This window comes from Lactiplantibacillus plantarum (assembly GCF_014131735.1).
GTDB classification, from domain to species: Bacteria; Bacillota; Bacilli; order Lactobacillales; family Lactobacillaceae; genus Lactiplantibacillus; species Lactiplantibacillus plantarum.
This window is the reverse complement of record NZ_CP039121.1, coordinates 346,029-461,371: the sequence shown is the minus strand read 5'-3', so window position 1 is coordinate 461,371 and position 115,343 is coordinate 346,029. Positions and strand designations below refer to the sequence as shown.

The 115,343-nt window shown below is 43.8% G+C and carries 111 protein-coding genes and 1 other annotated feature (1 of these 112 only partly in view); of the genes, 36 read left to right on the top strand and 75 right to left on the bottom strand.

The annotated features are described in order from the left end of the window. Positions 1 to 981, bottom strand: partial view of an ROK family protein gene (locus E5260_RS02050; protein WP_003642407.1) — the 5' portion only. Its footprint begins 174 nt before the window's first position; only the first 981 of its 1,155 coding nucleotides appear in the window; it begins with the start codon at positions 979 to 981; its stop codon lies beyond the left edge, outside the window. Between the two features lie 371 nt (positions 982 to 1,352). Beyond that, positions 1,353 to 2,390, bottom strand: coding sequence for a hypothetical protein (locus E5260_RS02045; RefSeq protein ID WP_003642408.1), 1,038 nt, complete (start codon positions 2,388 to 2,390; stop codon positions 1,353 to 1,355). Between the two features lie 142 nt (positions 2,391 to 2,532). Between E5260_RS02045 and E5260_RS02040 the strand changes: the two genes are divergently transcribed. Then, positions 2,533 to 3,726 (top strand): SAM-dependent methyltransferase, encoded by a 1,194-nt coding sequence (locus tag E5260_RS02040; protein ID WP_003642409.1) that lies wholly within the window; start codon positions 2,533 to 2,535, stop codon positions 3,724 to 3,726. Positions 3,727 to 3,807: 81 nt separating this feature from the next. Here E5260_RS02040 and E5260_RS02035 read toward each other — a convergent pair whose 3' ends face one another. Together E5260_RS02035 and E5260_RS02030 are read right to left on the bottom strand one after the other, a co-directional pair. Beyond that, positions 3,808 to 4,722 carry a hypothetical protein gene (locus E5260_RS02035; RefSeq protein WP_003642410.1) on the bottom strand — a complete coding sequence of 305 codons (915 nt, stop codon included), beginning with the start codon at positions 4,720 to 4,722 and terminating at the stop codon, positions 3,808 to 3,810. A 332-nt stretch (positions 4,723 to 5,054) separates the two neighbouring features. Further along, positions 5,055 to 6,161 carry a serine/threonine protein kinase gene (locus E5260_RS02030; RefSeq protein WP_021357081.1) on the bottom strand — a complete coding sequence of 369 codons (1,107 nt, stop codon included), beginning with the start codon at positions 6,159 to 6,161 and terminating at the stop codon, positions 5,055 to 5,057. 24 nt (positions 6,162 to 6,185) lie between these two features. Here E5260_RS02030 and E5260_RS02025 point away from each other — a divergent pair, with 24 nt between their 5' ends. The 3 genes from E5260_RS02025 to E5260_RS02015 are packed head-to-tail and all read left to right on the top strand — an operon-like array spanning position 6,186 to position 7,597. Then, a complete protein-coding gene (locus E5260_RS02025; protein WP_003642412.1) occupies positions 6,186 to 6,548 on the top strand; it encodes a DUF4064 domain-containing protein in 363 nt (120 codons plus the stop codon). Positions 6,549 to 6,556: 8 nt separating this feature from the next. Then, on the top strand, positions 6,557 to 7,111 hold the full coding sequence (locus E5260_RS02020) for a DUF4352 domain-containing protein (RefSeq protein WP_003642413.1): 555 nt from the start codon (positions 6,557 to 6,559) through the stop codon (positions 7,109 to 7,111). 51 nt (positions 7,112 to 7,162) lie between these two features. Beyond that, positions 7,163 to 7,597 carry a hypothetical protein gene (locus E5260_RS02015; RefSeq protein ID WP_003642414.1) on the top strand — a complete coding sequence of 145 codons (435 nt, stop codon included), beginning with the start codon at positions 7,163 to 7,165 and terminating at the stop codon, positions 7,595 to 7,597. A gap of 130 nt (positions 7,598 to 7,727) precedes the next feature. Here the strand turns inward: E5260_RS02015 and E5260_RS02010 are convergent, their stop codons facing one another. The 20 genes from E5260_RS02010 to E5260_RS01920 all read right to left on the bottom strand — a co-directional run bounded on the left by E5260_RS02010 (position 7,728) and on the right by E5260_RS01920 (position 25,551). Next, the gene (locus E5260_RS02010; RefSeq protein WP_003642415.1) at positions 7,728 to 8,087 is read right to left on the bottom strand and encodes a hypothetical protein; all 360 of its coding nucleotides are present in this window, start codon (positions 8,085 to 8,087) and stop codon (positions 7,728 to 7,730) included. A gap of 91 nt (positions 8,088 to 8,178) precedes the next feature. Next, the gene (locus E5260_RS15345; RefSeq protein ID WP_003642416.1) at positions 8,179 to 8,307 is read right to left on the bottom strand and encodes a hypothetical protein; all 129 of its coding nucleotides are present in this window, start codon (positions 8,305 to 8,307) and stop codon (positions 8,179 to 8,181) included. A gap of 252 nt (positions 8,308 to 8,559) precedes the next feature. Continuing rightward, positions 8,560 to 9,282 (bottom strand): sulfite exporter TauE/SafE family protein, encoded by a 723-nt coding sequence (locus E5260_RS02005; RefSeq protein ID WP_003642418.1) that lies wholly within the window; start codon positions 9,280 to 9,282, stop codon positions 8,560 to 8,562. A gap of 59 nt (positions 9,283 to 9,341) precedes the next feature. Beyond that, on the bottom strand, positions 9,342 to 9,692 hold the full coding sequence (locus E5260_RS02000) for an AzlD domain-containing protein (RefSeq protein WP_003642419.1): 351 nt from the start codon (positions 9,690 to 9,692) through the stop codon (positions 9,342 to 9,344). 20 nt (positions 9,693 to 9,712) lie between these two features. Then, entirely contained in the window at positions 9,713 to 10,498 is a 786-nt protein-coding gene (locus tag E5260_RS01995; RefSeq protein ID WP_003642420.1) for an AzlC family ABC transporter permease, read from the bottom strand. A gap of 136 nt (positions 10,499 to 10,634) precedes the next feature. Beyond that, positions 10,635 to 11,132, bottom strand: a complete 498-nt coding sequence (locus E5260_RS01990; protein ID WP_003642421.1) for a GNAT family N-acetyltransferase — start codon at positions 11,130 to 11,132, stop codon at positions 10,635 to 10,637. A gap of 585 nt (positions 11,133 to 11,717) precedes the next feature. After that, positions 11,718 to 13,052, bottom strand: coding sequence for a D-alanyl-D-alanine carboxypeptidase family protein (locus E5260_RS01985; RefSeq protein ID WP_003642422.1), 1,335 nt, complete (start codon positions 13,050 to 13,052; stop codon positions 11,718 to 11,720). A gap of 69 nt (positions 13,053 to 13,121) precedes the next feature. Then, the gene (locus E5260_RS01980; RefSeq protein WP_003642423.1) at positions 13,122 to 14,282 is read right to left on the bottom strand and encodes a sensor histidine kinase; all 1,161 of its coding nucleotides are present in this window, start codon (positions 14,280 to 14,282) and stop codon (positions 13,122 to 13,124) included. 16 nt (positions 14,283 to 14,298) lie between these two features. Further along, positions 14,299 to 14,988 carry a response regulator transcription factor gene (locus tag E5260_RS01975; protein ID WP_003642424.1) on the bottom strand — a complete coding sequence of 230 codons (690 nt, stop codon included), beginning with the start codon at positions 14,986 to 14,988 and terminating at the stop codon, positions 14,299 to 14,301. A gap of 90 nt (positions 14,989 to 15,078) precedes the next feature. Further along, positions 15,079 to 15,768, bottom strand: a complete 690-nt coding sequence (locus tag E5260_RS01970) for a YoaK family protein (RefSeq protein ID WP_003642425.1) — start codon at positions 15,766 to 15,768, stop codon at positions 15,079 to 15,081. A 175-nt stretch (positions 15,769 to 15,943) separates the two neighbouring features. Next, a complete protein-coding gene (locus E5260_RS01965) occupies positions 15,944 to 16,873 on the bottom strand; it encodes a peptidylprolyl isomerase (RefSeq protein ID WP_003642426.1) in 930 nt (309 codons plus the stop codon). 269 nt (positions 16,874 to 17,142) lie between these two features. Further along, positions 17,143 to 18,294, bottom strand: coding sequence for an IMP dehydrogenase (guaB, locus tag E5260_RS01960; protein WP_003642427.1), 1,152 nt, complete (start codon positions 18,292 to 18,294; stop codon positions 17,143 to 17,145). 285 nt (positions 18,295 to 18,579) lie between these two features. Continuing rightward, positions 18,580 to 19,305 carry a DUF1129 domain-containing protein gene (locus tag E5260_RS01955; protein ID WP_003642428.1) on the bottom strand — a complete coding sequence of 242 codons (726 nt, stop codon included), beginning with the start codon at positions 19,303 to 19,305 and terminating at the stop codon, positions 18,580 to 18,582. A 21-nt stretch (positions 19,306 to 19,326) separates the two neighbouring features. Beyond that, positions 19,327 to 20,427, bottom strand: a complete 1,101-nt coding sequence (ychF, locus tag E5260_RS01950) for a redox-regulated ATPase YchF (protein ID WP_003642429.1) — start codon at positions 20,425 to 20,427, stop codon at positions 19,327 to 19,329. A gap of 30 nt (positions 20,428 to 20,457) precedes the next feature. After that, positions 20,458 to 20,649 carry a DUF951 domain-containing protein gene (locus tag E5260_RS01945; RefSeq protein ID WP_003639829.1) on the bottom strand — a complete coding sequence of 64 codons (192 nt, stop codon included), beginning with the start codon at positions 20,647 to 20,649 and terminating at the stop codon, positions 20,458 to 20,460. Positions 20,650 to 20,673: 24 nt separating this feature from the next. Next, a complete protein-coding gene (locus tag E5260_RS01940; RefSeq protein WP_003642430.1) occupies positions 20,674 to 21,564 on the bottom strand; it encodes a ParB/RepB/Spo0J family partition protein in 891 nt (296 codons plus the stop codon). Continuing rightward, entirely contained in the window at positions 21,554 to 22,321 is a 768-nt protein-coding gene (locus tag E5260_RS01935) for a ParA family protein (protein ID WP_003642431.1), read from the bottom strand. The genes E5260_RS01940 and E5260_RS01935 overlap by 11 nt, the downstream gene beginning before the upstream one ends. 2 nt (positions 22,322 to 22,323) lie before the next feature. Continuing rightward, positions 22,324 to 23,175, bottom strand: coding sequence for a nucleoid occlusion protein (gene noc, locus E5260_RS01930; RefSeq protein WP_003642432.1), 852 nt, complete (start codon positions 23,173 to 23,175; stop codon positions 22,324 to 22,326). 17 nt (positions 23,176 to 23,192) lie between these two features. Next, positions 23,193 to 23,927: a 16S rRNA (guanine(527)-N(7))-methyltransferase RsmG gene (gene rsmG, locus E5260_RS01925; protein WP_003642433.1), complete on the bottom strand. Its 735-nt coding sequence runs from the start codon at positions 23,925 to 23,927 to the stop codon at positions 23,193 to 23,195. Between the two features lie 340 nt (positions 23,928 to 24,267). Then, entirely contained in the window at positions 24,268 to 25,551 is a 1,284-nt protein-coding gene (locus E5260_RS01920) for a NupC/NupG family nucleoside CNT transporter (RefSeq protein WP_003642434.1), read from the bottom strand. A gap of 659 nt (positions 25,552 to 26,210) precedes the next feature. On the opposite strand from E5260_RS01920, the gene E5260_RS01915 reads away from it, so the two are divergent. Both E5260_RS01915 and E5260_RS01910 read left to right on the top strand, forming a co-directional pair. Continuing rightward, complete coding sequence (locus E5260_RS01915) at positions 26,211 to 29,162, top strand: YfhO family protein (protein WP_003642435.1); 2,952 nt, start codon at positions 26,211 to 26,213, stop codon at positions 29,160 to 29,162. A 496-nt stretch (positions 29,163 to 29,658) separates the two neighbouring features. Further along, the gene (locus E5260_RS01910) at positions 29,659 to 30,492 is read left to right on the top strand and encodes an alpha/beta hydrolase (protein WP_025015655.1); all 834 of its coding nucleotides are present in this window, start codon (positions 29,659 to 29,661) and stop codon (positions 30,490 to 30,492) included. Between the two features lie 571 nt (positions 30,493 to 31,063). On the opposite strand, the gene E5260_RS01905 is transcribed toward E5260_RS01910, so the two are convergent. Next, complete coding sequence (locus E5260_RS01905; protein WP_003642437.1) at positions 31,064 to 31,960, bottom strand: LysR family transcriptional regulator; 897 nt, start codon at positions 31,958 to 31,960, stop codon at positions 31,064 to 31,066. 140 nt (positions 31,961 to 32,100) lie between these two features. Between E5260_RS01905 and E5260_RS01900 the strand changes: the two genes are divergently transcribed. From E5260_RS01900 to E5260_RS01880, 5 genes are all read left to right on the top strand, one after another. Further along, positions 32,101 to 33,327: an aminotransferase-like domain-containing protein gene (locus E5260_RS01900; protein WP_003642438.1), complete on the top strand. Its 1,227-nt coding sequence runs from the start codon at positions 32,101 to 32,103 to the stop codon at positions 33,325 to 33,327. Between the two features lie 367 nt (positions 33,328 to 33,694). Then, positions 33,695 to 34,498, top strand: a complete 804-nt coding sequence (locus tag E5260_RS01895; RefSeq protein ID WP_003642439.1) for a transporter substrate-binding domain-containing protein — start codon at positions 33,695 to 33,697, stop codon at positions 34,496 to 34,498. Between the two features lie 68 nt (positions 34,499 to 34,566). Continuing rightward, a complete protein-coding gene (locus E5260_RS01890; RefSeq protein WP_003642440.1) occupies positions 34,567 to 35,274 on the top strand; it encodes an amino acid ABC transporter permease in 708 nt (235 codons plus the stop codon). An 11-nt stretch (positions 35,275 to 35,285) separates the two neighbouring features. Next, positions 35,286 to 36,047 (top strand): amino acid ABC transporter ATP-binding protein, encoded by a 762-nt coding sequence (locus E5260_RS01885; RefSeq protein WP_003642441.1) that lies wholly within the window; start codon positions 35,286 to 35,288, stop codon positions 36,045 to 36,047. A gap of 184 nt (positions 36,048 to 36,231) precedes the next feature. Continuing rightward, positions 36,232 to 36,463 (top strand) — a binding site (T-box leader). Positions 36,464 to 36,518: 55 nt separating this feature from the next. Further along, positions 36,519 to 37,334 (top strand): transporter substrate-binding domain-containing protein, encoded by an 816-nt coding sequence (locus E5260_RS01880; protein WP_003642442.1) that lies wholly within the window; start codon positions 36,519 to 36,521, stop codon positions 37,332 to 37,334. Between the two features lie 167 nt (positions 37,335 to 37,501). Here E5260_RS01880 and E5260_RS01875 read toward each other — a convergent pair whose 3' ends face one another. Continuing rightward, positions 37,502 to 38,077, bottom strand: a complete 576-nt coding sequence (locus E5260_RS01875) for a zinc ribbon domain-containing protein (RefSeq protein ID WP_003642443.1) — start codon at positions 38,075 to 38,077, stop codon at positions 37,502 to 37,504. Positions 38,078 to 38,439: 362 nt separating this feature from the next. Between E5260_RS01875 and E5260_RS01870 the strand changes: the two genes are divergently transcribed. Genes E5260_RS01870 through E5260_RS01860 form a run of 3 tightly spaced genes read left to right on the top strand, consistent with a single transcriptional unit; the run spans position 38,440 to position 40,311 of the window. Next, positions 38,440 to 38,757, top strand: coding sequence for a PadR family transcriptional regulator (locus E5260_RS01870; protein WP_003642445.1), 318 nt, complete (start codon positions 38,440 to 38,442; stop codon positions 38,755 to 38,757). Further along, positions 38,754 to 39,392 (top strand): DUF1700 domain-containing protein, encoded by a 639-nt coding sequence (locus tag E5260_RS01865; RefSeq protein ID WP_003642446.1) that lies wholly within the window; start codon positions 38,754 to 38,756, stop codon positions 39,390 to 39,392. Before E5260_RS01870 ends, E5260_RS01865 begins: the two co-directional genes overlap by 4 nt. Then, positions 39,376 to 40,311 carry a DUF4097 domain-containing protein gene (locus E5260_RS01860; RefSeq protein WP_003642447.1) on the top strand — a complete coding sequence of 312 codons (936 nt, stop codon included), beginning with the start codon at positions 39,376 to 39,378 and terminating at the stop codon, positions 40,309 to 40,311. The genes E5260_RS01865 and E5260_RS01860 overlap by 17 nt, the downstream gene beginning before the upstream one ends. 85 nt (positions 40,312 to 40,396) lie before the next feature. Here E5260_RS01860 and E5260_RS01855 read toward each other — a convergent pair whose 3' ends face one another. The 6 genes from E5260_RS01855 to E5260_RS01830 all read right to left on the bottom strand — a co-directional run bounded on the left by E5260_RS01855 (position 40,397) and on the right by E5260_RS01830 (position 47,895). Then, positions 40,397 to 42,322 carry a sucrose-specific PTS transporter subunit IIBC gene (locus E5260_RS01855; RefSeq protein ID WP_003642448.1) on the bottom strand — a complete coding sequence of 642 codons (1,926 nt, stop codon included), beginning with the start codon at positions 42,320 to 42,322 and terminating at the stop codon, positions 40,397 to 40,399. After that, positions 42,315 to 43,982, bottom strand: coding sequence for an alpha-glucosidase (locus tag E5260_RS01850; protein ID WP_003642449.1), 1,668 nt, complete (start codon positions 43,980 to 43,982; stop codon positions 42,315 to 42,317). The genes E5260_RS01855 and E5260_RS01850 overlap by 8 nt, the downstream gene beginning before the upstream one ends. A gap of 53 nt (positions 43,983 to 44,035) precedes the next feature. After that, positions 44,036 to 45,037, bottom strand: coding sequence for a LacI family DNA-binding transcriptional regulator (locus tag E5260_RS01845; protein WP_003642450.1), 1,002 nt, complete (start codon positions 45,035 to 45,037; stop codon positions 44,036 to 44,038). Between the two features lie 294 nt (positions 45,038 to 45,331). Further along, entirely contained in the window at positions 45,332 to 46,417 is a 1,086-nt protein-coding gene (locus tag E5260_RS01840; RefSeq protein ID WP_003642451.1) for a YdcF family protein, read from the bottom strand. A gap of 75 nt (positions 46,418 to 46,492) precedes the next feature. Then, entirely contained in the window at positions 46,493 to 47,248 is a 756-nt protein-coding gene (locus E5260_RS01835; RefSeq protein ID WP_003642452.1) for an ABC transporter permease, read from the bottom strand. Continuing rightward, positions 47,245 to 47,895 (bottom strand): ABC transporter ATP-binding protein, encoded by a 651-nt coding sequence (locus E5260_RS01830; protein WP_003642453.1) that lies wholly within the window; start codon positions 47,893 to 47,895, stop codon positions 47,245 to 47,247. The genes E5260_RS01835 and E5260_RS01830 overlap by 4 nt, the downstream gene beginning before the upstream one ends. 148 nt (positions 47,896 to 48,043) lie before the next feature. Between E5260_RS01830 and rlmD the strand changes: the two genes are divergently transcribed. The 3 genes from rlmD to E5260_RS01815 all read left to right on the top strand — a co-directional run bounded on the left by rlmD (position 48,044) and on the right by E5260_RS01815 (position 51,134). Then, positions 48,044 to 49,489: a 23S rRNA (uracil(1939)-C(5))-methyltransferase RlmD gene (gene rlmD / locus E5260_RS01825; RefSeq protein WP_003642454.1), complete on the top strand. Its 1,446-nt coding sequence runs from the start codon at positions 48,044 to 48,046 to the stop codon at positions 49,487 to 49,489. Positions 49,490 to 49,527: 38 nt separating this feature from the next. After that, the gene (locus E5260_RS01820; protein ID WP_003642455.1) at positions 49,528 to 49,971 is read left to right on the top strand and encodes a hypothetical protein; all 444 of its coding nucleotides are present in this window, start codon (positions 49,528 to 49,530) and stop codon (positions 49,969 to 49,971) included. Positions 49,972 to 50,282: 311 nt separating this feature from the next. After that, a complete protein-coding gene (locus E5260_RS01815) occupies positions 50,283 to 51,134 on the top strand; it encodes an SDR family oxidoreductase (RefSeq protein ID WP_003642456.1) in 852 nt (283 codons plus the stop codon). A 114-nt stretch (positions 51,135 to 51,248) separates the two neighbouring features. Here E5260_RS01815 and E5260_RS01810 read toward each other — a convergent pair whose 3' ends face one another. The 13 genes from E5260_RS01810 to E5260_RS01750 form a co-directional block, all read right to left on the bottom strand. After that, positions 51,249 to 52,073: a Cof-type HAD-IIB family hydrolase gene (locus E5260_RS01810; RefSeq protein WP_003642457.1), complete on the bottom strand. Its 825-nt coding sequence runs from the start codon at positions 52,071 to 52,073 to the stop codon at positions 51,249 to 51,251. Between the two features lie 172 nt (positions 52,074 to 52,245). Further along, complete coding sequence (locus E5260_RS01805) at positions 52,246 to 53,109, bottom strand: ROK family protein (protein WP_003642458.1); 864 nt, start codon at positions 53,107 to 53,109, stop codon at positions 52,246 to 52,248. Between the two features lie 3 nt (positions 53,110 to 53,112). Beyond that, positions 53,113 to 55,776 carry an alpha-mannosidase gene (locus E5260_RS01800; protein ID WP_445727829.1) on the bottom strand — a complete coding sequence of 888 codons (2,664 nt, stop codon included), beginning with the start codon at positions 55,774 to 55,776 and terminating at the stop codon, positions 53,113 to 53,115. Positions 55,777 to 55,824: 48 nt separating this feature from the next. Beyond that, complete coding sequence (locus tag E5260_RS01795) at positions 55,825 to 56,925, bottom strand: PTS fructose transporter subunit IIC (RefSeq protein ID WP_003642460.1); 1,101 nt, start codon at positions 56,923 to 56,925, stop codon at positions 55,825 to 55,827. Positions 56,926 to 56,957: 32 nt separating this feature from the next. Beyond that, the gene (locus tag E5260_RS01790; protein ID WP_003642461.1) at positions 56,958 to 57,278 is read right to left on the bottom strand and encodes a PTS fructose transporter subunit IIB; all 321 of its coding nucleotides are present in this window, start codon (positions 57,276 to 57,278) and stop codon (positions 56,958 to 56,960) included. 16 nt (positions 57,279 to 57,294) lie between these two features. Continuing rightward, complete coding sequence (locus tag E5260_RS01785; RefSeq protein ID WP_003642462.1) at positions 57,295 to 57,756, bottom strand: PTS sugar transporter subunit IIA; 462 nt, start codon at positions 57,754 to 57,756, stop codon at positions 57,295 to 57,297. Between the two features lie 15 nt (positions 57,757 to 57,771). After that, complete coding sequence (locus E5260_RS01780; protein WP_003643464.1) at positions 57,772 to 59,388, bottom strand: BglG family transcription antiterminator; 1,617 nt, start codon at positions 59,386 to 59,388, stop codon at positions 57,772 to 57,774. 646 nt (positions 59,389 to 60,034) lie between these two features. Beyond that, a complete protein-coding gene (locus E5260_RS01775) occupies positions 60,035 to 60,493 on the bottom strand; it encodes a MerR family transcriptional regulator (RefSeq protein WP_003642464.1) in 459 nt (152 codons plus the stop codon). A 93-nt stretch (positions 60,494 to 60,586) separates the two neighbouring features. Continuing rightward, positions 60,587 to 61,468, bottom strand: coding sequence for an SDR family oxidoreductase (locus tag E5260_RS01770; RefSeq protein WP_003642465.1), 882 nt, complete (start codon positions 61,466 to 61,468; stop codon positions 60,587 to 60,589). 198 nt (positions 61,469 to 61,666) lie between these two features. Continuing rightward, positions 61,667 to 63,661 carry a glucose PTS transporter subunit IIA gene (locus E5260_RS01765; RefSeq protein WP_003642466.1) on the bottom strand — a complete coding sequence of 665 codons (1,995 nt, stop codon included), beginning with the start codon at positions 63,659 to 63,661 and terminating at the stop codon, positions 61,667 to 61,669. Between the two features lie 254 nt (positions 63,662 to 63,915). Beyond that, a complete protein-coding gene (locus tag E5260_RS01760) occupies positions 63,916 to 64,584 on the bottom strand; it encodes an endonuclease III domain-containing protein (RefSeq protein ID WP_003642467.1) in 669 nt (222 codons plus the stop codon). A 115-nt stretch (positions 64,585 to 64,699) separates the two neighbouring features. Further along, a complete protein-coding gene (locus tag E5260_RS01755) occupies positions 64,700 to 64,957 on the bottom strand; it encodes a hypothetical protein (protein WP_003642468.1) in 258 nt (85 codons plus the stop codon). 34 nt (positions 64,958 to 64,991) lie between these two features. Continuing rightward, positions 64,992 to 65,543 (bottom strand): NADPH-dependent FMN reductase, encoded by a 552-nt coding sequence (locus tag E5260_RS01750; RefSeq protein ID WP_003642469.1) that lies wholly within the window; start codon positions 65,541 to 65,543, stop codon positions 64,992 to 64,994. Between the two features lie 383 nt (positions 65,544 to 65,926). On the opposite strand from E5260_RS01750, the gene E5260_RS01745 reads away from it, so the two are divergent. After that, entirely contained in the window at positions 65,927 to 67,201 is a 1,275-nt protein-coding gene (locus E5260_RS01745) for a hypothetical protein (protein WP_003642470.1), read from the top strand. 135 nt (positions 67,202 to 67,336) lie between these two features. Here E5260_RS01745 and E5260_RS01740 read toward each other — a convergent pair whose 3' ends face one another. Next, positions 67,337 to 67,936, bottom strand: a complete 600-nt coding sequence (locus E5260_RS01740; protein ID WP_021356276.1) for a hypothetical protein — start codon at positions 67,934 to 67,936, stop codon at positions 67,337 to 67,339. A 189-nt stretch (positions 67,937 to 68,125) separates the two neighbouring features. Here E5260_RS01740 and E5260_RS01735 point away from each other — a divergent pair, with 189 nt between their 5' ends. Next, positions 68,126 to 68,608: a Fur family transcriptional regulator gene (locus E5260_RS01735; RefSeq protein ID WP_003643467.1), complete on the top strand. Its 483-nt coding sequence runs from the start codon at positions 68,126 to 68,128 to the stop codon at positions 68,606 to 68,608. Positions 68,609 to 68,851: 243 nt separating this feature from the next. Here the strand turns inward: E5260_RS01735 and E5260_RS01730 are convergent, their stop codons facing one another. The 3 genes from E5260_RS01730 to E5260_RS01720 form a co-directional block, all read right to left on the bottom strand. Next, positions 68,852 to 69,208: a bacteriocin immunity protein gene (locus E5260_RS01730; protein ID WP_003642473.1), complete on the bottom strand. Its 357-nt coding sequence runs from the start codon at positions 69,206 to 69,208 to the stop codon at positions 68,852 to 68,854. 194 nt (positions 69,209 to 69,402) lie between these two features. Beyond that, a complete protein-coding gene (locus E5260_RS01725; protein ID WP_003643468.1) occupies positions 69,403 to 69,630 on the bottom strand; it encodes a PLDc N-terminal domain-containing protein in 228 nt (75 codons plus the stop codon). 54 nt (positions 69,631 to 69,684) lie between these two features. After that, the gene (locus tag E5260_RS01720) at positions 69,685 to 70,557 is read right to left on the bottom strand and encodes a metallophosphoesterase family protein (protein WP_003642475.1); all 873 of its coding nucleotides are present in this window, start codon (positions 70,555 to 70,557) and stop codon (positions 69,685 to 69,687) included. Between the two features lie 432 nt (positions 70,558 to 70,989). Here E5260_RS01720 and E5260_RS01715 point away from each other — a divergent pair, with 432 nt between their 5' ends. Then, entirely contained in the window at positions 70,990 to 71,532 is a 543-nt protein-coding gene (locus E5260_RS01715) for a GNAT family N-acetyltransferase (protein WP_003642476.1), read from the top strand. Positions 71,533 to 71,943: 411 nt separating this feature from the next. Here the strand turns inward: E5260_RS01715 and E5260_RS01710 are convergent, their stop codons facing one another. The 4 genes from E5260_RS01710 to E5260_RS01695 all read right to left on the bottom strand — a co-directional run bounded on the left by E5260_RS01710 (position 71,944) and on the right by E5260_RS01695 (position 74,817). Further along, a complete protein-coding gene (locus E5260_RS01710; RefSeq protein ID WP_003642477.1) occupies positions 71,944 to 72,363 on the bottom strand; it encodes a CidA/LrgA family protein in 420 nt (139 codons plus the stop codon). Between the two features lie 19 nt (positions 72,364 to 72,382). Next, entirely contained in the window at positions 72,383 to 73,111 is a 729-nt protein-coding gene (locus E5260_RS01705; protein WP_003642478.1) for an LrgB family protein, read from the bottom strand. Positions 73,112 to 73,285: 174 nt separating this feature from the next. Continuing rightward, positions 73,286 to 74,125, bottom strand: a complete 840-nt coding sequence (locus E5260_RS01700; RefSeq protein WP_011102096.1) for a DegV family protein — start codon at positions 74,123 to 74,125, stop codon at positions 73,286 to 73,288. A gap of 524 nt (positions 74,126 to 74,649) precedes the next feature. Further along, on the bottom strand, positions 74,650 to 74,817 hold the full coding sequence (locus E5260_RS01695) for a hypothetical protein (protein WP_003642481.1): 168 nt from the start codon (positions 74,815 to 74,817) through the stop codon (positions 74,650 to 74,652). A 227-nt stretch (positions 74,818 to 75,044) separates the two neighbouring features. Between E5260_RS01695 and E5260_RS01690 the strand changes: the two genes are divergently transcribed. From E5260_RS01690 to E5260_RS01675, 4 genes are all read left to right on the top strand, one after another. Further along, positions 75,045 to 75,683, top strand: a complete 639-nt coding sequence (locus E5260_RS01690; protein ID WP_228966429.1) for a zinc metallopeptidase — start codon at positions 75,045 to 75,047, stop codon at positions 75,681 to 75,683. 606 nt (positions 75,684 to 76,289) lie between these two features. After that, positions 76,290 to 77,786 (top strand): phytoene desaturase family protein, encoded by a 1,497-nt coding sequence (locus E5260_RS01685; RefSeq protein ID WP_003642484.1) that lies wholly within the window; start codon positions 76,290 to 76,292, stop codon positions 77,784 to 77,786. Beyond that, positions 77,767 to 78,648 (top strand): phytoene/squalene synthase family protein, encoded by an 882-nt coding sequence (locus E5260_RS01680; RefSeq protein WP_003642485.1) that lies wholly within the window; start codon positions 77,767 to 77,769, stop codon positions 78,646 to 78,648. The genes E5260_RS01685 and E5260_RS01680 overlap by 20 nt, the downstream gene beginning before the upstream one ends. A gap of 361 nt (positions 78,649 to 79,009) precedes the next feature. After that, positions 79,010 to 79,951, top strand: a complete 942-nt coding sequence (locus E5260_RS01675; protein ID WP_003642486.1) for an alpha/beta hydrolase — start codon at positions 79,010 to 79,012, stop codon at positions 79,949 to 79,951. 65 nt (positions 79,952 to 80,016) lie between these two features. Here the strand turns inward: E5260_RS01675 and E5260_RS01670 are convergent, their stop codons facing one another. Next, positions 80,017 to 81,129, bottom strand: coding sequence for a glycerate kinase (locus E5260_RS01670; protein WP_003642487.1), 1,113 nt, complete (start codon positions 81,127 to 81,129; stop codon positions 80,017 to 80,019). A gap of 135 nt (positions 81,130 to 81,264) precedes the next feature. Here E5260_RS01670 and E5260_RS01665 point away from each other — a divergent pair, with 135 nt between their 5' ends. Together E5260_RS01665 and E5260_RS01660 are read left to right on the top strand one after the other, a co-directional pair. Then, on the top strand, positions 81,265 to 82,599 hold the full coding sequence (locus E5260_RS01665; RefSeq protein WP_003642488.1) for a dihydrolipoyl dehydrogenase family protein: 1,335 nt from the start codon (positions 81,265 to 81,267) through the stop codon (positions 82,597 to 82,599). Between the two features lie 194 nt (positions 82,600 to 82,793). Next, complete coding sequence (locus E5260_RS01660; RefSeq protein ID WP_003642489.1) at positions 82,794 to 83,123, top strand: bacteriocin immunity protein; 330 nt, start codon at positions 82,794 to 82,796, stop codon at positions 83,121 to 83,123. Between the two features lie 221 nt (positions 83,124 to 83,344). Here E5260_RS01660 and purB read toward each other — a convergent pair whose 3' ends face one another. After that, positions 83,345 to 84,643, bottom strand: a complete 1,299-nt coding sequence (gene purB, locus E5260_RS01655) for an adenylosuccinate lyase (protein WP_003642490.1) — start codon at positions 84,641 to 84,643, stop codon at positions 83,345 to 83,347. A gap of 316 nt (positions 84,644 to 84,959) precedes the next feature. Here purB and E5260_RS01650 point away from each other — a divergent pair, with 316 nt between their 5' ends. From E5260_RS01650 to E5260_RS01640, 3 genes are all read left to right on the top strand, one after another. Continuing rightward, positions 84,960 to 86,249, top strand: a complete 1,290-nt coding sequence (locus tag E5260_RS01650) for an adenylosuccinate synthase (protein ID WP_003643473.1) — start codon at positions 84,960 to 84,962, stop codon at positions 86,247 to 86,249. A 48-nt stretch (positions 86,250 to 86,297) separates the two neighbouring features. Next, the gene (locus E5260_RS01645) at positions 86,298 to 87,269 is read left to right on the top strand and encodes a GMP reductase (RefSeq protein ID WP_024272289.1); all 972 of its coding nucleotides are present in this window, start codon (positions 86,298 to 86,300) and stop codon (positions 87,267 to 87,269) included. Between the two features lie 154 nt (positions 87,270 to 87,423). Then, positions 87,424 to 88,209 (top strand): tyrosine-protein phosphatase, encoded by a 786-nt coding sequence (locus E5260_RS01640; protein WP_003642493.1) that lies wholly within the window; start codon positions 87,424 to 87,426, stop codon positions 88,207 to 88,209. Between the two features lie 79 nt (positions 88,210 to 88,288). On the opposite strand, the gene cls is transcribed toward E5260_RS01640, so the two are convergent. Next, positions 88,289 to 89,737: a cardiolipin synthase gene (cls, locus tag E5260_RS01635; protein ID WP_015381020.1), complete on the bottom strand. Its 1,449-nt coding sequence runs from the start codon at positions 89,735 to 89,737 to the stop codon at positions 88,289 to 88,291. Between the two features lie 136 nt (positions 89,738 to 89,873). On the opposite strand from cls, the gene E5260_RS01630 reads away from it, so the two are divergent. Further along, positions 89,874 to 90,023, top strand: coding sequence for a hypothetical protein (locus E5260_RS01630; RefSeq protein WP_003642495.1), 150 nt, complete (start codon positions 89,874 to 89,876; stop codon positions 90,021 to 90,023). 313 nt (positions 90,024 to 90,336) lie between these two features. On the opposite strand, the gene E5260_RS01625 is transcribed toward E5260_RS01630, so the two are convergent. Beyond that, positions 90,337 to 90,819: a hypothetical protein gene (locus E5260_RS01625; RefSeq protein WP_003642496.1), complete on the bottom strand. Its 483-nt coding sequence runs from the start codon at positions 90,817 to 90,819 to the stop codon at positions 90,337 to 90,339. Between the two features lie 909 nt (positions 90,820 to 91,728). Here E5260_RS01625 and E5260_RS01620 point away from each other — a divergent pair. Both E5260_RS01620 and E5260_RS01615 read left to right on the top strand, forming a co-directional pair. Further along, positions 91,729 to 93,153, top strand: coding sequence for an amino acid permease (locus E5260_RS01620; RefSeq protein WP_003643474.1), 1,425 nt, complete (start codon positions 91,729 to 91,731; stop codon positions 93,151 to 93,153). A 261-nt stretch (positions 93,154 to 93,414) separates the two neighbouring features. Next, positions 93,415 to 95,457, top strand: a complete 2,043-nt coding sequence (locus E5260_RS01615) for a KUP/HAK/KT family potassium transporter (protein WP_003642498.1) — start codon at positions 93,415 to 93,417, stop codon at positions 95,455 to 95,457. A 72-nt stretch (positions 95,458 to 95,529) separates the two neighbouring features. Here the strand turns inward: E5260_RS01615 and E5260_RS01610 are convergent, their stop codons facing one another. Both E5260_RS01610 and E5260_RS01605 read right to left on the bottom strand, forming a co-directional pair. Continuing rightward, positions 95,530 to 96,474: a cation diffusion facilitator family transporter gene (locus tag E5260_RS01610; protein WP_003642499.1), complete on the bottom strand. Its 945-nt coding sequence runs from the start codon at positions 96,472 to 96,474 to the stop codon at positions 95,530 to 95,532. Between the two features lie 328 nt (positions 96,475 to 96,802). Further along, positions 96,803 to 97,849: an AI-2E family transporter gene (locus E5260_RS01605; protein ID WP_003643477.1), complete on the bottom strand. Its 1,047-nt coding sequence runs from the start codon at positions 97,847 to 97,849 to the stop codon at positions 96,803 to 96,805. 461 nt (positions 97,850 to 98,310) lie between these two features. Between E5260_RS01605 and E5260_RS01600 the strand changes: the two genes are divergently transcribed. Then, complete coding sequence (locus E5260_RS01600; protein ID WP_003642502.1) at positions 98,311 to 99,429, top strand: vitamin B12 independent methionine synthase; 1,119 nt, start codon at positions 98,311 to 98,313, stop codon at positions 99,427 to 99,429. Between the two features lie 87 nt (positions 99,430 to 99,516). Here the strand turns inward: E5260_RS01600 and E5260_RS01595 are convergent, their stop codons facing one another. The 4 genes from E5260_RS01595 to E5260_RS01580 all read right to left on the bottom strand — a co-directional run bounded on the left by E5260_RS01595 (position 99,517) and on the right by E5260_RS01580 (position 101,834). Then, positions 99,517 to 99,900, bottom strand: a complete 384-nt coding sequence (locus E5260_RS01595) for a DMT family transporter (RefSeq protein ID WP_003643479.1) — start codon at positions 99,898 to 99,900, stop codon at positions 99,517 to 99,519. 14 nt (positions 99,901 to 99,914) lie between these two features. Further along, positions 99,915 to 100,223 (bottom strand): DMT family transporter, encoded by a 309-nt coding sequence (locus E5260_RS01590; protein ID WP_003642504.1) that lies wholly within the window; start codon positions 100,221 to 100,223, stop codon positions 99,915 to 99,917. A gap of 351 nt (positions 100,224 to 100,574) precedes the next feature. Further along, positions 100,575 to 101,213 carry a PAQR family membrane homeostasis protein TrhA gene (gene trhA / locus E5260_RS01585; protein WP_003642505.1) on the bottom strand — a complete coding sequence of 213 codons (639 nt, stop codon included), beginning with the start codon at positions 101,211 to 101,213 and terminating at the stop codon, positions 100,575 to 100,577. A 276-nt stretch (positions 101,214 to 101,489) separates the two neighbouring features. Continuing rightward, entirely contained in the window at positions 101,490 to 101,834 is a 345-nt protein-coding gene (locus tag E5260_RS01580; RefSeq protein WP_003643481.1) for an ArsR/SmtB family transcription factor, read from the bottom strand. Positions 101,835 to 101,972: 138 nt separating this feature from the next. Here E5260_RS01580 and E5260_RS01575 point away from each other — a divergent pair, with 138 nt between their 5' ends. Continuing rightward, entirely contained in the window at positions 101,973 to 102,860 is an 888-nt protein-coding gene (locus E5260_RS01575; RefSeq protein ID WP_003642507.1) for a cation diffusion facilitator family transporter, read from the top strand. Positions 102,861 to 103,045: 185 nt separating this feature from the next. Here E5260_RS01575 and E5260_RS01570 read toward each other — a convergent pair whose 3' ends face one another. Continuing rightward, positions 103,046 to 103,639: a helix-turn-helix domain-containing protein gene (locus E5260_RS01570; RefSeq protein WP_229030962.1), complete on the bottom strand. Its 594-nt coding sequence runs from the start codon at positions 103,637 to 103,639 to the stop codon at positions 103,046 to 103,048. 122 nt (positions 103,640 to 103,761) lie between these two features. After that, positions 103,762 to 103,995 carry a hypothetical protein gene (locus E5260_RS01565; protein ID WP_003642509.1) on the bottom strand — a complete coding sequence of 78 codons (234 nt, stop codon included), beginning with the start codon at positions 103,993 to 103,995 and terminating at the stop codon, positions 103,762 to 103,764. 509 nt (positions 103,996 to 104,504) lie between these two features. Here E5260_RS01565 and E5260_RS01560 point away from each other — a divergent pair. Further along, positions 104,505 to 104,672 (top strand): hypothetical protein, encoded by a 168-nt coding sequence (locus tag E5260_RS01560; RefSeq protein ID WP_003642510.1) that lies wholly within the window; start codon positions 104,505 to 104,507, stop codon positions 104,670 to 104,672. A 334-nt stretch (positions 104,673 to 105,006) separates the two neighbouring features. Here the strand turns inward: E5260_RS01560 and E5260_RS01555 are convergent, their stop codons facing one another. The 8 genes from E5260_RS01555 to E5260_RS01520 form a co-directional block, all read right to left on the bottom strand. Continuing rightward, positions 105,007 to 105,555 carry a DNA-3-methyladenine glycosylase I gene (locus E5260_RS01555; protein ID WP_003645468.1) on the bottom strand — a complete coding sequence of 183 codons (549 nt, stop codon included), beginning with the start codon at positions 105,553 to 105,555 and terminating at the stop codon, positions 105,007 to 105,009. Then, entirely contained in the window at positions 105,527 to 106,675 is a 1,149-nt protein-coding gene (gene folP / locus E5260_RS01550; RefSeq protein ID WP_003642512.1) for a dihydropteroate synthase, read from the bottom strand. Before folP ends, E5260_RS01555 begins: the two co-directional genes overlap by 29 nt. A 24-nt stretch (positions 106,676 to 106,699) precedes the next feature. After that, positions 106,700 to 107,287, bottom strand: coding sequence for a non-canonical purine NTP pyrophosphatase (locus E5260_RS01545; protein WP_003642513.1), 588 nt, complete (start codon positions 107,285 to 107,287; stop codon positions 106,700 to 106,702). Further along, positions 107,284 to 108,648 (bottom strand): bifunctional folylpolyglutamate synthase/dihydrofolate synthase, encoded by a 1,365-nt coding sequence (locus E5260_RS01540; protein ID WP_003642514.1) that lies wholly within the window; start codon positions 108,646 to 108,648, stop codon positions 107,284 to 107,286. Before E5260_RS01540 ends, E5260_RS01545 begins: the two co-directional genes overlap by 4 nt. An 8-nt stretch (positions 108,649 to 108,656) precedes the next feature. After that, entirely contained in the window at positions 108,657 to 109,226 is a 570-nt protein-coding gene (gene folE, locus E5260_RS01535; RefSeq protein WP_003642515.1) for a GTP cyclohydrolase I FolE, read from the bottom strand. Continuing rightward, positions 109,219 to 109,731, bottom strand: a complete 513-nt coding sequence (folK, locus tag E5260_RS01530) for a 2-amino-4-hydroxy-6-hydroxymethyldihydropteridine diphosphokinase (protein ID WP_003642516.1) — start codon at positions 109,729 to 109,731, stop codon at positions 109,219 to 109,221. The genes folE and folK overlap by 8 nt, the downstream gene beginning before the upstream one ends. Beyond that, positions 109,721 to 110,089, bottom strand: coding sequence for a dihydroneopterin aldolase (folB, locus tag E5260_RS01525; protein ID WP_003643485.1), 369 nt, complete (start codon positions 110,087 to 110,089; stop codon positions 109,721 to 109,723). Before folB ends, folK begins: the two co-directional genes overlap by 11 nt. A gap of 224 nt (positions 110,090 to 110,313) precedes the next feature. Beyond that, positions 110,314 to 110,847, bottom strand: coding sequence for a CvpA family protein (locus E5260_RS01520; protein WP_003642519.1), 534 nt, complete (start codon positions 110,845 to 110,847; stop codon positions 110,314 to 110,316). 170 nt (positions 110,848 to 111,017) lie between these two features. Between E5260_RS01520 and E5260_RS01515 the strand changes: the two genes are divergently transcribed. Then, positions 111,018 to 111,926, top strand: coding sequence for a metal ABC transporter solute-binding protein, Zn/Mn family (locus tag E5260_RS01515; RefSeq protein ID WP_003643486.1), 909 nt, complete (start codon positions 111,018 to 111,020; stop codon positions 111,924 to 111,926). 11 nt (positions 111,927 to 111,937) lie between these two features. Here E5260_RS01515 and E5260_RS01510 read toward each other — a convergent pair whose 3' ends face one another. Then, positions 111,938 to 113,638: an IS1182 family transposase gene (locus tag E5260_RS01510; RefSeq protein ID WP_117286935.1), complete on the bottom strand. Its 1,701-nt coding sequence runs from the start codon at positions 113,636 to 113,638 to the stop codon at positions 111,938 to 111,940. Positions 113,639 to 113,909: 271 nt separating this feature from the next. Further along, entirely contained in the window at positions 113,910 to 115,325 is a 1,416-nt protein-coding gene (locus E5260_RS01505; protein WP_025015715.1) for an MFS transporter, read from the bottom strand. Positions 115,326 to 115,343 lie beyond the last annotated feature (18 nt).

The following is a 115,343-nucleotide window of genomic DNA, read 5'->3' as shown; positions in this document are numbered from 1 at the left end:
GATTTCTAGAACGGTCGTGTTCAACACAACCACATCTGGCGCGAACGCCGTGGAAACATTCGCAATCACTTTAGATAGATAGTAAACAAAGTCATCGAAGACCTTTGTCACTTCCGGATCATGATTGATGTAGTCATGCTTGACCGTCGTTAAATCTAATCGATCAACATGCTTGATGGCCTTCAACCGAGCCCACAAGGCTTTTTCAGAAGCATAATCGTTAACGGATGCCAAGTGGTCCTCAACGTGCCGATCTTCTAACAAAGCAGTCCCCACTTCACCTGCTTCGCCTTCATGACCAGAATATAGTCGCGAATCAGCCACGATTCCCGCATGAATTTGATCGCGAACGACTACTGAAACCACGTTATCGAAAATCTCATTGTCATGGAAATCACGTTCAAAAACGGCCGTTAAGTTAGCTTTCTTTTCCAGAACTACCGGAATCCGTAGCTTATCACGTAAATACTTTGCTAGATCAAAGTGTGTTAGTCCCTTGATCGGTGTCTTGAGGATTTTATTCTCATAAATAATCCCATCCAGCGCAATGGCGACCCCCATCAGACCATGAATCGTACCATAGTCATCAACGTTCCGTAATTGATCTTCAATCAAATCAATGACATCCGTCAACGTCATATCGCTCGTCTTAAAGCTTTGAAAGTGCAAAATTTTACCATTCAACCGTGAATACATAAGTTTGACTGCGTCAGCCGTCATGTCAATGCTGGCCACAAAACCATAGTTCACGTTCAGCTCAGCCATCACTGGTTTACGACCGCCGTTTTTCGTGCTGACACCACAGCCAATTTCCTTGATGAACTGGGTCCGCAGTAGCTGATTATAAATATCTGAAACCGTCACTTTATTCAAACTCAAGTTCCGTGAAATCTGGCTCCGGCTAATCGGTCCTTCGTTAATAACCTGCTGCAGAACTTGCTTTTCATTCGTACTGCGCATTACATGTTTATTAATAATCATACTGAATTTCGATGCCCACCATTGACAATCGAACTACTTTACCAAATCATGTTAATTTGGTCTGCCATTAATTCAATCATCAACGGGCACCTTAACCCCCTAATCTGTTAATATTCTATAGCATCAAACAAAAATAGTACACAAAATAGTCAATTTTATACCCATTTTGACATATGAACGTTAAAAAAAGGCCAATACCGATATAAAATGACCGCCCCCGTAGAACCAAAATATCAAGAACGAAAACTTTCCGTCCTTACTCCTACATTCTATAACAGTTTTTATAAAAAAATCACCGATTGACACCTAAAAGTAGGTGTTTTATCGATGATTGTTAAGTGGACTTCCATACTGTTATTAAATTGTTTATATTACTGCAACGACCTCGCTGCTTGCGCCAGAGACATATGTTGTAAACTGGCTTGTTGTAAAATGGCCTCGATTTGGGCATCCGTATACTGACTAGCATTAAATCCAGCTTGCGCTAGCTCCGCACGCGTTGCCTGAATCTGATCAGAGCTATAATTCATCGTTTGGGCAGCTTGCGCCAGTGAGAGGTGTTGTGCCGCTGCTCGTTGCAGAATAGCACGAATTTGGGCATCACTATAACTACTGCCGTCGAGCCCTTGCGCAGTCAACTCAGCACGAGTCGTCTGCACTTGACTGTCACCATAACTGTTGTTAGCTGCAGCTGACGAGCCCATCGAATGGTTAGCTGAGGAAGTTGATGATGAAGCAGCCACCTGCTGTTTAGTGGCTGGCGTGCGTTGCGTTTGTTGCTGACTTCCGGTCATCCCCGTAACCGCTTGTGCCGCACTCGGGATCACCGGTGCTGAACCGGTCAATGTCTTGAGTGACGCATTATTTTGTTTCTGTAAATCCAACACATTTTTCCGAATATCCTGATAGTAACGTTGCTTAAACGCCTTATCCTGCAATAACTTAGCAATTACAACGTTAGAATCCGTAAACTCATTCGCTTTATTCAGCTCAGCAGCTTTCTGATACTGTTGTTGATAAGTCTTGCGTTTTTGTTGCACTTTTTTTATTAAGGCAAGTTGTTCTTGGGCCTGATTAATTAACGTAACTGCACCGTGCTTGGTCGTCTTAACCGTCATAAAGTCACGTTTAGCCACGTCAAATTTCCGCGCAGCCAATGCTTCTTGACCAGCCACATAAGTCTGGGTCTGGGTTAAATACCGTTGCGCCTCAGTACTACTAGCTTTCGTTCTGGTCGCATGTGTAAAACTCGTCTCCGCTAACGTATAATTCCGCGCTTGCAGTGCCCGCTCACCAGTTCGCATTTCAGCCGTGTATGAGTCTTCCTGCAGACGGTACCGCGTATATGAATAACTACCAACCCCCACAGCGATAATTACTGCAAACACGATCCACATCCATCTTTTCATCACGACACCCCCATCAACTGATTTTGTAATTAATTTATTATAACATGTTTACGAATCAGGTCGCGATTCGTTGTGCTTACAAAACTGTTTTCATAAGCGTATAATAATTAGTGTATTTTACGAAGAAAGGATCCTTATTGCAATGCTAGAAAAAACCTTTTACCACACCCTTCTAAGCCACTCATTCAATATGCCCGTCACAGTCAACTACTGGGATGGAAGTAGTGAAACTTATGGTGAAGGCACACCAGAAGTCACGGTGACTTTTAAAGAAGCCATTCCAATGCGTGAAATTACCAAGAACGCTTCAATTGCCCTTGGTGAAGCTTATATGGATGGCAAGATTGAAATTGATGGCAGTATTCAAAAATTAATTGAATCGGCCTATGAATCGGCAGAAAGTTTCTTCAACAATTCTAAGTTCAAGAAGTTCATGCCTAAACAATCTCACTCTGAAAAGAAGAGTCAACAAGACATCCAAAGCCATTACGATGTGGGTAACGACTTCTACAAGATGTGGCTTGATCCAACCATGACCTATTCTTGTGCTTACTTCAAACATGACACTGATACATTAGAAGAAGCCCAGATTCATAAGGTTCATCACATCATTCAAAAGCTCAACCCACAACCTGGCAAGACCTTACTAGACATTGGTTGCGGTTGGGGTACGTTGATGTTGACTGCCGCTAAAGAATACGGCTTAAAAGTCGTCGGGGTCACGTTATCACAAGAACAATATAACCTAGTTGCTCAACGCATCAAGGATGAAGGCCTCAGTGATGTTGCTGAAGTCCGGTTACAAGATTACCGTGAACTTGGCGACGAAACTTTCGACTACATTACCAGTGTTGGGATGTTCGAACACGTCGGTAAGGACAACTTAGCAATGTACTTTGAACGCGTTAACCACTATCTTAAAGCTGACGGCGTTGCCTTATTGCACGGCATCACCCGGCAACAAGGTGGCGCCACTAACGGTTGGTTAGATAAGTACATTTTCCCAGGTGGCTACGTTCCTGGGATGACCGAAAACTTACAACACATTGTTGACGCCGGCTTACAAGTCGCTGACGTTGAAACCCTCCGTCGCCATTACCAACGGACGACTGAAATCTGGGATAAAAACTTTAACGCTAAGCGCGCTGCCATCGAAGAAAAGATGGGCGTGCGCTTCACTCGCATGTGGGATCTCTACCTACAAGCCTGTGCCGCTTCCTTCCAGTCTGGTAACATTGACGTCATGCAGTACCTCGTAACTAAAGGTGCTTCATCACGAACCTTACCAATGACCCGGAAATACATGTATGCGGATAACCGAATCAATAAAGCTTAATTAAATGCCAAAATACCAACTATCTCGATTATTTCGAAATAGTTGGTATTTTTTTGACCATTTTTCAGGAATGACTGACAACTAGCTTTCAGTCACCGCCATGCGTACCCAACCCAAGATCTGATGGTAGATGAGTAACGATCCTAGGAAGAAAGCGGCCGCTAAACCGGCGGATGTCGGTAGTTTGTTAAACATATTGGCTGGTAACACTAAGGCTAATAGTGGAAAGGCATACGCTGCTGGCAATTGTAAGTTAAGCGCCCGTAACCACAAATACACAAGTGGTAAGGCAATGACCGTCGTTAATAGCCACGAAGCAATCAATAGGTGAATGCCGACCCCAATACTAGCAGCAGCCGACAATGCAAGCCACTGCTTAAGTGCGGTCGTTACCGTATATTCAGACTGTTGAGCCGCTTCAAAGAAAACGACGATCACGGGTGGGATTGCGGCCATCTGGGACTGTCCCGCTAGCCAAACAATACCCACCCAGACAAAAACTAGGCTGATAAAGCCGAGCATTTGCCAGCGACTAGCAGAAGCTTCGGTTACCCGTGAGATTGATCGCGGTCGTTGAATCCAAGCCCCAATCATCAGGCAAATAGTCCAGAAAAAGATGGCTACGATAAAGGTCCAGTGCGTTGCATTAATGATAATTGGCAGTAAGCCAGTAGCAAAGGCTGGCGCCAAATTCGATTTTAACCCCTTCAATAATAATAGCATCAGTAATAGACCGACAAGCACTTTGAGGGCGTACGACCAAGGTAGTTGATTGACTAAGAAGCCAATAATTGCAGTTCCAGATGGTACTAAGAATAACTTTAAGGGTTGCCGAGTCCACGCCGTCTTACGATAAACCCACGTCCCGGCTGTCAGAGCACCGATTTCGGGTAAAATGATTTCCGCATCATGTTGCAATGTGGCACTCGCCACCATTAATAGAATGAAGCTCCACCCAGCTAAGTATCGCCAACCATCGCTTTGCTTTAAATCCATTTCGACAAAATATTCCTTTCTTATATTTAATTAGATATATTTATATTATCAAACGTCAACGACTAGCATTGTACCATAAATACAATCGTCTCCTCAAATAATCCTGAAAACACATCAACAGTTTTCAGGATTATTTTCAACCACTTTCCTGACCTCTAAATCAAAATTCGACTGAGTAAAGTCTTACCCAGTCGAATTCAGTCGTCGCGCCAACGCAGTCGCAACGTTATCAACACCGCAGTCAGAAAATTATGCATTTTGCATAAGCCTTTTGATAACTAAACGGTTATGCTATTTATCGTACTAGTAATTGGTTAACCAGCCTACGTACACTAGCCGTTACGGCCTAACATCAAAAATATGAAGATGGCTTCTGCTACTCGTAACCACCACCGATATCGGTGCCAGCGTAATACCGACCAATGGTGTTTTAGCCACTGATTGGCATAGTGCGCAATCAGTGGCGCCCCGATAATCATAAAACCCTCGGTCCAAAAATCGACGCGGGCGGGCCAAGTCGTGTTATCAAAGCCAGCACCAATGGTCGCAACTACGAGCAAGATGTAGAGGCCCCACAAACTGATTTGTAAAGGTCGTTTGACTTTCGGCCACCATTGCCGGGCCTGTATTCGCTTAATCATTGATTGACGGTGCGGCCGATAATGCTCATGACCAGGTAACGCTGCTAACATTGCAGTCGCACTTTGATATCGTTGCTGTGGGTCTAGGGCCGTGGCCTTCATAATAATCGGGGCCCATGTTGAATCCTGTGTCAGTGTCGTTGTATCTAACGGCCCGCTCGGCTCTTGACCAGTCAACAAACAGTTTAGAACGACCCCTAACGAATATAGATCGCTCCGTTGATCCGTTTGGGCGAAGCCATAGTTTTCAGGTGCGGCAAAACCGATCGTGCCTAATAAACGAGTATCACTGTCTTGCTCAGCATGATATTGTCGTGCTGCGTTGACGTCAATCAAATAGTAGTGATCCCGATAACACATCACGTTACTTAGTTTAAGGTCCCGATGCACAATTTGTTGTTGCCCCAACGCCTGTAGCGTTATCAACAATTCTTGTGCGACGCGCACCGTCATTTCGGGGGAAAACGGTCCTTGTGTTGCCAATCGATCCGCTAGTGTTTGACCATTAATTAAGGTCTCAACACTTACAATGCAATCAGCCGCCGTTAATAATGCTTCGATCCGGGGCATTCGGGGAATTGGCTGCTGCTTCAAACGCTGTAGAACAGGAATATTATCAGGATTTACTAGTTTAGCTACCGAAACAACCTGTTGCTTCTTAACCAGTAACGGAAACTCGCGTTGCGCAACTAATGGTCCTAGTGGTTCATAACCAGCCGTACTTAACAATTGCATTGCTTGAACAATCGGTAACACCGTGACACCCCCCTTTTTATCAAAATTACTAACTTTTATCATAACCATACTTTTGGAGGAATTACAATGTCAAAATATCAGAATAACGAAGTCACACCAGTCGCACCCCATTCGCGAACAGCCGAATTAGTTTTAGGAATTATTGGCGGTATCTTCGGTATCATTGCCGGCTTACTGGCGATGACCATCGGCGGCATCGGTAGTGCTTTAGAAACCAGCGGATCGGCTGGGGTCAGCAATCTTGGCGTTGGCTGCATTATTGTCTCTGTCCTCGCGATTATTTTAAGTGTCATGATTAATCGCAATCACGTTTTAATGGGCTGGTTGATCATCCTTTGTGGGATTCTTAACTTCGTCTTTGTCAGCTTCTTCGGGATTCTAAGCGGTCTGCTCATTGTTATTGCGGGCGGCTTAGCACTAAGAAAGTAGGTAAGCTCATGCAAAAAACGAAAGCTTGGTATCAAAAATGGTGGGCGTGGGTCCTGATTCTCCTTGGCATCTTCTTTGTCATCAGCCTCGTCAATTCTCCACAAGACGGTAAAAACTCACAAGCAGCGACGACCAAAAAGACCAGCGCTAGCAAGTCCACCGCTAAGGAAACCCCGGCAAATACGATTTATAAAGTCGGGCAGACAGCCACCATCGATCACGTGCAAGTAACGGTTAATAATGTTAAAACCGCAACGACGCTCAATGATGTTCAGCCTAAAACTGGCAATCAATATTATACGGTCACCGTAACATTGAAAAATAGCGGTAGAGATAAAGTCAGCTATAACCCGTTTGACTTTAAAATCAAGGCCGCCGGTAACCAAACTAGCCTAGATGAGATCAACATTGATGAAAATAACCAATTAGATAGTGGTGACCTGACCGCTGGTGGCTCTGTCAGTGGTACCATGACTGGTCAAGCCAAAGCAGATGGGTCCGTTGAACTCATCTACAATCCCAGCTACTTCAGTGATCGGCATTTGACCTTTAAATTACAGTAGTTTCTGGTACACTAATACTAATTAAGAAGGAGTATTAGGGGGGCACTAACCGTGGTAGAACGCGCAACTAAGGAACTATTTAACGAAATCAAACATGCAAGTGAGGCCGACCAATTTATGACAAATATGGCCACTAGTTTTATTCGTACCAATCCGGCGGAATACCTCGCCGAGCTTATTCAAATCAAACACGTCACTAAAAGCCAAGTCATTCGGCGCGCTAATCTAACGCCCTCGATCGGTTACCAGTACTTCGATGGCAAGCGCCGACCTAACCGGGCTCGCATCATCGCCCTCGGATTCGGTTTTCAACTGACCCTGACCGAGCTTAACACGATGCTCAAGCGAACTGGTTACGCCGTCCTTTATGCTAAGGATGAATGGGATGCTCTGGTCATCTTCGCACTTAGTCAGCGCTTTGATCTTAATCGTACTGATGAACTACTTTATCAATACGGTCTAGGCACGATTACCGACGAAGATTAGCGTAGTTGCCAACATCCACACTAATGTCCTATGGCAGACTCACGCCAACTAAAAGTTCGGCATAACCAGGTTCTAGAATACTAAAAGACCAGGCCCTAATGAGTTGAATGCTCATTAGGGCCTGGTTTGCTCAATCTAGGTCAAAGATAAAGATGATGGTTTCAATCAATACAATGAACGGGATGTATCGAACAAATAAGATAAAGTACCAGAAGGCCTCGTTAAAACTCACAACATTGAATCTAGTTATCCCTAGAATAATCAAACAGCTAACTAGTATCAAAATTGAAAATAGCTTTTTTATCCTTAATCGTTTGCCAAACTCTGACCCCATAATTACGGCCAGCAACAGCCCACAACTCACATACCCAGTGAGCTGATTACTATCCAGCTTAAATCCAACCTGAACCCCCGTCGAAAAGTAAAGTGCCGCAATGTATATCAGCAAGTAAATCCCTGCAATAACTTGAATTCGTCTGTAGCTATTCATATATCTCCCCAATTTAGCAGTTCTTAGAATAAAACTATACTAAAAGGAAACCAATAAGCCAATGCTTTTTTCAGCTATGTAGCACCTGTAATTAAGCATCGTTAAAATAAAAAATCTTCAACAATAAATATTTCAATCCCGGTTGTTCAACTTTAGAACCGTGCGCAAGGCCGATTAAGAAGCTACAGTCAGGTACGCTCAACGGCACTATCTTACGCATCCACGTCTGCTCCCAAAACAGATAAGCGCTGTTCCAGCTGTAGCTGGCAAATTCTTGATTATTAAATTAATAATATTAAATTTATACATTGGGATTAACTCGTTTATAACCGAAGACAGATTGTCGAAGTGCTACCGCTGCTTTCTGAAAATATTTTTTAACACTTGGACGATTTGCACCATCAAAAAAGGCCAAACGCATTGCGCCTGACCACTAAAATCAACTCGTAATGAAGGTGATAAATACCTCGTTCTAAACTGGCGCAATCAAATAATACCCGCCACTAAGTCCAATGAACAAGTAGATCAAATGCCGGACTGTCGTCATGGGTAGCCGCGGCAGGATTCGTGCCGCCAGCGCCGTCCCAATGACCGCACCTACCATACCAATCATAATATGGGGGAGCAAGACTGGCGTCAGAATACCGTTCAGTACGCGGACTGTCGAAATATAGACCACATCGATCAAAAAGAAAGTCTGCAAATTTCCCAAGTAATCCGCAGTCGTATCGGCAAGTGATAGAAAATAAAGGGCCATCAGCGGGCCGCCAATACCGAATAACCCATTGAAGAACCCCGAAATAATCATGAAGAGACCGGCTAACCACCACGGATAAGTCTGATTCGCCGCACGTTTGCTCAGACTAAAGTACCCGGCTAACGAAACTAACAGCGCACCTAATAACCGTCGCAATAATTGCACATCTAAAACTTGACCAAGATGTACCGAATAGGCCGCCACACTGGCATAAACGATAAACGGCACAATAATCTGACGAAAGTGGATATGCTGATGATAACGCCAAACTAATGTTATGACACTGGCTGCCATAATAACGCCCGCCACGGCCGCACTTTGAGCAATCGGAAACAACTGTGGTAAAAAGATCATCATGACGATGGCCGCACCAAAGCCCGTTAACCCTTGGACCAGACCAGCCAATAATCCGGGTAAGAAAACCAATAACCATACCATCAACGTATCCTCTTTTCATCATAATAAAAAAGAACCGGGTCACCCAGTTCCAACAAAATCTAAATATGAATTAGTAACACAAAAATCATCACTGAGACTAGACCAATCACCACTGATAAAGTCATTGAACGCGTGCGATAAGCCACAAATCCAACGAGAATAGCAGAAATAATCATCCCCAGATTGCCAGAAGTGATCACTGCGTACTTACTATCGATAAAGACACTTTTAACAACTAACGCCGTGAATAGTGAGACGGGTACGAACCGCATCCATTCATTAAACCATTCTGGGATCTTCCGCTTCGTAAAGAACAGTAGCGGGAAAAAGCGTGGTATGAAAGCCACACACGCACAAAAAATGACCAACCAAAAATGGTCCATACTACTCATTGAGCTGACTGATTGCATAAGAAAAACCCCTCTGTGCCCTACTTGTCAGATTCTTCCATGGCTGTTTGGCCAGTAGGATCGTGAACCTTATAGAGTAAATGACTTTCTGGCTTATGTGCCAACAAGTAACGTTCAATAAAGTAACCGGTCAACGACGCGAGTAGTGTTGACACCACTAGGCCCAGCGTACTCTTCATTAAGACCAGAAAACCTATCGTTAGAACGCCAGACAAAACTGCCACTAAGATAATCAAACGGCTCTTAGTTTGCATAATTGCCATATAAATGAATAGTGCCGTCAGCGCAAAATCCACCACTTGGAGATTAATCGTCAATGCACTGCCAATCAAACTACCAATAATATTACTTACCGTCCAAAATAATAACGAATAGTGTTCGACCATTAAGGCCTGCGATGGCTTCCAATGCTTGTCCGTCGCAAACTTTAAATAGTTGACCGCGTAATTTTCATCATTCATCGAAAACGCAAACGTAAAAATGAACGGTAATGATTGCCCCTTCAGATAGCGCGATAAGCTGGAACCTAATAAGGCGTACCGTAACTCCAAGAAAAACATCATCAAAATAATGGTTGTCATCGGTGCATTAATTGTCAGCATCGATGCAATTAAAAATTGGGCGCCACCGGAAAAGACCATTACCGAAATTAACGCCGTCAGTAGATGGTTGAACCCGGCCGCATGCAATAAAACCCCACAAGCTAACCCGATGGGAATATAGCTAAGCCCAAGTGGCATTACTGTTCGTAATACCACTAACCAATTTGGCTCGTTCTTTTTCACCAAGAATGCCTCCAGTACCATACCAGTAAAGAATTCTAGCAACAACAGCGAGCGTCAAATTACTTAGACACTCGGACTTAATTTTAACATGTTTTTTATTGCAATCCTACACCTTGTTAAGTTTTTAAGTGTATGTAAGCGGTATCAATACCATTTTTTACTTGAAATGTTGTCCCAGAATCACTAAGTCATTCGGTCGGCCACCTAATTCAGCGACTTCTGGCAGAAACCCCCACTGTTCGTACCCAAACTTTTTGAACAGCTTAATGCTTGGAATATTACTTGAAAAAATATAAGCGATAATCGTTGTTAATCCCAACACAGGTAATTGTTTAGGAACTAATGTCAAAACCTGGCTACCGATTCCCTGTCCTTGAACACTGCGATCCAAATAAACTGAAATTTCAGTCGTCTTTGCATACGCTGCCCGTCCATAAAATGGTGACAGACTAACCCAACCGACCACTGAGTCGTCCTTTACAACAACCCACAGCGGATAGTGTTCAGGGGTATGACTCAAAAACCAATTTCGACGTTGCTCAACCGTAACTGGTTTAAGATCAGCCGTCACTTGATGACTGGGAATCGTTTGATTGTAAATATCTACAATAATGGGTAAATCTGACATGGTTGCAGTTCGTAATGATACGCTCATAGGTGACTTTCACTCCATTCGGTTTAACTACTGTTATCAGTCTTCATTATACAGTTAATCGTGGATCATGCTAACAAATTCTACATAAATGGAATCGCAATTTATCCGCAAAGCTAGCATTCAAATATTAGCAAAAAAAGAAAGAACGCTCAAACTGGAACGCTTGTAGCGAATAGTCGAAGTAGTGACTAAGATAGGCACACGGCCTAATTTAGGGAATAATTTTTAACAAAGCACCTCATAATTATCCCGATTTAAACGTTGCTTTTTTAGCATCGCCAAATGAAGACTATTAATACTCTTTTTATCATAACATCCGCAGCCGTTCAACTTGGTCATCCTTGACAGTGCCTTTTTGAAATTACTCTGGATGCTAATTATTTTTAATTAGCTAAATCAGTGGCACAGCCCTGGTCATTAGTTGCCTGTCATGAATCACTATTGCCAACAAAAAAATCCTCCTTGAGCAGGCAAGTCTCAATTACTAGCTTGCCTACTCAAAGAGGAATATATCTTTTAAGAAATATCTCGTAGCGTTTACTAAGCTAATGCACCCACAGAATCTAATACACTAACTGCTATAATTTAGTTGAACCAGCTCTTAACCCCGCGCCACATCCGTACAAAGATATTTGCTTTGTCGATGGACTTCTTAGGCGTTACATTGATGGTCATATTCTTGCTAGTCGTTCCGTCAACTACCTTGATAGCTTTCTTGCTTAGGTTCAAGTTAACAGTACCGACAGTCTTGCCATTCTTAACGGGTGCTTGTAATTTACCATCGGTTGTCGCCGACTTCTTCAAGCTGACCTTACCAGTAACGGCACTAGCATCCGTCCCGGTTGGCAAGTAAATCTTGGTTGCACCACTATTTGAAACGAGTTGCGACGTTAAGGACTTCCCATCTTGGACATCAACGGCTTTCACACCATTGATCTTGCCATTCTTGTTAATCGTCGTAGTCGTGTAGTTGTGGTAAACATATGACATGATTTCAGCCGTTTGAGTGAAACGTTCCGTCCCACTATCGTTAGCGGCACCGGCATGCATGACGACCGTAATGATCCGGTTACCATTGCTAAACTTAACGGTCCCAGTGAAGGCATTCCCAGCCTTAGTGGAAGTCCCAGTCTTCAAACCATCCACAGGAAGTGCGGAGTAATGTTTAACTAATCCTTTGAGCATGTAGTTTCGGTTATCCATCTTGGTTGCTGAACTAGTGCCCTTTTCAAACCAAGCATGGGCAATGCTAGAAGTCTTTAAAACTTCTGGGTAATCTGATAATAGCTTTTGCGCAACGGTAGCAACATCTTGTGCTGACATTTCGTTTTCAGCACTGGCGGCAACGTTACTGTACCCAATTGTGCTGCCAACCTCTTTATTGGTTAATCCACTGGCATTAATAATGGTAGCGTCCGTGATCCCCCATGATTTAGCCGTCTTCCGCATCAAGCTAACAAACTTATGGGGCGTCCCGGCTACCGCGTCACCCAAGGCTGTGATAGCGGCGTTAGCGGAATAGATTTCAGTCGCGTTATATAATTGCCGCACTGAATACGTCTTCGTTGATAATAACGGTACGTTCGCATATTCCGTGTTTTGGCTCATCTTAGCGACTGCCTTGCTAACACTGATTTTTTGATTCCAAGACAACTTACCTTCATGGATCGCCTTAAGCACTAAATATGTACTTAACATCTTCGTCATTGATGCGATCGCCATTGGCTTACTACTGTTCTTATCATACAGGATCTGACCGGTCGACGCGTCAACCGCAATGGCGGCTTTCGCAGAGATCGATGGTGTACTGGCTGCTTGGGCCTGGAGGTCAGCCCCCGCAATGCCTAAACCAGCTGTACTAAACGTGACTGCCGCAACGAGGGCAATCATAACTTTCTTTAACTTTCCCGCAAATCTCATTTCTCAATTATCCCTTTCTTAATTGCTAATGCTAGTTTTAGTTTAAATAATTATGTCTGTGGAAACAAGTTAATTTATCATATCCGATTGTTTTTTTGTTAATGGGTGGTCATGTTTAACTGGCAAATGAATAACAAAACTTGTCTGCTCATCATCACTTTGCGCATAAATATAGCCACCGTGGTGATCCACGATACTTTGGGCAATCGCTAAGCCCAGTCCAGAACCCCCGGTCGCCTTAGAACGCGATTCTTCAACCCGATAAAACCGTTCAAATAAGCGTCCCAACGACTCAGCTGGAATACGCTGACCATCATTCGTGACGTGAATCACGACTTCTTCACCACGTTGTTCAGCTTGTAATACTACGTTTTTAGCACCAGTTCCATATTTAAACGCATTAGTGATCAAATTGCTGAAGACCCGCCCCAGCTTTTCAGCATCGGCTTCAATGTAAATAGGCTGCGTGCCACTTTCTACTTCAATCTTCAGATGCTTCTTGTTCGCTTCCAGCTCAAAGCTTGCCGCTAACTGTTCTAACATGGCCGTCAAGTTTAACCGATTAATGGCCAACGGTGTCTCTGTCTGCCGTGATTTCGTATATTCAAACAGATCTTCAACCAGTGACTTCATTTGTGTTGCCTTCAAATAGGCAATATGCGCATATTTAATTAAATCCTCTTCTGATTGGTACTGTTTGTTCTCAATTAAGCCTAAATAGCCGATAATTGACGTCAACGGCGTTCGAATATCATGACTGACATTCGTAATTAACGCATCCTTAGACCGCTCAATTTCCCGTTCCTCGTCCATCGAGTGGATTGCCGAGTCTACTAAGGCATTAACACTTTCAACGACTCGTTGTGTATCACCAGTCAGATTAAAGTCAATCCGATGGTCAAAGTGGCCGGCCGCAATATAATGCAACTCACTAATAATATGTCGTAACTGCATCTGTTTGTATCGTCGAATTAATCGCCAATATAATACGAAACCGTCCGCAATCAGCATCAGTCCAATAAAGATGTTTTCATAACTCCATAGCTGGTAGTTATTGGGACCAATGGTAATCGATCGTTTAATTTGGAAAATACCGCTCTGTAACCCCGGATTATGCGCAATCGTACTGTTGATCAGTACTACGATCGACAAGTTTAAAAGGAGTAGCAAAATCACCGTCACTACCCCTTCAAAAAATAATTCACTTTTTTCGCGTCCCGTTAATTTCAAAAGCTAACCCTCACTCTTAACGCGATTCAATCTTATAGCCAACGCCCCAAACGGTCTGAATGACTTTTTCTCCATCCGTGGCTTCTTCGATCTTATCCCGCAAATGACTCACGTGCACCATCACGGTCTTAGCTGAGACAATACTTTCTTGCTGCCAAACACGTTCAAAAATATCATCAGCTGAAAAGACTCGGTTAGGATGACTTGCGAGCAAATACAAAATACCAAATTCTAACGCGGTTAATTGAATATCCTTACCCGTCAACGTTTTAACTTCGTGCGAATCTTTATTGATCGTTAACGGTCCAATGTCCAAAATATCAGGCTCGGTAGTCGTCACGTTATTTTCAGAACGTCGTAATAGTGACTTGACCCGTGCCATAATTTCAAGCGGATTGAATGGCTTGGTGACGTAATCGTCAGCTCCCGTAATCAAGCCCTGAATCTTGTCCATATCACCAGTCTTGGCCGACAAGACTAGGATTGGAAGTTGGGAATCTTTCCGTACTTCTTTGATGACCTCAATCCCATCCATTTCAGGCATCATGATATCCAAAATCATTAACGCAATATCAGGATTCGTATTTAATTTAGTCAAAGCTTCACGGCCATTATAGGCGCTAATTGGTTCATAGCCTTCGTTTTTAATATAAATTTCTAATAGTTGTGCAATTTCTTTGTCGTCATCGACTACTAAAATTTTCATCTTATTTTTCTCCTTAAATAATTCTGTTTTTATTTTACCAAAAAAGCGGCCGGGCTTGGCAGTTAACGATTGATTTTAGAGAAAACGCAACTATTCCGCGTCATTTGCCGTACGGTGAACTAATAACCAAGTATAGTATCCACCTACTAAAATCAATAATCCCGCCGCAACCCATATCGTCCGTAATGTCCACCACCGCTGCAATATCGCCGAAACAATCGCGCCCGTAGCAAAGCTCAACACTAATTCCCAATACACTAAACCAGTGTCAAGCTCCGTGCGCACGCCTGTCAACCAATAATTCGTCAGCGCGATCGTTGCCTTCTTGAGATTACCAGTAGAGAACACGTTATTATAGCCGTGGCCGGCGATTGCGCTGAAGGCTGTCGTCTGCATCGCCATCACGAATGCGAGTGGTGGGACCACCATCGCATTACTAACAGTCGCTGGTAGCATGCCGACCATTAAACAAACAACCAGCTCTGCCACCAAAACGGGCAAGCGCCAGTAGTGTGATCGCGCGCCCAACCATTGTTTCAGTATACCCACAACAATTACACCTAGTGTAAAAAAGAGGACTGTTGCTAATTTAGTCAACACACCCGGTAAATTCCACTGTGCCACATCAACACTGAGAAAAATCAAATTACCCGTTTGACCAGCTGCTAAGACACCACCCCGTTGGATGAATGTGTATGCGTCAATAAAGCCACCGATACAGGTTAAGCCCAAGCCAATTTCTCGTAACTGGAATAAATGGCGTGACTGAAACCGTTGCATCTACTCACCTACTTAATATGTTGAATTTGGCACCTCACTAAACTGGTACAATACGTTTTAATAAGTCCATCATAGCGCAATTAATCATCAGTACCTAACGAAAACGCGCCTTTTAACCCATGACAGGTTAAGAGACGCGTTCATAATCATCACATCATTGCTGATGATTCTATTGTTAGCTATTTTGGGTGGTTAAATAATCATTAAACGCTGGTGCGAAATGGGCATCAACTACCTTAACGTGGGCCGCTTTGAAAACTGACCGAATCGTCGCAACTTGCGTCTGCTTGTCCATCATCCGCTGTTGCTGGATTTTTTCACGCAAATAATTTGTCACATCAATCCGCTTACCGCTATCATCAGTTACAGCCGCAGTCTTAGATCGACGACTGACAACGTTGATAATTTCATAAGTTGGTTTGTCTTTCGTGTCGGCAGTTTCCATAACTGTTTTGACCGGTTTCGTGACATAGTGTCCCACTCGTAGTTTGGCTGTAGCCTGTACAATTGCTGGTGCTAGAGTTTGATTATAACTGTCAAACTGCGCTAATTTTCCAGCAGTTGTGTGCGCTTGTCGATTATTCTGATATTTTCGCACTTGCGAATCAAAGCTAGCACCCGCATTCAGTTCAGCAATAATTTTTTGCGCTTGCTTCTCATTGGCCGTCGCAATGTGTTGAACCGTTGTCATTGGCATATAAGCTGCTCGGGCTTTTTTTAGTTGTGCTTTAGTCACTGGATACTTAGCACTAATGGCTTTCTCCATCAATAAATTCGCTTTGATTTGCGATTTTAAACGCGGTTCAGTGACATGATTACGTTCTAAAATCATGTGATAATTTGCGCCTGCCTGCCGTTTGAATGCTTTTAATTTAGCAGTTACTTCAGCTTGTGAAACATGATATCGTTGATTAAGGACTTTGTTTAGAGTCAATTCTTGAACAGCCTGTTGCGTCGTCGCCTGGTTTTCAATTTGTTTAAATACTTCCGCTTGTGTGACCTGGCCAGCATCTGACTTGACCAATGTCGTAGCCTTCGCTTGACACCCTGTTAACATGACTGCGATGACTAGACTCGCACCTACCCCTATTAACCGATACTTCATTTATATTAGCCCCTTTCTTTGCATCACTAATACCACGATATCATTAAAAATCTAATGAACTTAATAAGTAACACAATCGTGTACAGAGCTAGTATCAACGTCCTAACAAGAAAGAAGCACTACGGTCAATCTACACGAACGTTACATCTGCCTATATTTTCCGCTGGTACTCACCAGACAAAAAAAGCATAGAACAAAGTTGATGTTCTACGCTTACTTGATGCTTATTCAACTAAACCAATCAGACTGACTCATACGATATCGTCATTTTAACCGTTGACTGAATAGTTCGGTGCATTCTTTGTAATTTGAATTTCATGTGGATGTGATTCGCGGAGCCCAGCGCCAGAGATTTCAACAAACTGGGCGTTTTCGATCAAGGCATCAATGTCTTTAGCGCCAACGTAGCCCATGCCAGAACGTAAACCACCTAACATTTGGAAGATAATATCATCAACGCTGCCTTTGAATGGCACACGTCCTTCAACACCTTCTGGAACTAACTTGTTCGCTTCGTTCACGCCGCCTTGGAAGTACCGGTCAGACGAACCATGAGCTTGTGACATCGCCCCAACGGAACCCATGCCCCGATAGAACTTGTATTGACGGCCATCGTCAAAGACAACCTCACCCGGTGCTTCGGCTGTTCCGGCTAACATACTCCCAAGCATCACGGCGTTGCCACCAGCAGCGAGGGCCTTAACGATATCACCGGAATACTTGATCCCACCATCAGCAATGATAGCTTTGCCGTATTCGCGAGCAACGCTGGCAGAATCATAAACCGCTGTTAATTGTGGCACCCCGACACCAGCGACAATCCGGGTCGTACAGATTGAACCAGGGCCAATCCCCACTTTAACAACATCAACACCAGCTTCAAATAAAGCACGCGTGCCTTCTGCCGTCGCAACGTTACCAGCAATCAATGTCTGCTTAGGGAAGTGGGCCCGAATTTCCTTGATCTTCCGAAGCACACCAGCGGAATGACCATGAGCCGTATCAATAACGATGGCGTCCGCACCAGCGGCAAATAGGGCTTCAGCCCGGTCAAAGGTATCACTAGTGACCCCAACAGCCGCAACGGCCAACAAGTGATTGTTGGCATCAACGGCAGCGTGTGGGTGATCATCATCCTTAACGACCGCTTTGATCTTCTTAACTTCTTCAGCCTGCGCTTCAATGCTTAAGTTCTTATGGATAACAGCTAAGCCACCTTGGTTGGCCATCGCGATTCCCATTGCGGATTCTGAAACAGTATCCATTCCCGCACTAATAATTGGAATATTCAGCTGTAAATTATCGGCAAGTTTAACACCTAAATTGACTTCATTCGGTAAAACATGACTTTCGGCCGGAATTAATAGTACATCATCGAACGTATAACCCTTTTTTCCAAACTTTGTATCCCAATTAGACATTGAACGTTAGCTCCTTATGTTTTTATTTTTATCTGTAAAGGTAACAAAACATCGCGATAAATGCAAGGGGTTGCGCAGATTTTCAGAAAGTTCTTATTTTAAGCCTGTAACGCCCAACCGAATGTTCCAGGTTGGGCCGAGCGTACTTCACACACAACTTTCATTCAGTCATTACATCCGTATCACCAGTTTAAAAGCTAACTAGGTGAATAACAAGCAATGACCACTTGCAATCGACAAAAAGACAAGCCAATGCACGCCATCAGCTTGTCTTTCAGTCCGAGCCTAAAACATGCTCGTCGTAATATTAAAGCGCCGCTTCAACCACATCCGGGCGAAGAAGACGACGACGGCAATGATCAAGTACGCGATTCCTGGTAAGACCGGGTTCAATGGTCCTTGAATCATTGACATGGTTGTAAAGACTAACATCCAAACGATGATAGCCAGTACTGACCACGCGATTTTCTTCCATAACGAAACTTTCTTGCCATCTTTAGCAGGCATTAAGTATTCGAATAACTTAGCAACGCCCAAACCACCAATGGCGGACGTAATCAGAATAGCGGTGATCCCGTTGGCACCAGCTGAATTCTTAGTAGCGTTCGTGCCGATGAAGCCCATGATCCCGTACATTAAGCAGAAAATCATGAATAGCATCAAGCCATTGTCCAGCGCCGTGACCCAATAGTTCGCCTTTTGACGTTCTACCGGTGTCTTTTTTGGATTCACAATCTCTTCGGTCCGTTCTTGAACGGTCCCGTATAATTGACGAGCCGTGGTTCCCCGACCTTGTTCCGCTAACAATGTAGACGTCATTTCATTCAGAACTGCCGTCTTTTTCTCACCACTCAACGCTGTGGCATCAAGTGACTTGCGCATCTGACGCATATATTCAGCATTGCGCTTCGTCAACTCAGTCGCTTCGTGAACTGGCCGTTCTGCGGCTTGAGCCTGCTTGGCCCCGGCCGCGGCGTTCCTAGGTGTCTTTGAAGTTTCGCTCTCACTCACTATACAATTGCTCCTTTCAGCTTAAACGTTGAAGCGGAATTCGACGATGTCGCCATCTTGCATGACATAGTCCTTACCTTCCAAACGCAGCTTACCATTTTCCTTGACCTTTGCTTCTGAACCGGCTTCATCCAAAGCATCGTAAGACATCACTTCAGCCCGAATAAATCCACGTTCAAAATCAGAGTGAATAATTCCCGCTGCTTGAGGGGCCTTAGTACCGCGTTTAAACGTCCAAGCCCGGGTTTCCTTACCACCAGCCGTGAAGAAGGTTTCCAGTCCTAATAGCTTGTAAGAAGCCCGAATCAGCTTATTCAAGCCAGGCTCTTCAACGCCTTCAGCTGCTAAAAAGTCGGCCTTGTCGTCATCATCTAGTTCGGCAATTTCTTCTTCAGTTTCAGCAGCAACACCAATGGCTTGGGCTCCTTCTTGCTTAGCATAGTCCGCAACCACTTGGAAATACTTAGAGTTTTCTGGATCGGCCATGTCATCTTCGGCAATATTGGCTACATACAGCACTGGCTTAGACGTTAATAAGAATAAGCCCTTGACGATTTGTTGGTCATCTTCGTTGAATTCTAGTGAACGCACGGGTTTGCCGGCTTCCAAGGCAGGTTTGATCTTTTGCAAAACAGCGAGCTCAGCCTTAGCTTCTTTATCGCTCCCCTTAGCAGCCCGTTGCACTTTAGCCAAACGCTTATCAACAGCTTCTAAGTCCGCTAAACTCAATTCTAGATTAATTGTTTCAATATCATCTTGCGGATCGACTTTACCCGTCACATGGGTGATATTGTCATCATCAAAGGCCCGGACCACGTGCACAATTGCGTCAACTTGGCGGATGTTTTCAAGGAACTTGTTCCCAAGTCCTTCACCCTTACTAGCACCCTTGACGATCCCGGCGATATCCGTAAATTCAAAAGTCGTGGGAACGACCTTCTTTGCGGGGATGATTTCTTGAATTCGGTCTAGTCGTTTGTCGGGAACTTCAACCATCCCAACGTTGGGGTCAATCGTCGCAAATGGATAGTTGGCCATTTCGGCGCCCGCCTTCGTAATTGCGTTAAACAATGTGGATTTACCAACGTTTGGTAACCCAACGATACCTGCTGTAAGTGCCATATCGGTTATTCACTCTTCCTTTTTTAATAATTAAGCTTGATCGGCTTTGCTTTCTAATACCTTTTTGAGTTTTTTATTGAACTCACGACGCGGCATCATGACCACGTGACCACATCCCGTACATTTAATCTTAATGTCAGCGCCCATCCGGGTAATTTCCCAGCGATTGACACCACACGGATGCGCCTTTTTCATCTCGACAATATCACCTAAATCATACATGCGCAACGCCCCTTTATAAATTAATTAATTTAAATCAATACTGAGAATTTCTAAAATCCGTGTCAAATCTTCATTTGACAAGTACGGAATTTCAATTTTCCCTTGATCAGCTTTGTTCGCCTTAGTTTGAATCGAAACGGCCGTCCCAAACTTCTCTTGTAATTGTTCTTCACTCGCACGGATGTACGGTGACTTCTTGGGTGCAACTTTTTTGGCCGGCTCCTTGGACTCGCCGTTATAACGCGCCACGATTTGTTCCAACTGACGGACCGTCATGTTATCCTTCACGACGCGCTTCGCTAATGGCGCTAACTTGGTTTTATCCTTCAAAGACAAAAGCGTTCGAGCCTGGCCCATGGACAGTTGGCCCTTTTGGATATACTGTTTGACCCCATCTGGCAAGCCCAATAACCGCAAATAATTAGCAATATATGGCCGACTCTTGCCTAGGCGCTTTGAGACTTCCGCCTGCGTCAACTTCAGCTTCTTCATCAACGAATCGTAGGCCGCAGCTTCTTCAAGCGGAGTTAAATCTTCCCGTTGTAGATTTTCAAGCACCGCTACTTCCATCATTTGTTCTTCGGTAACATCACGGACAATGGCTGGAATAGTCGTTTGATGAGCGAGCTTCGACGCCCGAAAACGCCGTTCACCAGCAATGATTTCATATTTATTCAGCTCGGCATCCGGTTGTCGTACAATGATTGGCTGGAAAACGCCGGACTTTTCAATCGAGCTGGCGAGCTCCTTAAGTGCCGTCTGATCAAAAGTTCGCCGGGGTTGGTACGGATTGGCATGAATATCCTTAAGATCTAGATCAACCACGGCTTCTTCACTAGCTGGTTCGTTAACATCGGCAAACAGAGCTCCAATACCGCGTCCCAGCGCCTTATTATCTTTATCTTTACTTGCCATGAGCGGCCAACACTTCCTTTGCTAGAGCTAAGTAGACTTGCGCACCTTTCGAACGGGCATCATAATCGACAATCGATAGGCCGTGGCTAGGTGCTTCAGATAACCGCACATTGCGGGGAATAATCGTCTTATAGACGGCGTCCTTAAAGTATTTCCGAACTTCTTCGTTGACCTGGGCTCCGAGATTGGTACGGGCATCGTACATAGTCAATAGCACGCCTTCAATTCGCAACTGTTTATTAAAATGTTTTTGTACGAGCTTGATCGTATTCAATAACTGACTCAGCCCTTCCAAAGCATAGTACTCGCTTTGAACCGGAATCAAAATCGAATCACAAGCCGTAAACGCATTAATGGTCAGCAAGCCTAACGACGGTGGACAATCGATCAAAATATAATCATAATCATCCTTCACGTCATCGATGGCATCACGTAAGCGGGTCTCACGTGCCATCATCGGTGTCAGTTCGATTTCTGCCCCAGAAAGCTGAATTGTAGCCGGAACGATATCTAAACCCTTATGACTCGTTGGGATAATGGTTTCTTTAATGGGAACGTCATTGATTAAAACGTCATAGATTTCACGTTCGATGGTCGACTTTTGAACACCTAAACCACTGGTCGCATTCCCTTGCGCATCCGTGTCAATTAATAAAACTTTTTGGCCTAATTCGACCAGACTAGCCCCGAGATTAATACTCGTGGTTGTCTTGCCAACGCCACCTTTTTGGTTAGCGAGTGCAATTACGGTTCCCATAATTATTGATCACCCCTTGGTTGATTTTTTGGAATTTCAATCGTAATCCGATACCCGTCATCCGTATCCTCTTCATGGGTCTTCACGGGTAAGCCGGCATCAGTTACCATCTTAATTGATTTTTTGATCGTATTCACAGCAATTCGCGTATCGCCGGTCAACCCCCGTGCACGTTTGCGTTTGGGCTTCGGCGGCGTTTGGGTCTTCGCCACTAGCTGTTCTGTTTCTTTGACCGTCAATTGATCAGCAAGCACCCGTTTCAAAACCGCAGCCTGTTGCTCCACAGCCAAGTTGAGTAGTGCGCGGCCGTGCCGTTCGCTGATTTGTCGCTGCAACAACGCCGTTTGAACCGGCTGTGCTAACTTCAACAATCGCAACTTATTCGCAACTAACGACTGACTTTTGCCCAATTCTTTCGCTAGCGCCGATTGCGTCAATTGGTTGAGTTCCATCAGTTCTTGGTAGGCCCGAGCCTCTTCAATGGCCGTTAAATCTTGTCGCTGTAAATTCTCGATCAGCGCCATTGACGCGGTTTCACCATCATCCATCTTTTGAATGATGGCCGGCACATCCGCCCAATGAAGTGAAGAAATGGCGCGGAACCGCCGCTCACCAGCGATAATTTCGTATTTCTGCGGTTCGTATTCCCGCAAGACAATTGGCTGCAACAAGCCGTGATCCGCAATCGTAGCAGCCAATTCAGCAATACCAGTTTCATCGAAGACTTGCCGGGGTTGAAACCGGTTGGGGATAATGGCAGTGACCGGAATACGGACAATTTGTTGCTCCGTGGGGGTCGTGGCCGCCTCGGTTTTATGTTTATCACGATTAGAACCAAATAATGAAAATGCCATTGAAATTACCTCCCACCTTACATTGGTGCCGTTAACGGCTGTTTCGCCGGTGTCCCCGGCTTGCGTGGATACCGCTTCGGTGACGGCTTCTTCTTATCAATAACAATGATATGGCGCGGATCAGCAGTCACGGGCAAACTAAAGGCCTCGTCCTGAGCAATTTGGCCCCCTAATTGTTGAACGGCGTATGTCCCTTCAGCCGTTTCAGTACGGGCATTGGCTGCTTTCAATGCAATCATCTGGCCGCCAACTTTAACGAGTGGTAGGCAGAGTTCGCTCAATACTGATAGGCGCGCTACTGCCCGAGCTGTCACGATATCGTAGCTTTCCCGGTGAGCAGACTTCTTGCCAGCAAACGTTTCGGCGCGATCATGGAACGTTTGCACGCCCGTTAAGGCTAATTGTTGGACTAGATCATTTAAAAAATTGATTCGCTTATTCAATGAATCAACGATCGTCACTTGTAACTGTGGGAACGCAATTTTGAGCGGAATCGACGGGAAACCGGCTCCAGCGCCAACATCACAAATCGTGAGCGGTTGATCACGCAGCGCAGGAACGTAGAATGCTGGCGTGAGTGAATCGTAAAAATGTTTAAGATAAACTTCTGGTTCCGCTGTGATCGTGGTCAGGTTGAACTGCTTATTAGTCGTGACCAATAGTTGAAAATACAGCGCAAATTGTGCCAATTGTTTTGCCGTCAGCGCAATCTCGTGTTGGGCTAACGCTTGTTTAAATTCTTCTGGATTCATTAGTAATAGCTCTCCTTAAAGGGGTCACATTCGTCCTCTTTTTGTGAAACAACTCAATGTTTCACGTCACCTCATAACTTTAACGTAAATAACACTTAAAATCAATGCACAGCCCCGCTGTTAAAATCGCAATAACCCTTGAAAAGTCTGCTTTTACAGCCATCATTGACAGCTATTCTAGTTTGCAATTTTTCTAGTCAAATTCATGAACTGCCTTGAACATCTCACCGTTAAAAACGACACCGGATAAAAGTATGACCCGATGATTCATTAATAAAAAAGAGGCCAGCCGAATAGCTGACACTCTTACGTTTAATTCAAGATTAAATTATATCACCGACTACCAAACGAACAACCCAACGACACCGGCTGATAGTAAGGAGACCAGGATCCCAGATAATAGCATGTAACCAACATTCCGTGAAATCAAATCGTTCTTTTCACGATCAACGATTCCCTTGAAAGCTCCAATAATCATCCCAATCGTTGAGAAGTTCGCGAAGGACGTTAAGAAGACCGTTAAGACTGCCCGGAAATGCGGTGCAAAATCGTTAACTTTGCTGGAAACTTCACCCATGACAACGAATTCGTTAGTCACTAATTTCGTTCCCATATATGAAGCCATTTGGAAAGCATCACTTGGGTTAAAGCCAAGTAACCATGCAAATGGGAACATGACAACCCCAAAGATGTTTTCAAGTGATAAATTGCTATTGATTAAACCTAACAACTTATCAATTAATTTGGCTAACGCTACGAAAGCAATAACGTTAGCAGCAATAATCAAAATCAAGCGACCAGCGCCTAAGATTGAATCACCCAAGAAAGAGAAGAATGGTTCGCGAGCTGGTTTAGCTTCCTTAACTTGTTCATTAGCTAATTCTTCAGAACCGCTCGTTTCAGTGGTGGCAGTAGTTTCTTCAACAGCCGCACTACCTGAGATTTTCGCAATGGTATCTTCTTCCGGCTTAACTTCGACCGGATTCAAGATTGCAGCAATAATCGCAGCGTTTAAGACGTTCATTGGCACCGCCGTCAAAATGAATTGACCAGGCATCATCTTAATGTAAGCCCCTAAGATCGATGCCGTCACACAACTCATTGACATCATCGCAATCGTCAAGTTTCGTTGTGCCTTCATCTGCTTCAATTGTAACTGCGAAACAGCAAGAGCTTCCGTGTTGCCCAAGAACATCATTTCAACAACGAAGAATGATTCGAACTTTGGTTGACCAGTAATGTAAGCTAAGCCCCGGCCAACCCATTTGATAATCCATGGTAATACGCCAATATAGGTCAAAATATCGAATAATGGCACAATCAACAAGATTGGTAATAATGAACTAGTGACGAAGTCCATCGACTTAACGTTAACCCAACTAGCTAACGCAAAGGCGATCCCATCGTATGATACATTGACGAGCCAAGTGAAGCCATCTGCCGCTGCTTTAACCGCGTCGACACCGACTTGTGAACCCGTTAAGAACCATGCCAATAAGACTTCTAGTACTAACATGACACCAACTGAACGCCAGTTAATGGCGTGCTTTTGCTTGGAGAATAAGTAGGCAATGGCAATAAAAACCACAATCCCAATAATATTAACTACCAAGTTAAAGACCATGTGAATAATCCCTCTTCCCTATGAATGTAAGAAATATGACAAAACTACTTCTATTAATTTACCATTTAATACGCACTTGCGGTAGCACTTTTTAAAGAAAAGCTTAAGTTCTTAATTAGGCCGTACCAATTTATTGAAAGGCCCCGTCCAGATAGTGCTGGTAACCGTGGGAATTTTAGTTATGTCTGCCCAATTTCATTCTAAATTTTAGTAATTCTGCTAATCAGAGATCGAAAATTTAGGCCCATCTTGATTAACCGTTAACTTATTGTGACTAGAATTAATTTATTAACTTAGTAATCTATCTGAGTATTCTCTAAGTCGTTAAGTTACAAACTAATAGCAATAATAAAACCCACACATTATAATCTGTAAAATTAAAGTATCATGATTCAATTTACCTATATTTCTCACCGCAAGTACCCGTAATTCAAAGTCATTGTATCAATCAAGGGCCAATTTAATAAATCATTATCAGTTAATAAATACCTCAAATCATTAAATAACAGTTGAAAATCACCAGTTACTTGGCAGATAATAGACTTTTGTTGTTACAACCCGGGAATCATTGAGATTGACTATATCTCTATGTTGGTTGCATTCAATTATTTTTAGTTAATCTTTTTAAAACTTTATGCCAATATACAAAGGAGAATTTCATGCGTCATTTGGGGAAAGTACCAGTTTGGATTACTTATACAGTAGCCTTTATTATTTTAACTTGCATCATTTATAGTCCACTATTTCTGGACGGACGGTCTTTGATTTGGACAGTAGATGGGATTTCACAGCATTTGCCAATACTAACAGCATTCCAAAAAATGCTTAAGGGAATTGGCACACAATCATTATTTGGATGGTCTTGGAATCTTGGCCTAGGAGCCGATCAAATGACGACTTTTGCGTATTACGTTGTCGGCGATCCATTCAACTACTTAGTCGCTCTATTTCCAACTACTAAAATTGAATTTGCATATCAGTTTCTGATTTTGATTCGCTTATATGCTACGGGCCTAGCTTTTTTAACATTTGCTAGGATATGGCACTTTAGCCGCTTAAGTCTTTTAATTGGTTCTTTAACATATACCTTCACTGCTTTTGCACTTCACATCGGCATGCATCATCCCTTCTTCTTATTACCCCTCATCTTTTTCCCATTATTATGTTGGGGAATTGAGCGAGTATTCAGAGGAAAATCATGGTGGCCCCTGGCAATAGTAATTGCAATCACGGTTGCCAGTAACGTTTACTTTGCTTACGTATTAGCACTCGGGAGCGTTATTTACACAATCTGGCGTTATTGGCAACAATATCGTCAAACAAAAACGTATACACGATTTTGGCAATTGATTTACCACTTATTAAGCGCTGTTTTAGTCGGTGTAGCGTGTGCAGCAGTGTTAGTTATTCCGACCGTCCTCGCCATGTTGCACTCGACACGTACAGGTGGCCAATTTGCCAACGGATTATCGCTCTACCCATTAAGTTATTATATTGCGCTACCCAATTTGGTTTTAAATAGTGATGGGATGCCGTTTTGGGTCATTTTAGGTATCAGTAGCCTAACTTGGTTAGCTATTTTACATTCGTTACGTCATTTTAAACAACGATGGGACTTAAATAGTCTACTCATTATTTTATTAGTAGGCCTATTACTTCCAGCTGTTGCAGCCACATTCAACGTTCTATCTTCGCCCTCCAATCGTTGGCTATTATTAAGCACTTTGCTGTTCAGCGTTCTTACAATGCGACTCATCGATGACTGGAAAAAACTTGATAGTTGGGATTACCGACTATTTCTAGGCGCCAGTGTTGGCTTAATTATAATTATTTGGGTCGTAAATGGTTTTACTTTTAACGTTAGTGCGCGCGACCTAATATCATATATATTACTATTCGTCTTAATCACCTGGTTTATCGGGTCAAGTGCGATGCATTTAAGCCGCTTAACACTGATAATTGGCTGTTTCACTCTGCTATGTCTTAATCTAATTAATACTGGATTTGGTGCAACTATGACCAGTTCCGGAGTTGCCAATCCACAACAACTATATCGTGGAAGTGCCACGAGTTGGATTAATAAATATTTGGATGGTGCTCAAAAAGCTTTACCGCGTAATGATAATTTCTATCGAACTACATTAACCCCTGGATTCTATGCTAGAGGAGCTGCTTCTGGAAAGAAAAACATCTCAATGTTGCTCGGCACCCATGATATTGCATCCTATTTCTCAGTACAGAATAGAAGTATTAGCCAATTTTCACAGTCAATTGGCAATCAAGAGGCCGATCCTAATTCACCACTAAGCACAGCTGATGGTCGGACAACAACACGCAACCTTCTGGGGGTCCGTTATATATTTGAACTAGCAGACCGTTATGACCCTAAAAATATTCCCGTAGGCTATCATGCTTTAAAAAACAACGATGGGCACGTGAGTATATTTAAAGATCAACCAGTGGCCGGTGGATTATCTAACAAAACCGGAACTATCGTTTTTGTTAATGACAACTTTTTACCATTAGTATCCACGCAAAACGCTCAGATTAGCGCAGCCAAATATCAACGATTAAATGCTGTTGATAAAGAGCAAGCAATGATACAAGCGCCGATTACTGATAAGCCAATAACTGGTGTTAAACAAGTGCAACCTCAAAAAATAGCCACCACTGTCCCCTATACCGTTAAAGTTAGGAATGTTACCGACAGGCCAGTCAACTCTTCAAGCCGACTAAGCCAGAAATTAGTCACTACTAATAAAAAAATTGTTAATGACAATCAAACCACTAACAAAGATGGTCTACATCAATTAGTTAGTGATTGTCAGGGACATCAATTGACCTATGATTTAATTCTTGATCATCCTGAAAAGTGGCAAAATAAAGAGTTATATTTAGAGGTTAGCGGTATGACAATGGTCAAACCTACGTTGAATCAATTTTTGCAAAATAATGCGGCTAATGCCGTATTTGCTAATCGCCCCAATACAACATTAGCTAAGATTCAACAGTTTCGCCAGGCACTTCATACTGATTGGCAACTCAGCGGTTACTATTTATCCGCATCAACCGCTTATCGAAGTAACAACTTTTCACAACAATCACCAACTAATCTTTCGAATTATTCGATTCGAAAACGTGTTATTTTAAATTTAGGCTATTCAAGTCATTTACGAAGAATCGTGACCGTTCGTTTTAGTCAAGTGCCTGAACTAAAAATCCATCATGTAAAATTAATGGCAGTTGGATTTAAGGGGCGCTACCAGCGTCAAATCAAGGCCATTCAAAAGCACGGCCTTAAACAACAAAAGGTAACTAACAACACCATTACGGGTCGCACTCAAGCACAAACTGCCAGCGTATTAACTACCTCGATTCCATATTCAACTGGTTGGCACTTAACAGTTGATGACAAACCAACTAAGACTCAAGTTGTTAATACAGGTTTCGTTGGTGCAAAAATTCCCGCTGGTCAGCATAAAGTCAAATTACAATATCATACACCCGGATTACGATTGGGCGCTATAATTTCGTTAATTGGCCTTTTGCTTCTACTGGTTAGTATCCTTTGGCAATCACACGCTTGGTTGCATAATCAATCAAACCAGTAAGAACTCCAGTCTATTTTCTCGTATTAAAATTTACACGTAATTCATGCTTTCTGATCAAAAAAGTTCGATTCGTCATTGAATCGAACTTTTTCTATCAGCTCCCATTTTGAATAATAAACCAATGATGAACTGACTTGATGACAACTGAAAATTCAGTCGTTAAGTACCCCGCAACCGCGGAGTGCCCCTGCCAAGGAATTCTATTATACCGCGTTTAGTCCGTTTGCGAACTAATTAGTTGACCTGACCATTAAATGGGACTAAACTACGGACAATTAATGAAAGGGGGTGATGCTTTTTGAGTACCATATGTGATCTTAAAGCATCAGTCTCTGCCCTATTCGGAGCACATGACTGATACCTTTAAGGAGTCCCGACCAAATTTACTTGGTCGGGACTTTTGCTATCTAAAAGTGTGTATAAACAGTTGCAAGTTGACTGTGAGTGGCTTACATTAAAAGTGCAGTTTATTTGGAGATATGGAGTAACGGGAAATATGAAAGCAACGACAAAACAAGTATTGACAGGCGCTACCTGGCTAGTAGTTCTGCTAGCAATGATCGGTGGTACCATGCTTTGGCAACAACAAGTCCACAAGTCAAAACCGGTCACCACCATAACAGTGACTTCTACTGAACGTATTCCAATGGTGCTCTTACTAGATGACCACTTAACTCACAATCAGATTCAGCAATTAACTGCCCATATTCAAAACAGTAGCGCCACTCAGACACTGGTCACCGCCAAAATTACAGCGACGGGGACCGTGACATTTAAAGGGCAATTGCTCGACAGTGACAACCGCCCCTACATACAAGTGCAACTGCCCAAGAACCTTGATTCAAACCGACAAACGCATTTATTAAAGCAACTCCTAACCGCCGCCCGCCAGCAGTTTAAATTTCGCCGGTTTAACCTTGTCAGTTACGGTCGTGGCGGTCTCACTGCCACTAACTATGTCGAACACACAACAACAAGCTTATCACCACAACACCTTGTACTGATGGCCACCCCATTTAACGGCGCCAGCCGCCAAAGTAACAATCGTCGCCAAACGACGCCGGTTGCCGCCAAGTCGCAAACGGCCACACTAGCTAAATTGATTGCACACCGCCATACCATTGATTCCAAGATGCAGGTATTGATTGTCGCTGGAAAAGCCATCAAAGCTGACCAACCCCTACCACTGCAAAGTGCCCTGGCTGGTCAATCTATCTTCAAGCCAGTGGTAAAGGTCTATCAACAAAAAGTGTTGCGCTCATGGCGCACCCAATCCGGCTTACTCAACAACCATCAAATCGGTAATACGATTCAAACGTTTATAAACTGATTTCACCCGTCCAATCGACCTAGCCATCATTTTTGCTCAGAGTGCTTATCTAAAACATATCTAAAAGATTAATAGCCACCTTTCCTGACAACCAACTTGGTCTACTGGAAAAGCGGCTATTTTTAGCTTTAATTGTGCGATCTGGTCGTAGTAAGCCTTTAACGTTAAAAGCAGCCAGCTTAAGTCCGCTGAAAAAAGTTTAAGTTAGTGCCAACCCTGCCTGGTTGAGCGCGTCCTACAACGCCTTCCAGTCGGGATAGCGTTCGAATGGCGGACATGTGCGTATTCCGTTTCTGATGAATTGGCCGTGGCTATTTTAGCGACAGCGACTTTGCCATATAACTGTCAGTCTGATAATAGAATTACGACTGTTCCATGATCTTTATACTGAGGTATTCAAAACAGTTGATGTCCCATTAACATTTGTTCAAAGTTCTTAGTAGTAAATAATAATTTAACGACTAATTGCACCAGTTAGGCGGTCGTTCATCTACCTTTCGAGTGGCTTCCCGAAACATGCTCAATGCCACTGAAGTCTGTGCTGGCTACGCCAACGCTCTGCCTAACTTTGCTACTGCCATAACATCTGATCCGGATACTCCTTGGTCAAAAACTGTTTAATAGCACGAATCATGATAGCCGTTGAAGGAGCGGCCGCCTGGGTTTTGTTGGCAACTAAGGCAATCTCACGATTATAAGGTTCGGCAAAGGAAAACGTGTTAACATCTCCAGTTAGCTTCCGTAGTGCTAGCTGAGGCAAAATGCCCATGCCTAAACCGGATTCTACCATTGAAATAATAGATTGATCATCAATCGAGAATCGTAAAAAGTTATTAGTAACGTGGTAGTGGTCCAGTGCTAGCTTGGTGTCCCGGTCATAATCGCTTTGTTGTAGAATAAAGTTCTTATCCGCAACGTCATCAGTCGTAATGAATTCACCATTTTCTGGGATAAAATCAGCGGGCGTCACACAATAGATTGGATCATTGATCAGTGAATGCACTAATAAGTTCTCATTGACTGGCATCGACGTAAACCCAATATCGATAGTACCGATCTTGGCCCAGTTGGTTATTTCATTAAAGTTACCTTGCATGACTGAAATCTTAATATCAGGATATTTATGATTAAATTCGCGAATAATTCGGGGTAACCAGTTGATACAGACACTACTGAAACCGCCGATCCGTACCGATCCAGAGTGCAATCCTTGAATATTATCGGCAACTTGTCGCAAGTTACTTTCCGTATTCAGAATCTCTTGAACATAGGGTAAAACCTGCCGCCCATCACTAGTAAGTTCAACGCCTGAACGGTTACGGATGAATAGTGGAAAACCCAGTTCTTTTTCCAACTGATTGATCGAATGACTGACCGCACTTGGCGTAACGTTAAGCGTAGCGGCCGCTTGATAGAATGTGTGTTGGGCAACGACCGTTGAAAAGACTTCATATGCGAAGTTTGCCATAATGATTTACCTCTCTTAGGTGAATTTATTTCACTTATTATTGAAAAAGTTGAGTTTTACTAATTACAAGCTTTATTTTATCATATTGATAATCAAAGAAAACAGTTTAAGTACAAAAAACTGAGTGGGGGAAAATTATTATGAAAAAATTATTTGCAAATCGCGTGTTAAACAATGACACTTCCGACCTAGATGAGGTCTTCAAGAATAGTGCAAACCCGGAAAACATTTCCTTCGCTGGTGGTTTTCCAGATCAGCACTTATTCCCTGACAACGACTTAAAGCAAGCCTATCGTGATGCTATTGAACACGATGGTCAAGGCATTTTCCAATACTCATCAACTCAAGGGTTGCCGGCATTACGCCAAAAAATTGCAGATCGAATGGCGACTCATGCTGACGTTCAAGTTAGTGCCGACAATGTCATGATGACCCAAGGTGGTCAGCAAGCCATCGACCTCGTGGCGAAGCTCATGTTGAACCATGGAGATGCCATGGTCGTCGAAGGCCCGACTTACATGGGGGCTTTAGCCGCCTTCGACACTTACGAACCGACTTACTACGAAATTCCAGTTGATGATAATGGGATGAATATTCGTCAACTTCGTAAAACCTTGAAAGCTCATCCTGAGATCAAATTGATTTACACGATTCCTGACTTCCACAATCCAACGGGTACGACGATGAGTGCCAAACGTCGTCAAGCACTCGTTGCCCTTGCCAATCAGTACGACGTCATTATTTTGGAAGACAGCCCGTACCGGGACCTCCGTTATAGTGGTCAAAATATTCCGGCTATCAAACACTACGATACTGAAGGCCGCGTCATCTTTATCTCAAGTTTCTCAAAGATTCTCTCCCCGGCCTTGCGAACAGGCTGGATTGTTGCTGACGACGCAATCATGCACGAATTGGTCGGACTGAAATCCGCAATCGATGTTCAATCGCCAAATGTAACACTGGCTGCTATCAACAGCTACCTAGATCAACACGACATCGACGATCACGTTGCAACTATTAGTACTTCATACCGGATTAAACGTGACGCGATGTTAGCCGCACTCGATCAATACTTCCCGCAAAATGTCCACTACACCCGTCCTAATGGGGGCTTCTTCATCTGGGTAACCTTGCCAGAAGGAATTGATGCTAAAACCTTGCTCAATGACGTTGTTTTACCGCAAGCACACGTTGCCTATGTGCCATCCGCTTGCCAATTCGCAAGTCGCAAGGTTAAAAACGGGTTCCGGTTGAATTTCACCAGTCTCGACGTCGAAACGATTACGCTGGGAATTAAACGCCTTGGCCACATCTTACAACCGGCACCAGTAATTGTTCCAGCAGCATCGTTCGCACCCCAATTCTAACTTGACCCACTCATCATGCGACTAACCGTAATAATTGCGATTAGTCGCATTTTTTGATTACATCTGTCAGCTGTAATGAGTGGTCGTGCTCCTGAATATTAGCACTTTTTATATCAGGATCCACATCAAATAAGCCGTACGCTTTACGACCATTTATACTGTATCAGTTTGAGCACCCGCGCTTGCGTCGCTTTTACTGATAAAAAAGGGTTTGACAGTCCTTCTCTGATTCGCTACACTAACGCTATACTAGCCGATTATGAAATAAGCATTGGTCCGTTTGCGACACTCAATGCTTATTTTTTGTTAACAGCTTCATTTTCGGATAAACTAGGAGTGTTGTGAAAAATTTCTAGGAGTGTGAATCATGAAGTCATGGGTTAAAAAATTAAGCGTTGCAGTGCTTGGGTTAGGTTTAGCAGTTACATTGACCGCCTGTGGTAGTAACACTAGCAGCAGTTCAAAGTCTAACGACCTCGGATTGCAAAAATCGGGGACGTTGACGATTGGCTTAGAAGGCACTTTTCAACCATATAGCTACCGTAAAGACGGTAAATTAACTGGTTTTGAAGTTGACCTCGGGAAAGCCGTTGCCAAGAAGATGGGACTAAAAGCTAAATTTGTACCAACGAAGTTCGATTCGTTAGTAGCTGGTTTAGACACAAACAAATTCGACGTTGTCATGAATAACATGTCCGAAACGGCGGCCCGAAAGAAGAAGTATCTCTTCTCGACCCCTTACATTTATTCTAAATCACAATTAGCCGTCAAGAAGAACTCATCGATTAGTAAGATTACCGATATTAAGGGTAAGAAAGTTGCCGAAACAACGACTAGCAATAACGCAACGGATGCTAAACGTTTAGGTGCAACCATCACCCCAACCGATAGTTTCCAACAGTCGATCGACCTCGTCTCACAAGGCCGCGTCGCTGGGACTATTAATTCTCGTGAATCCTTCTATGCTTACTTCAAGCAGAATCCGAAGGCTAACATTAAGCTGATTGATTCCGGCGATCACATTGCCTCACAGAAAATCGGGGCCATCGTCACTAAGCAACACCCTAAGATGCAAAAACAAATCTCGAAAGCAATCCAAGAATTACGTAAGGACGGCACGTTAAAGAAATTGTCCAATAAGTATTTTGGTGGTAACGTTACTGATAAGTAACGTACCATTGCCCGCTATTATGGCGGGATACATAGCACCAAATTCTAATTTGTTACAGGAGGCTCCCTATGGATTCAATCTGGCACATCATTGTCACATCAACGCCGCAAATTGCTGCAGCGGGTTTAAAATATACCATTCCGATTGCCATTATTTCGTTTATTCTCGGTTTGATACTTGCGATTTTCACGGCCCTCGTCAAGATTTCGACTCGTCGTGGTTGGTTTTTAATTCTAAAAGCCATCGCTAACTTCTACGTCTGGCTCTTTCGGAGTACCCCACTGCTAGTACAACTCTTTATCGTCTATTTCGGGCTTCCCTACCTTAAAATCAAAGGGCTCTTTCCAAATGGGGTCCAGCTCGACCCCTGGACTGCTGGGATTGCCACTTTTTCACTGAACACCGGGGCTTACTGTGCGGAAACGATTCGAGCAGCCATTCTCTCCATTCCTCAAGGTCAGTGGGAAGCGGCCTACTCGATTGGCATGACCAAGTCACAAGTACTCAAACGAATTATTTTGCCGCAAGCTGCGCGAGTCTCACTACCGCCACTATCCAATAGTTTTATTAGCTTAGTCAAGGACACCTCCTTGGCCGCTTCAATCACGATTATTGAAATGTTCGAAGTCAGCCAACAAATTGCTGCTCAAAATTATCAACCACTTGTGATGTACTCCCTGGTTGCTGCCCTATACGCAATTCTATGTACGATTCTCAGCTGGCTACAAGGCTACTTGGAAAAACGGACGTCACGTTACTTACGGCCACTTAATTAGGAGGTTGTCGAATGATCAAATTAGAACACTTAAATAAGACGTTTGGCAATCACCAGGCGTTAACCGATATCAATACTGAATTTAAAGAACACCAGACGACCGTCATCGTTGGCCCCTCGGGTTCTGGTAAATCAACCTTACTGCGGTCACTAAATTTGCTTGAACGGCCCGAACAAGGTTTATACCACTTCAATGACGAAACTATCGACTTTACTAAGCCGTTGACTAATAAAACAATTCTCAATATTCGACGCAAAACTGGGATGGTCTTTCAAGGTTATAATCTGTTTCCCCATCTCAGCGTTGTTAAAAATGTCATGGAAGGCCCCGTGCAAGTCTTAAAAAAGGATTCCGCGACGGCTAAAAAGTCCGCGCTAGAATTGTTGGCCCGGGTCGGCTTGCAAGATAAGGCCGACGCCTACCCCGAACAATTATCCGGTGGGCAACAACAACGGGTCGCGATTGCGCGCTCGTTAGCGATGGATCCCGAATTCATCTTGTTAGATGAGCCAACTAGTGCGCTAGACCCCGAACTCGAAGCTGGTGTGCTCCGCGTTCTACTAGCCCTCGCTCAGGAAGAAGATTCCATGATTATCGTCACTCACAACATGGAATTTGCCCGCGCAGTTGCGGATAAGATCCTATTTGTTGAAGATGGCAAAATTCTGTTCGACGGGACACCCGCTGAATTCTTTAAGCAGCCAACGCAACGAATTGCCGACTTCTTAGCCGCGATGACGTTCACCACGATTTCAGACAAAGCAAACCAATAGCGTTCATTTGAGTTAACGTGCATCTAACTGGAAAATCCCAGTCAGATGCACGTTTTTTAGCACCCCCTAGCGTCTCACATCAACCATCGATCTGGCGCATTCACAACAAATGGCATTTAGATTAATATAAAATGTGATTTCGATTTGACAATTGTTATTTAATCTTGTAGACTAGTCTCAATATCTAAACATTATGATGAGATGAGTAGTGTGATTGCCACGCAAAGCGAGCCGTTGGTTGGTGTAAAACGGTCGGACAGTGATACGAAGATGGTCTCTAAATGGTATTGGTGAGCATTAGCAAGCCAGTAACGCGTCGTACCCGTTAGCGTACTGAGTGAATTAGCTCATTGAGCCAAGCGTTGTGCACGCGCTTGGAAACTAAGGTGGTACCACGATCAGCAGTCGTCCTTTTTCGATAAAGGACGACTTTTTTTGTCAAAAAAATATAGCTCTACGGGGGTAATCGATATGAAAAAATGGCTCAAAGCAGTAAGTTTAACAATTTTAGGACTCGCACTAACAGTCGCCTTGACGGCATGCGGTAATTCTAGCTCATCTAAAAGCAGCACTTCTAGCACAAGTAGTCAGCTCAAATTGCAAAAGAGCGACACGTTGACGATCGGGCTAGAAGGCACCTTCCAGCCTTATAGCTATCGCAAAGACGGTAAGTTGACTGGTTTTGAAGTCGACCTTGGTAAAGCCGTCGCTAAAAAGCTCGGTCTCAAGGCAAAGTTCGTCCCAACGAAATTCGACTCCTTGATTGCTGGCCTGGATGTCGACAAATACGACGTGGTCATCAACGATATCGCTGAAACTGCGCAACGTAAACAAAAATACCTCTTCTCTACGCCTTATATCTACTCTAAATCCGAATTAGCGGTCAAGAAGGGGTCCTCAATTAACAAGATCACGGATATCAAAGGCAAGAAAGTTGCCCAAACAACGACTAGTAATAACGCGACCGATGCTAAACGTTTAGGTGCGACCGTCACACCGACCGATGGCTTTCAACAATCGATCGACCTCGTAAACCAAGGTCGCGTCGCCGGAACGATCAACTCACGGGAAGCGTTCTATGCTTACCTCAAGCAGAATCCAAAGGCCAGCTTGAAATTCATCAGTGGTGGTTCAGAAATCAAAACACAAAAGATTGGCGCAATTGTCACTAAAAAGCACGCCCCACTCCAAAAACAACTGTCTAAAGCGATTCAAGAACTCCGTCAAGACGGCACCTTAAAGAAACTGTCTAATAAATACTTTGGTGGTAACGTCACAAACAAATAATCATCGCAATCTATTTGATAGCGTCCAGTTAATAGTCACAAAAAGCCCGGTTTTCCGGGCTTTTTTGTGTATCGGCGTCTTTCAGCGACCATCTTTTATCACTCATTGTGTTGCTAAAAACCATCCGGGACCATTTACACCATTGCTTATGTCGTGAACCCGGTCAGCTAATTCAACTGATTTGCAATATTGAATTTCATCTTGCCATGATTGACTTCCAACCACATATATTTGGTGTTCTTAGGCGACAAAACCTCAATATGTGAATATTTTTGATTGTGATTCTTCGCGATTTTTTCAGAGCGGCTTTGCAGTGTCTTGGCTAGTGACTGCCACGAAGCGGTCTTGCCTTGATCGACACTTTCAATAACTGGCGCTTGCTTTGATATCCGCACACGCATGGCACCACCATTCCAACTCACTTTAACCTTGCCATATTCAGCTTTATTCGTTCTGATTTCTGATTGAATATTGGCTGCAAGCGTATTAGCTTCCCGAGCCTGATACAAATTAAATCCAATCTCAAAGACAATGACTAGCGCACAGATAACTGGTGGCAACCAAAACCACCACGTCCGTAAGCTCTTTTTTTGATGATGCGGCTGCTTTAAAGTCGTCGTTTCCGCGTCTTTACACTTATCCTCAGCAACTGTCGGTTGTCCACTGCCGCATTTTTCACAATACTGGGCACTTTGGGGAATTCGTTCACCACAAACCACACAATTCTTCATGTCCGTTTCCATAATTGCCCTCCGTCATAATATTATCGATAATAATTAACTCAGCCATGACAATTAACTGTATTAATATTTCAATATAATGATTATATATCGAAATCAGTCATTTTTCTAGGCCTTATCAGCTCAGTATAGTATCACCCTTGCGTACCGGACAGCTGGTACTCGCTGAGCATCATGATTTTAAGCTTTAGTACAAGGCCTATTTCAGTCACCGTTAGCAAGCACATTTTGCGTTTACTAGTGGCTAAAGGTAGTTTACCTTTTATCATTATTTTAATATTTAAGTTTGACAGTTAGTTTCACTTCACTGTATACTACTCATTGAGCAATACTATACGACGTATAATATAGCAGGAGGGATAGCAATGGCCATTCAAATTAGTTCCGAGTTATTGGACGGGTGCGTTTTAGCCTGCCTTAAAGGCCAAGATTACTATGGTTACGCGCTAACGCAGCGCTTGCAAGCCGCCATCTCGGTGTCCGAATCGACGCTCTACCCAGTGCTTCGACGACTCAAGAAAAATGACTGGGTCACGACTTACGATCAGGCCTATCAAGGCCGCAACCGACGCTATTATCAGATTACGAGCGCCGGCCTGACACAATTGAGTGCGATTCAACAAGAGTGGCAAACCTATTATTTGGCCATTAACCACTTACTTCAGGGGGAGGATGAACCATGAACGACTACTTATCCAAATTTAACGCGTTACTCGTTCAACTTACCGATGATGAACGCGACGAGGTTGTTGAATTTTATCGCGAATACTTACTAGACGCGGCAATCGCCAATTATGATGACTGCGTTGCCGAACTGGGAACGCCTAAACAATTGGCTCGGAAAGTGTTAGCCGATTATTCGATTCGTTTTAACGAAAATCTCAATGCCAATACTTCTAAACGGCAAAAATCTCAAGCAACCGTACGCACGATTTGGCTAATTGTGCTTGCTTTATTATCAACACCGATCACAATTCCCGCATTAATAGCTATTTTAGCGGTCTTCTTTGCCTTGGCCGTTACCGTCTTTGCATTCGTGATTGCAGCGGGTGCCATCTTAATTGGCGTGACCATCCTCGCATTTGCCATGCTAACAGCCGGCATCGGTATCTTCGGCCAGTCGCTATGGGTCGCACTATTCTACCTAGGTAGCGGTCTTGCTATTATTGGTGCCGAGCTATTAGTTTTACCACTATTTATCTGGCTTATTAGCGTTATTCTGCAAGGAATTGCCAAAATCGTACAAAACCTATACCACCGATTTGTTAAGAAAAATCGGGCGGAACGAGGAGGTCACCACCATGCGAAAGACAATTAGAGTTGGCATTATTTTATTAGTTGTTGGACTGCTTCTAATCATGTTTGGAATTGCCAATAACGGTATTCAAAGCGTCTATTGGGACCAGGGTTTTCACATTGTTCGCCATAAGACTCGGCGCTACCACGTCAGTCAGCTAAAAGATATCACGATTGCAACGGCCAACAATATTACTATTAAGCAAGGCACAGCTGCTAATATCACGGTTACCGCCACGCGCGCCTTACCAACTGTTACGACCAACAATGGTCACGTCACTGTTACTTCAACGACACACAACGCCAAAACCGTGGGCTTCATGTTCGATAACGTCGGACAATTTGCTGACACGACAATAATTACGGTGCCTAAAGGAACTACTATTCATCAAATAACCGCCAAAGCTAGTCAAAGTGGTAACGTTTCGTTGCAAAACGTCACCGTCGACCAATTGAAAAGTCTTAGTACGGATAGCGATATTAATTTAACGGATGTCAAAGTCAATCAGTCGCTGACGTTGACCGGCGATAATTTACGGTTAACTCGTGTCTCGGCGCCTAGTCTACAAATCAATAGCGATCCAGATATCAGCATCACCGACAGTCATTTTACCAAGACTGCTTCAAAAATTATAACCGCTGATAGCGACATCCATCTAACCAATAATCAGTTCAAAGCCCTTAAGCTAACAAGTAGCGAAGGTGATATTATGCTCAATAATAATCGCATCACTGAAAGTTTATCCGCTACAGCCAGTGACGGTGATATTCGAATAACCGCGCCACGGACAACCGGTGTTAAAGCTAGCACTAGCGATGGGGACTTGCATATTTTCAATCATCTCCAGTCCGATGGCGGTGATTACCAGGTCAACCAATCGGCGGCCGTACAATACCGACTGACGACCAGCAATGGTGATATTACGGTTAGTGCTAGCTAGTCCATGCTAGTACTGCACTTACTCAAATTTTCAAAATAAAACCGCGACTTGCTCATGGCAAATCGCGGTTTTATCGTACTTACGTTTAGGATGCTGTTGCAGTCGTCATTTCCGGACGCCCTTGAATCGCCAGCAGTGCTGCTCCCGACTGAATAGACTGATTAGGTTCTGATTCTATCCGTTGATAATTTTTACTATTTGTCACAATCACCATGACCGTGTCATCTAAGTTAGCAGCTTTTAACACCGTTGCGTCAAACTCACCTAAGAGATCACCCTTTTGAACAGTTTGCCCCGGTTTAACGATAACTTTAAAGCCTTGCCCTTTTAATGACACCGTATCAATACCGATGTGAATCAACAACTCAACTCCATTATTGGTTGTTAACCCATAGGCATGTCCTGTATCGGCTACAACACTCATCTGACCACTTTGTGGCGCATAGACTTTTACCGGCCCCTGTTCCTGTGGCTTAATTGCAATGCCGTCCCCCATCATCTTAGATGCAAAGACCGGATCGTTAACCGTACTCAAGGCAATACTTTTACCAGAAACTGGTGAAAATATCGTATCATCCACAATCTTTGGTTGTACTTGATCAGATTTTAATATGTCCTTAGGAATCGCAAACATATTAGTGGCAATAAAAGCCACTGCTACCGTCAATAACGAGACGACCGTATAAATCAGCAAATCACGAGCATTGTAAATATACATCAGATAAGAGGGAACAACGGCTAGACCATATGAATTTGCTGCCACACTCATAACACTCAGTACGCCAGCACCTATCCCACTGGTTAAAACGGTTACAACCAACGGCTTGAAATTATAGCGAATCAAGACCCCGAACAAGGTTGGTTCTGAAACACCAAATAGTTGCGAGGAAAATGCGCCAATAAAATTAGCCTTAGCCTTTTGTGACTTTGCTCGTAAAATCATCGCCAAAGCTACCCCCAGATTAGCAAAGCCATACATGGCTTCTAAAGTAATTAACGGATTGAGCTTGGTGGCTGCTAATAGTGACGTTTCGATGGCAATCATCATCTGATGAATACCAACTAGCACCATTAACGGATAAGCGGCTCCAATCAAAAAACCACCAATTCCAAATGGTAAGTTAATCAACCCTTCAACACCACTAATCATCACATTTTCAATCCAGTGTACAACCGGGCCAACCCCTAAAATCATAATACCAAAAGTAACTAACATCGTTAAAAAGGGCGTTAAAATTTGGTCGAGAACGTTAGGGACGTGTTTATGAAAGTAATGCTCCAGTTTACTTCCAAGAAAACCAGCAACTAACGCTGTTAATACGGATCCTTGACTACCGATAACTGGAATCCTGTCAAAAAGCATAATCGCTTTCGCTGTACCACCCGCAACTGAATACGCGTTAGGCAGTGAAGGGGAAACAAGCATGAGTCCAATCACAATACCGACAATTGGTGTACCTTTAAAATAGCGAAATGTGGACCAAACAATTAAAGCTGGCAGAAATGAAAAAACAGTCCCCGTTAAAACTGAAATTACTGTATTAAGACTTGCCGGAATCGCGGCAGATGAAGTTCCAAACAACTGTAAAACCTGATTGTTAGTCAAAGCACTTTGTAATCCCAAGAAAAGTCCAGTAGCTGCAATCACCGGAATAATTGGAATAAAGATTCCCGAAAGCATTGCCATGAATCGTTGCAATGGTGACTTCTGATCATCAGGAGTCGGCGTAGTCGTTGTTTCCTGACTATAAATTGCATTAACTAAATGTAACTTTTCAATTGCGTCATACACATCGTTAACAACACCAGTGCCAATAATGACCTGATACTGTCCTGAACCGAAAAAGACTCCCTTAACCTCATCTAAGTCTTCAAGTGCTGCTTTATCAATCTGCTTAGGATCTTTAACAACAAACCGCAACCGTGTCTGACAATGAGTAACCGATTCAACATTGTCAACACCAACAATATCAATAATTTTTTTCGCAAGTACCTGATAGTTTTTACTCATTTGAATTCACCTCAAAAAGAATGGCTTGATATGGTTCCAACGTATTGAGTCGATAATGTGCGTAATTATTTAATCGAGGTCGGCCATTAGGTAACGTTAGGAATAACCGTTTTGCGCTTAAGTTAACATACACCTGTACCCTTCGACCACGTTGATAAGCAATCACTTGGTCACAATCACAAGTAATTGGCCTAAAATCACCGACTATTAAATCCTGACTTAAATTTGATATTTGCCGTAACTTAATCAATGACTGATAAAAATGCCAAACTGAATTTGAATCTAATTGTTCGCTTTGCCAGTTTACCCTATCATGTGACTGTTTTGGTGTAATCCATGGCTTGGCACCCTGATTAAAGCCTTGATTGACGGAATCATCCCATGGATATGGTAATCGCGCATTATCCCGGGAACGAGCATTTACAAAGGCAAGCGCCTCGCTTGCTGAATATCCCTCTTCAATAGCACGATCATAGTTATCGTGACTGCTCAAGTCGTTAAACATGGTAATTGAGTCACGCCGTGCATTTGTCACCCCCAGCTCTTGTCCTTGATAAATAAATGGACAACCGCGCAAGTTAAAATAAAGTAAGGCTAGTGCTTTGGCACCAATTTCATTCCGATAAGCTGGTGTCTGAATATATTTATCAATACTCCGCGGCTGATCGTGATTTTCAAAAAAGTTAGCTCCCCAGCCGACATTTTGAATCGCCAGTTGGCTTTTAAAAATTGCGCGCCGTAAGTCCGTCGGTGTCCACTTAACTCGTCGATACCACTCTGATCCGGATGCAATATCAATATCTGCGTAATGAAAGTCAAAAATCATCGAGAAGTAACCTTTTTTACCAATAAATTGTCCAAGTTGGTCATAACTAACCCCCGAAGCCTCTCCAACCGTCACCGCGTTAGCTGGTTTAAAAGTAGCCGTGTTCAATTCAGCTAAGAACTTTTCAATACCAGGTCGATTTTCAGCTTTACGTTTGACTTTACCTAACCCATCAACACCATCAGGACTAATGCTGGCAAAATCTTGATCTTTTTTTATGAATGTTATTGCATCGATCCGAAAACCCGCAACCCCTTTTGCCAACCACCAATTAATCATTTGATAGATTCGTTTCCTTAGAGCCGGATTTTCCCAATTTAGGTCCGGTTGTTGTTTAGAAAAGACATGGTGATAATACTCATCCTGACTTCCTGGCAATAACGTCCATGACGAGCCTTTACCAAAGTTTGATCGCCAATTATTAGGCGGATTGCCGTGTGCCCCACGCCTAATAATATAAAAATCACGATACGGACTCGTCGGCGATTTAATTGCAGATTGGAACCACACGTGCTGATCAGAGGTATGATTGATAACCAAATCTAAAATGACTTTTAATCCTAATCGTTTAGTTACTTCCATCAACTCATCAAAATCAGCCATCGTTCCAAACCGAGAATCAATAGCTTGGTAATCAGAAATATCGTAACCGTTATCAACCATGGGTGATTGATATATTGGAGATAACCAGATAGTCGTAATTCCCAGCTGTTTCAACCGGGGTAACATTTGGATGATTCCACGCAAATCCCCAATGCCATCGTTATTAGCATCTTTAAATGATGCCGGATAAATTTGATAAAAAACTTCTTTTTGCCACCAATTTTTTTGCATAATTACTACTCCTATATTTGGAATCGATTCCACTTTAATCAAAAGAAAAAGGCTTAAGCACTTTTTCTTTTGATTAAGTCTAAGCTTAGATCAATCGTTAACTCAGGTCGTTGTAACCGGCCCAAGTGATGTAATAGCTGATCGACCGCCAATTGAGCCATTGCCGCGACCGGTTGTCGAACCGTTGTTAATGGAACTTGGGCCACCGCCGCAAATGGTTGATCGTCATATCCCATCACGGCCATATCATCTGGTACGCGAAAATGTTGTTGCTGTAACTCATCAATTACCCCAACGGCCACCTCATCAGAATTGGTAAACACCGCTGTCGGGCGATCACTAGGGTTTAAGGACGCTAATTGCTTCCCCAACGCTTGTCCATCCGCAATCGTATGTTGTTGTGCGAAAACCCAGTTATTGTTTACAACTAACTGCTGCTCTTCACAAAAATCTAAATAGGCTTGCGTCCGCGAACGTCCATGATGCGTACTGGGAAAATCACCACCCGTGGCATAGGCAATTCGCCGATGACCTTGATGATATAAGTATGCCAAAGCATCTTTAGTTGCCTGATAATGATTTAAACTGATCATTGGAATACCAATATCAGTAGCTTCTTCATTCAACAGCACCATCTGATTAGCATACGTCGCCGACAATTGTGCCACTAGTTGTTGATTTTCAATGGATGCCAGAATGACGCCATCCACTTGTTGCTGCTTGAGTTTATCCAGAAAGTGTTGTTCTGCCAACGCATCATCATGAGTCTGCATTACCATCACTTGAAACCCGTATCCGTTTAACTCCCGTTCCAATGCATCAAATAACTGTGCAAAGAAGGGGTTAGAGATTCTTGATACCAGTACACCAATCGTATTAGTGCTCTGCGCGCGTAGCTGACTCGCAATGGCATTCGGGGTGTAATCCAGTTTTTCAATCGCTGCCTGAATCTGTTTCTTCTTAGCAACTGAAACACTAGGCCGATGGTTTAAATACCGCGAAACAGTCCCAACACCTACACCAGCCTCAGCTGCTATTTCACTAATCGTTGTCATTTAGGCTCACCCCCTATTTGGAATCGTTTCCATAATTAATATAACGACCTTTCAAGTAATTGTCAAGACAAATTGGTTTTTCAAAATGAATTCACTAAAAACGGTTGCCCTTAAAACATTTAGTCCACCATTAAAAAATGGCAGTATACTGCCATTTTTCTGTTTTTCGGCTTGAAATGGAAGTATACTGCCATTTCGATAACTTCATTTTTAACATTCCAGCCAAAAAAATATTCCAAGCCAGAGTACACCTGACTTGGAATATTTTAATTACTGATTCAGCCTTAGTAATCGCTATAACGATGCTTGATAGACATCAAACCACGTCAATAATAGCGACACAATCAAGATACCAAGCATCGCCACCGCGTGCCACCATTTATTTCGGACAAATATCGCAATATACTCACGAATGATCGCATCCGGTAAGAAGAATCGCGCCGTCCGCGCACCAATACCATCCGCTTTTAGACCTGCTTGCTTGGCAAACATCCCGGCTCTAAAGGTATGGTAATTATTTGTAACAAAAATCGTGCGTGGATTTTTAACAGGGCCCTGTGCAATCAATTGCTTACTAAACTGCATATTTTGCAAGGTCGTCTTCGATTGCGTCTCCGCCCAGCCATCCGTTGCAGGAAGGCCATGCGCAATGGCGTATTCCAGCATGGCTTGGCCTTCCGGAACCGTTTCATCACCACCCTGACCACCTGAGAAAATCATCACGGCCCGATGATGCGTCTTGCGTTGTTGCTTCTGATAAAAGCGCAGTCCACGCATGATTCGTTGCCCTAGCAATGGCGAGACACGGTCTCCATCTAACAAGCCAGCCCCAAGCACAATAATATAATCTTGTCGCAGACGGGGCCAATTGAATTGATAAATCGTCAGCATCGTCAGATAGTTATAAAACCAAAAACCAAGGTAAAAAATGACCAGATTCGGAAATACCGTCAAAAAATAACTCACGGGCTGCGGCACATGACTACTCAACAGATTGCCTAAAAATGGCAAAATCAGAATGGCCAGTCCCAAGTACAAGGTCAGCATATTCGCCAACGTATGACTCTCATGACGCCACATGATCCACGCATTCCATAAGAGCAAGAAAGCTTGTAAGGTAAAAATCAGTCCAATCAACAGGATCAGAAACACAAACAACGTCCCACTGATAATGATCAACCAGTGAATATTGCTACCTAAAATTGTAATTGCCAGCATGGTTAAAAACGAATAGAAAAATAGCGAAAACCAAATACCGTTACCTAGGCGAACCTTATCGCGATGATAACGCCAACCAAAAATGGTTCCAAATATGAGTGGTACTAACCAGCCCCAGTAAAACATTACTGGAACTGGAACCCAAACCGCTGCGTCATTCACATCAATACCCCCGCATTAAGTTTTATTTCAGCTTCCATCATAAAGGACTCCCCGCGGGACTGCAATCAGGAGTCATTACTTCAACTGTTTTTGTTCATTATAGAAATTACGGTAAGCTAAATAGCACGCAATGATTGACCCCAAACTAGTCGCTGATAAGAGCATGAACGTGACCATAATTTGATACTTAATGGCCCGTACTGGATCGACCCCTGCAAAGATCAAACCGGACATCATCCCTGGCAGACTGACTAGACCCACAGTCTTTGCCGAATCAATGGTTGGTGACATCCCTGTACGAATCGCCTCACGCACGATGGCAATCGAAGCATCGAGTAGACCAGCCCCTAACGCCAACCGTTCAAGCACCCCTTGCCGCTGGTCATGAAACTGACTATTGAGGCTGCGATAAGCCAGCCCAATTGCGACCATTGAATTCGACGCAATCATACCAGAAATGGGAATCATTTGCGATGGCACAAACTTAATCGCACCAGATAGGACGAGAACGCCGAGTGTTACCCCCGTACTAACAAAAATGGCTAATAACGAAATAGCTAATGCATGGTCAATCCCCGGCCCCCGTTTTTTCGCATTCCAAGCCGCATTGAAGATAATGAAGCCTATCATCGCCAGCGTTAGCCACAAATTATTGACTCGGAAAATATACTTTAGCAAGTAACCCACGATAAATAGTTGTACAACAGCCCGCACGACACCAATGACGATGTCCTTATCCAAGCCAAGTTTCTGCCACAAACTAATTCCTAACGCGACGAGCACTAACATTGCCGCCAAAAATAGCGACGTATTATTAACTGCTAAATTCATGCGTGTACCTCCAATCTGCCAGCAACCACTTTCGCTAATTGATCTGCCGCAGCAATCTCTGTCGCGTCATGAGTAATCATGATCGTTGTCACGTGATCCTGCTCATTTAACTGTCGTAACCAGGCGTGCACGATTTGCTTATTATTTTCATCCAAACCAGCTGTCACTTCATCTAATAACAACACTTTTGGCAAGAATAAGATGTTGCGAATCAGCGCGACCCGCTGCCGTTCACCACCGGAAAGCTCGGTAATCGGCTGATGCAGGGTTCGTTCGGACAGCCCAACATTATTTAACGCCGTTACCACTCGTTGCGTATCCATGACTTGCTTACGAATTTGGTACGGGAAAGCTAAGTTATCTGCCACCGTCTCACCAAATAACGTCGGTTGTTGGAAACAATATGAGACTTGCCGCCGATACATGATTGGGTCATAGCTTTCAATCGGCTGCCCATCAAAAATCAAGGTCCCACTTGTTTTAGAAATCATGGCCGCAATGATCCGTAATAACGTACTTTTCCCACCACCGGATGGTCCCGTCAATGTAATATGAGCCCCAGCTGGAATCTGCCAATCAACATCATGTAAAATATGTTGATCAGCGATTTGATAATTAACTTTTTCTAAACTAATCAATGAATTCATATGCCCACCCCCGATTACTAATTTAGAATCATTATAACCTGACTGTTAGGCGACTTTCAAACAATCCTCCTCAGTTATCCTGTGTCTTTCCACATGCTATAATGGAGGTTAACACAGTTCACAGAAAAACGAGGTCAAAATCAAACTTATGCCACAATCTAATCATTATTCGCACCAATCCCGATCGCACAATGATCGGCGCCGACAACAGCCGGATGAAAAAGTGCAAGCGACCGTTAACATCGGCCAGCGTTTTCCACTGACCATTCGGCGTTTAGGCATTAACGGTGAAGGTATTGGCTATTACAAACACGTCATCACCTTCGTCAAGGGCGCCCTTCCTGAAGAAGTCGTTGTTGCTGAAGTAACCGCCGTGCACCCACGTTACCTAGAAGCTAAGATTCGTAGTATTCGCAAGCCTAGTCCTGACCGGGTCGATCCCCGCGATGCCTATGCGGGCGAAGTCGGTGGTTTTGAATTAGAACACCTCGACTACCCGGCCCAATTAGCCTTTAAGCAAGATTTAATTCGTCAAGCACTCGAAAAATACCGCCCAGCTGGTTATCGACACTATGATGTTCGGCCCACCATTGGGATGACTAATCCTTATGAATACCGCAACAAAGCCCAATTTCAAGTTCGTTTAATTGATGGGCACGTCGCTGCTGGCTTATATAAAGAAAATAGTCATGACCTAGTCGACTTACCGACCTGTTCGGTGCAAATGCCGGCGACAATGACAGTCATGCGTCAAGTCGTGGCTTGGCTGGAGGAACTCCAAGTACCGATTTACGATGAAGAACATAATTCTGGCATCGTCAAGACAATCGTTGTGCGTGAAGCGGCCGCCACTGGTGAAATTCAGCTGGTCTTCATCACAAATACACCCAAGTTACCGAAAAAGCATCAATTATTGATGAAAATCGCTGAAAAACTGCCAATGGTCGTGTCGGTCATGCAAAATATCAATGCTGGTAAAACTTCATTGATCTGGGGTGACCAAACAACATTACTGGCCGGCAAACCAACTATTACGGAGGAGCTAGACGGCCTAGTCTTCGATTTATCTGCTCGGGCCTTCTTCCAATTGAACCCGCAGCAAACCAAGAAACTCTATCGCTTAGCACGCGAAGCTTTGAACTTAGCGCCTAACGAGACGTTGGTCGACGCTTATTCGGGTGTCGGAACGATTGGTTTATCACTAGCCGACGTGGCTAAGGAAGTTCGGGGAATGGATACCATTCCAGCAGCCGTTGCAGATGCCAATGCCAACGCCCAACGCAATCAAATCACTAATGCTCATTATGAAGTTGGTGAGGCGGAAGTCTTGTTACCGCAATGGTTAGCGAGCGGTTTTGCGCCCGATGCAATGGTCGTTGATCCACCCCGTACTGGTTTAGATAACGTCTTAATTGATGCCATCTTGCAAAGCGCACCGGAAAAACTCGTCTACATTTCATGTAACCCATCGACGCTTGCTCAGGATTTACAAGCACTTACCCGCGGATATCAAGTCGACTATATTCAATCGATCGACATGTTCCCGCAAACAGCTCGTTGCGAAGCCGTCGTCCGCTTCACGAAGCGTCATTAATTTGCCACTCACTGCCAATCATATGAGGGGGAATCATCATGGCAGCTACTGATAGTCAAATTGCATTAACGATGACCTTTACGTTACGGCCACCATTCAAGACTCATTTCTTACTATTAAAAGATTACGTGGCGGATGTTCGTATACCGGCTCGTGATGGGATGCTAACGACGATTATTGCCAAAAACATTCCGCTATCACCGGCCCTAGAGCAACTAAAAACGATTTTTGATGATGTCCAAAACCCAGTTTACTGGCGCTTACACGACCAAGCCGTTCAGGAATTCTTCAGTGCGCATCCTGAACAGCGACCGGTCCTGCCAATCGACTTGCTGCAAGTCATGCTCAATACATTATCTGCCCAAGGTTTGTCCGATCAACAATTAATGCACATTATGAAGGACGTTTTTGAACGGTTACAAACCAATGACTTCAACGGACAGGCATCACAGCGAATTTTGACGTCGTTGAATAATAAGTAACACGCCACCATTTATCGCTGACTTTTATAAATTAGGATTAGATAACACCAAGTTGTCTAATCCTATTTTTTCGGACATAAATCAATAGCGGTAACTAACTAAGAACATTCTTTAGCACATCGATGAAACTTCATTAGTCACAGAAACTTGCACTAATACTCGTTTTTCTTTTTCTTAGCCATTCATTATATTCCAGCATAAGAAGATAGTCTTTCGGTTATCGAAAGCAAACTTGTTGACTTTGAAGTTACATGTGATAAGCTAATCACTGTAATTTTTATTGCTACAGCAATTTGAAAGGATGTTTAATTATGAAATACGCCGTCACTGCCGCTACCGGTAAATTTGGTCAAAGCGCCGTTAGTACGCTGAATGCTAAAGTTGGTGCAGAAAATGTTTTAGTAATTGCTCGTAATCAGGACAAAGCTGCTCAGCTGTTTCCTGATAATCCAATTCGTATCGGGAATTACGATGACGTCGACTCAATGACGAAAGCCTTCGAGAACGTTGAACGCGTGCTCTTCGTTTCATCACAACCTGGTGGTCCCGTTGACCGGTCCACCGCTCATAAAAACGTCGTGACTGCCCTTAACGCCGCTCATGTTAAATTTGTCGCCTACACTAGTTTTCCCAACGCACAGGCAGCAGTCAGCGCCTTAGCCAATGATCATCGGGCCACCGAAAATGCCATAAAAGCGACTAATATTGCGCACAGTTTTCTTCGTAACAACTGGTATTTAGAAAACGAAATGGGCTTCTTACAAAGTGGTGCCCATAACCAAGAAACCTTGTACTGGGCTAATAATACAGCTGGCTGGGCCTTGGAACGTGAATATGCCGAAGCGGCAGCAACCGTTTTGATGGCAGATGCCCCTCAAGAAGTGTACGAATTTGCTGGGACACCCCTCACTTATGCCGCACTCGGTCAAGCACTCCAAGAAGCAACTGGCAACCAAGTTAAGATTACCCAAGTCAGTCAGGATGCGTACGTGCAATTCCTTGAAACGACTGGTCTAAATCATGATACCGCTGCTTTGTTTGCCTCATTCCAATCCCCAATCAATGATGGTGCGCTGGCTGAAAAGTCAGCCGACTTAGCTCATGTCTTAGGACGTCAACCATTGGAAGCAAGCGTCGCTATTAAAGAAATCTTAGCGCGCTAATAACGAGCTAGCTGTAGGTTTCTCTTAAATATCTTCTACAATACGAAAATAGGAAGTTCAACGAACATGGCGTTGAGCTTCCTATTTTTTAATGATTCGTAAATGGCCTTTTCATTAGCGCGTAACATCAGCAAAATACTGAGCTAAGGTTAGCTGAATACCATTATGATTATTATCAGTTGTTACTATGTTCGCTGCCTCTTTAACGGGTTGTGGCGCATTAGCCATCGCAACACCAATCCCCGCTGTCTGGAGCATCGCAACATCATTAAAGTTATCGCCAAACGCAATCGTTTCAGCAGGGGTAACTTGATCATCCTGTAATAATTTCATTAATGCGGCTGCTTTAGTTACGCCTGCCGCAACGATTTCTAAATAAGTTTCTTTCGAACGATAAACTGCTAAGCCGCTAAATTCATTACGGCTTAATCGTTGTTCAATCGCCTGAATAATATCTGGATCGGCCATGATCATCATTTTATGCACTGGCGTCGGCATCCGTTGCAACCATGTGCCCAAATCCGTGACATGGGGTGCATAACCAATTCCCGTCGCTTCCTGCCGTTCCCACGGGCCATTAGTAGCCACCAACCAGTTATTATTCGAATAAATACTAATTGAGGCAACTGGCCAATCATGAGCTACTACCGTTTGCACAGCTTGTGCTAGTTTAGGGTCAACGGCTTGCTCTTCAAAAACAGTTAGTCGATCATTCACATCAGTCGTAGCCGTTAGCGCGCCATTATAGGCAATCATGGTCGAGTTAATTCCTAGTTGTTGCGCAATTCCAAACATCCCCTTAGGCGAACGTGCTGAGGCCAACACCATTTGTGCCCCCCGTGCAACTGCTGCTTGAACTCCCGTAATTGTAGCCGGTAATAACTGTCCTTGACTGTCGACTAGGGTACCGTCGATATCACTTACGATTAATTTGATCATTGATTTTCCTCCGTTAAGTTAATCATGGCTATGCTAAGCGTAGACTTATATTATGTATCCTTATAGATTCTACTGTAGCATGAATCAAGTCATAAATAAGTATTCCAGACCATTTTTCATTCATAGTAAAGTAAAAGAACCGATAACGTTACTTGTTATCGACTCTTTTTACCTAAAATATCAAATTTTTGGCCAGGGCGACATTACCAATCGTTGCAGAACCATTATTAGCAATTCCCGTTAAAACAATCAAATGATCTAAGTTCGGTAATTCAACATAATTGTTATTAAGCTGCTCAACGTCTCTTCTAATCACTGGAAGTTCAGTTTCGCTTACTACTGAGCCACCAATAACAATTCTTTCAGGCATGAAATTAAGATATGCATCAAAGACCAGCTGTGCAATATAATAACTGATCAACTTAAATACTTCATTGGTTCGCTTCAATTGTTCCCCCGGTTTGCCAGTTCGAGCCTCAATTGCGGGTCCTGAAGCCATGCCTTCAAAGCACCGATTTTGATGATATGGACAGACACCCTTGAAGTTATCGCCTGACATAGGTATGACCATTGTATGTCCCATTTCAAGATGAGACATACCACCTATGAAATGATTATCTTGGATAACACCACCACCAATGCCTGTCCCAATAGTAAAGTATACTAGTGAACGCACTGCTTGTCCTTGTCCAATCATATATTCACCATAAGCCGAAGCATTTACGTCCGTTGTAAAAGTAATTGGAATTTTCAAAGCTGCCCTCAACATCTGTACAACGTCCGTATGAGACCAACCAGCTTTTGGTGTATTTAAAATCTGACCATATGTCGGTGAATCCACCTTAATATCGGCTGGGCCGAAACTCCCGATTCCCAACGCATCGACTGGATTTTTCTTAAAAAATGAAACACAGGCTTCCAGCGTTTCATTTGGCTTTGTGGTCGCTACTCGTTGTCGCTTCAAGATACGGTAGTGCTCATCAGTAATTGCTAAAATGAACTTAGTCCCTCCAGCTTCAATACTTCCCAAACGCATGAGCTATGCCCCCTGATTGTGTATGAGCAAGGTAACCATATCATAAGGCTGAATCACTAATTGTTCCGAACATGGTTGAGCCTCTTCCAGAGCATTTACCTGAATGAAATGTTGTTTTAATAAGGGGGTCAAATCAGCAGCCACACCAGATTCATTTGCCAAACGGATAACAAAACTATTTGGCACAGTATAGGCCGGATACAACGTGCTAATTGTGACATGTGGATCGAGTTTCAAAAATGACTCGCACTCTGAGATAGTTGGTAATGAATCATCAAATTCAACATCCCAAATTTTATTGTCTAATCGATTTACAAATAAATTCAATTTTTGTAATTGATAACTAACATCGGGTGCTAACCACTTTTCAGCAATTATTGCCAATTTATTTTCATTCAATTGAGACGTGGAAACTAACCCAAACTCAAATGTATTTGCTCCTAATTCTTCGGCCAACGGCGTTGGTGTCATCTGATGCCCAATACTAGTTGTATCGCCTGAAGCACGACCTGGTCGCCACAGTAAATTAGGCTTACCAAGTTGACCAGTGGTTGCCATTAATGTGACATAAAATGCTTTCTTTCCTAACTCGTATTCCTTCATTCCTTTAGCAATTAAATACAGGCCATCGCTAGCCCCTTGCATCCCGATAATTTTATCAAAGTTATAAAGGTTAACCGGTTTTTCAACAAATTCTTCTTCCCAATTTTCCGCAATTGGTAAATTACGTGTTCTTTGAAAGCCGCCTTGAACTTGCGCAACTGCAGTGTCACTTTCAATTGCTGTATTAATTTTTAACCGTAATCGATGATCTAGAACCTGATTATCGACAGTTAAACGACCTGCCAATACATTGTCACCATCAGTTAAAGTCAACGTTAATTCAAATGCGACATCGTGCAGCTTTGGTTCGTGACTAATCCTGTCAGCCAAGCCTTCTGGTAACTGCCACTTGCCGCTTAATCGCAGTTCTTGCCTTCCAGCTCCAACATAAATGGCTACAACGCCGGCTAAAGGCAAGTCAACCTCTTTGTCGCCTCGAAGCGGTGAATAATCGTACGTATCACCATCATTACCCGAATCTACAATACTAATGATGTTTTTGTAAGTTTTCCCATTAGTAGTTGCCTGAAAGTTGCCATCGACATAATTCACTTTCCAACTTTCATTTTGGATAGCCGTTTGTTGCTCAGACTGTAATTCTGGCAAAGCTTCTGCACCATCCTTAAAGTCAATTACTTGGTAGCCCAACCCATCAAACTGGACTGCAACTTGTACTTGTAATTCATAGTAACCAGGCTCGTCTTTAAATTCAAAGCCTTTAGCCGTTTGTTGCATGATATTTTCTCGCTTAGCCACATAATTTGCACTTAAAATAGTTGCTTGATATTTTTCATCAAACATAATGTTTTTCGATGATGTTAAGAAACGGATTTTCTTATATCCATTGAATGGGCGTGGATCAGTATTGAATACTAGCACCTGATTGGCATCCAGTTTCAACCGTTGTGCGATTCTTTTCTTGATATAGTTTTCGATACCGTCTGCAATTTCAAAACCTTGTTTGAATCGATGGTCAATATCAATAGCAACATTATCAGAAACACTGCCACCCAAACTGTCATGCGGTTGACATTCTAGCAACTTTTTCCAAAGTTTCAAAATAAGACCCTTAGACACATCGATACCACATCTTTTGGCAATGACCATCAGTGGCTCAACACGTCGTAATATTTGCTGTTCGAGTTTGAAATTCTGCCGTTTAATGCGCGAACGTACTGAACCAATTGTCCGATGAACTCTAGCATAAGTTGGATACCGCAACTCGCCTTGATAATCCGGTAAATCATTGCGTTGTCGTAATGTTCGCATAAACTTCGGATAATTGCTGATCACAATCTGATTATGACTATATTTATTTATCTTACTAATAGTCTCAGATACGTTATGAATAATATTCATTTGATCGATTCCCGAAGGCACTAGGACCGAATTATTTTGACCCTGTTGACTTTCAAAATCAATTCCTGGATCTAGACGGTTTGCAACGAACTCTTGTAAGTTTTTCTTCGAATCCAATGCGATTTGACCAGTATAGTAACCTAACGGAAAATTAGCAGCATAGACTTGACTATGACCTAGACTGTGCCATTTAAAATAAACAGAGTCCATTTGTCGCTTAAAATTAGTGCCCCGCCAAAAAATAAAGTCATTAATGCCAACTTGATTTAAAAGCATTGGCAATTGCGAATTAAATCCAAAAGTATCTGGCAAATAGCCAATCATCATTGGTTGCCCATACTTTTGTTTGGTATCGTTGATGCCAATAACTAAGTTACGAATAATTGATTCTGCATCAGGTATCATCGCATCAGTCTGTGTATACCATGGTCCAACAAATAATTGATTACGGTTAATTAATTTCTTTATCCGGATAACATCTTCGGGATGCATTTCAACATACTCATCTAGTATTGATGTCTGTCCGTCTAAAGTAAAATTAGCTTCAGGATGCGTTTCTAACTCCTTCAAAACATTTGAGAACAGCTGATCACTTAGCACCTGTGCGTCCTCAGTTGTAAAATACCATTCTCGATCCCAATGAGTATGATTTACAAAATGTGCTTTTGTCATAAATGTATCGCTCCCTGTTATTTTAGGTAACAAAAGCCGCACTACGGCTCTTTAACCATTATGCGGCTCGTTTTAGTCAATCTAAGCTTCAAAATTAATGTTAATGTCGTCCTCATTATCATCAGTGACTTGTTCTTCGCTCTGTGTTTGGTTAAAGTCCACAGCCAATGGTGCCAGTACACCGATAATCGCAGCGCAAACAATTAGACCGATTAAATAGGCCCAACCATTCGTAATGGTGACAAATCCATAAACCCCACCAACAGGAGGAATCTTAGCCTGAGCCCCAAGTAAAATCGTAGTCGCCGAACCAGCAGCACCAGCAATCATATTAATTGGAATTAATTTCAACGGGTTAACTAATGTAAACGGAATAGCACCTTCTGTTATTCCAATAAATCCCATGAACCAGTCGCTTCGTCCAGCATCAAGTAATTCATCAGAAAAACGATGCTTAAAGAAAGTCGTCGCAAATGCATATCCTAAGGGAATACCAGCAATAGCCACATTAACGATCATTGCAGGGGTGTAAATCTTTTCAGCTAATAAAACGTTTCCTGCCATCCATGCAGCCTTATTAACAGGACCGCCTAAGTCAGAACCAATCATAGCGCCCATGATAACTGCTAAGGTAATAGCACTTACACCGCTTGTACTCATTTGTTTAATCCAGGCGACAAGTGATACATTAATCCAAGTCAGCGGTTGCTTCAAAATGACTCCCATCAATATTGCCACAACCATTGTAGATAGCAGCGGTACAACAACTAATGGCATAATAGATTCGAACTTTTCACCAACATGTAACTTATTGTGACACCAACGTGCAGTATAACCAGCTGCAAACCCAGCAACCAAGGCTCCTAAAAATCCCATATTAGAACTAGATGCTAATGAGCCCCCAATGAACCCGGCGGCTAAAGCTGGCTTATCGCCAATAGCATATGCAATGTAACCGGCCAAAACTAAATTAACTAAGCCAACACCAATCCAACCAACGGCTTCAATTTGTCCCATATAAAACCAAAAACCAGTTTTATACGCATCAAAACTTGTAATTCCAAAACATAGACCTATCAACTTAGGAACTGCAACTACGAGGGACCCGCCAATAACAACCGGTAACATATATGAAATACCAGACATTAAGTAGCCCTTCCACTCAGCCAATATTTTCTTCATAACTCACTCCTCCATTCTTCATTAAGTTCATTTTATTTAACACGAGCAGCAACCGCTTTGCTGACCTTATCAATAACAGCTTTCGGCTTTTTAATACACATATTAATATCAACTCGAACTGCTGGAATCCCTTCAAATCGATCCATCTTTTCAATTTTTTGATCCGAACCAATCAATAAAAACTTTGCGCTTTTCGCCTCTTCAACTGTAATTTCATTTTTAAGTCCCATTGCACCCTGTTGTTCTACTTTAGCTTGTAAACCTAGTTCCTGCGCTGCTTTTTCTAGCGCTTTCGCCGCCATTGGTGTATGTGCTAACCCTGCTGGGCATGATGTAATTGCAACAAAATCCATATCAGTCATCCTCTTTTTATAAAATTTTTTCCGAACTATTGGTTAATACAGTGTAAACATCCTGAACTGTTTGACTTTCAAGTAATGCTTGACGCTCACGGTCATCCACTAATGCACTCGCAAAGTTAGCTAGAATCTGTAAGTGTGCCTGCTCACTATTTTTTGGAACTAGCATAGCAATTACCTGATTAACTGGTTGGTCATCAAATGTCGGCCAATCTTGAATGCTTATTGTAGAGCGAATGAATAGTACAGCAGGTTGCCGCAGATATTCTGAGATTGCATGAGGAATCGCTATACCGTCCTGCATTCCTGTTGAAGCTTCTTTTTCTCGTTGATACAGCGCTTTCAAAACTGCATCTTCGTTATCTGCAAAGCCAAGTTCAATTGCTTTATGTGCAATAAAGCTAAAAACATCCTCACGTGTTCTAAAATGTTCTTTTAAAAAAATATACTTCTGTTTAAAAATTTCTGTCATATTTGCATTTCCCCTTCACTGCTGTGCTAATGTATCAATAATTTCTTGAGCATTTTGAGCCTTTATTAAGGCCGTCATTCGCTGCCCATCTTGAATCAAATTATAGAAATAACTGTAAATATCATCCATTTGTGTTTCAACCGTGCGATTCAGGGCTACGAAAAATACAATATGGACATTTTCGTGATCCCATTTAATTCCCTTTTTCGACGTCATGATTCCAATCGTTGGTTGCAAAACATGGTCGATATCACCATGGGGAATTGCAAATTTATCGATAATGGTGGATGCAACTTGTTCACGTGCTAACGCTGAATTTTGCATTTGATTATCAACATACCCATACTTTTCTAGCCGATCAGTTAGTTGAATAATCGCCATCTTTTTTTCAGTTGCCTTTGAATTTGTAATAATACCGTTTGGACTTAATAATTTAACAAATGCGTTCCGCGTATACTTTTCTTGACGAATATCTTGACTTAACTTTTCCAATAAGCTGAGTTCTTGGTCATTCAAAAACGGACTGACTTGAATAACCCTCGTACCGCTCATCTTTAACGGGATAGTCGAAATAATAATGTCTGCAGTCACTGTTGAAGTCATCAACTCATTCACAGACAAAGTGCCAACAATCTGAACATCCGGTAGTTTGTCCATGACACGTTGCTTTAGTAACTCCGCCGTACCATAACCAGTGCTACATACAATTGCAAGCTCAACATCTGGTTTTAAGACCTTTCGGCGCTCAATGAACGATTCAAAGTGCAGTGCTAAGTATGCAATTTCATCCTCAGTTAGCTGTAAATGGTATTGCTTTTCAATCGCCATCGCTAATGCTAGTGCTTGATCAAAAGCGACGGGAAAATACGTTTTAACTTGATTACAATACGGATTCGTAATACTAATGCCATTTTTAATGCGAACCAGCGCCGGACGTAAGTGTAGCGTTAGATTACGTAATAACTGATTATCATAATCCGTTAGCACGCTACGTAGCCAGTCGACTATCGTTCGTTCAACTAAGCCGCTTCTATCCAGATCAATGTACCCATCCTCAATGGCCGCGACATGCATATTCAAATAAGCAATTTCTTCATCGGGAATTTCACACTTGAAGGCCACGATAAGCATTTTAACTAATTTGTTGGTACTCGGAGATATTGCCATAGTGTCAAAATTCTGTGTCGTCGTTTGAGTAATAAACTCGCCATTCTTAATTCGCTGAATCGCAATAGTTGTATGGATCAGTAAAGACTCATATTGATATTCATTTACATCAACTTTTAAAATCTTCACAAATTTATTCAGGACTTTTTGCATCTGATTTAAGGTTTGTTTATTGACATATCGTTTCAGGGACTGCGGCACTTTAAATGTGCGTGTCATTTTGCCAGTCTGTTGATTTTGCTTAATCTCTTGTCCCCAATATGACTGTAATAGCTGACCAATCACTCGACGAACATCACTCTCCGAACTATTGAATTTAACACCTTCTGTAGTGGCCGTCAGCTTCAACCCATAATCCATTTTTAAAACATTTAAATCACGTTCCAACGTACTACGACTAATAAAGAAGTGGTCAGCAATATCATCTAATAACACTGGTTTAGATTGCTGTGTCAAGAATGTCATAATGCTAATTCTGCGTTCTTGCTCACTTTGGCTATTATCCTTCAGTATCGGAAACTCAGCCAACAGTCCCTTCGTATTACCACTAAAACGAATACCCTGTCCTCTTTTCCTAACAAGGTGTACACCTTGTTGGTTGACTACCTTTTCCACCTCATTCAGATACTTAGCAATCGTCTTACGAGATGTGCCCGTATACTCCATAATATCTTGATAGTGAACTATCCTTTTTGACAATATCAACTCAATAATCATTCGTGTAAGAGTTGCTGGTGAACTATTCGGCGCCAAATTTATCACTCCCTAACTTTTACAATTCATATGATAATGTAACCGTATACATTATTTAAGCTCATAAAAGTACACTTGTAGCTAGTGTACCTTTCATAAGTTATTATTCTTTGTGCTGTCGGCCATATACTTGAAGATTGCTTTAGAAGTTTAATCTCGAATCCTATTGTGACTAATATTACCCCGATTTTGCGCGTTATCTTACAGGAAGACAAATCATTTACTGAATTAATTAACTATTGATATCAATCATAAAAAAGCAGCGTGATTTCATTATCCTGAAATCACGCTGCTAAGACTATCCAATTACAATATTCCTCAGAACAGTCTAGTATTAACTCTCATTATCAAATGGTGCCTAACTATCTGGTCTCGAATTATCCTTCAATTCAAACTTAACTTTATCCCCCACGAGTTTGACAAATAGTTCCTGGTCAGGCTGAGGATCAAATGGCCCCAAGTCGACAAGAATCTGACCATTATCCGCCACTTCATATCCTTGGTAACGATCGGCAAGCAGATGATAGATTGTTTGGGCTGGTCGCATCCGCTCATCCACCTGAGCGGCCGCCGCCTTCAAGGTATAACCAGTCTGCAATAAATTACTCATCGCGGCTGCCTTGATAACCATTTTCATTGTATACACGCGAGCCTGGCCCGGCTCATCCTCGTTCTTAGGAATAATGTACCCCTTTTTTTGCCAATACCGTAGTTGTCGTGGCGAGACACCAGTCATTCTGCTTAGTTCACTAATGCCAATAGTTAATTGTCCTTTATGAAAAAGCTCACGTAAATCTGCACGCGTCCCGTTAGTCATACTGGCGACTCCTTTCCAAAGTTGCTATTGATATAAATTATAGCATGGAATTTCGTCGCAACCATTAACTCGCTTGGAATTTTCCGTGATTAATTAACTTTTCTGATAATTTGTTTGTAAGTAATCCAGCAATGACTGGGCGGGACGATCCATAATCAGCTGATAATCATCACTGACTGTGGCTAATAGTCCGCGGGCGCCACCGGCATACATCGAGGCCAACATTGGCCCCTCACCATTCTGATTGTACATATCGCTGAAGGCTTGCAAGGACACTGGTCGATACCCGATCAATTGCCCGCTCACTTGACTAAGCACAGTGGCGAGTTCCGGCATCGTGTAAGCTCGGGACTGTGTTAACGTATAGATTCGACCACGTTGTAATAAATCAGGCGTTGTGGCGACTTTAGCAAAAGCGGCTGCACTATCTGCCTGACTGATGAAGCTGAGGGCCTGATCAGCCATTGGATAAACGACGTTGTGCCGTTCAATTAATTCTGGCAAATATGGCACTAACGGATCCGCGTAAAGCGCATTCCGGACAATCGTATAGTTAATATCACTTCCAGCTAATCGCCGGGGCACGTAACCATAAAATGCTGATAATGCAAATGGATTATTCACCTGATCGGCAATGAAACCCATGACTAGGAAATGATGCACATTCGCCTGTTGGACTGCTGCTAAGACGTTCTCAAATTCTTGGACCCGCGAATAACTATCATGACTCTTACTAGGAATATAGATCAGGACATCACTGTCTTGGAAAAATGCGCGTAACTGCTCTGGCTGCTGGTAATCAATAGCCGCAACATGCAAACCTTGTTGTTGGTATACCTGGGCCTTACTGAGTGTATGGACCCCTAAATATAATTCAGTGGTGGCGACTAACGGTCTCATCGCGGCAACAATCTGTTGTCCTAAATGACCAGTAGCACCTGTAATCGCATATTTCAATTTAACTCGCCCTTTCATGTAACTTTATTAGTTACATTTAACTAAATATCGATATATTTGTCAAATAAAGCGGCCGCTTATGATATTAACGTCACCCATTGCCGCCATTAATTCGGAAACATTTCGTCGCTACATCGTTAAAATTAAATACACAGAAAGGGCTACCCTCATTACAAGAGCAGCCCTAAGAAATGCTTTTCTAAAAATAGTTAAGCCCTAATTTGCAACCTGTTGACCAAGGTGCTTCTTTTCAGGCGCCTTCTTAACGTTTTTGACATCATTATCGGAAAAGCCAAACATCCACGTTAACGTAAAGGCGACAATCAAGTCGATAGCAGAGGCAATCAAGAAACCGTAGAAACTAAAATCAAGCCCCTTAGGATTGATGAAGGAGGTCACACCGATCAATGATCCGGCGAAGCCCCACATGTTAACGTTAAACAGTCCGGTCAAGAAACCGCCGACAGCACCACCGATACTTGCGGTAATGAATGCCCGGCCGTATTTCAGATTGATCCCGTACATTGCAGGTTCAGTGACCCCACAGAAGGCTGAGATTGTTGCTGGCCAAGCGAGTTCTTTAATATTAGCAAACTTAGACTTCAGCGCAATTGCTAAGACCGCACCACCTTGGGCAACCATCGTTGCGGAAACAATGGCATTCAAGTAACTGTGTCCAGTTGTCGTAATATCGTTGACAACAATTGGAATAATCGCCCAGTGTAAACCGAAGATAACGAGCACTTGGTAGAAGCCACCGATAATTAAGCCAGAGATGGCTGGACTGAGTTTGTAAATCGCCACAATTCCTGCGGCCAATGCGCCAGACAAAGCTGTAATGATTGGCCCGAGGATGATAATGATGGCTCCAGAAATAATCACAACTTCAAACAACGGTACGAAGATCATCCGTAAGACTGTTGGGATGACCCGCTTGAGCCATGGTTCCAACTTACTTGCTAACCACGCCCCCGCAATCATCGGGAAAATCGAGTAGGTATAGGAGGCAACGTGAACCGGAATGCCAAAGAAGTTCGCATTGATTGCCATTCCCAATAAGTGACCCGTAACCTTTCCGGTTGTTGCCATACTAACAATTGCTGGGTATGTTAAGACCCCACCAATAATTCCCATGATAACCGGATCAGCCCCTAACTTCTTGGCTGCGGTGAAACCAACAAATATCGGTAAGAAGTAGAAGACGGAATCACCCATCGCATTAATAATCACGTAGGTCGGCGTTGTCGCAGAGACGAGGTTGAAGTTCTTTAGTAACGACAAAATCCCCTTTAAGATCCCAGAAGCTGCCAACAACCCAATCACTGGAATCATGGATCCCGTAATAATACCAATCAAGCTGCTAAAACCGTGTTTGACCTTCTGCCACGGCGTCATTTTCTGCCACGCTACCCGGTTCGCTTCCTTCTCCATCGCAACAGCCGAAGCGTCAGCATCCCCAAAGCCTGCGCCTAGTTGACCCACGATTGCATCATACACGTCGGTCACCGCTGGCCCAATCACCACCTGGTACTGACCACCTGCCTTTGCAACATCGATAACGCCCTTTAGGTTTCGGATTACCTCGTCATTGGCCTGCCCTTCGTCCTTTAAGTAAAATCGAACCCGGGTAATGCAGTGAATCACGCTTTTCACATTTACCGGTCCACCAACTTGAGCAATGATTTGAGTCGCCAATTCATCGTACTTGCCGCCCTTACCCTTAACCACCGATGCTTCGGCAACGTGTTCTTTCAATTCAACAACAGCACCGACGACCCCGGCACGGACTTCACCCAGTTCGGGCGTTAGTTTGGTAACCATATCCGCCGTATTCGTTACGGCCATGATTACCGTGGTATCCTTGTTCGCACTAGTAATCGCCGCTAAATCCATCACGGCCACTTTTTCGCCGGCCTCGACCGTATCACCAACTTGCACGTTAACTTTAAACGGTGGCCGATCTGCTAGTTCGACCGTATCGATACCAAGATGAACCAACACTTCCAGACCATTGTTCCCCGTAAAGCCAATCGCGTGCAGACTCGCTGCAACCATCGTTACTTTACCACTGATTGGTGCAACGACCTGTCCATCTGTCGGTTCAATACCAAATCCTTGCCCCATCATCCCTTGTGAAAACACCGGATCGTGAACCGATTCGAGTGGCACTAACTGTCCTGCAACTGGCGTTAATAAATGCACTTGCTTCATAGCGATTCTCCCCCTTTGACTAATCAATAATCGCGTTGTTAACAAACTAATTTCGGACACTGGTTGTTATAAAATCACTAATAATTGCCAATCCATCCAGTGACCAACTGTCAGGCCCTCCTAACTAATCAAGTAACGCCCTTAACCATAAAAGCGCTTTCTTTTATAAACATAATAATAGCCGCCCCTATTAAGTCGGTCAATAAAACCCGATTAAATTAAGGCGGTTCACTTGAATTTAGGAACTTATTTAATTAGTTTGCCAAACTTTGTGAAGCAAGTGTTAATCTTTGCGTTGCAAGAAAGGACCGTTCGAAATCAGCCGTCGTTTTGACCTGTTTACCGAAATCAACAATCAGTGCGTGCCACTCCCAAGCCGTCGTTAAATCATAATGCCACGCCTGCATAATCAGTTGTTGGGCCTTTAAGTAGTTGCTCGGTAACGGTTGGTTAAGCCAGCCGAATAGGCGCCGCAAATACGTGTCAATAATGATCGTTGGCTGATGAAAAACGTACATGCTAAAGTAGTCAGCCGTTTCATCGCCAATACCGCGCAGGGCGATTAGTTCACGCCGCAATTGTTCTGCTGGCAAGGCTCGCATCACGGTCAAGTCAAAATCATACTGTCCACACCACGCTGCTAAGGCTTTTAAAGTTGGAACTTTGCGCGTATAGAAGCCCGCAGGTTTGACTAAAGTCGTCAGTTCAGTATCAGTCAATGCTAGTAACTGCCGAGGCTCAAAGTCAGTGGCTGCTTTTAAATTAGCCAGTGCGTAATCCACGTTGCGCCAGTTGGTATTCTGAACGAGAATACCGCCCCAGAGAATCTCCCAAGGCGTCTCGGCAGGTGGGATTCCGGCTTGGAGCCAGTGCCGGGGCCCCATGGCAGCTAACATCTGCTGATACAGTGTCTCAATGGTCATTGTTAGCCCTCCTCACATGAATTGATTAATGTTGAGACCAATAATTTGATCTTACAAAAAAATAGTCGTAACGGCAAAACATCAATCCGCTACAACTATTGTTTACGCTTGTTTATTAGTCATCTACCACCGTACTGCGCTTAACAGCTAGCACAATGTCAGCCTTCCGATTTTCAGGCTTGATCTTTTCTTCAAAGTCCAATTCGGCATCCTTAAACAGGTTCTGAATCTCAGTATTAACTAACGACAAGTCGCGTGAATCCCCAGCTTGTTGGCGAATATAGACCACATATTGATCTGGTAATTCTTCAAGATCATATTCCACATCTTCGTCATTCAAAATAACATAAATCAACTTACGTTCTTTGTTCATTTGAAACTTCCCCTTATCAATTATTTTATCCGAATTAGTCGTTTGCGGCTAACTGGTGAGCAAACTTAAGGTAGTCAGCCACACAATGGTCTAACCACTCAACGACCTTATTGTCCGTAAGGTCCCCATCGGCATTCATCTTGTCCTGCACCGCGCTCAACAAGAATTCATTTCCAGGCAGAATCTGCATCCCAACTCCGGGTGAATCTAAAACTTGCCGTAAATGACTCTGCGCTCGCACTGTCCCCAAGGGTCCCATTGTGGCCCCTAAAATCATAGCTGGTTTCCCAATTAACGGTCGTTCAACACGCGATAGCCAATCAATCGCATTTTCCAAGACACCTGGAACACTATGGTTATATTCCGGTGTCACAAAAATGACGCCATCCGCGTCCATGACCGTCTGCTTAAAGGCTTGCACCTCCGCGGGGGCTTCTAGCTCGATATCCTGATCATAAAAAGGCAACGCGCCCAAGTTAGGAATCGTGACATCCAGTTGATCGGCATACCGTTTCTGAACAAACGTTGCTAACTTACGATTATATGAGGAACGTCGAATGCTACCGACGAGTGCGATAATCTTCATCGTGTGAAAAACTCCTTTAAGTTGTAATTACTTTTAGTATACCCCTTTTTTGGCAAATAGTCGGAACCGGTTACAAAAAACCAGCTGCTTTCATCAAAATTTTAATCTTAACTGCTGAATATTCAGTCAGTTTAGCAATTCCAGTCCCCCATCCGCGTAACTGCCATTATCTTAAGTCTAATTTTAAACGAGGTGAGACATTCATTAGCGGGCCTGATTATTGCTTGCTCATCGAAATAACTACCAGACATAATAATCGAGGCAGTGCTTTATCGCCATCACAGGATTAATAAACTTTCACAAATGTTTCTTAACTTTTTTCAAAACCAAACGTCCATTGTTAGTGTGATGAATAGAGTCTGCTATACTATTGATTAGAGAAATTGATTGGGGGGTTAATCGTGTATTATCGTGGTGAAGCACTTGACTTTTTGAATATGCTACATACTACAGGTGCCGCGCCATTAATGCGTTCGCGAATCGTTTTTTCCAGTCAGATCGACGTGGAACGCTTAAAGGCTGCCGTGCTCGCTTCCGCACAAATCGTACCCGAGATTTTCGGTCATTATCAAGCTGACCGTAATCGTTTCGTTGTTACTGATCAACCAGTCAACCAAGTTATTCAGGAAGTTCAAAGCCCGTATAGTCCTGAAAACACTGATTTTGATTTTACGAATAGTCCGCAACTACGGTTATTTGTCATTCATCACGGTGACTACGATGTCTTACAAGCCTTTATGAGCCACCTACTAACGGACAATCGTGGGTTTAAAGAATATCTGTACCTGCTCGCACAAGCCTACAATTATGCCGATCTCACGAATTTGCATAATGAACGGCGACTACGCCCAGTTATCACTAAGTTGCAACGTCAATTTGCACGGCCACACGGTCATGCACCCATTGTTACCGGTATGGTTAAACTACCCCATTATCCGGGAATTAACTTGCGGCACGGTGGTCACGTAATGCTCAGTAGCACGCAATTCATGCGCGTCCGACGAATGGCTAAGGCCCAAGACGTCGGTATTAGCGAGGCCATTTTGGCGGCATACGCTAAAGCACTCCAAGTTTTAACTGGTCATACAACCGTGACATTGCCGTGCCCAATCGACCTGCGCCGCTTCACGACTGAAGATGCGAACGTCACCCAAATCGCTAATTTAACCGTCAATGTTTTTCTGACAATCAAGGTAGATATTGATGCACCTTTTAGTGAGCTCGTCAATCAAGTCCACGACTTGTTAACGGTCGAGCGTACGCGGGTCGCCTTCCTTTATCGACTTAGCAATTTACAGAAAATGAACCATACAATGCCAATCACGGTCATGCGTAAAATGACCAAACGCTGGTTACCACAGCCTGCGCTCCGGTATACCAACTTTGGTGTCGTCGACCAGGAACGGCTTAAATTTCATGACTTGACGGTCGTCAATTGCGTCTTCTCGGGTGCCTTCCAGTGCTCACCCGTTATGGAAATTGCCGCCAGCACGTTTGCCGGAACCTGTACATTGAGCTTCAATAGCACCGGGTCCGAACGTGACTACCAGTTATCCATGAAAATCCTGGAAAACATTCAAGCTCAACTGCTAGTGTGGGCACAAGCAGATGCTCAAGTAGCCACAACTGATAATGTGACGTTGCGCCACCAAGCATAATTAAGTCAATTGATAGGCCTTAAATACCGGCCACAAAAAATCCCAAGCTAAATGAGCTTGGGATTTTTTATGGCCGCCGTTAATCTGGCTATCAGTGTGATTATGGATTATTTAGAATCATCCAGCTAATGACGACTAGTCATCCGGCCGAATCGTTTCCGAGTAATGACTTAACTGGTATATCGGTGCCCGTCGTGCCAATATTGCTGGTGCTTTGTGAATTTTCACTAGGCAACCAGTTTGCCCACTTGGGGTCAGTCGAACATCATAATTTTGAAAACTAGGGCGTATTGGCGTAGTCACTGTCAGTGGTCCAATAACGCGCTGTAAGCCAATCTGAATATTTGCTAGGTGTTGGAAAGGGCTCCCAACTAAATTACTTAAAAAGCCATCATATAGGCGCCATAGTGCCCCGGCGGACGGCACCCAGACTGGTTGTCCAGCGGATGCTTGTAATTGGAATCGTAACGTCACGCACTGCCGGGTCACGGTCAACTGAATCGGTCGAACCTTCAACCGAGTAGTAGCGGCTTTTAGGACTGCAACTTGTGCCAACGCTTGGGGAACATCATAGCTCGCCGCAAATACTGGGAACTGATTAGTGGGTACCTGCCGTCCTTTTTCCGTAGTCGTAAGTTGCCGGATAACTTTCATCATTGCTTCAAGGCCAAGTACATATGCGCGTTCGTATTGGACCCGCTCAACCGGTAATGCTGGTACAATTAATTGCGTCATTTTACCACCTCTATCCACATTCACTTAATTATCGTTAGTTTACTCACGTCCTCAGCCCCAGTAAAGCCTTTTCAGCTATTTCGTTAATTAATTTTGTCAAAAGTTTCATCTAGTAATGTTTCTAAATTGGAATCCTTCTAAAAAGTGTGGTTTAATAAGGGTGAATATGATAAAAGGAGGAACCGCGTCGTGGCAGAAGATATGTTGACCCAAGCCTTGCAGCAATTAAAGGACCATAAAATCCGTGTAACGCCGCAACGGCAAATCATTCTTAATTATTTGATTACTCACCATAATCATCCATCCGTCGAAACCATCTATCAGGAATTAGCAACTCAATTACCTAACCTGAGCTTGGCAACGGTTTACAATACGTTAAAACTTTTTGTCGACTTAGGAATCGTAATTGAATTACAAAATGGCGATGCTGGCACCCACTATGACTTTTTCGGACGACCACATTATCACGTCGTTTGTGAGAATTGTGGTAAAATTACTGACGTTTTCGAACCCGACCTCCGCAGTGTCGAAGCCAAGGCGGCGGAACTCTCTGGGTACTTGGTTACGGGTCACAATATGGAAGTCTATGGATTATGCCCAGACTGCCAGAAACTACTCAATGTAACTAAAACAGCTGATTTAAAGCGATTGAAATTGACGCACAGTGAATAGAACCAGTTCAATGGCAACCGGCTATTTAGCGCGCTGGTTATCCTAAAACAAAAGGAACACTTTCAGTTTTCCTGTATTAGTCCCTGTCAACCTTAAGCGGACTATCACAGCCTGAAGTGTTCCTTTTAATTTATACGATAAGCTGATTTTACTTACGCTTTAATCAGCATCACAATCGGAGGACGCTTTCGGAATACCAATCAGCAATTACACGACCGGTAGCCCTCAACCCCCTGGCCGGTATTAATGTTGTGGGACTTCTTCCAGCATGCCATAGAACTGTGACTTGTCAGAGAAATCAGCCATATAGGCCCCGTTCAATCCGGCCTTTTGCCCGATTATTCCTAAGTCGATCATTAGCTTTTCTTCTTCATCTGGAAAGTGTAACCGTCCCTTAATGGCTACACTACGAATATAGTTTACTAGGCGATTGACTAAGGCTTCTGGGTTCTTAGTCGTAGTAATTTTTTTATCGACCTGCATTAATACATCAATAATATCCAATAAGTCCCCCGACTGATCAGACCACCCACTTAACCGGACGATTAGTCCCTTAATAGCCTCTTGAGCTTGTTGTCGTAATTCTGATTCTCGCTGCATTAATAAAGTCCCCCTCTATATGATTCGGATTACCATAATAATTTCAAATTATAGGTATCTTTATATACACTTTTATTATACACGCTTATGATTGCATTCAAAAAAACATTCATAAACGTGCAAAAAACGCCCATCAACGTAAAAAAGTCCGAGCTTTCACCCGAACTTAACCCCACTTTAATTTACTAATTACCCTAACGTTCCTGTCCAAACGCAAAATAGAGCCACGGTCCAAATGGTTGTACAAAGGCTAATAACAACCAGCCAAGTCGATGTCCTCGGCGAAATGACTTCGCCGTCAAGACATCCGCAACCACAATTGTGGTTGCGGTAATCTCCATGGCGGCAACGGGTAACAACCGTTGCTTTAATTTACGTTTGATCCGTGGTGGCATTTGATTGTGATGACGAAATAGTCCCATATTGACGCCTCCCTTAATTATTACCAACATTATACCTTGTTAATTAAGAAAGCGCTATCTTGATTCATACCCTTGTGGGGCTCGCCCGACAAACTTAGTGTCTGGGATCGTCAATTCATCAATAACCGCTTTCCCATGCAGTAACTGGCGCGTTGTCACACCGACCTGTCCTCGATCGATTGTAATGATTTGGTAACTACTGCCCTCATGAACATAATGATGATGTGGATCATGGCAATCGATCGCATAGGCCGCAGAACCGGCCACCACATTCAGAATATTATCTCCAATCAAATAACTTGAAACAAAGTGAACGTGACCAGAGAATACGCCGCCTAAATTATGTCCCCGAAGCACCGATAACAGCGCCGGCGTATTTTGTAAAATCGCATAGTGCATATTTGTCATCGTCGGCCCATCTAGGGGGTGATGCAAAAATAGAAAAGCCCGCTTTGTCGGTGCCTGTCGTAGATGTTTTCCCAACCATTGTAGCTGTTGTGGTGCCAACCAGCCTGCCTCATAACCGCTAACCTTTGAATCCAAAAAATAAAAGTCGTTGTTGCCAATCCGCATGCGACTCGCGTAGTATGGTCCCGGGTCAGCCGGCAAATACCCTTCGTAAAACGCCGCTCGCCGATCATGGTTTCCAAGGATAACTCGAACATGACAATCAAATTCAGCTTCCATCGTATGGATGATTGCGTGCAGCCGCTGATAATCGTCAGCGCTACCGTCATGAATCAAGTCCCCGGTAAAAACAATCAAATCTGGCATGGTTGGTAATCGCCGAATATCATCAATAATATTGGCAAGCTTGCCCCAGGGATCGTACTGCTGACCATGTGCCGGTACTTGGCCGCGGGGGGTTAAATGTAGATCAGAAATCTGAATAACTTGTAAAGGACGCAATTCGATCCTCCCTCTCATACTTTAATCACCAGATGGTTATCTCTAATATAGCGAGCTAACGTAAAGTTTTACCAATCTTCATATAAAGTAACTGTAAAGTTTGTGCTAACCTCTCTTTACGCACCATTGAAAAGTGCCCCCACAGCAACACCTTTCACCAATAGTTCAGCCATCACCCGTATTGCCCTCATTATACTGAAACCACATTATCGGCAGCACGTGCCCAACGGCTTTACTGTAAGTCTTCAGTATATCCGCATCTTATTTCGCCGTCCCCCAGAGCTAGTTGTTCTTGACATCAGCACTTGGCACATGCCACCCGTGTTTCATACTGAGCTAGCTAGTCTGACGCGTAATCTCATAATTTTTGGTTGACAAGCCCACCTTTTGCCGCCACCATGAAGATAAGCTTTAATAACATCATACGAGTGAGGGATTATTTTGAAAAATATGTTTGTCGGGCCCCATGTGGCCCTTGCTGTTCCCCAGCCAGAAGATTTTGATGAGATCAGTGACTGGTACACTGACGCCGATTTTGTTCGTAAAATGGATACGGCTGCCGCCCGACCACTGACCGGTGAAGAACTCGAACGAACTTACCGTAACCTTGATCGGAATACCGAATACTACTTTCACGTTCATAGTTTAGAAGACGACCACTTATTAGGCTTTGTCACCCTATTCAATATCGAATGGCATAACCAGGTTGCCCAATTAGCCATCGCAATCGGTGATCCCGACGAACGCGGCCATGGTTATGGTACCGAGACACTCAGCTTGATTTTGAACTACGCTTTTAACGAATTGAATCTTTACAAAGTCTGTTTGGACGTCATCGCAACAAACCCCGCCGCTATCGCTGTTTACCAGAATAGTGGTTTTGAATTTGAGGGCACCAATAAGCGTGCTATCAAGCGTGATGGGCAACGAATCGACCTCTATCACATGGGCTTATTTGCGGCTGATTTCCAGCCCCGCGTTACTTTAAACTAATTAATCAGCTCAATTAGTTGCAGCCAATAACTTTTGCAATTATAATAGTCGCAGATTGATAGAAAGTGACCAACTGACTGTCAATCCTTAATATTCTTTAGTTTTTTCGATTATTAGTGCGTTGCTGCCATAATGCAGCTAATAATCACTTTCATTCATAGACTCCCCCAAGTCTGATGAATGGGGTTCATCAAAGCCCCCACTTTGATGTTTCCTACTCCTTGACCACTACATCCGCTGATGTGGTGGCTTTTTTATTGCCGTCTAAAAAAGCCGTCATGGGTATGCAATCCCCACAACGGCCTGCTATTATCTTGTAATAGCCAAAACAAGCGGTTCAACAACTGCCTGTTTCGATTAGATCCAACTGGTACCCAATCTACTCACGAGTAAATTATGTGCCACCAAGATTTAATCTTCTTCCAACTCAACATTGCTGTTCGTTCGACGAGCAATGAACCATTCCTTGACTTGAATTAAAACCCACGCGATTCCCGCTGTAAAAAGCAACAACATTAGTGTCGAAACAATAATGACGATCACAATCTGAACGCCTTCTGCCTTTAACACGTCTAACTTAGTTACTAACGCGATCCCTGATGGAATGAAAATCAAGCTGATAAATTGGACGAAAAAGTTGCTAACACCCGCCACCTGCTCAAGTTTGACCACTTTAAACGTTAACAGCAAGTATAGTAGAATCATCCCAATCAACGGTGTCGGCATTGGGAATGCGGGCCAAATCTTATTGACTAAATTAGCAATTAAACTACTAGCCAATAAAATCAAACCATAAATCACAATTTGTGTAATAAACGCGCCTTTTTTCATCGAATCCCTCCCGGACCATCTAACCTAAACCAATCAACTGCGCAAACCCTGGAACCATAAAATTAACAAGAATACCGGCAATCACAAAGGCGATTGCACCAGTTGCGCCCGCAGCCTCGCTCACTTCAATCGCTTTAGTGGCACCAACCGCATTACCGGCAATTCCGAATCCTAACCCGGCACCGAGCGGATTCTTGTGCAATTTGAACCAGCGAATAAAATGGTCGCCTAACGCGTAAATCAAAACTGAATTCAGAATGACTGCGAACGCCGCAATGGCTTGATCGCCACCCACCGACTCAGCCACCGGTAAAGCAATTGCTGTCGTTGCTGCTTGTACTAACATGGCACCTAACGCTGCATCCGTCAGACCGAGCAACCGTGAAATCCCATAGATACCAAATAATGACAGCCCTAACCCAATCGCTAACGCAATCACAATGACATCCCAATGTTTCTTAAAGATATCATTACGCTTATATAGTGGCACCGCAAACGAGACGGTGGCGGGCGCCACAAACCAGAATAACCAGTCGCCACCAACCTGGTACGCTTCATAAACTTTTTGCACGGGTGCCTTTAGAATCGACGCAATCAATACCAATAAACCAATCCCGAGCAGCATTCCAAAAAATAACGGTTGGAATAACACAAAGCGATTTGTTTTGTGATATAAATACTCGCCAATCCCATACACCAAGATCGACAGTCCGATCCCGAAAAACGGATTATTGAGAAGATAGCTCACATAAGTTCCTACTTTCTTTTAGTGAAAAGAGTGACAAAAAAGGTGCCCCATCCGGGTCTAGTCATCATTAAATGGTGGTTAGGCTCAGAACAGTGCACCAACACGGTTCTCATTTATCATTAATTAATTATAACACATCAAAGTAATTTTTAATAGTAGGTTAGTTCGTCAAATTTAATCAACTGTATAAAACATCAATGCGTAAGCGCCAACACCGGTGTGCGTCGCAATAATTGGACTAGTACGCGCAACCAGTGGCGTTACTTGTGGAACGACTTGTTGGAGAAGCTTTTCTGGCGCTTCCGCAACGCTCGGTTCGCCGACGTAAGAAATTCCAGCCGCTTCGACTCGAGTCGCATCCGCTAATTGGTCTAGAATTTGTTCCTGCGCTTTGATTAGCGCCTTTTTCCCGCGCCCCCGCGTATAAAGTTTTAATTTTCCGGCTTCTAATTCAAAGACAAATTTTAATTTAATCAAATTCGTGACCATGCCAGCCAACTTAGGGACGCGCCCACCTTTGACCAAATTGTCGAGCGTATCCACGAACAAGTAGGTCTTAGTATGCTGCCGAATGACGGTTATCTTCGCCAAAATTGTGGCCATATCCGCACCGGCGTGAGCCATCCGTGCTGCTGTAAGCACTTGAAAGGCCATCCCACGGTCAGCCGCCTGGGTATCAATAACTGTCACATCGCCACTAGCAAGTTTGGCAGCTTGGCGAGCAGCATTGACCGTCCCACTCAATGTCTCCGTCAAATGTAGTGATAATACTTGGCTACCATCCGCTGTCAATTCATCGTAGCAACTGACGAAATCACCAATTGGCGGCTGGCTAGTCGTTGGCAAGACTGGGCTGACTGCCATCTGTTGGTCAAATTCCGCGGTACTAACTGCCGTATCTGCAATCAAGTCGCCACCGAACCCCACGAGTAACGGAACCACTTTAATATTATACTGTGCAATCTCGGCCGTCGTTAATTGGACCGACGAATCGGTGACGATTTTAATTGTCATATTTGGAAAACACCTTTCGATTAATTTGTGCTTCATTATAGCACCTCAGAGTCTAGGACCAATAAAAACTGCGTCACACCAGCATTTAGCCACTCATATTGATTTATGACGGTCATCATTTCGTTATAAACTTTGTAAAAATCGTCATATTTTTTCGTTCCATGACCTAACTTTTTCGTCTGAAAATCATGCTTTTAAACTTTTCGCGTCACACTTTCTTCACGCGTCGCCGCTATACTATGTTTATAGTCATTAAGGAAATCCCAATCCTTAACGACCCCCTAACTTTAATGATTACTTCCCCAAGTAATGATGTGTGTGTACTTAATTACATTTTACCGATTTACTTCCCTTTTCCTCCGTATTTCCCCGATACGGAGGTTTTTTAATGCCTTCAAGTAGTTGTGGCTCACGCGTGAACACCGTATTAACCATAATCATTGCCAATCCAATTTCCACCATAAAAAACGCGCCAAGGCGAGAAACAAACTTCTCAACCTTACCGCGTATCGTGGTCCTAATACTTATTTCATCTTATCGAGATCTTCTGGTGCAATAAAAAAACTGACCTGTCCCGTTTCTAAATCAACATGCGCCTTCACTTCAACACCTTTAGGAAAAATCCAGCCTTTCCCAGTATCTAACTTTAACGGCATTTCCCCATACGTTTTGGTTCGATACGTCTTTTCCATCAGAAAACTCCTTCGCTCTTTGCCAATTACGATTAACTGGGCTAATTATATAATCTGACGTCGTTTCTCGATAGTAAAGACACTTTCCAATGGCTTTCTTCAGTAGGAATGTCACGCTAAATCTGATAGAATCGGATTAACATTAAACCACTTAGGAGGGGTCGACCTTGTTCTATTCGTTTTTTGATCCGACTTACCTATTAGTCATCATTGGACTGATTATCTCAATGGCCGCATCGGGTTACGTTAATCGGACATTCCGGCATTATGATGCCTATCGTAGTCAATCTGGCACAACCGGCACCGATGCAGCTCGCTTTATTTTAAGCCAATCTGGTATCAATGATGTTGGTGTCCAAAAGATAAGCGGGGATCTGACCGACAATTACAACGGTCAAACTAAGATTCTCAGCCTATCAGAAGCCACAGCAGATTCAACCTCTGTGGCCGCCATCGGAGTTGCGGCCCACGAATGCGGACACGCAGTTCAAGATCACGTTAACTATTGGCCAATGCGCTTGCGGACCGCCCTCGTGCCCATCACGAACATCGGTTCAAGCTTATCATTACCACTAATCATTATCGGCGTTTTATTGAGTTACAACCAAACACTGATTCACATTGGGATTTTACTCTTCTCACTGGCGTTATTGTTCCAACTTGTCACGCTTCCAGTTGAATTCAACGCCTCAAGACGCGCCCTCCAGATTTTATCTGATGGGCAAGTTTTGACTCGCGACGAAGTTCCCATGGTGCGTAAAGTGCTTGTCGCGGCGGCTTTAACCTATGTTGCTGCAGCCCTGTCAACATTCTTACAATTACTACGACTAATTATTCTATTCGGTGGTAATCGTGACGATAACTAATCGCGCCAAATGGCAGTGCCCACAGCCAGTCACCAAAATCTGCTTGGTCACTATCAACTTAGCGTCGCCGCAAACTTGTTATTACTAGCATTGATTGCGAATCAAAATAGTCACTTCAAAGGACAACTTTTGAAGTGACTATTTTCTTTGGCCCCAAACAGTCGATCATCGCACCTCGCCAAGGCATTCCGTAAGAACGTTGATGATTCTTCACACTTCTTAATAAAGCCTTTCCCTTTTTTTCATGACATTCGCCATGTTCAGTCACAAATTCTTCACACAACCTCGGTATGATTACATCATAGCAATTGAGGTTAACTCAATCAGCTATAACACAACCTAAAATTTTTCATTTACTCCTCCAAAGTAATGAAATTCATAGTAACATGTGATTCCCCGTCACATGTTTACCCTACTCCTTTTTCCACCGTATTCCCCGATACGGTGGTTTTTTTGTTTTTCTCGTCCGCTCTATTCGCACCTACCGACTACTTTAATACGTCATAGTAATCATATTTGTTGTACTTTTTACATTATTAAACCAAAATATAACTAATGATTAACCATGCTTTTTAGTTATTCATCTGTTAAGGGGGAGATTTACTGATGAAGCAAGTATCGATTATTGGCGCTGGTATTGGTGGCTTAACCGCTGCAGTACGGCTTCAAAAATTAGGTTATAATGTTACGATTTATGAGCAAAACGCGCAACCGGGTGGCAAAATGAACCAGATTGTTAGCCAAGGATTTACATTTGACGTGGGGCCGACGATCGTCATGATGAAAGACATCTACGAAGAAGTCTTTCGCTTTTGCGGGGTCGATCCGCACAACTATTTACCATTCGAAGAAGTTCAACCTTTGATGCACCTTGTCTTTGGTGATCAATCTAGTCTAGATTTGTCACGCGATCTCCCAACATTAATTGCCGAGATTAACCGCATTGCGCCTGATGACGTCAATGGTATGTTAAATTTTTTAGCGGATATTTATCACCGGTATACCATCGCGAAGCCTAATTTTTTAGAACGATCATTTCGTAACTGGCGTGACTTTTATAACCTACCCGCTCTGTATGCAGGACTACAGTTACGCACCTTTAACAATGCCTACAAAAACATTGCAAAATTTATCAAGAATGAAAATCTACGTAATTCATTAGCCTTTCAGACACTGTATATTGGGATTTCTCCCTACCAGGGCCCGTCGCTATACAACATTATTCCGATGATTGAGCTCTTCTACGGGGTCTATTTTTTAAAGGGTGGTATGTACACAGTTGTCAATAGTCTCGTTAAGTTATTCAAAGAACAGGGTGGTACGTTAAAGCTTGCCACACCAGTTCAAGAAATTATCATCAAAGATAAAGTTACTGTTGGCATTCGTGTCAATAATCATCCGATCCACAGTGACTATGTCCTATGTAATGCTGATTTTCCAACCGCCATGACGACACTGATTCCAAATGAGCAAAATCGTGGTCAGTACACAGATCAAAAAATTGCCAAAATGGATTATTCATGCTCATGTCTCGTCTTGTATTTAGGACTAGACAAAAAATACCCAACCGAAGCATTACACACGATCCACTTTGCACAAGATTTCAGCAAAAACGTCGCCGATCTATTTGACAACGGCAAGTTACCAGAAGATCCCTCGTATTATGTCTATGTTCCATCAAAGATGGATCCAAGTTTAGCTCCCGAAAACAGTGAGGCACTCTATGTTTTAGTACCAGTTCCTGAGCTCTCAAAGTTTAATGACTGGTCACCAACAACACTGAAGAACTATCGTCAACTAATCATTAACAAACTAAGACAAACGGCTACCTTCAGCGATATTGAACAGCATATCGTTGTCGAAAAGCAGTTTACACCGGTTGACTTCAAAGAACAGTTTGGCGCCTATAACGGAGCCACTTTCGGCTTACGACCGACGTTAAAACAAAGTAATTATTATCGTCCCCATAACAAGTTCGACTATGCCGACCATCTTTATTTTTGTGGTAGTAGCACCCACCCTGGGGCCGGTGTTCCCATTGTTATGCAAAGTGCTAAATTAGCCGTTGAGGAGTTGATTAAAGATGACCAAACTAATGCCTAAATTCGAACAACATCGCACTGACTTTGCGTACTGTCAAACAATTACTAAAAGGTCTTCTAGCGCATTCTACACCGCCTTCTCGCAATTACCACTAGAACGCGCTTGGAGTATTTACGCCGTTTATGCTTTTTGTCGAACAGCCGACGACCTCGTTGATGTTGACCATGATATTGATGGTCTAATGGCATTGCGCCAATCATTGACCACCTTTGCCAATGGTCATGTCCCAGACCACCCAATGTGGCGCGCACTGGCCGTCGTTTTTGAGACTTATGATATGAATCTTGACGTCTTTTTCGATATGCTCACTGGTCAAGAACAAGACGCGACTTTTAAACAACCTCAAACTCAGCAAGCACTTGAAGACTATTGCTATTACGTCGCCGGATCGGTTGGTCTGATGATTTTGCCAATGCTAGCAACTAACCCGCAATCACTTGTCAAACCAGCCGTAGAATTAGGCAGCGCCATGCAACTCACCAATATTTTAAGAGATGTTGGTGAAGACTACCAACGTGGCCGAATCTACCTGCCATCAAAACTATTGGCACACTATCAGCTCAATCCAACTGACTTGCATGGCCCCATCCCATCTGCCAATTTTATTCGGCTTTGGGAACATGAAGCACAGATTGCCATGAACAAGTACGAGGCTGCATTAACCATGATGCCACAAATTGATCCCGTCGCCCGGCCATCGCTATTAGCCGCCACTTTGCTTTATCGTGAATTATTGCTAATCGCACGTGAACAACACTACCCAATTTTAAGTCAGCGCGTCTTTTTGACAGATGAACGTAAAACGCAGGTCCTTAATCAAGTTAGCACTAAAGTGCATGAACTAGCCCTTAAGGAGGCTTAATGCGACTTGAATCGGTATCATACTTGGCACGACGAAATCTGTCCATACCGGAATATTGACCACCCACAAATAATTTTTAGTTTTTTCACCAGTCAAGTAAGCGATTTAGTTACCTTTTAACAATCAAACTACTATACTAAACATATAGTGACTGGACATCTCCTTCAGCCACTTGAACCTTTTTCATTTACTCCTCCAAAGTTAATGAAAAACAGGCTCGCTGGGGATGCCACCTAGCGACCAATGCAATTTATAGGTCATCGCCCGCCGCGATGGCCTTTTATATTACTAGAATAATATAGTTACATCTCACTTCTAATCGGCGTATCATATTATTGAGAGATTAGAGGAGTGATATTTAATGAAAAAAACACGCGCCGTAGCCGGAATTAGTGCTCCTGTGGCAATTTTTTCGGCCGCCCTATTCGCGAGTGAGAAGCTCTACGATTTTGCTTTCAAGCGTGTTGATTACGTGCCCGAAACTTCGGCAGATAAACAAAAATACGCCGATGCCTACTACGCTTATGTCGATTGGCTACACCGACAGCCCGTTCAGCAGTGGCAACTGAACGCTAATGACGAGGCCAATCACCTTGTCGCACAGTACGTTCCTGCTAAAACAACCAGCAACCGAACCGTTATTGTTTCCCATGGCTACAAAGGTGATGGTGAAACGATGGCAAATTACGCTTATATGTTCCATCAAATGGGCTATAACGTCCTCTTGCCCGACGATCGCGGCCATGGGCAAAGTGCCGGCAAGTACATTAGCTTTGGGTGGCAGGATCGCCGCGACTATTTAGGCTGGATCGATAAAGTCGTCCGTATCAATGGTCGTCACACGGATATCATCCTTTTTGGTGTCAGCATGGGTGGTGCGACCGTTGAAATGATGAGCGGCGAAGACCTTCCATCACAAGTTAAGGCCATCATTGCCGATTGTGGTTATTCGAGTATCGAGGAAGAACTCGCTTACTTATTAAAGCGACAGTTTCACTTACCAAAGTATCCGTTTGTGCCCATCGTTAGTTTTATTAACCGCCACCGTATGGGCTATTATTTAAGCGACGTCAGTTCTGTCGAACAGCTCAAACATAACCATCTACCGATCTTCTTTATTCACGGTGACAAGGATGTCTACGTCCCAAGTTGGATGCTCAAAGAAAATTATCAGGCCGCTAAGGGCCCCAAGCAGATGTGGCAGGTTCCCAACGCCACTCACGCCGAGAGTTTTTGGATCGATCCTGCCGAGTATCAACGACATGTTACAGCCTTTTTAAATCACTATGTTCCTGATAAATAAAATTCAGTCGAAAAACCGTATGCGCTATTCACTACGCATACGGTTTTTTTGACCGCTTAAGTTTTTTATGACTGGCTAATGATTCGGGCTAAGCGGTCCGCCATCCGTTCCAGATTGGCTGGTCCCTGCGCCATGGCTTGATCTAAGGTCATGACTTGATCGACAATCGGTAAAACGGCCGTGACCCCCTGTTTGGCAAATGTTTCATTTGCACCTTTCTGCCGACCAACTAATAAATAGCAAGGCTTGCCGGCCGCTTGGGCTAACTGACTGAGCTGAATTGGTACCTTGCCCATAAAACTCTGATCGTCGACTTGGCCTTCACCAGAGATAACTAGATTCGCTTGGGCCACTTTCGTTTTAAGATTGCTCATTTCAGCTAACAATTGAAAACCAGAGCAAACGCGGGCGTGTAAAAAGTAACGTAATGCAAACCCAATACCACCGGCAGCCCCATCGCCTTCGTGGGCACTCACCGCACCAGCTGCGACCGTCATATAGTGAGCTAAAGCGGCATCGTGAACCTGAATTTGAGCAACCGGTAATCCTTTTTGTGGGCCAAAAATCTTAGCTGCGCCGTTCGGTCCCGTTAGCGGATTCGTCACGTCCGCTGCACTAATGAACGAGACTTCAGCTAATTGTGGCAACACATGTCGATCGTCAATCTTAGTGACCCGACTTAAATCAGCGCCAGTCATGGATAACTCTTGACCATCGGCAGCCCAAAAACGATAACCGAGCGCACGTAGGATTCCGGCACCACCGTCGACCGTTCCGCTACCACCTAAGCCCAGAATAATCTGACGGGCGCCACGCTCAATCGCATCTTTAATCAGTAGCCCGGTCCCATAGGTATTCGTTGCTAACGGCGTCAAGGTCGTCGTGACAAACTGGATTCCGGATGCAGCCGCAACCTCAATCACTGCCATTTTTTCAGTGGCAAAGTAGCCATACGTTGCAGTCACTGACCGTTGCGCCAGATCCACCGTTGATGCCGTAATAGCTTGTCCACCAGCATGGTTAGCCAGCCACGCCGCCACCGTTCCTTCACCACCATCGGCAATCGCAACTTGAGTAGCGGTGATTCCGTGAGCCGCAAATCGTTTAGCCACTATTCGGTTGGCCTGAATGCTCGTGATGGAATTTTTAAATGAATCAATTGCGATCAAAGCGTGCATATTAACGTCTCCCTATTGACATAATTACTTTTAGTATAATCATTACAGCGGGCGCGAGCAATTCATATCAGTTGTCAGGTTTCTTAAAACTCGTTAAGCTTAAGTTACCAAAATTTTAATGGAGGCTGATAAATCATGACAAACAAATACGATTACGATGTGTTATACATTGGTGCGGGTCACGCCACGTTTGATGGCGCCGCACCACTCGCCAAGACTGGTGTTCGCGTCGGTGTGATTGAGAGTGGTCTGATTGGGGGCACCTGCCCTAATCGTGGTTGTAACGCCAAAATCACTCTTGATGAACCTGTCAAATTAACGCGGGAAGCAGCACGCCTCAATGATATTTTGAGCAGTGCACCAACCATTAATTGGACGGCCAACGTGGCCCATAAACAAGAGATTATTGATCCCTTACCAGCAGGCCTGACAGCTCGTTTGGAAGATGGTGGCGCAACGATCATTCATGGTCATGCCACGTTCAAGGACGCTCACACCGTTGTCGTTGATGATCAGCAAACCATTACCGCTGAAAAAATCGTTATTGCGACTGGTTTAAAGCCCCATCGTTTAGATATTCCGGGGACCAAGCTCGCCCACGATAGTAGTGATTTTATGAACCTTAAACGGTTACCACAAAGTATCGTCATCATTGGCGCAGGCTATATTGGTATGGAATTTGCCACCATCGCTAACGCGGCCGGTGCCCAAGTGACAGTCATGTTACATGGCGACCAGGCCCTCCGTGATTTTTACCAACCATTCGTTACACAAGTGGTTGACGACTTAACCGAACGTGGGGTAACCTTCATCAAAAATGCCAACGTGCAAGCATTTACCAAACAGGATGACCAGTTCCAAGTTAGTTATGGCGACCACCAGCAATTAACGACCGACTGGATCCTAGATGCGACTGGTCGAATTCCAAACTTAGATGGCTTAGGCTTAGACCAGATTGGCGTCAAATATGACCGCCACGGCGTTTATGTCAACGATCACTTGCAAACCAACGTTCCTAACATCTATGCAGCCGGTGATGTCCTTGCCAATGACTTGCCAAAGGTCACACCTGCAGCCTATTTTGAGTCCAAATACTTGATGCGTTTGTTCTCTGGTCAAACCAGTGCTCCCATTGACTATCCGGTAATTCCATCGGTCGTCTTTACTTCACCACGAATTGCGCAAGCCGGCATGAAAATACCGGCTGCTGAAAAGGCCGGCTTAACCATTAGTGATAACGATTTAGCAGATTACTGGTATTATCAAGTCTCCAAGGAACCGATTGCCGCTAGTAAACAGGTCCATGACCAAGACGGCCATCTCGTTGGCGTGACTGAAATCAGTGATCAAGCTGAAGATGCCGTCAACGCACTACTGCCAGCTATCGAATATCAATTAGACCGCGAACAAATCGACCGTTTGATCGGTATTTTCCCAACCATCGGCTACGCAGCTTGGCACCGGGCTTAAAACAGAAAACACTGCTGCGACCGCCGCTTGATTAATCCCTTATTAATAACCAGAGCCGCCAATGACCCCCACTCATTGGCGGCTCTGGTTATGTTCGTTCCATTACTTTAGAAACCAACTCGGGCCTGCACATCAAGCATACTGACCATGCTATAATTGCGCCTATCTCAACGATTGAAAGGTTGGTCCTAACAATGGATGTGGATGCTCAAAAATTATTTACCTTAGTAGATGCTGCTTATAATCAGCCGATTACCAATCAACCATCCGATTCCTACCGCCAAGCGCTACTGGCAGCTGCAATCGACCTGAATAACAACGTTTCGCCACAGCAAGTAACCATCCAGCTATATCAAGCCTATTATCGTAACTATATGGTCCCAATGACTCTACCACGCCAGCATCGTGACCTCTACCAATACGTTCACACCCAATTACAGCGCCTCACGCGCAAAGAACAGCGTCATATGGCACTTGGGTATGGTCTGATTGCGACGCACCTAACATTTGGTCCCTTGAACTGAAATCAAGGTACTTACACGCATTGCGCTAGTTATCGTTTAGTATGAAGCATGATTAAACCGTGCCATTATCAAGCTCAAAAATAGCCAGTAATCGTCCCCAGCCCTGGAGGCCGGAATAGGACGCGCATCGGCTGACGAATAAACAGCCCATCTTTTTAACACGTTTTAATCATAATAAAAGCCTCAGCGATTACCATCGCTGGGGCTTCATCGTTTTTAAATTAATCGTCTAATCCCAATCGTTTGAAAATATCATCAACGTGGCGAAGATGGTAATGATAGTCAAACGCATCATCAATCGCAGCCTGGTCCAAATGTTCACGAATCTCGGCGTTACCTTCAACAAGTGGCTTGAATTGTAACTGTTCATCCCATGACTTAGCCGTCAGTGGTTGAACGAGGTCATAAGCACTTTCACGAGACATCCCCGTATCAATCAACTTGAGCAAGACACGTTGACTGTAGATCAACCCGTAAGTCGCATCCATGTTTTGCTTCATCCGTTCTGGGAACACCGTCAGCGTCTTAATAATCTTATTGATTCGAGTTAAGATATAATCCACTAAAATCGTGGTATCTGGTAAGATGATCCGCTCCGCAGAAGAGTGGGAAATATCCCGTTCATGCCACAATGGCACATCTTCATAGGCGGTCATCATGTGGCCGCGAATAACTCGTGCCAACCCCGTCACGTTCTCAGAACCGATGGGATTACGCTTGTGAGGCATTGCTGATGAGCCTTTCTGACCTTTATTAAAGAATTCTTCAACTTCATGAGTTTCAGATTTTTGCAAACCACGAATTTCGGTTGCAAACACTTCAACGCTTGTTGCAATCAAGGCCAAACTAGCAATGTATTCGGCATGTAAGTCCCGTGGTAAAACTTGCGTCGAAATTTCTTGTGCGCGCAATCCAAGTTGTTTGCAGACAAATTCTTCAACAAATGGTGGAATGTTCGCAAAAGTCCCAACGGCCCCACTGATTTTACCCGCTTCAACGCCTGCGGCCGCGTGTTCAAAACGCTCGATATCCCGATTAATTTCAGAATACCACCGGGCAATCTTCAATCCAAATGTGGTTGGTTCAGCGTGGACGCCGTGTGTCCGCCCCATTTCAACCGTATATTTATATTTTTTCGCTTGTTGTGCTAGTGTCGCCCGTAAATCTTGTAAGTCTTGGCGAATAATCGCGTTAGCCTGCTTCAACCGGTAACCTTGCGCCGTGTCGACAACGTCAGTACTGGTCAGCCCATAGTGAACCCACTTACGTTCTGCACCCAACGACTCGGAAACATCGCGCGTAAAAGCAACCACATCATGATGCGTTACGGCTTCAATCTCCGCGATCCGGTCAACATCAAACTTGGCATTCTCTCGAATTTTAGCAACATCACTTGCTGGAATCTTCCCTAATTCAGCCCAGGCCTCGTCGGCAGCAATCTCTACCTCCAACCATGCTTGGTACTGATTTTCTAACGACCATACTTTGCCCATCGCGGGACGCGTATAACGATCAATCATTGCTAATCCTCATTTCTTTTTAGGTATTCACTAACAAAACACGAACATTATTATAGCATACCCCTCGAGTAATTAATAGAGACGAACAATGAAAAAATACTGTTATTTTTCACTTCGTTTCCATATTAAGGACTTGTTTTCGAACTAATTCACCTTAATTATGAACGATTATTTGTGCTCAAAACAAGAACATTCGGCTTTTGGGTTGCGTTTTGACGTTAAAGTTGCTATACTCTTTCCTGTTGGAGTGGTGAACGTTTAACTACTCTTTAGGATTAATTATTCATAATTAAACTATTTAATGAGGTGGAAGAATATGGCATCAGTCGTAGTAGTAGGTAGCCAGTGGGGCGATGAAGGTAAAGGAAAGATCACGGACTTTTTGAGTCAGGAAGCAGATGTGGTATCACGTTACCAAGGCGGCGATAACGCCGGCCACACCATCGTATTTAATGGGCAAACTTTCAAATTACGGCTGATTCCATCAGGGATTTTCTTCCATGATAAGTTAGCTGTCATTGGGAACGGCGTGGTCTTAAATCCCAAGTCATTAGTTGAAGAATTACAATACTTGCGGGACAAGGGCGTTAATCCTGACAACCTTAGAATCTCTAACCGTGCACACGTCATCTTGCCTTACCACATCACATTAGATGGCGCTCAAGAAAAAGCTAAAGCCGGTGGCAAGATTGGGACGACTAATAAGGGAATCGGCCCAGCCTACATGGATAAGGCTGAACGAATTGGGATTCGCGTAGCCGACCTGCTTGATAAGGACACCTTTGCGGCGTTACTCAAGCGCAACTTAGCTGAAAAGAACCAAATTATTACCAAGCTTTATGACTTAGAACCACTGAAATTTGAAGATATTTTTGATGACTATTACGCTTATGGTCAAACTTTGAAACCATTCGTCACCGATACTTCCGTTGTCATTAATGATGCGTTAGATAACGGTCAACGCGTCCTATTTGAAGGTGCTCAGGGAGTCATGCTGGATATTGACCAAGGGACTTACCCTTACGTTACTTCATCTAACCCAGTTGCCGGTGGTGTTACTATTGGGAGCGGTGTTGGCCCATCTAAAATCGATAACTGTGTTGGGGTCTTAAAAGCCTACACTTCCCGCGTCGGTGACGGCCCATTCCCAACTGAACTCTTTGACGAAGTCGGTGATTTCATTCGTGAAACGGCCCATGAATATGGGACCGTTACTAAACGTCCTCGGCGGATTGGTTGGTTCGATAGCGTTGTATTACGGCATGCTAAACGAGTTTCTGGGTTTACTCATCTTAGTTTGAACTGCTTAGACGTCTTGACGGGCTTAAAGACCATCAAGGTATGTACCGCTTATGACTTAAACGGCGAAACCATCTATCACTACCCTGCTAGTCTGAAGGAATTAGAAGCTTGCAAACCTATCTATGAAGAACTTCCTGGCTGGGACGAAGACATTACTGGCGTTAAAACCTTTGAGGAACTGCCAACTAATGCACAGAACTACTTGCGTAAATTAGAAGAACTCGTCGGCGTTAAAATTGCCACCTTCTCTGTTGGTCCCGATCGCGAACAAACTAACGTTATCGATCACAACATTTGGGGCTAATTGAACGTGACACCGTGAATTAACTTAAAGGAGTTTTGCATCATGGGCATGGAGATTTTTGATTACGAAGATATTCAACTAATTCCGAACAAGTGTGTCATTAATAGTCGTTCGGAAGCCGATACGACCGTAGAATTGGGTGGCCGTCGTTTTAAGATTCCAGTGGTGCCTGCCAATATGGCAACCGTCATCAACGACGAGATTGCCAAGTGGCTCGCCACTAACGACTACTTCTACATTATGCACCGCTTCGCCCCCGAGACCCGCCGTGCTTTTATTGAAACGATGCATGCCGCGCAACTGTACGCATCTATTTCGGTCGGTGTTAAGTCCAGCGAGTATGACTTTATCGACGACCTGGCTACTAATCAAATCGTGCCAGAATATATCACGATTGATATCGCACATGGTCATGCTGACAGTGTCATTGCGATGATCAAGCACATCAAAGACGTCCTTCCGGATAGTTTTGTAATTGCCGGAAATGTGGCCACACCAGCCGCCGTTCGCGACCTTGAAAATGCTGGTGCCGATGCAACTAAGGTTGGCGTTGGCCCGGGTAAGGCCTGCATTACTAAAGTCAAAACGGGCTTTGGTACTGGCGGCTGGCAATTAGCTGCTGTCCGGTGGTGTGCTAAGGCCGCTCGCAAACCAATCATCGCAGACGGTGGTGTCCGGACCAATGGTGACATCGCCAAGTCGATTCGGTTCGGCGCTACGATGGTCATGATTGGCTCAATGTTGGCCGGACACCAAGAATCACCCGGCAACATTTTAAAAATCGATGGTAAGACTTATAAGCAATACTACGGTTCCGCCAGTGAAACTCAAAAAGGCGAACATAAAAACGTTGAGGGTAAACAAATGCTGGTTCCTTACCGGGGCCGCTTAGTTGACACCTTAAACGAGATGCAAGAAGACTTACAATCATCCATCTCATATGCCGGTGGCCGGGATTTAAAGGCCATTACTAAGTGCGACTATGTGGTAGTTAAAAATTCGATTTACAACGGGGACTAATTAAGTCTCACTAATACCTAAAAAAACTTGTCAGCCAATTCTGGTCTGACAGTTTTTTTAGTATCCAATTCTAATTTTTGCACCCACTTTACCCTGACACCGGAAATGAAAGCGGTTATAATAAAGCTAAATCACTAATCGAGGTAATCAGACTATGGAACACAATCGGGTCTTACGACTAGAACACGGCATCAACTTCCGAGAACTGGGGGGTTATGAGAACACCGCTGGTCAGACAATCAAGTGGCAAAAACTGCTGCGTTGCGGTGGCATGTCACTACTCACTAACCGCGATCTCACCTACTTGGATAACTACGGACTCCGTTATGATATCGATCTGCGCCAAGCCAATGAAGCTGAGATGTCTCCAGACCGTTATCCCAAGAATACTAAGTATATTAATACGTCTGTCTATCCGTTCACTGACAATCGTCGCTTTGATCGCCGTTTAAAACGGCTCATCAAGCGAATGGTCGTCGATGATTCCTTCAACGCACAAACATATGCGCAAATGGTTACGGATAGTCATGCCGTGAAAGTCTGGCAAAATTTATTTGCGACCCTCCTCACCAACGACCAGCCCGACCAATCGGTACTCTTTCACTGTGCTGCTGGTAAAGACCGAACGGGGGTCGCGGGTGCGCTCATTATGACGGCCCTAGACGTCCCCCGTGAAACGATTATGCAGGACTACCTGCTCACTAACGCCGTCTTCATGGCCGCAGACAGTATGGATACCGCTACGATTATTACCAAGGCCAATGCTGGTGACCTAGCTAGCCAATTCAACGTTGCCATGGCTGTTGAAGCCGACAATATGAAGATGGTCTTTCGGGTTTTCGACGACCTCTACGGCAATGGTATTGGTTATTTACGAGAAGTGCTTGGGTTATCCGTAGCGGATATTAATAATTTGCGCCAATTGTACTTGAACGACTAAGGAACACTAAAAAAACTGGTTTTGAAAGTCAATAACTTTCCAAAATCAGTTTTTTTGCATCATCTATTCAATTGTTTAATTATAAAATTGGTGATAACAACCGTGAAAATGTCTGCTTGAACTTCAACCAGAATGATTGATTTTTAAAGTCTTGAACGGTAATCAAACTACTGATTTTTTGATCTTCTAAGAAAATCCGTTCCAATTCTTGTGCTAAATCAGCATCATATAAAAAGGCGTTCACTTCAAAGTTGAGCTTAAAGCTCCGGAAGTCCATATTAGCTGAGCCCACTGACGCCACCTGACCATCAATCACGATGGTCTTGGCATGAATAAAACCATTATTATAATAATAGATTTTTACACCAGCATCTGCCAGCTCCCGGGCATAGTACTGAGTTGCCCGGTAAACAAAGGCATGATCAGGTTTGTCCGGCACCATAATGCGGACGTCAACCCCTGACATCGCAGCGATTTTAATCGCATCTAATACGGAATCGTCCGGAATTAGGTATGGCGACTGAATCCATAAACGGTGTTGAGCTGTCATAATCATTTTAATATAACCCAATTTAATCTGTTGTGCATCACTGTCCGGGCCACTGGAGACGATCTGTAATGAAGTATTCCCTTTAACGCGAATGACTGGGAACATATTAACGTCTGGCACGATTCGATGTTCCGCATCGGTGGCGTTCCAATCACGAATGAAACGTTCCTGCAATTCAAAAACTCCTGAACCGACGATCCGCAAATGGGTATCACGCCAGTAACCAAACTTCTTACTACGACCAAGGTACTGGTCACCAACGTTAAAACCACCGACGTAGCCGACCCGGCCATCCGTTACCACGATCTTACGGTGATCACGGAAGTTGAGACGGAAGTCCAAAATCGCTGAATGAGCACCCAAGAACGGTCGGGCATGCCCACCAAGTTCTTCTAAATGCTTAAAGAAGCTGCGGAACGTGCCCATCGACCCCCACGGATCGTACAAGACACGAACGTCGACGCCTTGGGCTGCTTTCCGCTCTAAAAGGTGTAATAATTCATTTCCAATCTGGTCATTATAAAATGTGTAATATTCAATATGAATATGATTCTTAGCTGCTTCAATATCTTGGAACATCGCATGGAACTTCTCATGTCCATCCGTATAAATCTTGACCCGGTTTTTACGGCTTAGTAACGCGCCATCGGAATTCAAGAATAAACTGACCATCCCACGAACCGAACTAGTGACCGCATCTGCGGGCATCAATTCCGTTCCCAGGGCTTCACGTTGCCGCTGAATCATCTGTTCGAGTCTAATTTGCGTCTCTTTACGTAACCGAAATAACCGGTTTTTTGGTAACTTACGACCGACAAAAGCGTACGCGATAAACCCAATAATCGGCAACCAAATCAACACGAGTAGCCAAGCCCAAGTGGCCGCGATGTCCCGATTACGATCCCGGAACACGGTAACGAACGCCGCGGCCGCGTTTAAAACGATAATTGTATAGAAAATTGGCTGAATATATTGCAATGGAGGCACCCACCTAATTTATTAATGATGGTTTTATTTTACCGCAGATAGTAGTGAGATAATAATCTTTTGCGAATATAATTTTTGCATTTAATCATTAAATAGCTAATAATTATGCTTAAGGAGGGCGCGTTCAATGCTTGCAATGCTTGGAATTCACGGCCTCGGCCCCATTCGCATGTTTCACTTAACCGAACACATTGCGGGCCCGCGAGCGGCCGTTGGTATTTTACTAATTATTATTTTATTAGCGGTCGTCTACCGTTACTATCGACGACATCGTTAATAAATCAAATCTTTGAAGCAGCTGGTGAAGTCTCCCAGCTGTTTTTTTGTGGGTCATTATCTTACGGATCGGTTTATTCAATCATTGCAGTATACCTCTGCTACCACTGGAGAAACTCATAACAAATATTTTTGACCAAGTTAAATCCTCAAATAAAAAAGTTGCGTTGATTAGACAATCAACACAACTCGATTCGACCACCCCTTCTGAACATCTGTTGTATGGCCTGATTGAGTTAACGCATTACCTACCCCATTTTTCAATGTAGGCCGATAGTAAACTAAATCATTGGAACCACCTGGTTAATGGCTTTTTATGAAATCGTTAGTTCACACAAAGACTTGTCGCTTAAAGCTTGGACGTAATTCGAACGTCCCGTTGCGCTGAGTTTTTGATTGGTATCGAGATAGATTTCACCCGTCCAATGCTTTATTTTTTTAGTCGGCGGTCTAACGATTACGCGATAGACGATGGGGCAATTTTTCAGGGTCATATTTTTTGATGACTGATGCAAAAACTTTTTGTATTTCTTACTTTCCGCTAATGTTTGGCTGGTTGCAAATGTGTATTCATACCAAATAATGCCGCTAAAAGGGCCGGATTCTTCCTTGATTATTGTGTTTCTCGAGACACGCACGTCATAAGGACTGCTTTTTAATATTGTTGTTAGTACAGTCCTCGCTTGATTTAACTCAATACGATTTTTAACGTACCCGTATAAACAGAAGCTACTAATAAGGATAATTGCAAAAAGCACGTAATGTGTAACGGTCTTTGCTTTAAGAAATGACGACATGACTAATGCCTCCCAACTTTATTATCTGGAAATAGTCTGGCAATGCTTTATACATTATGAATGCAGACGTACTAGTATCAATACTTTTATTACCAACACCAAACCAATCAGCTTGCTATCCCCTTTTTTGATTCAAGATCTGCCAGTCATTGCAATCACTAGCTTCGATACCAGCAACAATCAGCAGACCCAGTAGTCCACTAATTTCAAGTGGCCTTTAATATTGGTCAGGCCTTGATTTGCGTTCTCCTTTTGAATATAGCAAACGCCAAACCCATTGTCACCAACTAATGAATATCATTCGTATTTGTTAATTTTAGAATTGCAATCAAGTTTGTATTTGGAATAATAAAATTTATGCAAATGTGGTCAATAAATGTTGATATTGGAAGGTCGAGACGAGTCACATCAGTTTCCCGTAGGCCGTTTTACCTGCAAGAAAATTAATTATCCAATTTGATTCATCAAAATACTTTAAGGATAATCATAATCCCATTTTATTCATATAATCGATATCAATAAAAAAGGGTTCCAATAAGCCGCTCACTCTCTCCAGTTCTTCAGGTTGCATCAATCAAGTGGCGATTTAGTGAGCCAAAACCATATTTTCTAAGGTCCTTCAATAATCCCCACTAACAATCGCAATCACAAGGTAAGTTAACCTTCAGAAAAACAATCCCCGCCATGTTCGCTATATCACCCTATTAATAGGCGTTGAATACCGTAGCTAATTAATCACGATTAGTCAGACAATCAATAAGAAGTCGCAGGATGTCGCGCGATTGCGTCCAATTATTTGGCTTTTAGTCACTATAGCCCATCAGAATATTTATTTTGGTCGGATTGACCATCGTAACTTTGTCAAAACCGATTAAACTAAAGCTATCACATCGAAATGGGGCGATGATTATGGATTTATCACACACGCGGTTACTCCGCAAAAAAGATATCAATGCAATGTTAGCCACTTATCACAGTCCGCTCAAAAAGGAACTTAAAACATTTGACCTAACGATGCTGGGAATTGGGGCCATCATCGGGACCGGGATCTTCGTTTTAACTGGTACGGGGGCCTTGACGGCGGGTCCCGGCCTAATGATCTCATTCGTCTTAGCTGCAATTGCTTGCCTGTTTGCTTCACTCTGCTACGCTGAATTCGCTGCGATGGTGCCTGAAAGTGGGTCAGCGTACACCTATGCCTACACAACCCTCGGCGAAATTGTTGCATTCATTATCGGCTGGGACTTGATGTTAGAATACCTTTTCGCTGTCTCAACCGTTTCAGCGGGCTGGTCAGGCTACTTTCAATCATTCTTGGCGGGCTTCGGCCTCAAACTGCCCGCTGCTTTGTCGGCAGCTGCAGGTTCCGTCCCTGGTGTGACCAGCTATTTTAATCTGCCGGCCTTCACCATTATTATCCTGATTACCACTTTATTGTCTCTCGGGGTCAAAGAAACTAAACGCGTCAATAACGTCATGGTAGTGATTAAATTAGCCGTTGTTCTTTTATTCATCTTTACCGCGGTGCGCTTCATCAAACCGGCAAACTGGAGTCCGTTATTACCATTTGGCTTCAAAGGGGTCTTCGGCGCAGCCTCTAGCGTTTTCTTCGCCTTCATCGGTTTTGACGCCATTTCATCCAGCGTTGAAGAAACATTGGAACCATCCAAAACACTCCCACGTTCCATGTTACTGTCTCTTGGTATCTGTACCATTCTCTACGTGGCTGTATCAGCCATCATGACTGGCGTGGTCCCATTTGAAACGTTTGCCAAGTACATTGATCATCCGATCTCGGCCGTTCTTATTTACTCCGGTCAAAATTGGATGGCCGGAATCATTGACCTTGGCGCGATTCTTGGTATGACCACTGTAATGTTAGTCTGTCTCTACGGTCAAACTCGGATTTCCTTCTCCATGTCGCGGGATGGATTACTCCCCCATGTCTTTAGCGATATTAGCGCCAAGACCGGTGCACCACTTAAATCAACCGTCTTGTTTGGGTCGATTGCCGCAATCATGGGTGGCTTGATTCCATTAGCTGACTTAGCTGAACTGGTGAATATCGGTACTTTGACTGCCTTTACCCTAGTTTCCTTCTCCATCTTACGGTTACGTAAAACACAACCAGATCTTCGGCGTCCCTTCAAAACGCCATGGGTCCCGTTTGTACCAATCATGTCAATCATCTGTTGTGTCTTCCTACTAATCAACCTGAAGCCTGTCACTTGGATTCGCTTCGTGGTATGGTTAGCCATCGGTATGGTCGTTTACTTTGGCTATTCCGTTAAACACTCCCAGTTGAAGACGAATACAGCCACTGATGAGAAATAATTGACTAGACTAATAAATTCAAAACTAATGGGTCGCTTCATTTCAGCGTTATCAACTGGAATGAAACGGCCCATTTTTTATCCTCTAAATACGAACAACCGGATTACTTATTGTACTCAACTTGAAGTAAAGTTCACCTAACGAAACGTAAGTTGAAACTTGTTAACATGAGCAAATTTTTAGTTTGTCTGGTTAACCCCTTTTGAAAAAAGCTAGTATAGTATGAGTCACAGTTCTAATTGAAGTGGGGGTCAATAATTCATGCGTAAGCAACGGATTCAGGAACGTTCATTGATTGGCATGTTAATCACATTAGGCGTCGTGTACGGGGACATCGGAACGTCACCGCTATACGTTATGAACGCCCTGATCAATGACGCGGGGCAACTTAAGAATGCAACACCTGATTATGTTATCGGCAGTGTTTCATTAATCTTTTGGACGTTGATGCTCATTACAACGGTAAAGTACGTCCTGATTGCTTTACGCGCTGATAATCATCATGAAGGTGGCATTTTCGCCCTGTATGCGCTGGTTCGTCACCGGGCCAAATGGTTAATTTTCGTCGCGTTGATTGGTGGCGCCGCTTTGTTAGCAGATGGCACCCTAACACCTGCTGTGACAGTCACATCAGCAGTTGAAGGCTTAAAGGGATTACCCAAACTGGGGGCTTTTTCCCAGTACCCGTGGCTCGTGCCTCTAACCGTTACGGTTATTTTACTGGTTCTCTTTATGATTCAAGGGTTTGGTACTGCCGTCGTTGGCCGGTCATTCGGTCCCATGATGTTGCTCTGGTTCACCGTCATCGGCATCTTCGGTCTGATCAACATCAGTCAGGCACCCGTCATTCTCAAAGCTTTCTCACCCGTTTACGCCGTACAAGTCTTATTCAATCCGGCTAATAAAATGGGAATTTTCATTCTTGGTAGTGTCTTCCTTGCAACGACCGGGGCTGAAGCGCTGTATTCTGATATGGGTCACGTTGGTAAAGCCAACATCGACGCCACTTGGCCGTTCGTATACACGACTTTGATTCTCAATTATCTTGGTCAGGGCGCGTGGATGTTAACCCATTATCAGGATGCGGCATGGCGCAATGCCACCAATGTCAATCCCTTCTATGCCATGGTTCCTGCGGGCGGTCAAATTGCAATGATTATCTTAGCCACGGCCGCAGCCATCATTGCGTCACAGGCCTTGATCACGGGCTCTTATACCTTAGTTGACGAAGCAGTCGGTTTAAAGTTCTTACCACGTATGATTATCAAGCACCCCAGTAACGTTCGGAGCCAGATTTATATTGGTGCGATCAACTGGCTGTTATGTCTGGTCACCTTAGGAATCGTTTGGATATTTCAAACTTCAGCTCACATGGAAGCGGCGTATGGTTTAGCCATCACCTTAACAATGTTGATGACGACCATCCTGCTTAGCCAGTGGATTCACATGAAGGGCCACCGGGCGCTGGCGCTAGCTTTATTATTCGGCTTTGGCGCACTGGAGACCGTCTTTCTAACGGCTAGTCTGACCAAGTTTATTCACGGTGGCTATTTGACCTTGGGGCTGACCCTCGTCATTTTCTTGATTATGGTCGTTTGGTTCTTTGGTAATCGCCGGCGTTTGCGTTACAACCAGGCAAATGAACAGATTAGTCTGCTAGATTATCGTAATCAACTGATCCAGCTAAGCCACGATGATCACCTGCCAGTATTTGCAACGAACTTAGTCTACTTGGCTAAGGTCGACCATCAACACCGGGTTAAACGGTCAATTCTGTACTCGATTTTAGATAAGCGGCCTAAACGCGCTAAGGTTTACTGGTTTATTACCATTAATGAAACCAACCGACCTTATGATTGTAGTTACAGCATTGACATGCTAGGCACTCGAAATATCGTGGAAGTTCAACTCAACTTAGGTTTCCGTAAATCACAGCACATTAATTTATATTTGCGCCAAATTGTCACGAACTTAATTGCAGATCACAGCATCGATCCCCAATATTCCCGTTACGGAATCACACAACCTCGTCAAGTTGGCGATTTTAAATTTGTCGTTCAGAATCAGCAGATCATGGACCTTGCTAGCAACCCAACTATGGGCCAGTTCGATCGACTACTAATTGGTGGTCGCGTTCTACTACAAAACATCACCCCATCTCCTGCTATCTGGTACGGCTTAGCGTTTAGCGATGTCTTGGAAGAGACGATTCCTTTGTTCACGAAACCAGCAACAGACGCCACACTAACGAATTTGACGGTCCACCATGCCCGCACGCCGCAACGGAATTCGCGCCAACCATAAATAAAAGACTAGTTTCAAGGAATTCAACCTTGAAACTAGTCTTTTATTATTAAAATCTATCAGTCAACACACTTATGTTTGCGGCATAAACATTACCTTAGTGTCAATAATGCCATACTGATTTCGCATCACTTGCTCGATTCTTTCACTGAGCTGAAAGCTGGCTGCCACTGTCATTCGTGGTGACACTGCTATAACCAGCGACAAGGCCACTAAGCTCCCAGAATACTGGACATCAATTGCATTGACCTGATTCACACCATCAATTTGTTGAATCGTATTAATATAATTTTTTTCAACTTGTGGATCACTGTAATTAATTAGCTGCAACCCACTGTCCCGAAAAATTTGTAACCCAGCGGCAAAAATAAAGAATCCAATCACGATACTCGCAACACTATCTAACCAAGCAAATTTGAATAGTAAGACCCCACTTAATGAGATTAAAGTGCCAATGCTCGTTAACGCATCACTAAGACTATCCTTTGCCGCAGCCAATAGCGTCGAATTATCTAATTGTTGCCCACCGCGACGATTAAAGTACCAGACGACTAACATAACGATGCTCGCGATTGCAGCTCCCCAAACAGTTACACCGCTCACTGCTTGAACGGTGTGTGATTTAAACAAATTACTAACACCACTCACAATAACTTGTACCGCCATAACTAACATAATGACCCCACTCATTAACGTGAATAAGTCTTGTAAACGAAATCGCATCAATCGATTGCGACGTTCGGCCTCCCAGCCGTCCAAAGCGGTCACTTTACTTTGATGTGATTGATGATTATGAATGCCACCCCAGATACCAAGCGATAACAACCCCGATGAAACAATACCCGCAAAATTATTAAACGCATCCGCGTGCAAAGATTGCGAATGACCAATCGTTGCAAGCACTAGTTCGATTACAAATAGACTTAAATATGCTATCGCATTGCCCAACAAATGCCACAACGCACCTTGCATTCGCTTAATTTGGTCAGCTTCAATTTCTTGCCAGCCATCTAACACGGGATGTTGATTATTTGATTGATTAATCGTAATCGCCCCCTCCTAAACAGATTCCAACCGCTCACTCTAACACTTAGTCGAAATAAGTCAACCTTATACCACCTAGAACGCTGATAGCTTAACACTAACAGTCTGACTTGTAATTGTCACTATCAGCATCTTTAAGCAGTAATTAATTAAAGCTGGCACCTTCGAAAGTAATCCACTTCGAAGATACCAGCTTACAATTATCTTTGATAACCTTTACGCGCAGTCACAAGCTACTGTTCATATAAATCACCCGACCCCATACAAAGTCTGCTACCGGTAAAGTACAGTTACAATCACACTAAGGTTCACGTTTCGCTATTTGAGACGTCACGCGTCGCGGCTCAGAATTCTGCACACCCAAAATGTCTAGGAAGAATGAAACAATTGGAATCCCAATGATCAAGCCCCAGGCCCCTAATAGACTTTCCATAATAATCAACGTAATAAAAGTGACAAAGACTGGTAAATCAGTCCGATCCGCCATTAGCCGTGGATGAAGGAAATAAGACTCGAAGGCGTGAATCAAAATAACCAACACGATGATCCAGACAACTCGAATCAAGCCACCCGACGCAAACCCCAGTAAGGTTAGCGGAATCATTGAAATCAACACGCCAGCCACCGGCACTAAGCCTAAGATAAAGACAATGATCGACAACACCATGATACTTGGCATCCCAATAATCATGAACCCAATCGTCATCAAAATCGTATTGATCGTACAAATCACCAGTTGCGTTTCAATAATCCGCCCCAGAATCATAACGAATTTATGCGTTAAATAGTAAACGTTCGTGAAGAACTTTTTAAACTTCGACTGCAAGAACTGGCGGCCAAAGACCATCATTCGTCCCCGCGAAACTGCAAAGATAAAACTCAAAAAGATTGCCATTAAGACGTGCGTAAAACCAGTCCCAACCTCACTCAGTCCTTTAATACCGGTGACGAGTAACGCCTTCCCGTTTTGAATCAATTCACTACTATGAATGGCTTGGTTGACCCATTTATCAATATTCTTATTCAATACCGGGTGATTGGTGATTGCTTTAGCCAGCATATCTGGAATGACCTTCAACTGATCGACCAGGGTAGGCGCCGCGTACGATAGCGCACCGATAAACAACGCAATCACGCCGACGTAGACCACAATGACGGCAATCCAATAAGGTAAGTGCGTTCGGAGGTTTAACCACCGACTAAGCTTAATGCCCAAATACGCAAAAATCGTCGTTAATAGAACAACTGTCGCAAACCCGCGCATTAAATAAATAATGATGATTAATAACGCCAACGTTAAGTACAAGTCAACGTCATCCCGCTTAAAAAACCGAATGATTCTATCCATAATTTGCCCCCAATCGCATGTTACTTGCATTATAGCATGACTATGGATTAATCCCGCCCACCGATTCCGGCCTTAAATTAAATTTGACATTTAAAATAATTACCAGTATGATAGGTGTCAATAATTAAAGAACGATTAAAAGATGAGTAATTGGTGTCGCTGTTCAGCGAGTATCGGGTTGGTGAAACGGTACCGGCACAACCAATGAAGATGGTCTTCTCCCTAGTTCGTTTTGGTGAGTGTCTGGTGAGCAACAAAGTAACCAGCATTAACTAAAGCCGGTTTAACAACCGTTACCCGCGTTAGCAATTGCCAATCATTTGGCAGCTGTATCGAGTAGACTAGTTCACTAGCCTAGAACTCAGGTGGTACCACGGCCCAACGTCGTCCTGAATAATGATTAATATTATTCAGGACGACGTTTTTTCGTTCCCAATAAAATTTAAGGAGTTTGATATTTAATGACAACTACAACTTTAACCGCCCCATTCCGTTTTGACGTCGTCGGCAGCCTACTGCGCCCCGCTAGTTTGAAAAAGGCCCATGAACAATTAGCCGCCGGTACCATTACGCGTGATCAAGAACTTGAAATCCAACACACTGAAATCAAACGAGTGGTCGCTGAACAAGTTAAACTCGGGCTCAAAGCCGTGACCGATGGCGAATTTTCACGCAGCTGGTGGCACTTAGATTTCCTTTGGGGCTTAACTGGTGTTGGCAAGTACGACTACCATCAAAGCTATAAGTTCAAGGGGGACCATACTCGAACGGATAACGCTGAACTTATTGGCAAAGTCGCGTATAATCCCGACCATCCGTTCTTTGCTGCCTTTGAATACTTACAATCAATCGTTCCCGCTGGCGTACTCGCTAAACAAACGATTCCATCACCAACTATGTTATTCCGTGATAATCGGAGTGACAATTGGACCAAATTCTATGACAGCTGGGATGCCTATTTAAATGATCTCGCCCAAGCTTATCACGATACCATTCAACATTTTTATGACCTTGGGTGTCGCTATATTCAGTTAGACGATACGACGTGGGCTTTCTTAATTAGCAAACTCAATGATCCCGAAGCTGACCATGCGGCCTACACTAAGTGGGCGACCGATGCCGTTAAAGTGATTAACGCAGCATTAGCTGACCTGCCAAGCGACTTGACCGTCACGACCCACATCTGCCGGGGTAACTTTAAATCCACGTACCTCTTCTCGGGCAGTTACGACGTGGTTGCACCCTACCTTGGCCAGCTTAACTATGATGGGCTGTTCTTGGAATATGATAACGAACGGGCGGGTGGCTTCGAAGCGTTAGACCAGATTTGGAACCATGATGACCACAAACGCATCGTATTAGGTCTGGTTACCTCTAAGTTTCCAGAATTGGAAAAGACCACTGTGATCAAAGAACGAGTTCAAGCTGCGACCACTAAGGTGCCATTGCGTAATCTAGCACTATCGACCCAATGTGGCTTTGCTTCAACTGAAGAAGGTAACCAGTTAACTGAGGCTCAACAGTGGGCCAAGTTGGCGTTAGTCATTGGTACGGCTAAGGAAGTCTGGTCAGAAGCCTAATTACAACAACTAAAAAAGATCGAGAATCAACCGGCGCATTTCAAGCGTAATCGCTTAAAACATCAGCCAGATTCTCGATCTTTTTAGTTACCGGTTAAACCGGGTCCGCCACCGTGCCAAGCGCGGCGTCGCAGTAGCCGGTTTAGTCGCCTTAGCAGGCATGTTCAATAGAATCACACCCGTAATAATCGCCATGAATCCCAACGTTTTCAATCCCGTCAAGATTTCGCCAAACGCCCAAATTCCAATCAGGCCGGTCGCAGCTGTGCCGACTCCGGCCCAGATTGCATAACCAACACTCAGTGGGATTTTGCTCAATGCCCGTGAGAAACTAAAAATCGCTAGGCCGTATAGTAACATGCCCACAATTCCAACCAAGGGGTACTTAAATCCAGCCGATAACTTCAACAAGCTGGTCCCCGCAATTTCAACGCCAATCGCAATAACTAATTGAATCCATGCACGCATCATCATTCCCCCTTGATTTAAATGTTCAGTAAAATCGCCCCGACTACGATTGCAATTAAGCCACTCAGACGTGAGAGACTGAGCCGTTCACGGTAAACGACGACCGCTAAAATAACGGTTGCAAACGTGCCCAGTCCAGCCCACATGGCATACGTCACCCCTAACGGCAGGCGTTGCATTGCAAGCGTTACAAGGACTAACGAACTAAAATATCCAACCAACACCATTATCGTTGGTATTAAGTTCCGAAAACCGTTTGCGCGCTTTAAGAAAAAGCTCCCTAAAACTTCCATGAAAATGCCACCAAATAATAACCCGTATGCCATCTTAATCACCTCACTAAAAATTTCGTTGTCCTACTATTCTACGGAAGTTTATTTAAAAAGGCAATCAAAAGATACGCCTGGCTGATTACAGTTTGATGACAAAAATAAATCGTATTCTAGACTATGCTACAGCGATCTAGCCATTTAATTTCAAAATTATTGTTAGCTGAGTGGCGATAACTCATTCAGCTTAACGAGCGTACGCAATGGTTACGATTCGAATACCGTCCAGTTGAAAAACTTTTCGCAATAAAATGTCAATAATCAGCATTTAAGACGTCATCCGCGACTCAAATCTCCCGCATCTAAAAAAAAAAGGACCAACTCAGCAGCTGGTCCCCACAGTCATCCTTAAATATAGAAATAAATTGAGAAAAACATCAACGTGGTTCCCACCATCACGAATAGGTGCCAAATAACGTGTAAATATTTAATCCGTGGGAAACTATATAGTAATGCACCTAAGGTAAACGCAACGCCCCCGGCAACTAATAACCAGAAGCCAGTGACACCTAAATGGTCCCATAACTGCCGACCACCGGCGAGGCACATCCACCCCATCAACACATAAATGACCGTTTCGACCTTTTTCAAACGTCCAGGCCAAACAGCATTAACCGTAATCCCAGCAATCGCTAAAATCCAAATCGTTAATAAGATCGTCCAGCCCAACCAACCCTTAATCGCCAGTAGACTGTACGGCGTGTATGTCCCAGCAATCAGCACGTACACGCCACTGTGATCGAAGATACGAAAAACTTCGCGGGCGCGCGTAAAGTATAATCCGTGAAATAACGTCGAACACGTATATAGTACAAACAACGAACAACCATATATAATAAACGCCGCCCATTCGAGGGGCTGACCATCCGCATATGCCTTGAGCATCAAAAAAACAAATGCAACGATACTTAAAATAATCCCAATCCCATGAGTCACTGAGTTGAGGACTTCATTTGTTATTTGATACTGTCGCGCCGACTGTGCCATGTTAATCACCTCATATTTATTATTGACACCAGCATACCATCACATAGTGTAAATATCAATACATCTAGTTTATAAAACTAGGTAATTAACAAAAACATAACTAGTTCAAAAAATGACACTGCGAAATTAACCATTTCGCGGTGTCATGCTAAGCACAATCTTATATTCAAGCTAATCGTGCGGTCCTCTAGGCCATGGATATCTATATCAGTGCCCACTACGAACCCACAGCGCTTACCACTCATCATAACTGATCAGTGGTTACACCTATTCAACCTAATTATCGGCTTCTTCAGCGTGAGCTGCGACCTGCTGAAAAATACTAATGATATGTTTATCGGCCAGCTGGTAGTGCACGTTACGCCCATTGCGCGTTCCCACAACTAATTTTAATTGTTTGAGGACCGTTAACTGATGAGACACATTCGACTGTGTCAGGGCTAATCCCGTCGCCAGTTCACCCACACTCAGCTTAGATACGGCCAACGCGTAGATAATCCGGGCACGCGTCGGATCACCAAGTGCCTTAAAGATTGCGGTGATCCGACTCAACTCATCAGTCGGCGGCATCAGTTCAGCCAACCGTTTGACGATCATTTCATGGTCCATTTCATTTTCCATCATAAACTCCAATTTCTAATTGAGATTGTCATGTAAGCGTGTTACAATACACATGAACAGTCATTCATATGTTTGTTCATTCATATTTAAATTATAGCCATAACAAGGATAAATTCAACTAAGAAGTAGGTGATTCATATGGCACACAGCCATCAAATACAACAACAGACCAGCGCCTTCAAGATTGGGGTCGCCCTAAATACTGCCTTCATTGTCTTGGAAGCTGGCTACGGTTTTGCGAGCGGCTCACTGGCCCTAGTTGCTGATGCAGGACACAATCTCAGCGACGTCCTGGGCTTACTGATCTCCTGGCTGGCAATCTGGCTTGGACAAAAAAGCGCCAACGATAAGTACACATATGGGTACAAAAGCTCATCAATCTTGGCCGCCCTCTTCAACGCCGTCTTTTTACTAGTCGCTATCGGGGCCATTTCAGTCGAGGCCATCCAGCGCCTTAGTAATCCGGGTCCCGTCGCCGAATGGGATGTCATTATCGTTGCTGCTGTTGGGGTCGTCATTAATGGCTTTACCGCATTACTCTTTATGAAGGGCCAAAAGCACGATCTCAATATTAAGGGCGCTTTTCTCCACATGGCCGCCGACGCCGGCGTCTCCATCGGCGTGGTCATTGCTGGCTTCATCATCTTGAAGACAGGCTGGTTCTGGCTAGACCCCGTTGTTTCCCTGCTAATTGCCGTCGTGATTTTGATTGGTACTTGGGGACTCTTACGAGATGCGATGAATTATTCACTGGAAGCTGTACCGAACAATGTTGACCGCCAAGCAATCGCTGATTATTTAACCAGCCAGCCCACCGTCAACCAGATTCACGATTTACACATTTGGGGCATGAGTACTACTGAAACAGCCATGACCGTCCATCTCTGTCGTTCAACATTAGCTGACAATAATGCCTTTTTGGAACAACTGAACAAGGACCTAAGCGCCCAGTTTCCACTAACTCATATCACGATTCAGATTGAACTTGGCAAGGTGGATTATGAAACAACGGATAGTTCGATTTAGTTCATCGTGAGTTAAGTTATGATACACAGCATCCAAATCGAATCTGTTTCTGTATAAACTATCTCTTCCGCCTTAAACGACCGCATGCTATTAAGCATGCGGTCGTTTTTTGTCTTACACATTTTCGTTAGTTTGAGACGCCACGGCTCACTTCCAAACTCATCAATATTGACTAGCTCGGTAAACTACGACCGTTCTCGTTGTTTTGGCTTCAAAAAGATAGCTAATACCAAACTTAATATCAGTATTGATGTGACCAGCAAGCGACCGGCCACTTCACCAATTATCGCAGCGGGGCCATCATCAACGGCATGTGCTAACTCGTTCAGATAACTCGGTACTATTGTATTGATCAGAATCTCAGCAATAAATGCAATAAACACCGTGATGACGATACCGACACGCAATTTACCTGACTTGAACCGCTGCCAATCTGAAAAATACGACAATAATACCATGGCGTTCACCAGTACTAAAAACGGTACCAAAAACGTTCGTATTCCAAACGGCCGCAAATAGTCAATGTAGCCAAGTACCAGTAACAAGAAATTGCATCGATACGAGACGACCACCCATTTTCGGCTCTTCTGATGAAGTTGTTCTGCTTCCTTATAATAAGCCAGTAAGTGATCATCCCGCATTAAATCGTCTAGCCGAACGTCATAAATATCACTCAATTGAACTAAACTGCCAACATCGGGAAAACTGTGGTCATTTTCCCAGCCTGAGATTGTTTTGCGCGATACATGTAATTGTTCGGCCACTTGCGATTGTGTCAATTGTGCGTGCTTCCTACACACTTTTAGTTTTTCAGAGAATTTCATATCAGACTTTCGACTACTCCCTCATACTTTGGTTGCCATAACGCGATTAAAAATCATGCTTTTTTACCATGACCTGATCAAAATGCACGTTCATTCGCACGCGGCTCACCTTTCTTAAAAAACAACACTTGAATTAAAAAGCCAATAGCAACAATTACAAAAACAAGATTAATCAGATTTGTGCCATTTCGCCAAAATTCGCGACCTAAGACATTACCGTTAACAATTGCTGGATAAACGTTAGCGCTTAGCAATAGTAAAACGATTGCAGTCCAGAATCTGTAGTATTTGTAGAAAACAAAATTAATCATAACCAATCACTCCTAAATGTCTTACTTATATTTGCAATTTATAATAGGTGTCTTATCAGATAAATACAACCTTCTTAAGTAAAAAAACTAGTCTGTATTTTCCAGACATGCAATTAACCCGCTCATGCTGGGCATTTAGCACAGTATAACCATCAGTCTGATGCAGTGAGCATGATTTTTGTGGATAACGCTTATTCATTCAAAATCTATGCGCCAAACGCTATACCGTTTGCTGAAACGTTATGGTACTAGAAGTAGTTATCACTAACCAGTATCCGAGTTAGTCACACTACGATGCTAATTACCAGTCACAGGTTCAACGATACCGCAACCTCAGCGGTATCGTTTTTTCAAATATTCAGCATTTTTCGACGTTCGTACGTTAAATTAAGACATTAACGCACATTGCAGCACACATAACGTCATTCATTATATAATTTAAGTAATATTTATTAATTCAGATAATCTGGTTCACTTCATTCTTAGCTAACCACCTAGGAGGCACTTACATGAGCATCATCAATCGCGTTATCGGTATCATTATCACGCTTATCTTGTTATGCCAATGGTTGCTTGGCTATCAATTACCAGCTGCCATGGCGTTCTTCTTAGTGGCCTGGCTGATTGGCTTGGTAACGATGTGGCTGTTGCCAGACTCGACGACCGCTAACCGCTAGTCGTGTCAGAGGGATACAAAATCAACTCATTCTAAAACACGTCACAAGGCCATTACAACTTGCTCTTGCGACGTTTTTTTGCTAACTTCACTATTACCTAGAAAACGGTTAGACTGGTTCTACACGCCAGCATCACCGACCATTCAAATATGTTTTTGCCGCTTACCCTCATTGTGAACTTGCGCTTCATATTGCGTTGGAACTAATAATCACACTTCCCATAACCACTCCGGATCAAAGCACCCACCTTGCTTACATTCACACATTGATACTCACAAAAATACGCCGGCATAAGCAAATAAAAAAAGGCCAGCATCCGCCAGCCTCATTCTACTTAATTCAATTTAATCAATCCCGCCGCCAACAAAAACATGTGGGTGACGACTGGTCCAACGAAGGTCAAACCATGTCGGTGTAAATCCTTCGCAACGCGGGCGCCCAGGGGTGAGCGCGTCGGTAATTCATCATCGGGCGCCGGCATAATGATTGGTGTCGCATCGACAAACGCCCACAGGTAGTTGCTAAAGCTACCATACTCGGCCTGTAATTGTTGAATAGCACGCGCATCTTGAATGATTGCACGTAACTTACGACCATTGTGCATCACTTTGGGAGTCAACATCAGCCGTTCAAAATCCGGTTCGTCCAGGGCTGCTACGGCATCTACCCGCAGACCCGCCATATGTTGCCGCAATACTGGTAACTGACTAGCCGCGACCCGCCAGCCTAAACCCACTTGTAAGATTCCAACCACTAACAATTCAAATAAAACGTGATCATCGTACGTGGGAGTACCGAAATAAGCATCATAGTCCTTAACCCCATTCGCCGTAATATCGTCAAAATCATCCGGACTAATCATTATTCGATAACCAATAGCCATTCTCAATTCGGCCTAACAGCGTAATCAATTGCTTGGTTTCAGCCACATCGTGGACCCGGATGATCCGGCCACCCTTAAGCATCATCGCTGCTTCAGTGACCAACGTCATTGGTAGCCGGTCTTCCTTCTTCAGACCAAGCAATAGACCTAAATAACCTTTCCGTGAAATGGCCACCATCATTGGGCGTCGCAAATAATTAAATTCATCAATGTTACGCATCATCACGTAATCCTGTTCCCCATGTGCGACTTGTGAATAGCCGATTCCCTGATCTAGAGCAATTCGTTCAATATCGATGCCATGACTCGTCAATGCTGCCAGATTTTGTTCAAAGAAACCACGCATACTGCTCGTCAGATCGGTATATTCTTGGTCACGACTACTGTGCATAGTCAGTAAGCCGACGCGACTGTCAGCCATCAATTTGAGCTTGCGAGGGTCGTCCGTAAAGGCGTTCACATCGTTAATAATGCTGACACCTTCTTCCAGGACGGCTTGCATGACATCATACTTATAAGTATCGACCGCTAAGACTGCTTCCGGGAAACGAGCCTTGATGGCGCGAATGTACGGCAACGTCCGGTCTAATTCAACTTGCGGCGTGACTTCCGTGAAGCCCGGCCGTGTCGTTTGACCATTAACTTCGATTACGTCAGCTCCTGCTTGTAACATGGCATCCACGTGATTCAGTACGTCATCTTTAGTCTTGTACTGGCCACCGTCGAAAAAGGAGTCCGGCGTAATATTCATGATGCCATAAATCATCGGCTTCTTGGTGAGATTAAACCGGTGCTCACCCGCTTGCCAAAAAACATCATATTGTTTCATAATTTGAGTCAATTGAATTTGAGTCGTTGCTTGATCCGTAAAGACTCGCGACCATTGGTGTGTTAACTGGCGACCAGCTGTCTGGTTCAGCAAGACGGTCAACTGTTCAGGACTCGCCTGCACGACCCCATCTAATTGCTGACATAGTTGGGTTAATCGGAGCTGCTGCTCCCGATTATAATCACTAAAACGCAAAACTAATTGTTGTTGTCGTTGAACTTGGGCATTCAACGCCTGACTCGCAAAATCCGTTGCTTGTGCTAATGAACTGGTGATATCTTGTACTAACATCTACTCCACCGATCCTTCCAATTTTTAAAGTTTTGTGATTAATTTTAAGGCGGCCCGTCCCCGGTGTGTCAGCGGGATGCGCCACGTTGCTGGTAATTCGGCCAAAGTTCGACCATAGCGCGGTAGCCAGAAAATTCGGTCAAATCCCCCAGAATAGCGTCCAAATTGATAGGACGCAATGTAGCCGGTGATCGAAGCTTGTACGGCCAAGGTCCGCCCATCTGGCCAGGCAGCCGCTAACGTAGCACGCATCAACGCTTGCCGCTCGTTGTCAGGGATATCGCGTAGGGCCGTTAAAATTTCCTGATTGCGATCAAAGCCACTGACTGCAACCCCTAAGTCGCGCGCCGTGGTCACACCTAACAAGTCTGGTAACGCGGAAATCTCTAAGCCACTATCATCTGCGATAACCGGAACCCCTAGCTGTTGCGCCCCAAAACGAGCTTTAGCAACCGCGTTATCGACATAGCTCGTCGTCGTTTCCACGGGAAATTCGAGCCGCGGCGCCACTGTCAAGTACTGACGAGCAGTCAAGCCATAATAAGCCAAACACGCGATCAAGTCGCGGCTTTTACCAGCGTTGTTGGATGCAATCAACCAAGTCGTCGTCATTGGCTTAACCCCGGCCAACCAGCCTGTTGGAGCTCACGAATGACATAAAATGACCCCGTTACAATAATCGCACTATTACTGGTTGCTTGCTGCTGAGCTTGCGTTAACGCATCCGTGATTGTCGTTGCAGTCAATAAGTCTGGCTGTCGTTGCATCGCAGCCGTGGTCATAAAGGTGGGCGTTAATAATGCGGTCGCCGTGTCGGCCAGCTTAGTCGCGGATAACGCTCGTTCTGGATTTGCGGGCGTATTCGTAATCAGGACGTCAGCTACCGGTAATAGTTCAGCCAGCATTTTAGGGTAGGCCTTATCTTGTAAGACCCCGACGATCCAAATCAATTTACGACCAGCCAGTAATTGCTTCACACTTGCCACTAGTGCTGCCATGCCATCCGGATTATGCGCCCCATCGGCAATAATGACAGGTTGCTCCTGTAACACGGTCAACCGGCCTGGCAAGGAAACTTGTTGCAAGCCTCGGCGAACCGCACTGTTCGTCAAGTTAACTTGTTGCTGTTGTAGTACTGCAACCACAGTTAAAACCAACCGCAGATTTTGTAGCTGATAGGTGCCACTCAGTCCGACCGTTAATTGCGTCCAATCAAAAAGCTGACTGTGCGCATCAACGACGGTTTGCGTGAGTGTTTGCCCAGTCACCGTCAGTTGCGCGTGCTTAGCGGTCACTAGCCGAACACCTTGATTGAGCGCTTCGGTCTGCAAAACAGCCAGGGCTTCTGGGTGTTGGTCAGCCAATGTCACTGCTGTTGTATGGGGCTTAATGATCTTTGACTTATTTTGCGCAATCGCGGTGATTGTGGGCCCAAGAATGGCGGTATGATCGAGGGCAATCTTAGTAAATACCGTGAGTTGGGGACTGGCTAAGGCGTTAGTCGCATCATACAAGCCACCCAAACCGGCTTCAATGACCGCCCATTGCACGTTTTGATTCCGAAACCAAACGACACTAATGAGAAAGAACCATTCAAAGATGGAGACATCGCTAGCCGTCAGTCCCATATTTTGCAGAACCGGTAGAATTTCACGATACGTATCGATAAATTCCGCTGGACTGATCCACGTCCCATTGCATTGCAGTTGTTCACGCGCATCATTAATCGCGGGACTGCTGAAGCGGCCAACTTGATACCCTTGCGCCCGCAGGATACTGGCTAACATGGCTCCCGTAGAGCCTTTGCCATTAGTTCCAGCGATATGGATCACATGGTAATAATGGTCAGGGTGGCCAAGATGTGCCATGATGCGCCGTAATAACGGAACACGCTGATGATTATTGGCTAACATGGCTTGATTTAGTTGGGCTAATAAGTCCTGATAACGTTGTTCAATCGTCCCTGTATCCACTCAATCACCTACTTTGCGATTCGCTGTAAGAATTCTCGTTTCAAGTCTAAATCCGTCTTGAATTGACCACTGTAATAGCTACTTTCCGTATGCACACCCGGTTTGCTAACACCCCGCATCTCCATGCACATGTGCCGCGCCGTGATTGAGACCGCGATCCCAGCCGGGTCAAGAATTCGTTGTAATTCTGTTGCAATGGAAACTGTCAACCGCTCCTGAACGTTCGGCTGTTGACTGCAATAGTCAATCAAGCGAGGAATCTTACTCAAGCCAATCACTTGTTCATGCTGCGGCACATAAGCAACTTGAACCGTGCCAAAAAACGGCAAAAGGTGATGCTCACACATCGAATAGAATGGAATATCCTTAAGTAATACCATTTCAGTCGGATGCTCAACCTTGAACAGTTTATAATTATCAAATGGTGCGGCGGTCTTAGTAGCGAAAACTTCCGCATACATTCGTGCAACCCGTGCTGGTGTTTCTACTAATCCCGGTCGGTCAGGATCTTCACCAACTGCACTTAAAATTTCTCGTACTGCATGCTCAATCTTTGCTTGGTTCTTCTCATCAATCATCTAACTCACTCACATTTCTTACTTTTTTAATCCAACTCTGATCCTGATTAGCCGCAATCAATTGGGCCACTTGTGGTCCAACTAACACATCAGTTTTGGCGATTTCAGCAGTTGGCAGTAGCACAAAGTTGCGCTTAGCTGCCTGCGCATGCGGAATCGTCAGCGTCGCTGTGTTGATTTGCCGGTCGCCCCAAAAAATAATATCCAAATCAATCGTACGTGGTCCCCAGTGAACCAAGCGTTGGCGGTGGCCCGCCTGCTCAATTGTATGTAATTCATCCAATAGTTCTTCTGGTGTCAAATTAGTCGTTAAGGATACCGAAACATTGTAAAAATTGGCCTGATCACGCTTTCCCCACGGTTGAGTCTCATACCAATGAGATTCGTCAATCACGTTTACCCCATTGACGGCTCGTAATCGGCTAAGGGCTTGCTGAATATTTTGGACGCGCGGATGAATATTGGAACCAACACTCAAATAAACCCGTTCTTCCCTACTTGCCATTCGGCGTCCCCTCCACCTCAATTTCCACATCATCAAAGATTCCAGGCATTGGTACGCTATATTTACGAATTTTAATATTGATTGCATCCGCCGCGGGAAAACTTGTCAATAACGTCTGCAATAAGTGGTTAGCTAGCGATTCAATCAACTTGTATGAATGGGTCGTTACAAATTCATCGACCACGTTACGGACCGCCGCGTAATTGATGGTCTCGTGAACGTCATCGTGTTGAACCTTGGTTTCGATAGGATATTTAATGGCAATATCTAGCCCTAGTTGTTGACCATTACGCCGTTCTTCCGGAAGTACCCCGTTAAACGTGTGAAAGCGTAAATTATTAATTCGAATCATGCCCATAAGTATCCCAGCCTCTTTCTTGCTCATTTTTACTTATAATCATAGCATGAAGGACGCTCAATATGATAGTAATCAGCCAAATAACCCCATAAAAACTAGCAATCGTTCGGGAACCGAAAAAAGTGCGTTGCTAACAAACCGGTTCATCAAAAAAGACGTTGCTGGTCAAAAAACCAGTAACGCCTTTGTCTTAGTTTAAAGCAGTCGTACCCCCACCATGAACTCTAGGAATCCGTAGTCGTCCCATCATTAAAATTAATCAAATTACTGAGGTAATGGCTAGTTAGACCAGGTGTCTGCTTCACAATATAGGTGGCGAGCGGTGACTGCGTCATTTGCGTCTGAATAAAGCTCGTATTGACGATGTTCGCCAACGACAACGCGACAAAAATAACCAGATACGTCACGACAAATGACACGATTCCACCCGCAACACTGTTCACTTGCTTAATAACTGGTAGCCACGTAATGCTACGTGAAACACGGCCTAACAACCGAATCACTGACCACCCTAACGAAATTAACACGAAGAAAGCGACCAGGTTAATGATCAACGTTGCCGCCACTGAAGCTTCAATTAAATGTAAATTCGTCAATAGATTACTAATCATTGTCCCTAACGGCTGATAGAGTAGTCGTGCAAACAATAGGACGACGACCGTCCCAATCAGATGCAACATTTCAATCACAAATCCGCGGTGAAACCCGCGAAAAATTGCGCTTGCTAGTAAAATTAAAATCACAATCGTAAATATCATCTGCGTGCCCCGCCTTCCGCTTTTCAGGTATGCCTATTTTACCAGCTTTCGTCAGTCAGTGCAGTGTTTTCACCTAGTCTAAACCTTATCTTAAAGACTTGACGACGACCGTTTCTTTCGGTAAAGTTAACAGTAATGGTTACGATTTAAAGAGAATGGGGTTACAATACATGGTCAACCGACGGATATGGCTTTATTTGGCAATAATACTGGGACTCAGCGGCCTATTAGCAGGCTGTCAAAGTTCGAGCACCCCCAGTAAAACGACTAACGACAAAATTAATATCATGGCTAGTCTCGACTTTTATGGTCAAACGGCTAAGGCGGTGGCAGGAAAGTATGGTCAAGTGACCTCGATTATTGATCGACCGAGCGTTGACCCCCACGACTACGAGCCGACCGTCAACACGGCTAAGCAGGCTAGTAGCGCCCAATTAATCATTTACAACGGCCTCGGCTACGATGACTGGATGGAAAAGCTTACTGTCAACAAAGCCAAGGGCGCCCGGGTAATCACAGTGGGAACCGACGTGGCTCATAAAACTGACGGGGCCAACGAACACGTCTGGTACGATCCCACAACGATGCCCAAATTAGCAACTAAAATCGCAACAGAACTCAGCAAAATTCAGCCGCAGCACAAGCATTATTTTGAACAGCAGGCCCAAAAGTATCAGACCAACGCTAAGACTATAACCACTATGATCAAACAATTGAAACAGCATGCAAATAATCAGCGTGTCGCTGTCAGTGAGCCGGTCTTTGACTACTCATTGAAGGCAATCGGCTACCGAATCAGCAATACGCATTTCGCACATGCAATTGAAGAGGGTTCCGACCCATCACCTAAGGATATCCAGCAAATGCAACAAGACATCAAGCACCACCGGATTGCCTTTTTCGTTGAAAACACTCAGACCGATAGTAACTTGGTCACGAACATGGTCAAACTCGCCAGGAAATACGATGTGCCAGTACTGAAGGTCACCGAAACGTTACCGGCCAACCAGACGTATCAAAGCTGGATGCTCAGTCAATATCGTCAATTGGCAAAGATTCAAAAAGCAACAGCCAAGTAGAAGCGCCCCGGTTAGTTGGGCCAAGTCCTGTGATTCAGTACGATCACAGTCGTGCCACGAAAAAAGGAGGCTGTGACATAACTAGCCTCTGTATAAGCAAATGGGACGAGAAACCGAATTTTGGTTTCTCGTCCCATTTGCTTACGCCTTTGATTTTTAAAGTTGGTCCCTACCGTGACCAATTTCATAATGTTTAACGCCAGTATTACGATTCCGGCTTCCTTGGTGACCTTGTCGAAACCTCGCACCGAGAATCGATTGAAATGTAAAGAAGCCTTCATCTTGCCAAAAACTGGCTCAACATCGATCTTACGTTGAGCGTAAATCTGACCAGTTTCTGGAGCTGAAAGTAATTCTCGTTGTTTCGATTTGAAATATTCCCAATTTTCGTTCACGGAAATCCCTTTAAGATATCCTTTTGGTGTTAGTGCCGCGGCAATTAGTTGATGATTTTCATCATACTTTTCGGCAATGTATTCTTTAAAGTCACGGGTAAAACCATACTTATCAGTCCGTTGACGATAAGCATTAAAATTAAACCGGACGTTTTGCGGATTGATAAAATAATCATCTTTTTCATGATAGTCCCAGTTCATAACCTTACGGTCATCACTTTGCCATTTTCGACTATTCTCTTTAAGCATTGTGCCGTAGGGAATCAAAACGGTATGCTGACCGAATTCATCTTCCAAGTACCGATAATTACTTTCGGAACCGTATCCGGCATCGGCAACGATGGTGTGACCTAACACATTGTTGGCCTTTAAATGTTCAATAAACGGTTGTAAGGTTCGTGTGTCGGTTGGATTTTGGAAAAGCCGATATCCCGTAATGAACTGATTACTCGTGGCGATTTGAACGTTGTAGGCAGGTTTTAATTGACCGTTTTGCATCGGATCTTCCTTGACCCGCATAAAGGTGGCATCGTGATCCGTCTTAGAGTAGCTGTTACGCTGACCATAGATTGCTTGCTGTGCTTGGTGTTCACGCATTTTATCACGTCGTTTATCCAACTTACGTTTTTGTGATTTAACAGTCCGGCGTTGCTGTTTGGCTGGGTTCGGGGAAACCTGCTTAGTTGCTTCCACGGTTTCATTAAGGACCACTAAGTGATCCTCAACCTTGCTAATCATGATATCCAATAGTTCGGGAGTCAGCTCTGATCCTGCCGGAATTTCACCGACAATTTTAGCTTCATGAAGCTCGCCTAACAGATCAACGAGTTTTTCGCGATTCATCTTGTCAAATCGTATCGTATTCTTCTTCCAAACAAAGCTATACTTGTTGGCGTCGGCTAGGATCTTAGTTCCATCAATAAATGAAACATCATCAATCATGCCATTTTGACGAAGATATTGGGTTAGCTGTGATAAGCTATCGGTTGTCAAAGTGGCCAGTTCATCAGAAATTCTAAAGCGACAAATCGTCCGGTAGGACGGAATTTGGTCGGCAATTAACCACCCAGCTGGCTTGTTTTCACGGGCAAACTGTTCAATTTTACGACTGCTGAAAATGCCATAGCAGTATGCTAAAAGGACCAGTTTTAACATGGCACCGAGGTTATATTCCCGCGGACGGCCAAACTGGTAATCATATTTTAGTTTTAAACTCTCAACAAGCTGGTTGATGTAACGAGCAGGATGATGCTCTTCTGGTTGGTAATCCAAGGCGATACTCAAAGTGGTTTGATTCATGTTATAATAATCTTGCATATTAGGAATGTCCTTTCGAGGATAATTTCGTAGAGTATCGGGTGCGACCGATGCTCTTTTTTTATTTTCTATTATATCAAAAGCAGGTCTGGAAAAATCCGAAGATTTTTCCAGACCTGCTTTGTTTCTAGAGACTTATGTCACAGCCTCCTTTTGGCCTAATTACGACTAACCGACCGATTGTGCAGGCACTAATGTCTAATTAGTGGCGTTCAAAGCATATCCCACTTAACTTCAGTCATTCTCGCCTGGTAGTCAGTCACCGTGATTATTAATGCGACTGCTTGCGCCCATCACGCAAAAGTAACGCAAGCACGAGGCCAACCAATTCAATGCAGAGCATCATCCAGAAGACCGTATGGTACCCTTGCAAGTTCGCACGCAACGTTGAGGCTCCCGCTTGTTTCTGAGCAAGCGTCACGTTGGATAAGACCAAGGTCGCCACGGCCACACCAGCTGAACCGAGAATTTGACGAACCGTCGTAATCACAGCGGTACCGTGTGAAATCAGTTCATCGGGTAATGAATTAGCCCCCAATGTGACGGCGGGCATCATGACAAAGGCATTCCCGCCTTCAATTAAGGCAGCCAGCAAAATCATGGTGAGCAGGTTCAACTCTGAATTGATCAGTGCTAAGATCAGCCAACCAACAACGATCATACTCATACCAAGTAACATGATTTGTTTGTATCCAATCTTCTCTGCTAGTTTCCCAGTAAGTGGGTTCAAAATACTTAGAAGCACCGCACCAGGCACCAGTGACATGCCTGAAACGAATGGCGACACCTTCAAGACACCCTGGTAATAGAGTGGGAAGATGATTGTTACGACAATCAGCGCCACGTACGAGATTGCTGTTAGGAAAATGGCTAAGTCATAATTAAATGTTTTTAAGACCCGTAGTTCCAATAACGGCGTCTCCAAGTGAAATTGGCGATAAGTAAAGTAAGCCACCGCTAGTACTGAAACCGCTAATAACAGCCAACCGAACGTCCAGTTCACATTGGGTTTACCAATCTCATTCACGACGTATAAAATCCCAGCAAAGCCCAGTAACGTCACGATTGAGAGCAAATCCAGCTTTGAAGGCTTATTGACCATCACGTCCTTGATCGTTGTGAAACTAATTAGGATCAACAAAGTTGCCACCGTGATGAAGACGGCAAACAATCCGTGCCAATCGGTAAACTTCAAAACCACACCGGAAATAATCGGGCCAGATGCTAATGCTGATCCCATGACCAACCCGGCGACACCCATCGTACTACCCCGTTTTTCCTCGGGCGTAATCGTCAGTAAAATGGATTGATACGAGGGAAACAGCACGCCAACTGCCGCCGCTTTAATTAGGCGACCGACCATCATCACACCAAAACTGGGTGCGAAATAAATAATGATTGAACCAATATCGAAAAGCACCAAAACGGCTAAGAATAATTTCTTAAACCCAATATTATTCAACAACCACGGACTGATTGGCATCATGACGACCATTGTCAACATAAAGCCGGTCGTTAACCATTGCACGGTTGAGGCCGAGATGCCAAAGTCGCGCATAAATGTTGGGTAGACCGTCGACAAGGAAGACTGACTGATCGACATGGTCCAAGTCCCAAGCAACAGCGTAAAAATGAACCAGAAGCGTCGACGCCCCGTCAACGTTACATTTTGATTAGCTGTCTGCATTCAAAACTCCTCCTTACT

Excerpts from the sequence above, each read along its gene's own strand:
- E5260_RS02045 (WP_003642408.1), bottom strand. The coding sequence starts at position 2,390 with ATGAAAAGATGGATGTGGATCGTGTTTGCAGTAATTATCGCTGTGGGG.
- E5260_RS02040 (WP_003642409.1), top strand. The coding sequence starts at position 2,533 with ATGCTAGAAAAAACCTTTTACCACACCCTTCTAAGCCACTCATTCAAT.
- E5260_RS02035 (WP_003642410.1), bottom strand. The coding sequence starts at position 4,722 with ATGGATTTAAAGCAAAGCGATGGTTGGCGATACTTAGCTGGGTGGAGC.
- E5260_RS02030 (WP_021357081.1), bottom strand. The coding sequence starts at position 6,161 with ATGATAAAAGTTAGTAATTTTGATAAAAAGGGGGGTGTCACGGTGTTA.
- E5260_RS02025 (WP_003642412.1), top strand. The coding sequence starts at position 6,186 with ATGTCAAAATATCAGAATAACGAAGTCACACCAGTCGCACCCCATTCG.
- E5260_RS02020 (WP_003642413.1), top strand. The coding sequence starts at position 6,557 with ATGCAAAAAACGAAAGCTTGGTATCAAAAATGGTGGGCGTGGGTCCTG.
- E5260_RS02010 (WP_003642415.1), bottom strand. The coding sequence starts at position 8,087 with ATGAATAGCTACAGACGAATTCAAGTTATTGCAGGGATTTACTTGCTG.
- E5260_RS15345 (WP_003642416.1), bottom strand. The coding sequence starts at position 8,307 with ATGCGTAAGATAGTGCCGTTGAGCGTACCTGACTGTAGCTTCTTAATC.
- E5260_RS02005 (WP_003642418.1), bottom strand. The coding sequence starts at position 9,282 with ATGGTATGGTTATTGGTTTTCTTACCCGGATTATTGGCTGGTCTGGTC.
- E5260_RS02000 (WP_003642419.1), bottom strand. The coding sequence starts at position 9,692 with ATGCAATCAGTCAGCTCAATGAGTAGTATGGACCATTTTTGGTTGGTC.
- E5260_RS01995 (WP_003642420.1), bottom strand. The coding sequence starts at position 10,498 with ATGGTACTGGAGGCATTCTTGGTGAAAAAGAACGAGCCAAATTGGTTA.
- E5260_RS01990 (WP_003642421.1), bottom strand. The coding sequence starts at position 11,132 with ATGAGCGTATCATTACGAACTGCAACCATGTCAGATTTACCCATTATT.
- E5260_RS01985 (WP_003642422.1), bottom strand. The coding sequence starts at position 13,052 with ATGAGATTTGCGGGAAAGTTAAAGAAAGTTATGATTGCCCTCGTTGCG.
- E5260_RS01975 (WP_003642424.1), bottom strand. The coding sequence starts at position 14,988 with ATGAAAATTTTAGTAGTCGATGACGACAAAGAAATTGCACAACTATTA.
- E5260_RS01970 (WP_003642425.1), bottom strand. The coding sequence starts at position 15,768 with ATGCAACGGTTTCAGTCACGCCATTTATTCCAGTTACGAGAAATTGGC.
- E5260_RS01965 (WP_003642426.1), bottom strand. The coding sequence starts at position 16,873 with ATGAAGTATCGGTTAATAGGGGTAGGTGCGAGTCTAGTCATCGCAGTC.
- guaB (WP_003642427.1), bottom strand. The coding sequence starts at position 18,294 with ATGTCTAATTGGGATACAAAGTTTGGAAAAAAGGGTTATACGTTCGAT.
- ychF (WP_003642429.1), bottom strand. The coding sequence starts at position 20,427 with ATGGCACTTACAGCAGGTATCGTTGGGTTACCAAACGTTGGTAAATCC.
- E5260_RS01945 (WP_003639829.1), bottom strand. The coding sequence starts at position 20,649 with ATGTATGATTTAGGTGATATTGTCGAGATGAAAAAGGCGCATCCGTGT.
- E5260_RS01940 (WP_003642430.1), bottom strand. The coding sequence starts at position 21,564 with ATGGCAAGTAAAGATAAAGATAATAAGGCGCTGGGACGCGGTATTGGA.
- E5260_RS01935 (WP_003642431.1), bottom strand. The coding sequence starts at position 22,321 with ATGGGAACCGTAATTGCACTCGCTAACCAAAAAGGTGGCGTTGGCAAG.
- noc (WP_003642432.1), bottom strand. The coding sequence starts at position 23,175 with ATGGCATTTTCATTATTTGGTTCTAATCGTGATAAACATAAAACCGAG.
- rsmG (WP_003642433.1), bottom strand. The coding sequence starts at position 23,927 with ATGAATCCAGAAGAATTTAAACAAGCGTTAGCCCAACACGAGATTGCG.
- E5260_RS01920 (WP_003642434.1), bottom strand. The coding sequence starts at position 25,551 with ATGGTCTTTAACTTGGTAGTTAATATTATTGGGATTGTGGTTTTTATT.
- E5260_RS01915 (WP_003642435.1), top strand. The coding sequence starts at position 26,211 with ATGCGTCATTTGGGGAAAGTACCAGTTTGGATTACTTATACAGTAGCC.
- E5260_RS01910 (WP_025015655.1), top strand. The coding sequence starts at position 29,659 with ATGAAAGCAACGACAAAACAAGTATTGACAGGCGCTACCTGGCTAGTA.
- E5260_RS01905 (WP_003642437.1), bottom strand. The coding sequence starts at position 31,960 with ATGGCAAACTTCGCATATGAAGTCTTTTCAACGGTCGTTGCCCAACAC.
- E5260_RS01900 (WP_003642438.1), top strand. The coding sequence starts at position 32,101 with ATGAAAAAATTATTTGCAAATCGCGTGTTAAACAATGACACTTCCGAC.
- E5260_RS01895 (WP_003642439.1), top strand. The coding sequence starts at position 33,695 with ATGAAGTCATGGGTTAAAAAATTAAGCGTTGCAGTGCTTGGGTTAGGT.
- E5260_RS01890 (WP_003642440.1), top strand. The coding sequence starts at position 34,567 with ATGGATTCAATCTGGCACATCATTGTCACATCAACGCCGCAAATTGCT.
- E5260_RS01885 (WP_003642441.1), top strand. The coding sequence starts at position 35,286 with ATGATCAAATTAGAACACTTAAATAAGACGTTTGGCAATCACCAGGCG.
- E5260_RS01880 (WP_003642442.1), top strand. The coding sequence starts at position 36,519 with ATGAAAAAATGGCTCAAAGCAGTAAGTTTAACAATTTTAGGACTCGCA.
- E5260_RS01875 (WP_003642443.1), bottom strand. The coding sequence starts at position 38,077 with ATGGAAACGGACATGAAGAATTGTGTGGTTTGTGGTGAACGAATTCCC.
- E5260_RS01870 (WP_003642445.1), top strand. The coding sequence starts at position 38,440 with ATGGCCATTCAAATTAGTTCCGAGTTATTGGACGGGTGCGTTTTAGCC.
- E5260_RS01865 (WP_003642446.1), top strand. The coding sequence starts at position 38,754 with ATGAACGACTACTTATCCAAATTTAACGCGTTACTCGTTCAACTTACC.
- E5260_RS01860 (WP_003642447.1), top strand. The coding sequence starts at position 39,376 with ATGCGAAAGACAATTAGAGTTGGCATTATTTTATTAGTTGTTGGACTG.
- E5260_RS01855 (WP_003642448.1), bottom strand. The coding sequence starts at position 42,322 with ATGAGTAAAAACTATCAGGTACTTGCGAAAAAAATTATTGATATTGTT.
- E5260_RS01850 (WP_003642449.1), bottom strand. The coding sequence starts at position 43,982 with ATGCAAAAAAATTGGTGGCAAAAAGAAGTTTTTTATCAAATTTATCCG.
- E5260_RS01845 (WP_003642450.1), bottom strand. The coding sequence starts at position 45,037 with ATGACAACGATTAGTGAAATAGCAGCTGAGGCTGGTGTAGGTGTTGGG.
- E5260_RS01835 (WP_003642452.1), bottom strand. The coding sequence starts at position 47,248 with ATGAATTTAGCAGTTAATAATACGTCGCTATTTTTGGCGGCAATGTTA.
- E5260_RS01830 (WP_003642453.1), bottom strand. The coding sequence starts at position 47,895 with ATGAATTCATTGATTAGTTTAGAAAAAGTTAATTATCAAATCGCTGAT.
- rlmD (WP_003642454.1), top strand. The coding sequence starts at position 48,044 with ATGCCACAATCTAATCATTATTCGCACCAATCCCGATCGCACAATGAT.
- E5260_RS01820 (WP_003642455.1), top strand. The coding sequence starts at position 49,528 with ATGGCAGCTACTGATAGTCAAATTGCATTAACGATGACCTTTACGTTA.
- E5260_RS01815 (WP_003642456.1), top strand. The coding sequence starts at position 50,283 with ATGAAATACGCCGTCACTGCCGCTACCGGTAAATTTGGTCAAAGCGCC.
- E5260_RS01810 (WP_003642457.1), bottom strand. The coding sequence starts at position 52,073 with ATGATCAAATTAATCGTAAGTGATATCGACGGTACCCTAGTCGACAGT.
- E5260_RS01805 (WP_003642458.1), bottom strand. The coding sequence starts at position 53,109 with ATGCGTTTGGGAAGTATTGAAGCTGGAGGGACTAAGTTCATTTTAGCA.
- E5260_RS01795 (WP_003642460.1), bottom strand. The coding sequence starts at position 56,925 with ATGAAGAAAATATTGGCTGAGTGGAAGGGCTACTTAATGTCTGGTATT.
- E5260_RS01790 (WP_003642461.1), bottom strand. The coding sequence starts at position 57,278 with ATGGATTTTGTTGCAATTACATCATGCCCAGCAGGGTTAGCACATACA.
- E5260_RS01785 (WP_003642462.1), bottom strand. The coding sequence starts at position 57,756 with ATGACAGAAATTTTTAAACAGAAGTATATTTTTTTAAAAGAACATTTT.
- E5260_RS01780 (WP_003643464.1), bottom strand. The coding sequence starts at position 59,388 with ATGACATTCTTGACACAGCAATCTAAACCAGTGTTATTAGATGATATT.
- E5260_RS01775 (WP_003642464.1), bottom strand. The coding sequence starts at position 60,493 with ATGACTAACGGGACGCGTGCAGATTTACGTGAGCTTTTTCATAAAGGA.
- E5260_RS01770 (WP_003642465.1), bottom strand. The coding sequence starts at position 61,468 with ATGAAAGGGCGAGTTAAATTGAAATATGCGATTACAGGTGCTACTGGT.
- E5260_RS01765 (WP_003642466.1), bottom strand. The coding sequence starts at position 63,661 with ATGAAGCAAGTGCATTTATTAACGCCAGTTGCAGGACAGTTAGTGCCA.
- E5260_RS01760 (WP_003642467.1), bottom strand. The coding sequence starts at position 64,584 with ATGACCATTGAGACACTGTATCAGCAGATGTTAGCTGCCATGGGGCCC.
- E5260_RS01755 (WP_003642468.1), bottom strand. The coding sequence starts at position 64,957 with ATGAACAAAGAACGTAAGTTGATTTATGTTATTTTGAATGACGAAGAT.
- E5260_RS01750 (WP_003642469.1), bottom strand. The coding sequence starts at position 65,543 with ATGAAGATTATCGCACTCGTCGGTAGCATTCGACGTTCCTCATATAAT.
- E5260_RS01740 (WP_021356276.1), bottom strand. The coding sequence starts at position 67,936 with ATGACGCAATTAATTGTACCAGCATTACCGGTTGAGCGGGTCCAATAC.
- E5260_RS01730 (WP_003642473.1), bottom strand. The coding sequence starts at position 69,208 with ATGCAGCGAGAATCAGAATTACGACAACAAGCTCAAGAGGCTATTAAG.
- E5260_RS01725 (WP_003643468.1), bottom strand. The coding sequence starts at position 69,630 with ATGGGACTATTTCGTCATCACAATCAAATGCCACCACGGATCAAACGT.
- E5260_RS01720 (WP_003642475.1), bottom strand. The coding sequence starts at position 70,557 with ATGAGAGGGAGGATCGAATTGCGTCCTTTACAAGTTATTCAGATTTCT.
- E5260_RS01715 (WP_003642476.1), top strand. The coding sequence starts at position 70,990 with ATGTTTGTCGGGCCCCATGTGGCCCTTGCTGTTCCCCAGCCAGAAGAT.
- E5260_RS01710 (WP_003642477.1), bottom strand. The coding sequence starts at position 72,363 with ATGAAAAAAGGCGCGTTTATTACACAAATTGTGATTTATGGTTTGATT.
- E5260_RS01700 (WP_011102096.1), bottom strand. The coding sequence starts at position 74,125 with ATGACAATTAAAATCGTCACCGATTCGTCGGTCCAATTAACGACGGCC.
- E5260_RS01695 (WP_003642481.1), bottom strand. The coding sequence starts at position 74,817 with ATGGAAAAGACGTATCGAACCAAAACGTATGGGGAAATGCCGTTAAAG.
- E5260_RS01690 (WP_228966429.1), top strand. The coding sequence starts at position 75,045 with ATGGCCGCATCGGGTTACGTTAATCGGACATTCCGGCATTATGATGCC.
- E5260_RS01685 (WP_003642484.1), top strand. The coding sequence starts at position 76,290 with ATGAAGCAAGTATCGATTATTGGCGCTGGTATTGGTGGCTTAACCGCT.
- E5260_RS01680 (WP_003642485.1), top strand. The coding sequence starts at position 77,767 with ATGACCAAACTAATGCCTAAATTCGAACAACATCGCACTGACTTTGCG.
- E5260_RS01675 (WP_003642486.1), top strand. The coding sequence starts at position 79,010 with ATGAAAAAAACACGCGCCGTAGCCGGAATTAGTGCTCCTGTGGCAATT.
- E5260_RS01670 (WP_003642487.1), bottom strand. The coding sequence starts at position 81,129 with ATGCACGCTTTGATCGCAATTGATTCATTTAAAAATTCCATCACGAGC.
- E5260_RS01665 (WP_003642488.1), top strand. The coding sequence starts at position 81,265 with ATGACAAACAAATACGATTACGATGTGTTATACATTGGTGCGGGTCAC.
- E5260_RS01660 (WP_003642489.1), top strand. The coding sequence starts at position 82,794 with ATGGATGTGGATGCTCAAAAATTATTTACCTTAGTAGATGCTGCTTAT.
- purB (WP_003642490.1), bottom strand. The coding sequence starts at position 84,643 with ATGATTGATCGTTATACGCGTCCCGCGATGGGCAAAGTATGGTCGTTA.
- E5260_RS01650 (WP_003643473.1), top strand. The coding sequence starts at position 84,960 with ATGGCATCAGTCGTAGTAGTAGGTAGCCAGTGGGGCGATGAAGGTAAA.
- E5260_RS01645 (WP_024272289.1), top strand. The coding sequence starts at position 86,298 with ATGGAGATTTTTGATTACGAAGATATTCAACTAATTCCGAACAAGTGT.
- E5260_RS01640 (WP_003642493.1), top strand. The coding sequence starts at position 87,424 with ATGGAACACAATCGGGTCTTACGACTAGAACACGGCATCAACTTCCGA.
- E5260_RS01630 (WP_003642495.1), top strand. The coding sequence starts at position 89,874 with ATGCTTGCAATGCTTGGAATTCACGGCCTCGGCCCCATTCGCATGTTT.
- E5260_RS01625 (WP_003642496.1), bottom strand. The coding sequence starts at position 90,819 with ATGTCGTCATTTCTTAAAGCAAAGACCGTTACACATTACGTGCTTTTT.
- E5260_RS01620 (WP_003643474.1), top strand. The coding sequence starts at position 91,729 with ATGGATTTATCACACACGCGGTTACTCCGCAAAAAAGATATCAATGCA.
- E5260_RS01615 (WP_003642498.1), top strand. The coding sequence starts at position 93,415 with ATGCGTAAGCAACGGATTCAGGAACGTTCATTGATTGGCATGTTAATC.
- E5260_RS01605 (WP_003643477.1), bottom strand. The coding sequence starts at position 97,849 with ATGGATAGAATCATTCGGTTTTTTAAGCGGGATGACGTTGACTTGTAC.
- E5260_RS01600 (WP_003642502.1), top strand. The coding sequence starts at position 98,311 with ATGACAACTACAACTTTAACCGCCCCATTCCGTTTTGACGTCGTCGGC.
- E5260_RS01595 (WP_003643479.1), bottom strand. The coding sequence starts at position 99,900 with ATGATGCGTGCATGGATTCAATTAGTTATTGCGATTGGCGTTGAAATT.
- E5260_RS01590 (WP_003642504.1), bottom strand. The coding sequence starts at position 100,223 with ATGGCATACGGGTTATTATTTGGTGGCATTTTCATGGAAGTTTTAGGG.
- trhA (WP_003642505.1), bottom strand. The coding sequence starts at position 101,213 with ATGGCACAGTCGGCGCGACAGTATCAAATAACAAATGAAGTCCTCAAC.
- E5260_RS01580 (WP_003643481.1), bottom strand. The coding sequence starts at position 101,834 with ATGGAAAATGAAATGGACCATGAAATGATCGTCAAACGGTTGGCTGAA.
- E5260_RS01575 (WP_003642507.1), top strand. The coding sequence starts at position 101,973 with ATGGCACACAGCCATCAAATACAACAACAGACCAGCGCCTTCAAGATT.
- E5260_RS01565 (WP_003642509.1), bottom strand. The coding sequence starts at position 103,995 with ATGATTAATTTTGTTTTCTACAAATACTACAGATTCTGGACTGCAATC.
- E5260_RS01560 (WP_003642510.1), top strand. The coding sequence starts at position 104,505 with ATGAGCATCATCAATCGCGTTATCGGTATCATTATCACGCTTATCTTG.
- E5260_RS01555 (WP_003645468.1), bottom strand. The coding sequence starts at position 105,555 with ATGGCTATTGGTTATCGAATAATGATTAGTCCGGATGATTTTGACGAT.
- folP (WP_003642512.1), bottom strand. The coding sequence starts at position 106,675 with ATGTTAGTACAAGATATCACCAGTTCATTAGCACAAGCAACGGATTTT.
- E5260_RS01545 (WP_003642513.1), bottom strand. The coding sequence starts at position 107,287 with ATGACGACGACTTGGTTGATTGCATCCAACAACGCTGGTAAAAGCCGC.
- folE (WP_003642515.1), bottom strand. The coding sequence starts at position 109,226 with ATGATTGATGAGAAGAACCAAGCAAAGATTGAGCATGCAGTACGAGAA.
- folK (WP_003642516.1), bottom strand. The coding sequence starts at position 109,731 with ATGGCAAGTAGGGAAGAACGGGTTTATTTGAGTGTTGGTTCCAATATT.
- folB (WP_003643485.1), bottom strand. The coding sequence starts at position 110,089 with ATGGGCATGATTCGAATTAATAATTTACGCTTTCACACGTTTAACGGG.
- E5260_RS01520 (WP_003642519.1), bottom strand. The coding sequence starts at position 110,847 with ATGATATTTACGATTGTGATTTTAATTTTACTAGCAAGCGCAATTTTT.
- E5260_RS01515 (WP_003643486.1), top strand. The coding sequence starts at position 111,018 with ATGGTCAACCGACGGATATGGCTTTATTTGGCAATAATACTGGGACTC.
- E5260_RS01510 (WP_117286935.1), bottom strand. The coding sequence starts at position 113,638 with ATGCAAGATTATTATAACATGAATCAAACCACTTTGAGTATCGCCTTG.
- E5260_RS01505 (WP_025015715.1), bottom strand. The coding sequence starts at position 115,325 with ATGCAGACAGCTAATCAAAATGTAACGTTGACGGGGCGTCGACGCTTC.